The following is a 115343-nucleotide window of genomic DNA, read 5'->3' as shown; positions in this document are numbered from 1 at the left end:
CATAAAGCATTAAATAAAAAAGAACAATTAAACGGAGGAAATTATAATGGCATTGAACATTGAAAACATCGTTGCTGAGTTAAAAGAAGCAACTATCCTAGAACTTAACGACCTAGTTAAAGCTATTGAAGAAGAATTTGGCGTATCTGCTGCTGCTCCTGTAGCTGTAGCTGCTGCTGGTGGCGCTGCTGCTGCTGAAGAACAAACAGAATTCACTGTAGAATTAACTGCAGCTGGAGACCAAAAAGTTAAAGTTATCAAAGCAGTTCGTGAAGCAACTGGTTTAGGCTTGAAAGAAGCTAAAGCTGTAGTTGATGGCGCTCCTGCACCAGTTAAAGAAGGCGTATCTAAAGAAGAAGCTGAAGAATTGAAAGCTAAACTTGAAGAAGTTGGCGCATCTGTAACTGTTAAATAATTTTTACTATTTAAAAGCACTGAGATCCTATGTTGGATTTCGGTGCTTTTTTGTTTTTATGTTAAACTATTATTTAATGAATATAGATTTTTTTCAGGAGGAAATATGAAAAAGAAAATAATCCGATTGATGTTGATCACGTTGGGAATCATTCTGATACTGGTAGTGGGCTATCGGTTGTATTTAGAATATCAGACAGACATCCAATTATTTTTAAATCCGAGAGCGAGTAAGGCAGAGCTACTCGCACATATTCGTTCGCATGGGACTTTTGCATCGATACTCTTGATCGTATTGACAGCGGTGATGTGTGCTGTTCCAGGTATTCCTACTTCAGTAGTTGGAGTCATCGCTGGTTTGAGCTTTGGTCCGTTTATTGGGGCAGGTATCAATGTTTTAGGGAATGCTTTGGGCAATATCTCCGCTGTGTTTTTGATGCACCGATTGAAATTTTTAGATAAGAAAACCGAAACGAATCATTGGGTGCAATCCATTCGGCAAATGAAACATCCAAAAATAGGTGTAATGTTAGGCTATATGATACCGGTTATTCCATCTTCTATGGTCAATTTTGCTGCAGATGCGATGAAATTGCCTCTACAGCAAATCATATTGTCGATCGTGATTGGAGTCATCCCTTCGTCTGTGTTGTATGCGTGTGGTGGAGAAGCTCTGTTTCACGGATATAACAAAACTGCAGTCACGTTGGTTGCAAGTGTTACTGTGCTAGTAGGGTTAGTTGTCTTCATTTATAAAGATCGCAAGAAAAAACAAGGAAAACAAAGACAAAAATAATAAGTGTGGCGAATAGTTGTATTTTTCTATTTCCAATCTTTTCCATAAGTTGTAAACTAAGATAGGAAATGGGGGAAATCAATGGAGAGTAAAGAAAAAACACCTTTAACAACGTCGCTTATTTTATTATTATCAATCACTTGCGGTGTCGTTGTTGCCAATATGTATTACATCCAGCCGATTGGAACAAAAGTAGCAGCTAGTTTATCTGTTAGCACAAGTGCAGTCGGGATATTAACAATGTTGACTCAGTTAGGCTATGCACTAGGGCTACTGTTTTTAGTTCCTTTAGGGGACGTGGTGGATCGTCCAAAATTAATTATACGAATGGCAGCGTTATCTGCTATCTCGCTGTTGGCCGCTTTTTTTGCGCCTTCGTTTGCGTTATTTGCATGCGCTTCTTTTTTAATAGGATTACTTTCGATCGTGCCGCAAATCATCATTCCTTACGGTGCGGTACTAGCGGGACCAAAAGCAAGAGGGAAGGTCATGGGTACATTGCTTAGCGGTTTACTCGTGGGGATTTTGCTTTCTCGGACGGTATCTGGTATTGTTGCCAGTCTTTTTTCTTGGCGGATGATCTATTTATTTGCTTTATGTGCAGTCGGAATTCTTACACTTCTGCTTTACTGGAAAATGCCGCGTTCTGTCCAGCAAAGTAGTACACCTGTTTCATACCTTGATTCACTTAAAAGTTTGCCGCATTTAGTTGCTTCTCAACGTCTATTAAGAGAAGCGGCAGTCAGTGGATTTTTCATGTTTGGAACATTTTCGATCTTTTGGTCTACGTTGATTTTTTATATCAGCAGTCCCGCCTACAATTGGGGAACATTCGAAGCAGGGATATTAGCGATTTTTGGTTTGTCTGGAGCAGTTGCTGCACCTATCGTGGGACGACTGGCAGATTCTTATTCTGAAAGAAAAATCGTGTATATGGGACTTGTTATGCAAACAATAAGCTTTATTGCTTTATTGGTTGGCGGAAGCCATTTGGCCATTTTGCTTTTAGCTATTATTTTATTAGACGTCGGGAATCAATTTGGTCAAGTAGCCAATCAAACACGAGTACAAGGGCTAGGTGAAGCAGCAAGCAACCGAAATAATACTGTATTTATGTTTATGTACTTTATTGGAGGTGCGGCTGGTTCATTGCTAGGGACGACAATGTGGCAGCAGTATGGCTGGTTAGGTGTAACGGTTAGCGGGCTTGTTTTTCAAGGATGTGCGTTCTTCTTTCAAACAGTTGTTTTTAAAGAAAAGAGAAATCTCGAAAATAAAAAATAGACGAAAAGAGGTTGTGAAAAGCTGTTCTGCATCAAGTAATAAGAATAGCCAAATAAAAATAGCTCCTCATATTTTGCCGTTTTTTGAGCTAATACCGAAGGTCAGCTAATTGGACACCATTTATTCAGAAGAAGGAGTTGTGACAAAACTTTTGTCACAGCTCCTTTTTTTCAACTATTCAATCAAACGTTTATTTTGGTTCAATCTCAATGACTCGTTGCACAAGATCTTGATAAAATTCTTGTTCATGAGAGACGATGATTACTGTTCCTGGAAATTTCTGTATCCCGTCTTGTAAGCTTTCTTTCGTTTCTTGATCGATATGGTTCGTCGGTTCATCGAGAATCAGTAAATTGCCTTGGTTCATTGTCAACTGTGCAAGTTTCACCTTAGTTTGTTCCCCACCACTTAATGTAGTGAGAGGTTCACTTGCTAATTGATTAACTAACCCTGCTTTAGCTAGTTGGCGACGTAATTCTTTGATAGTCGCTTTTGGAAATTGACTGCTTAAATATTGTAGTGGTGTTTCTAATGGATTTTCCCAGTACAGATCTTGTGAAAAGTAATTGATTTTTGTGTTATCTGGGAAGTGGAAATCGCCACTTATTTTTTCAATCTCACCGATCAGTGTTTTTAATAAAGTAGATTTTCCAATCCCGTTGAAGCCTCGAATGGCAATGTTTTCACCAAAGCGGATGGTCAAATTGATGGGTGCAAGTAGCGGTCGATCATATCCGATGACTAAATCAGTTGTTTCCACTGCTAATGTCGTGACAATAGGCGAGAATGGAAAATCAAAGACAGCTTTACTTGCTGAAGCTGGAGGCGTCAGCCGTTCGATTTTATCTAATTGTTTTTGTCGGCTTTTTGCCATCGTTGATCGGGAACCGGCTTTGTATTTTCGAATATAAGCTTCGGTCTTTTCGATTTGTTTTTGTTGAGCATGATATTGGCGCAAATAGCTTTCGCGATTTTGTTCCTTTTGTTTCAATGCTTGTTTTAGATGGCCAGTATACTTAGTAATCTTTCCAAACTCGATGTCTGCGATATGGGTGGTGATCTGATCAAGAAATTCTTGGTCATGGGAAATCACGATATACGCACCGTCAAAATCCTGAAGAAACTGCGTCAGCCATTGGATATGCTGATCATCTAAGTGATTGGTTGGTTCATCTAAGATCAGAACATCTGGGTTTTCTAAAAGTAGTTTTGCTAAAATCACCTTTGAACGTTGCCCACCACTTAGATTTTTCAACAGTGAATCTAAACCTAAGACATCGATCCCCAACCCGCTGCTCATCTCAGCAACTAAGGTGTCGATTTGATAAAACACTCCTTGGTCTAATTCCGTTTGGAGTTTCCCAGCTTTTTCCAGCAAGGAATCATCGAAGGTCTCGCTATATGTTTGGTAAAGAAAAGCAATTTTTTGTTCCTTTTCGTATTCTTTTGCGTACGCAGTTTTTAGAAATTCTTCGATTGTTAATGTTTCATCGACTTCCACATATTGATCGAGGTAACCTTTGTGAATATTTTTTTGCCAATGGATCTGTCCGTCATCTGGTAAGATCTCACCAGTGATGATTTTAATCAATGTACTTTTGCCGGCTCCGTTTTGTCCAATCAGCCCAAGATGTTCGCCAGCATTTAATTGCAGATCGACACCTTCATAGAGGATTTTGTCGCCAAATTGCTGGGTAATGTTGTTTAATGTCAGTATACTCATAATAACTCCTTTTTCATAAAAAAACTGCAGACATAAAGCGTCCACAGTGAATCACTTGCTTGGTTTTCATGCAACATGGATTGTTTGATTGAACCATCTTATGAAACCTAACACGGATTCCTATTTATTGTCAAGAAAATGAAAAAAATGCAATTTGGTCTATACTAATTATTGTAAAAAGAAAAAAAGAATGCTATAATTGGGCTATACCAAAATACAAAGGAGCAATCACTATGGAAATCATTCGTGTAAAAAACGCTGAAGAAGGCGGAAAAAAAGCATTTGAAATCATCAAAGAAGGTATGAACAAAGGTGCAAAAGTATTAGGATTGGCAACAGGAAGCACACCAGTTACTTTATATAAAGAAATGACTTCAAGCGATTTGGATTTCAGTGAAATGACTTCTGTAAACTTAGATGAGTACGTTGGACTAGGCGGTTCAGATGAACAAAGCTACCGTCATTTCATGGATGTCCAATTATTTGATAAAAAACCATTCAAAGAAACGTTTGTACCAGATGGAAAAGCAGAAGATCTGGAAGCAGCATGCAAAAAGTATGATCAAATCATCGATGCACATCCAATCGATATCCAAATCTTAGGAATCGGGCAAAATGGACATATCGGTTTCAATGAACCTGGTGCTTCATTTGACGGAACGACTTCAGTAGTTGACTTAACAGAATCAACAATCAATGCAAACAAACGATTCTTCGATAAAGCAGAAGATGTACCAACAAAAGCTGTTTCAATGGGAATCGGTTCAATTATGAAAAGTAAAGAAATCGTCTTGATGGCATTTGGCGAAAGCAAAGCTGATGCAATCAAAGGGATGATTGAAGGACCTGTAACGAATCATTTACCAGCAAGTGTATTGCAAAACCACGACAATGTTGTTGTGATCATCGATGAAGAAGCAGCAAGTAAGTTGTAATTTTCAATAGTAGGCTAAAGAGGTTGTGAAATCAGCGTTTTGACCTGAGTATTAGAGAAGACAAAGGAAAAATAGCTCCCCATATTTTGCCGTTTGTTGAGCTAATACCGAAGGTCAGCTGATTGAACACCGTTTAGTAGAGAGGTTGTAAAATCAGCGTTTTGACCTGAGTATTAGAGAAGACAAAGGAAAAATAGCTCCCCATATTTTGCCGTTTGTTGAGCTAATACCGAGGGTCAGCTGATTGAACACCGTTTATTCATAAAAAGGACTATGACAAAAATTTTGTCACAGTCCTTTTTTCATAAGAGGTAAAAATTGCACTTTTTTTGTCTGCTCCTTTCAGACATGATATATTGGACTGGAGGGTGTTTAGATGAATGATATGGTATTGACAATTCCAGAGATTATTTTACGTTTAGGGATCGCTATGCTATTTGGTGGAGCAATCGGTTTTGAACGACAATATAAAAATCGTCCAGCAGGTATGCGTACGCATATTTTAGTTTGTATGGGAGCATGTATCATTGCATTGATCCAAGTTGAGATCGCTAGTGGTGCATTAAGAGATGCTTTAGAGTATCCACAGCTTGCTGGAACGATTCGTTCAGATGAAGCAAGGCTGATTGCTCAAGTGGTGAGTGGTGTCGGTTTCTTAGGCGCGGGAACGATCATCGTCACGAAACAATCGGTGACGGGACTTACGACTGCCGCTTCTTTATGGGCAATTGCTGGATTAGGGATCGCCATCGGCATGGGTTACTATTCCATTGCGATCATCAGTTTTATCGGGATTGCTATTGCACTCACAGTAGTGAAACGCGTGATCCATGTACCTACGACTAAAAAGTTAGAAATCCAATTTATCCATAGAAAAGAAACCAAAGATTTTCTTACCGATTATTTTGAAGAGAAAAATATCGTAATCGAAGATGTGAATTTTGACGTAAAATTCGTTGATGACTACCGAGTGTACAAAAATATCTATACGATTGATCTTCCAAAAGGGCTCACTTATGCCGATGTGATCGAGGAGTTGTCCGTACACAAAAATATCACAAAGCTGCATTTAGTCAGTATTACGCAATAAATGATCTGAGGTTGTAAAATAGATGTCCTACATCAAGTAATAAGCCCAGCCAAATAAAAATAGTTCCTTATATTTTTCGTTTGGCTGGGCTTATTACGAAGATGCAAGCTTTTGAACACCGTTTATTTGGAAAAAGGGACTGCAGTATAATTTTTGTCACTACTCCAAACCGTGTTTTTGTTTAAATACTCGTCTACTCATTAAAATATGTTTATTTTTTTTTTGTTTTTTTTAAGCAAATGAAAATCTCAGCGCGTAACTCTTTGTTAAATGATAGAATAGAAGTATCAAAGGACCTTGGAGGAGATGTATGCAATCACGTTTTAAACAATCAAAATTATTTTTCTGGACAGTGGAGCTAGTACTCACGATCATCGGCGTGTACTTTATTTTACAAATGCCGAATATTTTTAGTCCAATATTGAAAGTGCTTTCGGCTATTTTTTTACCATTGCTTGTTGCTGGTTTTATCTATTATATGTTCGATCCAATCGTTGTTTTTCTCGAAAAGCATCGGATCCCGAGAGTGTTCGGTTTTTTATTGACGTTTTTGGTCGTAATCATTTTAGTTGTTTTAACTGTCATGAATGTAGTGCCTCAGTTAATGGAACAGACAATTCAATTGACCCAGAGCTTGCCAACGTATGCAGATGAAACAAGCAAATGGTTAAATGAATTGGCGCAGCGGGAAGAGTTTAAAAATTTCAATTTGGAAGAACAATTAGCATCAGCAAATTTATCTCTTAGTAATTTGTTCAATATTATATTAGTCAGTTTATCTGCAAGTGTCTCAAAAATCATTTCATTTATGATGCAATTTTTTATTTTGTTATTTACCGTTCCATTTATTTTGCTATTTATGTTCAAGGATGGGCACAAATTTATTGATGCGTTGTCTCACTTCTTTCCGAAAGCGATTCGTAAAGAGTTACGCCAAACGGTAAAAGAATTAAACGAAACATTATCTGCCTATATCAGCAGTACGATCTTAGATGCTTTGATTATTGGTGTAATGAGCTTTTTGGCAATGAGAATATTCGATCAGCCTTATAGCTTGTTGCTTGCGGTCATTTGCGGAATCACGAATATTATCCCGTATGTCGGCCCTTTTATTGGAGCGGTACCAGCAATCATTGTCGGTTTGTTTATCTCTCCATTTCAAGCTTTGTATATGGCGTTGTCGATTTTAGTGATCCAACAATTAGATGGAAATTTGATCAAGCCGTTGTTATTTGGGAAATCAATGAATATCCATCCTTTGACGATCATCTTGGTATTGATTGGAGCAGGAAGTGTCGCAGGAATATTAGGCATGCTGATTTGCATACCTGTCTATGCAGTGATTAAGACGATAATATTAAATATTCGGAAAATCTATTTATTGAGAAGAATGGAACATGTTTCGGAAAAGTTAGACAGTCCAAAAGTGCTGGAAGAAACAAGTGAATAAGCATAAAAAAGAGTTCAGTGTACATTTAAAATATCTGTACGCTAAACTCTTTTTATTTTTCGAAAAATTTTTGAATTAAAATAAATCCTTATTCCAATCCAATCAAATAATCGTCGTCTTTCATCGCTTCTACATGACCTAACAAATAGCCGTTTCCGACTTGTGAGAAGAAGTCATGGTTGCTTGTGCCTGTTGAAATCCCGTTCATTACGATTGGGTTGACATCATTGGCAGTATCTGGAAAGAGTGGATCCATCCCTAGGTTCATCAATGCTTTGTTGGCATTATAGCGTAGGAATGTCTTGACTTCTTCTGTCCAGCCGATTGGATCGTATAATTCTTCTGTATAACGTTCTTCGTTTTCGTAAAGCTCATAAAGAAGATTGTACATCCAGTCTTTTAACGTTTCTTGTTCTGCTTCAGGTAACTCGTTGAATCCTAATTGGAATTTGTAACCGATGTAGGTTCCATGTACAGATTCATCTCGGATGATTAGTTTGATGATCTCTGCTACGTTAGCCAATTTGTTGTTTCCTAAATAATAAAGAGGAGTATAAAAACCTGAATAGAACAAGAATGTTTCTAAAAAGACGCTGGCAATTTTCTTTTCTAGCGGTGTACCGTGTTTGTAGATTTCATTGATACGCTCAGCTTTTTTTTGCAGATAAGGATTCGTATTTGTCCAGTCAAAAATTTCTTCGATTTCTTTTTTCGTATTCAGTGTACTAAAAATAGAAGAATAACTTTTGGCATGAACGGATTCCATGAATTGAATATTGTTCAAAACGGCTTCTTCATGGGGAGTGCGGACATCTTTACGCAACTGATCCATGCCACTTTCAGATTGGACAGTATCTAGCAGTGTCAAACCGCCAAATACATGTCCTACTGTATCTTTTTCCAATTGAGACAATGTACGCCAATCATCTAGGTCATTTGAAAGTGGGATACGTGTATCTAGCCAAAATTGCTCTGTCAGCTTCTCCCAAGTGGATTTATCAATGATATCTTCAATTTCATTCCAGTTTATTGCTTCATAATATGTTTCTGACATGAGAATGCTCCTTTAATTAAAATATGAATAAGCGAATCTATCTATGATATTAGATCACGCAGCTTTCACATTGATTGCTTCCGATTTCTTCTGCATCATCAGTAAAGGTACGTACGTAATAAATGGATTTGATTCCTTTATGGAAAGCGTAATGTCTTAAAATATTCAAATCACGTGTCGTTTGCTTCGTTGTTGTCTTCCATTCATAAATGCCTTCTGGGATTTCAGAACGCATGAATAAAGTCAAACTCATGCCTTGATCGACGTGTTGTTGTGCCGTTGCATAAACATCGATTACTTTACGCATGTCCATATCATAAGCAGAAGTGTAATACGGAATCGTCTCATTGGATAGATAAGGCGCTGGGTAATAAATTTTACCGATTTTCTTCTCTTGGCGTTCTTCGATCATGCGAGTGATAGGATGAATACTTGCACTCGTATCGTTGATATATGAAATTGAGCCATTTGGTGCTACTGCCAAGCGATTTTGATGATACAGTCCATCTTTCATTACTGCTTGTTTCAAAGCATTCCAATCTTCAGCAGTTGGGATAAAAATGCCTTCAAACAATGCTTTGACTTTTTCTGATTTTGGCTGGAATTCTCCAGTTACGTATTTTTCGAAATAAGTGCCGTCAGCATAAGCTGATTTTTCAAAATTATGGAAAACTTGTTTTCTTTCACGAGCGATATTGTTGCTTTCAACAAGTGTCCAATAATTCAACAGCATGAAGTAAATATTTGTAAAGTCTAATGAATCCTCTGAGCCATATTCCATTTGTTCTTTTGCAAGATAAGTGTGTAAGCCCATGGCACCTAATCCAATCGTATGATTCAGCTTATTTCCGTTTTGGATCGGTGGTACGACATCGATATCAGATGCATCTGTAATAAATGTCAATGCACGAGTCATCGTACGCACAGATTGACCAAAGTTAGGGCTTTGCATCAAATTCACGATATTTGTCGAGCCTAAGTTACATGAGATATCTGTTCCTAATACTTCATATTCCTGTTTGCCGTTAATCACAGAAGGCGTTTGAACTTGTAAAATCTCTGAACATAAATTACTCATGATGATCTTGCCATCGATTGGATTCTCGCGGTTCGCTGTATCAATATTGATTACGTAAGGATAGCCAGATTCTTGTTGTAATTTTGAGATTTCATTTTCAAGATCACGCGCTTTGATTTTTTGTTTGCGAATGTTTGGATTTGCAACTAGATGATCATACTCAGCTGTAATATCTACATAAGAGAATGGGACACCATATTCTTTTTCGACACTATATGGACTAAATAAATACATATCTTCGTTTTTACGTGTCAATTCATAAAATTTATCAGGTACGATCACGCCAAGAGAAAGAGTTTTTACGCGAATCTTTTCATCTGCATTTTCTTTTTTTGCTGAAAGGAAAGCAATAATGTCTGGATGGAAAACGTTCAAATAAACCACGCCAGCTCCTTGACGCTGACCTAATTGATTAGAATAGCTGAAACTATCTTCGAATAATTTCATGACTGGAACGACACCACTTGCAGCACCCTCATATCCTTTGATAGGAGCGCCGGCTTCACGAAGATTTGATAAAGTAATCCCTACGCCGCCACCAATACGGGACAATTGCAAAGCAGAGTTGATTGAGCGCCCGATAGAGTTCATATCGTCAGTGACTTGAGTCAAGAAACAAGACACCAATTCGCCCCGACGTTTACGTCCAGCATTCAAGAAAGAAGGTGTAGCTGGCTGATATCGTTGATGGATCATTTCGTCTGCAAGAGCAAGTGCTAATTCTTCATCCCCGTTCGCAAAGTAAAGCGCATTGAAGGCTACTCGATCTTCATAAGTTTCCAGATAAGCGGAACCGTCGTTGGTTTTCAACGCATATTGAGAATAAAATTTGTAAGCAGCCATAAAAGATTTGAAAGAAAAATGTTGCTCGTCCAAAAATTGATATAGCTTTTCAATAAATGATGGTGAATACAATTGAATGAATTCTGCTTCTATATATTCTTGATCGATCAAGTAATTGATTTTTTCCATAATAGATGGAAAAGTCATCGTATTTGGTTTGACATTTTCCTCAAAAAAGGCAACTAAAGCTTCTTTATCCTTATTCAAAGGGATTTGACCATTGACTGGCCGATTGATTTCATTATTCAGCTTGAAATAACTGACATCTTGTAAATTTTTAAGACTCATACGTACGCCCAACCTTCATTTCGTATTTGATGATGCTTGATTGCAAATCATTGCATTGTTTTTAAGCTTTAAAAAAGGATTTGGAAGTTTGCGACAAAAACTGGTGCTGTCTCAAGCCCTTCAAATCCATGTATCACGTTTTGATTCTTTTAGTCATGTTAGCTGGCAAGTTTACGCAACTGATCAGGACGGAATCCGATAACTGTTTCTGCATCAGAAGTAATGACAGGAACACTTTGGAATCCTTGTGCTTTCAACCAGTCTACTGCTTCAGGCTGTTCATCGATATTGACTTCTTCAAAAGCAATTTGATTTTCTGTTAAAAACCGTTTGACCATCTTACATTGCATACAATTATTTTTAGAAAAGATTTTTACGTTCATGGTGAGTGCCTCCTCTAACACATTCTTATTATCTATAATAGATAGTATAAAACTCTTAGTAAAAAAGTCAAACAACAAACACTACATATTGTGTTGTGGAAACTGTGGAATACTAAGTTTTGTGTTTTTGAAAAAAGAGCTGAAAACAAGTATCGTGTGGGAAAATAGCAAATTTAATAGAGAAAAAATTGTGGAAAACTATGAAGAAATATTTTTTTCTCATTTTTATCTATCAATACTAAAGATTCGCTCATAATATCACAAGTATAATTGACATTCTCAATTACCGAGAGTATTCTATGTGAGAATGATTCTCATTTATTTGCGTAACACGTAAGAAAATTAGAACATATAATGAATGATTTTAATACATGATTTATTTCACAAGAGAGGAATCAATATGCAGACCTTAGCGCAGGCAAAGCAAAATTTCGTTTATCAAGTCGAACGAATCGAAACAGAAGAAAAAACAAAACGCCATTTGCAAAATATCGGGATCGTTGCCGGAAGTAAAATCGTCGTCGTCAATTTATCAGGCAACAATGCCATTTTACTGGTAAAAAGTCATCGAGTGGCAGTAAGTCGGGAAATACTAGGTCAAATCTTTGTCAATAAAAAGACTGCTTCCTCTGATAGCTGGACTTCTCTTGATCAATTAAAAGCAGGAGAGACTGGGATCGTCGTAGCAATCCACGGACAAGGCGCAGTGAAGCGACGGTTAATGGATATGGGATTGACGCGAAATGTAAAAATAGTTATCCGAAAACTAGCCCCTCTGGGAGATCCAATCGAACTGACAGTGCGAGGGTATGAACTGACGTTACGAAAGTCAGAGGCCGAACTAATCTTGATACAAAGGGAGGAAAAAGAATGAATATCGCGTTAGTCGGAAATCCAAACAGCGGGAAAACTAGCTTGTTCAATCTCTTGACTGGTTCGAATCAATATGTAGGGAATTGGCCGGGCGTAACAGTAGAAAAAAAAGAAGGATCGTTGAAAAAAAATCCGAACATTCATATTCAGGACCTACCCGGCATCTATTCTTTGTCTCCTTATACACCAGAAGAAGTGATTGCAAGAGATTATTTGGTTCAGGAACAGCCTGAACTGATCATCAACATTATTGATGCTACCAATTTAGAACGGAATCTTTATTTAACTACGCAGTTATTGGATTTAGACATTCCTATGATCATTGGTCTGAATATGATGGATGTCATCAAAAAAGAAGGAAAAAAAATCAATCTAGAAAAGCTTTCCTATGGTCTTGGTGTACCAGTTTTACCAATCAGCGTATTGAAAAAGCAAGGAATCGAAAAACTAATCGAAAAGATTCAGGAGTCTGCAAAAAAGCGGCCTTCTATTCCTGTTCCCTGTACATATGATCCACGTGTAGAAGCAGCTTTACATGAAATTGAAGATGTACTAGGAGAACAAAGCGGCAAGAAACGCTGGTATGCAATGAAATATTTTGAACGAGATCAGAAGGTAAGAGAGGATTACGAGATAGCAGTTTCTCAGCAAAAAGAAATCGAACAACTGATCCAGTTGACAGAGAAACTATTGGATGACGATAGTGAAACGATTCTAGTCAATGAACGGTATGAATTTATTACCCAATTATGTACACTCTGTGTTGTGTCAAATGATTCTTTCCAATTATCGATGAGTGACAAAATCGATCAGATTGCAACGAATCGTTGGTTAGCCTTGCCGATCTTCGCATTTGTGATGTGGCTGATCTATTATCTGGCTATTCAAACAGTAGGAACAATGGGGACAGATTGGATCAATGACACATTGTTTGGTACATGGTTACCAGAACATGTTGGCAGATTGTTAGCTGAATGGCAAGTAGCGGGATGGATGCAGGAGCTGATCTTGAACGGCATCATCGCAGGCGTGGGAGCAGTGTTAGGATTTCTACCGCAATTGATCATATTGTTTTTATGCTTGAGCTTTCTGGAAGACTGCGGATATATGGCGAGGATCGCTTTTGTCATGGATCGACTTTTCAGGAAATTCGGTCTTTCAGGAAAATCCTTCATTCCTATGCTGATTGCTACAGGATGTGGAGTGCCAGGCGTCATGGCCAGTCGCACGATTGAAAACGAGCAAGATCGTCGTTTGACGATCATGGTCACAACCTTCATGCCTTGTTCTGCAAAGTTGCCGATTATTGCCTTAGTAGCAGGGGCCTTTTTTCCTCATCAATCTTGGGTAGCTCCTTCTGCCTATTTTCTTGGTATGACTGCAATTATTTTCTCTGGAATCAGCTTGAAAAAAACACGTTTGTTTGCTGGAGATACAGCTCCTTTTATCATGGAATTGCCCGCATATCATTTTCCTCAATGGTCAGCGGTCCTAAGACAAACCTCTGACCGCAGCAAGTCTTTTGTTAAAAAAGCAGGAACGATTATCTTTGTTTCTAGTATCGTGATCTGGTTCAGCTCTTCTTATAATTTTTATGCTCAACCTGTTTCTGAAGACCAAAGTATCTTAGCCTTTTTCGGGCGAATCCTGGCAGTTGTTTTTCAGCCGCTTGGTTGGGGAAACTGGCAAGGAACAGTCGCAGCGATTACAGGATTGGTCGCTAAAGAAAATATTATTGGCACATTTGGTATTTTGTTTGGTCATGCGGAAGTATCCGAAAATGGCAGAGAAATCTGGCAAGTGCTACAACACACATATACTCCCGCAGCAGCTTATTCATTGTTAGCCTTCAATTTACTTTGTGCGCCTTGTTTTGCGGCAATTGGGGCTATCCATCGGGAAATGAATGCCATGAAATGGACTTGGATCGCCATAGGCTATCAATGCGGTTTAGCTTATTTAGTTAGTTTTGTGATTTATCAGTTGGGACACTTATTGGAGGGTGGACAGGTAGCGTTAGGGACGTATCTTGCTGTTTTACTGATGATAGGACTCGTTTATGTTTTGTTCCGTCAGCCAAAATCCAAGAACCAGTTTTATACTATATTGTCATTAGAAGGAGAGGAATAGGATGGCGACATTCTTATTAAGTGTGTTAATCTTTGGAAGTGCAGGCGCGATTGTCTATACTCGTTTAAAATCCGGAAAGAATTGTGATGACTGTCAAACAGCTTGCCCAGTAAAAAAGGAACAGATCAAGCGATGATCAGTCGTTGCAAGAGGCTATTCTCCCCTTTTTTGCTTATTTTGCTAGAGCATAGTAAGATGAGGGAAAGTAAAAAAAGAAAGAGGAAAGAAAATGTCTGGAAAGAAAAAAATCGTCCGCCCGCGCTACCAGCAGATTGCTGTTGATTTAGCCGAACGTATCGTTGAAAACCGATATAAAGTGGGTGAGAAGATCCATGCCCGCTCAACACTTGCCAGTACGTACAATGCTTCTCCTGAGACTACCCGCAAGGCTATCAATGTGCTGGTAGATCTTGGAATCATGGAAGTACGGCATGGAAGTGGGGCATTTGTTGCTTCGAAGGAAAAAGCAAAAGATTTCCTATTGCAATATCAAGATGTACAATCCATCCAAGATACAAAAGCAGAAATCATGGCAAGTGTGGAGAAGCAACAAGATGAGCTGAATCATTTTTCTCAATTATTGGATCAGCTGGTCAATCAAACGAAGCGAATACATAAGATGAACCCTTTACTTCCGTTTGAATTATCTTTATCAGAAAAAGCAATGCATCTGGACCGTTCGATTAGCGAGTTGAATATCTGGCAGGCGACTGGCGCCACAGTTATCGCAATTTCTCATAATGAAGAACTGCTTGTTTCACCTGGCCCCTATGCTAAATTTACGGCAGGGGACATCGTTCATTTTATTGGAAATGAATATACGCTACAGCGTATGACAAACTTTTTTTACCCGGAGCATCAGCTTGCAGAATGATTGTGTGAAATATTAAAAAAATATTAACTTGGCTAAACCTTTTATTTACAAAGATTTAGCCAAGTTTTTTTCAGTTTGGACAAGCAAATTTCTTTCATTTTTGACAAAGTGACTACATGATGTTAACATGGTGTGGTCACTTTTTTCAGAAAGAAAAATGAATTTACATAAAAAAGGAGAATTTGTTTGGTAAAAGTAGAAGTAAAACATTTAACAAAGATATTTGGTAAAAAGACACAAGCCGCTTTAGATATGATGAATGATCACCAGCCGAAAACGGAGATTTTAAAGAAAACCGGTGCAACGGTTGGTGTGTATGACGTGAATTTTGACGTAAAAGAAGGAGAAATCTTCGTGATCATGGGGCTTTCCGGGAGTGGGAAATCCACATTGATCCGTCTATTGAATCGTCTGATTGAGCCAACTTCGGGCAGTATCTATATTGATGGAGAAGATGTATCGAAGTTAAGCAAAGAAGAATTGCGAGAAGTCCGTCGTCATAAAATCAATATGGTTTTCCAAAACTTCGGTCTGTTTCCACATCGAACGATCTTGGAAAATACAGAATACGGGTTAGAAGTCCGTGGTATACCTAAAGAAGAACGACAAGAAAAAGCAGAAAAAGCATTAGAAAATTCTAGTTTGCTTTCATTTAAAGACCAATATCCTAGTCAGTTATCTGGTGGGATGCAACAACGGGTTGGCCTAGCCAGAGCTTTAGCAAATGATCCTGAGATCTTGCTGATGGACGAAGCGTTCTCGGCTCTTGATCCGCTGATCCGGCGAGAAATGCAAGACGAATTACTGGACCTGCAAGCCAATGTTCAAAAAACGATTATTTTCATTACCCATGATTTGAATGAAGCTTTACGGATTGGGGACAGAATCGCCTTGATGAAAGACGGCGAAATCATGCAGATCGGAACAGGTGAAGAAATATTGACCAATCCAGCAAATGATTATGTACGTGAATTTGTGGAAGAAGTCGATCGTTCCAAAGTGCTTACGGCTCAAAACATCATGGTACCTGCATTGACGACGAATATCGAATCTGATGGACCAAACGTTGCATTGACAAGGATGCGTAATGAAGAAGTCAGCATGCTGATGGCTGTTGACAGAAAGAGACACCTGAAAGGGATCATCACTGCAGATCAAGCGTTAGAAGCTAGGAAGCAAAAACGTCCATTGATCGACTTCCTAGATGAAAATGTGACGGTGATTGGGAAAGACATGGTGGTAAGTGATATTTTCAATATTATTTATGACTCACCGACTCCACTTGCAGTTGTAGAGGATGGAAAATTAAAAGGTGTCGTCATCCGAGGTAGTGTGATTGAAGCATTAGCAGAAACAAGCGAGGTGAGTGAACATGAATAATCTATTGAACTATCAATTACCAGTGGCAAACTGGGTAGAAAATATCACAGAATGGTTTACGACAACTTTTTCTGGCCTATTTTCATTTTTACAAACGATCGGACAGGCAGTGATGTCGGGGATTACAAATTTACTGTTAGTGATTCCAGCTCCTTTGTTTATCTTGTTATTGACGGTAGCAGCTTTCTTTATTTCTAAGAAACGTCCAGGACTTACGTTGTTCACATTAATCGGTCTATGGTTTATTTATAACCAAGGTCTATGGAATGATTTGATGAATACTGTCACACTTGTTCTTTTATCTAGTGTGATCTCGATCATCATTGGGGTACCATTAGGGATCTTGATGGCAAAAAGCAGTAAAGCCCAAAGTATTATCAAACCGATCCTTGACTTTATGCAGACAATGCCAGGATTCGTTTATTTGATTCCAGCAGTTGCATTTTTCGGTATCGGGATGGTTCCAGGGGTATTTGCCTCAGTCATCTTTGCTCTGCCACCAACCGTTCGTTTTACGAATTTAGGGATTCGACAAGTTCCTAAAGAATTAGTAGAAGCTTCTGATTCATTCGGGAGCACAAGTCGTCAAAAACTATTCAAACTAGAATTGCCTTTAGCTAAAAGTACGATCATGGCAGGGATCAATCAAACAACAATGCTGTCACTTTCAATGGTCGTTATTGCCTCTATGATCGGTGCACCCGGCTTAGGACGCGGCGTATTATCAGCATTGCAAAGAGCACAAGTCGGGAATGGATTTGTCAACGGGGTTGCATTAGTTATCTTAGCAATCATCATTGACCGTTTTACACAGCATTTGAACCAGCCAAACAATAAAAAAGCTGCAGGAGCAACAACACAGAAAAGTAAAAAACGTCAAGGACTGATCATTGGTGCTGTAGTAGTAGTGATCTTAGGTGCGATTGGTATAGGGAGTTTTTCATCTGCCAAAGAAACAAAACGTATCAACTTATCTTATGTTGAATGGGATACAGAAGTTGCTTCAACAAATGTAGTCGGTGAAGTATTGAAACAAATGGGCTATGATGTAACGATGACGCCATTAGATAATTCAATCATGTGGAAATCTGTTTCAAATGGCGAGTCAGATGCCATGGTTTCAGCTTGGCTACCTAAAACTCATGGTTCACAATATGCACAATACAAAGATCAAGTCGAAGACCTAGGTGCCAATTTGACAGGAGCAAAAGTTGGTTTAGCAGTGCCAGCCTACATGGATGTAAATTCGATCGATGAGTTAACCGATCAGGCAGGTAAGAAAATCATAGGAATCGAGCCAGGAGCTGGTGTAGTTACGGCTGCTGAAAACACGATCCAAAAATATGACAACTTGAAAGACTGGAAAGTAGAGACATCTTCTTCAGGAGCAATGACCGTTGCACTAGGTCAAGCGATCAAAAAACACGAACCAATTGTAGTTACAGGATGGACACCTCATTGGATGTTTGCCAAATATGATCTGAAATACTTAGAAGATCCTGAAAACGGAATGGGAAGCGAAGAGCAGATCCATACGATGGTTCGAAAAGGATTGAAAGAAGACCAGCCAGAAGCTTACAAAGTATTAGACAATTTCCATTGGTCAGAAAAAGATATGGAAAAAGTTATGTTGGAAATCAACAATGGAAAAGATCCACAGCAAGCAGCAAAAGACTGGATCAAAGAGAACCAAGAATTAGTCGAAAGCTGGAAAAAATAAAAAGACAGACACGAAATAAATGGAGCTTCCAAAATTGGATCAAATATCCAAATTTGGAAGCTCCATGTTCGTCTCTATCTTTTTTGTCTATAAAAAAAGAGAATGCGTAGCTCATCTTCGAAACGTCCAAAGACGCCGACAAACTACCATTCTCGTGGGTTTGGCACCCAATGGGCCGTGAGGGGCTCGAACCCGCGACCCGCTGATTAAGAGTCAGCTGCTCTACCAACTGAGCTAACGGCCCGTACAAAAAGTACTTAATAATAGTAGCACTAAGAATTTTAAAATGCAAGACTACATTTAAAGAAAATCAGAAAAATCTTTACTTCCTTATAGGAAATCATTCATAGATTATTCACATTTGCTCGCTATTATATAAGCATACCAACAAACAAAGTTCTTGCAAGAGAACAAACCCTAACACTTTTTTCATTTTTTACTCCTTTCCCGCCGTCTCCCCGGCGGGTCTCCTGTTCTTAACGATAAAAGACAAGAAGGCTTAGCCTTCTTGTTTTTTGTTTTCATGAAATCCCGCTAATTAAATCACCTAGTTAAAGAAACTAGATTGAATGTTTATCATAAGTCTGATATCATGTTTATGAAATGAAAAAAGGAGCGGTTATGATGGAAAAAATGCGTCAGCAATTAATGGAGTGGGGGAAGGAACTAGAAACATTCCGTCTGCCTCACTGGGAAGAACTCCCTGACTTAGAACTTTATATGGACCAAGTCAGAACGTTAGTTGATCGTTATCTTTCACCTGTGATACAAGGAGAAAAGCATCCATTGCTTACCTCTTCTATGGTAAACAATTACGTTAAACTAGGTTTGATACCAGCACCAGTTAAAAAAAGATATAACAAAGAACACGTAGCATTTTTACTTGCAATCACTACGTTGAAACAAGTATTGACTATTCCTGAAATCAAAGAAGGGATATTGTTCCAAGGAAAAACAGTAGGAATTCGTGAAGCCTATAATCTATTTTGCGATGAACAAGAAGCAGCTGTGTGGATGGTCAGCCAATTAGCACAAGGTAAATCTCATCCGCAAAAATTCGACCAGGCAACCCCTGTAGAATATATTGCTGTAAGAGCGGCAACTTTATCGTTTGCAATGAAACTTCTTGCGGAAAAAACGATTGTTCTAGAAACCGAATATTTAAAAGAGGAGAAAACAAATGAAAAACAATAAAATCGCAATTTTAGTAGATTCAGGTACGGATGTGCCAGAAGAATTGATAAAAAAATACGAGATGTATATGATCCCATTGAAAATTATTTATAAAGATCAGGTATATACAGATAAAATTGACATTACCCCTGAAGAGATCTATCAACGTTTGCCAGAGGAAATCCCTGGTACATCTTTGCCGGATGGTGAGTCGATCACAGAAATCTTTGAGCAAATCAAAAAAGACGGTTATGAAAAGGTACTTGCGGTAACAATTTCCAGTGGATTGAGCGGGACATATAATGTGGTTCGTTTAATTGCACAACAGCAAGAAGAATTGGAAGCATATGTACTAGATACGAAAAATATTGGTATTGGTGCAGGTTTTTCTGCGATCCAAGCAGCAAAATGGCTGGAAGAAGGAGTAGAATGGGATCAACTGATCAGTAATCTGAATGAGTTAGTCGAAAGAACAAAAGTTTTCTTTAATGTTGCGACATTGGAATATCTTCAAAAAGGTGGACGGATCGGTTTAGTTTCTTCTATTGTAGGAACCGCTTTAAAACTTAACCCAATCATCTCATGTAATGAAGAAGGGATTTATTACACAGTAGGAAAAGCTAGGGGACGTAAAAAAAGTTTGGATAAAACGGTTGCTTACGTCAAAGAAAAAATCGGTAATGCAAAGGTCTTCAACTTAGCTGTTGCCCATGGGGATGCGAAAGAAGAAGCAATTGAAATGGAAGCGAGACTTAAAAGAGAGTTCCCACAAGCAAACCAAATCTACTTTGGCCAGATTTCTCCGGCATTAGTAGTCCACACTGGTCCGGGATTATTGGGTGTCGGTATACAAGTTTTAGAAGGATAAATCAAAAAAAGGAAACACTGAGGTGAAAATCAGTGTTTTCATTTTTTATTGAAGTTAGAACAAAAAATAATAAAGTATTTTGCACTTTCATTTTAATTTTCTCTTTTGTTTTATAGGCAAAGATGAAACAAAAGCAGAAATACGGTATAATGAGAAGGTATGACAATAATATATAAGAGGTGGCTCTTTATGAAAAAAGTTTTAGTTGTCGATGATGAGAAGCCGATTTCGGATATCGTCAAATTCAATTTAGCCAAAGAAGGCTATGATGTTTATACTGCATATGATGGGGAAGAAGCCTTGGAAAAAGTTGCTGAGGTAGAACCTGATTTGATTTTACTTGATTTGATGCTACCTAAAATGGACGGCTTAGAAGTTGCTCGTGAGGTACGCAAAACTTATGATATGCCGATCATTATGGTAACAGCCAAAGATTCTGAAATTGATAAAGTCCTAGGCTTAGAGTTAGGCGCCGATGATTACGTGACCAAGCCATTTTCCAACCGAGAATTAGTTGCACGTGTCAAAGCAAATCTTCGTCGCGGTGCCACGGCTGCGAAGGAACCAGAAGAGGCAGCACCTGCGGAATTGACGATTGGTGATTTGACGATCCATCCAGAAGCTTACATGGTGACGAAACGAGGAGAAACAATCGAGTTAACACATCGTGAATTCGAACTACTCTTTTACTTGGCGAAGCACCTTGGACAAGTGATGACAAGAGAACATTTATTACAAACGGTTTGGGGTTATGATTATTTTGGAGATGTACGAACAGTGGATGTAACTGTACGTCGTTTGCGTGAAAAGATCGAAGATAATCCAAGCCATCCAAATTATTTAGTGACACGTCGTGGTGTCGGTTACTATTTGCGTAACCCAGAACAGGAGTAATTGGATGAAAAGAAAAGTCCGCTTTTTTCGATCAGTCAATTTTAAGATCGCTATTACCTTTATTCTGATTTTATTGATCTCGATCGAAATTATTGGTGCCTACTTTATACGTGGTTTAGAACGTTCCACGATCAATACATTTATTAAAGATATGAATCAAACGGTGGAATCATTAGCAACAACAATCAGCCCGGAATTGAATCGAAAAGATAATGCAGATGATGAAGAGGTAAATGCGAATATCAAAAGATTTATTGAAAACAGTGCGACTAGCGATATCATCGAAATACGGGTCGTTGACGAAAAAGGGATCATCCGAGGAACAACCGATGTCAATGAACAAAGCGCTGTGGGAAAGAAAAATGATTATGTTGATATCAATGATTTCACGACTAAACGTTATGTTGCTTTAGATAACGACGATAAACGGGTGAATATCAATGTTCAACCGATCCTGTCCCCGACCGGCGATGCCGTTATCGGGGCTCTTTACGTCAAAAGTAATATCGAACAAAAATATTCGGAAATCAATAACACAGCAGTCATTTTCTTTACTGCCTCACTAATTGCGGCATTTATTTCAATGATCGTATCTGTTTTAGTTGCTCGTTCGATTACACAGCCGATCGGTGAAATGAGAGAACAAGCCATTCGAATCGCTAGAGGAGACTACAGTCGGAAAGTCAAAGTGCATGGACAAGATGAACTTGGACAGCTGGCTGATACCTTCAATCAGTTAGCTGAACGTATTGAAGAAGCTCAAGATACAATGGAAGCTGAACGCAATCGTTTGGATAGCGTGCTATCCCATATGACAGACGGCGTCATTGCGACAGATCGCAGGGGTAAAGTCATTACGATCAATGATATGGCTGTTTCCTTGCTAGATATCAAAAACGAGGAAGCAATCGGACAATCGATTTTGACACTTTTAGATATCGAAGAAGAATATACGTTGCGGAAATTATTAGAAGATCCAAACGAAATGGTACTTGACCGTTCAACCAGTACATTGGAAAGTGATCAGATGATCTTGCGAGTAGACTTTTCTATGATCCGTCGCGAATCAGGTTTTATCAGCGGATTAGTAGCTGTCTTGCATGATGTGACAGAACAAGAAAAAACAGAACGGGAACGTCGTGAATTCGTCTCTAATGTTTCCCATGAACTTCGTACACCGTTGACAAGTATGCGTAGTTATATCGAAGCATTGAGCGAAGGTGCGTGGAAAGACGAGGAAGTAGCACCAAATTTTTTGAAGGTAACGCTAGATGAAACAGACCGAATGATTCGAATGATCAATGACCTCTTAAATCTATCTCGCATGGATACAGGTAATACCCAGCTTCAATTAGAATATGTCAATTTCAACGAGTTAGTGAATTTTGTTCTTGACCGGTTTGATATGATGGTGGGAAATCAGGAAAAAAATTATAAGATCCGTCGTGAATTTACGCAAAGAGATCTTTGGGTCGAAGTAGATACAGATAAAATCATCCAAGTAGTCGATAATATCATGAATAACGCGATCAAGTATTCACCAGATGGGGGAACGATTACTTGTCGCTTATTAGAAACACATAATAACGTGATTTTAAGTATCACCGATCAAGGATTGGGGATTCCTAAAAAAGATCTGAACCGAGTGTTCGAGCGGTTCTATCGAGTAGATAAAGCACGTGCAAGAGCACAAGGTGGGACAGGACTTGGATTAGCTATTTCTAGAGAAGTGATTAAGGCGCATCGAGGCGCTATTTGGGCAGAGAGCAAGGAAGGAAAAGGGTCGACTTTTTATATCTCGCTGCCATATGAACCTTATGAGGAGGAATGGTGGGAATGAGAATCTCTGAAAAAGTCGTTCGTATAGGACTCATTTTGATGGTTGCGTTAAGCATATACTTCTCTTATGCAATCTGGCTGAGCCCAGCAGGAAAAAGTTCAATCAACGTAGATGAGACAAACACTCAAATGATCGAGTCTCAAAGCAATCGAAAAACTTCCGAAGTCTTTCTTCCGCTTCATGTTACATGGCACCATTCGGGAACGATCCAAGAAACCAATAGTGAAAATCTCGTGTACCGATTGCAATTGATCATCGATAAAGCAAGATTTGGAAAGCTTTCTGAAGTAGTTTCAGGAGACAAATCACAGTTTGAACAAGTGAAAAATCTGAACTCTGGTTTTGAGTTGGCCTATAATGCGCCTTTTTTGCTAAGAGAATACAAGGAAGCATTTGATTTAGATTTAGATGTGTCGAACTTGGCAAAAGAAAGCGAAAATATGTATTTTACTAGAATACAATTCGATCAAGGAAATAAAAAAATCCGATTTTTGAATTATTCGAACCATCTCGTATATGAAGCGAATATTTCGTTGAATTGGACAGATATCAATAAAGAATTAACAGCAAACGATACAAAATGGACAGAAATGACAACAGAACCATCGACAATCGACACGCAATATGCTACGAAACATTCGATCAAACTGAAAAAGTATAGTTATATCCTGTCACAGCAACCCTATACACTTTTTAGAAATGCTTTTTTCCAGAAACCAGATAGCGTGAAGAATAATGATGAAAGCAATGAATTGATTTTTTACGGTGGGAATGAAACGATGTCTATCCATTCGGAAACGCAAGTAGTTGATTTTCGTGGAGAGCTGCCAGAGAAAAAAGAAAATGCTAGTGTATTTTCTGAAAGTTTCCCCTATATTAGCAAATTAGGCAGTTCTTTAGGGAACCTCAGATATTTTGACCGCAGTGACAATACGATCGATTATCGGATATTCGTGGAAGGCTTCCCGGTTTTTGGGACAGACAGCAGAGGACAGATTGGTGTGGAAGTTGGCGGTGAAACGAATGGTTCTGTGCAAGTGAATATCCAAACCAGTTTGAATACGATTCAAGTGCCGATACCTTCAGACGAAGAAGTAGAACTTGCAAGTACGAATGAAATCATCCAGCAGTTAAAAGCTAAGGGAGCAGATAGTAACAAGATTGGTTCAGTGATCGTTGGATATACATGGCAAAATGTCAAAGAAACGAATCGTGTCGTTGATCTCTTACCTGAATGGTATGTGAAATATAAAGATAACTGGTATTCAGCTAACGACCTTCTGGAAAAATTACCTGGATTGGAGGCGAATTAATTGGATTTCAAAAAAATCGAATGGATATTTTTCGTCGCTTTTTTAGGGTTGAATGTGTTTTTATTCAGCAGTTATCATGACGCGGTATACCAAGAAAACAATGTCATTCGCTCTAATCAGACTGAATCAATCCAACAACGTCTGGCTAGCGACGATATCACTTACACGGGGAAGATTTCGTCTGAGAACAAGCAAGGCTATTATCTTAGCGCGGAGCAGACCAATCTTAGCACTTCATTAGCGAATTATCGCAAGGCTGGTAAAAGCGGCTTGCTGGCAAGTGGTGTGTTTTTAGACGGTGATGTTTTGACGAAATCTTTATCCAGTTCAGATGCTGAAAAGAACGTGATCGATCCAGATAAAATTAGTAGTTCCTTGGAAGATTTTTTATCTAACAAAGACAATATTTTATTCGGTAATGATTATGTGTACACGAAAAACTTTTCTCATTTAGAAGAAGAACCACTAGAAATCCAAGCAAGCCAAGAGTATGAAGGCATCCCATTCAATGATGATACAGCAAAAATCGTTCTTTCTTTAGAAAAAAACGATAATGATTATAGCATCACGAAATACATGCAGACGCATTTATCTGATATCGAGCAGCTGCGCGAAAAGACGGAACTGTATACGGAAGAGGAAGCAATCAATACATTGTACATCAATAACAAAATACCAAGAGGATCAAAAATTTTATGGCGTCAACTAGCTTATTCCTGTATTCTGAAAGTCCGGGAAAAAAATGTGTATGTTCCTGTTTGGCATGTAGCGATCGAAACAAGCGATAAAGTGGTCCAAATCGAGAGCGTCAACGCTTTCAGCAATACGATCGTGACAAACAATACTGTACCAAAAGTGGAAGATCAATAAAAAAGCGAGTATAATGAAAAAAGTTTACAAAGTAAGAAGGGAAGTAGGAGTCAAATGGCTGAAGAAAAACCAGCTTTTAAAATCAGTATCCTAGCAAGTGGAAGTTCGGGTAATTCACTTTATATCGAAAGTGAAAAAAAACGGCTTTTGGTCGATGCAGGACTTAGCGGTAAAAAAATCACTTCCTTGATGGCTCAAATTGATCGGACACCGGACCGATTAGATGGAATACTTGTGACGCATGAACATCGAGATCATATACATGGCGTGGGTGTCTTGGCTCGTAAGTATCATTTGGATGTTTTTGCCAATCAGCAGACTTGGGAAGCGATGGAACCACTGATTGGTAATGTACCAGTGGAACAAAAACATCTATTTGAGATGGGGAAAGTCAGAACATTCGGCGATATCGATATTGAGAGTTTCGGCGTCTCCCATGACGCAGCGGCTCCGCAATTTTATCGTTTCCATAAAGAAAATCGGTCATTCGTCATGTTGACGGACACCGGATATTGCAGTGATTATATGCGAGGTGTCATTGAAAATGCCGATGGTTATTTAATGGAAAGTAATCATGATCTTGAGATGTTACGCATGGGACCTTATCCGTGGAATTTAAAACAGCGTATTTTAGGAGATAGAGGACATCTTTCCAACGAAGACGGTGCACTTGTCATGACTGATGTGATCGGTAATCGGACCAAACGAATCTATCTTGGCCATCTTAGCAAGGAAAACAATATGAAAGAACTTGCTCATTTAACAATGGAAAATGTTTTGAAAGAAAAAGATTTTGGCGTTGGACATGATTTTGAAATCTATGATACAGATCCAGATGAAGCAACTGAGCTATTTTCGATTTAAACAGTTCAATCAATAAAAATATAAAAAGCAGAAGATAAAATCAATCAGGGTTGGTTTTATCTTCTATTTTTATTTTTTTAGCATATTAAAAAAATAACCGTATTATCGACTGACTACACTGATGTGCTGCTTTTCATGTTTCTCATCCAGTATCTCATCTACTAATGCAATCGCATAATCTGCCATGCTGATCGTACTGTCGCCAGCAGCGTTTCTTTGTAAATAATCATCACTTAACAAATAAGTACCTGTACGTTTGCCATGTGGATCAAATAAAGAAGCTGGACTGATATAAGTCCAATGTAGATTTTTAGATTGTTTCAATTTTAACAATCCTTCGTACATATTGAAAGCTGTTGGATAGAAGGGTGCATTTTTAGGTACTTGGTCAATCATACGAGTCGTCTTTTCTGTATCTAAGAATAACGAAGAGGCACCCCCAACGACAATTAAGCGTGTATCGGTTCCTTCAAGCATCTCAATCAAATGGGACAAAGAAGTTTGATGCATTTCTTCTTTTCCTTTGGGAGCGTTGAAAGCATCAACGACAACATCAAAAGATGCAAGATCAGTAGCTGTCAACTCAAATAAATCCTTTTGTATAAACGGAACATCTGATGGCAATTTTTCTGGATGACGCACGATTGCCGTCACGTCTAAATCTCTGGACAATGCTTCGTCTAAAATAAATGAACCTGCATGACCAGTAGCTCCAATGAGTGCAATTTTCATAAAAAACCTCCTTTTTTATTCCTGTCCATTGTAAGCAGTTGCTGAATATTCGTCAAAGAATCCGATTTTTGAAAAGCTCAGTGCGCATTCCTTTCATGGTTCGTGATCATTGGGTATAGTTAAATTAAGAAAACTGATTGATAAAAATAGAAGTTGAAGGAGATAAGAAATGAAAGAGTGGTTAGATCGTGCCTTTTTACCAATGATAACATCTGTTGTGAATCTTAGACCCTTAACTGCTTTGCGTAATGGAATGACTTACACGATCCCAATAATTATTGTTGGCTCGCTGTTTTTCTTATTTGCTCATTTTCCTGTGGATTACATCGCTCAGTGGATAGACAAAACAGGATTTTCTATGTATTTTACACAAGTATACCAGGCTACATTTGATGTGATAGCCTTTTGGATCGTTTTTGCCATTGCATATGCTTATGCAAAAGAAGAAGATATCGATCGCTTACCAGTCGGCATAACAGCCTTATCTGCTTATCTACTGCTTATTCAGCCACTAAATACTCAGATAGATACTGTCTGGACAGGTGCTGAAGGGATACTAGGAGCAGTTACAACTGGGCTCATCATCGGATGGGGCTATGCACGTTTAGTAAGACTTGCGAAAGGGTGGAAGCAAAGAGAGAAGATACCTGAAAATGTTTGGCAGTCTTTTACTTCATTGATTCCAATCATTGTTATAGTCACTTTTACGCTTATCGGTTCAGCGGTTTTTCAACAGTTGTTCAGAATGACTGTTGTTCAAGGAGTATGGACATATGTCCAGCTTCCCATTCAATCGTTCATAGACACGTTGTTTGGTGTGCTTTTATTAGGTTTTTTTGTTCCGTTTTTATGGTTATTTGGTCTTCATGGATCTGCGATGGTCAATGGGTTGGTTAGTCCCATCTTGCAAGCGAATTCATTAGCAAATGCAGAAATCTTAGCCTCAGGACAAGAGTTGACGGTGGCAAATGGCGGACATATCGTTACTCAGCAATTTCTCGATCAGTTCATGACGGTTACGGGTGCTGGATTGACGTTAGGGGCTGTATTTTTTATGACGGTTTTTGCGAAATCGAAGAAATACAGAGAATTAGGAAATCTTGCTCTTTTACCAGCCTTTTTCAACATCAATGAATCAATTATTTTTTCCACACCGATCGTGATGAACCCGATGATGGCTGTTCCTTTTATTTTCGCACCGGTCGTTTCAGGATTGATTACCTATTCCGCTTTATATTTTGGATTCGTTCCTTTATTTACAGCAGTCCAAGTCCCTTGGACAACACCGCCGATCCTCTCGGGTTTCTTAGTAGGCGGAGTGCCTGCAGCGATTTTACAAGGTATCGTGTTGTCAATTAGTTTTTTCATTTATTTCCCATTTTTGAAAAAAATAGATTCTGCAAACTGCAAAAAGGAAAGACAGACAAAAAATGATGGAGCAGCAGAAAAGATGAACGACTAAAAAACAAAAATACTCCTGTCGCTTTAGATTGGGAAAATCACCAATCTAGGATGACAGGAGTATTTATAGTCATGTTTATACTAGCCCTTTTTGGACAGCTAATTGAACAAGAACAACTAATGTGTTCATTCCTACGTGTGTGATCATCGATGTCCAGATCCGACCAGTTGCTTTGTACTCTAGGCTGAAGAAGAAACCTAGGAAAAAGTAGATTAGCAGATGACCATCATTATGAGCAAACGCAAACAGCAAAGAGCTGATCACTGCTCCAACCCAAAAATTTGAATATCGACTGATGATCCCCAGTATACTGCGGCGGAATACGAACTCTTCCATGATGGGTCCAGCAACAGTTGTCGCCAAAATAAAAGCGGGTGCTTCCATGATCATCTGGATGATATTTTGTGTATTCTCGGAAGGGGTTGCTTCGCCAAACAATACAGATTCTAACATGACAGCGATGCTTTGCAGAATCAATGCGACAAAGATTCCAACCAATCCATAAATAACAATCTTTGGAGCAGAAGCTTTTTTTACCGCTGATTCGATCGCTAAGGGTTCACGTTGCTTAAAATAAAAAATAGCTAGGACAACGGCGCCTAGTATATACATGACTGCAGTTGCTGTGATCAATTCAGACGTAGATTTTACAAGTCCTATCGAAGCTAGGATCAAGGGTGAGATAAAAATTAGACCATAGCAAAAAATGCTGAGGAAGCTATATTTTTTTAAAGACATGTAATTCCTCCTTTTAAGGGATAACAAGCATGCAAGGCAAGCTTATATCGATTGATTTCAATTATATCATAATTTCAATAAGCAGCTGTCAGAATAAAATTTCTTTTCTTTGATTTAAAAGCTTGCAAAAAAGAGGGAGAATGAGTATTATTAAAAATGTAGGTTAGCACTCGAAGGTTAAGAGTGCTAACAGATTAAAAAAAGAGTTATCGGAGGGATTTATCGTGTTAAAACCATTAGGTGATCGCGTCATTATCGAAGTCGCAAAAGAAGAAGAAAAAACTGTCGGAGGAATCGTTTTAGCTTCTGCTGCTAAAGAGAAACCCCAAACTGGGACAGTTGTTGCAGTCGGTGAAGGCCGTTTGTTAGAAAACGGTGAAAAAGTTCCTGCCGCTGTAAAAGCAGGCGACCAAGTTATGTTCGAAAAATACGCCGGTACAGAAGTAAAATACGAAGGAAAAGAATATCTGATCGTCGCAGGAAAAGATATCATGGCGATTGTTGAGTAAATTTTGAAGATAAAAAAATAATCAAAAATAATCAATGAGGTGAATCAATCATGGCAAAAGAATTGAAATTTGCAGAAGACGCACGCGCAGCTATGTTACGCGGGGTAGATAAATTAGCAGATACAGTGAAAGTAACATTAGGACCTAAAGGCCGAAATGTCGTACTAGAAAAATCTTACGGCTCTCCATTGATCACAAATGATGGTGTGACGATCGCAAAAGAAATCGAATTAGAAGATCATTTTGAAAACATGGGTGCAAAACTTGTATCAGAAGTAGCATCAAAAACAAATGATATTGCAGGAGACGGTACAACGACAGCAACTGTTCTGACACAAGCAATCGTTCGCGAAGGTTTAAAAAACGTAACTGCAGGTGCTAATCCTCTAGGCATTCGTCGCGGGATCGAATTGGCAACAAAAGCAGCAGTCGAAGAATTGCATAATATCTCAACTGTTGTTGATTCAAAAGAAGCCATTGCACAAGTAGCAGCTGTTTCTTCGGGTTCTGATAAAGTTGGACATTTGATTGCTGATGCAATGGAAAAAGTTGGAAACGACGGTGTCATCACAATCGAAGAATCAAAAGGGATCGAAACAGAACTAGATGTTGTAGAAGGTATGCAGTTTGATCGTGGTTACTTATCACAATATATGGTAACAGATAACGACAAAATGGAAGCTGTTCTAGAAAACCCATATATCTTGATCACAGACAAAAAAATCTCTAACATCCAAGATATTCTGCCATTGTTAGAACAAATCTTGCAACAATCACGTCCATTGTTGATTATTGCTGACGATGTAGATGGTGAAGCATTGCCAACTCTTGTATTGAACAAAATCCGTGGAACATTCAACGTAGTAGCTGTAAAAGCTCCTGGTTTCGGCGATCGTCGTAAAGCAATGCTTGAAGATATCGCTATTTTGACAGGTGGTACAGTAATTACTGACGATCTAGGTTTAGAATTGAAAGATGCAACAATCGAAAACTTAGGAAATGCTTCTAAAGTTGTTGTAGATAAAGACAATACAACGATCGTAGAAGGTTCTGGAGAAAAAGAAGCAATCGAAGCTCGTGTGCAATTGATCAAAAACCAAATTGCTGAAACAACTTCTGATTTTGACCGCGAAAAATTACAAGAACGCTTAGCTAAATTAGCAGGTGGTGTAGCTGTTGTTAAAGTTGGTGCAGCTACTGAAACAGAATTGAAAGAATTAAAATTACGCATTGAAGATGCATTGAATGCTACACGTGCCGCAGTAGAAGAAGGAATGGTCTCAGGTGGTGGTACAGCTCTAGTGAACGTTATCAGCAAAGTTTCTGCTGTAGAAGCAGAAGGAGACGTGGCAACAGGTATCAAGATCGTTGTTCGTGCTTTAGAAGAACCAATTCGTCAAATCGCTGAAAACGCTGGTTATGAAGGATCAGTGATTGTTGATAAATTGAAGAACGTGGAACTAGGCACTGGTTTCAATGCTGCTACTGGAGAATGGGTAAACATGGTTGAAGCAGGTATCGTAGACCCAACTAAAGTAACACGTTCTGCCTTGCAAAATGCCGCTTCCGTTTCTGCCTTGTTATTAACGACAGAAGCAGTCGTTGCAGATAAACCAGAACCAGCAGCGCCAGCAGCTCCTGCAATGGATCCATCAATGATGGGCGGTATGATGTAAGAAAAAGCAACTTGCTTATCTACAACTGATCATTAGTGAAAGACAGATAAAAAGAGGCTGGAACAGAAGCGTTTAACTCCAAGAAATAAGAAGAAATTCACGGAAATTGCTTTTCAAATTTTTGTGAATTTCAGCTTATTTCCGAAGGAGTTGCTTCTGCTTCCGCTGTTTATACGTGTTTAGAGCGTGAGACAAAAGTGTTCTTTACTTTTGTCCCACGCTCTTTTTTGTGTGTAATTATAATGAAAATAGTTATTTTTAATAATAAAGATATATTTACAGTATCATTATAATGTATTCAATTTAAAATAAGAGACTTTGGTAATAATGAAAGAGGAATAAAACTTTTCTTTGGCAAAACAAACTCCTTGCTATGAGACGCGTTTCATACACTATACTCAAAGTATCAAAAGGAGGGCTTGCAATGAATACTTATGTAGAGATAACAGATGGCACAACGAACAATTATTTTTATGCGTTTGTCGAGTTCAAGGGATCCGTATTAACGTTGTACAGTTTTCAAGGGTTGAATAGGAATATAGTAAAAGAAATACCAATGAATGAAATCGAAACTTTGACAAAAGATATATATTGGGGCGGGCAGCGGATCAGTTTTTCGCATGAAGGAAAAATGTATCAGTTTTTTGAATGCGGTCCAGCTGTGGTAGACTATTTACAAGAAAATCTTTTTGTATAGGTGGCGAAGCAGTAGTGGCAAACATTCGAGATATCGCAAAGCTCACAGGTTATTCAGTTTCTACTATTTCACGTGTAATCAATGGACATCCATATGTAGATGAGGAAAAAAGGAAAGAAATACTTGCGGTCATGAAAGAAGTCGATTATATCCCTAATGCAAATGCCAGACAGTTAAGTTATGGAAAAACGAAAAGCATTGGAGTGATTCTGCCTTATACCAATCATCCGTATTTTGATCAGTTGATCAGTGGGATCATTGAAGCAGCGTTTGATTATGATTACAAAGTGACACTTTTACCGACGGGCTATCAGAAAGAAAAAGAGCGAAGGTATCTTGAAGAATTTGCAGCTAAAGCTTTCGATGGATTGATCATTACGTCTCGTGCCAATACACTAGATGATTTATTGGCATATCAAAAATATGGACCTCTAGTTTTTTGTGAAGAAATCAAGGGAAAACAGGCAAGTTGTGTCTTTATTGATCGAGAACAATCAATTACAGAAGGTCTTACTTATTTGAAGCAGCAAGGTATAAAGCAATTGGGCATTACGTTGGGGCGAAGTGGCAGGCTAAGTTATAACTCAAAAATCACTTTGCAGCTATGTCATCGACTTTTTCCATCTTTTGATGAATCACTTGTTTTTTGGGATTGTATAGATGCAGAGAAAGGAAAACAAGCAGGCTTCTTTTTTAAAGAGCTTGGAGTTGATGGTGTCTTTACAAATTCGGATATGGTTGCAGCAGGCATCTTGCAAAGCTATCTGCAAGATAAGACACCAGTGGTGATTGGACGCGATAATTTGCTGATCAGCGAGCTTCTTGGTTTCCCAACCATCGACCACCATCTGGAAGCTTGCGGAGAAATGGCATTTCAATTGTTTCTTACAGAAAAAAAGGATAAAGTGAAAATACCTTATACGTTTATTCAACGATGAATATATTTAAAGTAGGATGAAAAAACTTGTGAAAGAATGGAGCAGACACCAAAAGTTAGCATAAAAATCTAACTTGGGTGTCTGCTGTTTTGTTATTAGGTCATTTTACGTGTACTTTTTTGTTGGATCATGTAAAAGATTATGCCTTTTTTTGGATAATTTCATTTAAAGCTTTTGCTGCACCATGACCACTTCGCTCGTCATAATATGCAGTGAACCGTTCATCGGCTTCGTACATCATTCCTAGTCCTTTATGCGCTTTTGGCTGATATTCAGGCCAGCTGTAAGATAACCACTTCTTATGAGCTTGGAAGATACGGTCTGCTAAGCTTTCATCTTCTGGTTCTTTTAAGTAAAGAGTGAGATCAAATAACATCTTCTTTTCAACAGTTTGCATTTCTTCATACGTTTCTTTATCCATATTCATCCATTTTTCATTGGATGCTGTAACCTTTTTTTTCCCGTATTTTTGTCGAATCTCTTGTCCATAGGATTCTTCATTTTCTTTCAACTTTTGTTGTTTAAACCCTTCAAATTTTTCTTTGTCACTCATTTTTCTTCCTCCTTCGTACATATCAAGTGTCTGTTGGACAGTTGTCAAGAGGGTATCGATTTGTGCCCGTTTTTCCAGCAACATTTGCTGATGCTTGATTAAAGCTTTCTGGTGGTCAAAAGATGGATTGTCTAAGACCTCTTGGATATCCTCCAACTTGAATGCCATTGTTCGATAAAATAAGATGTGTTGCAGACGATCGACTTCTTTTTTGCCATAAATCCGATAACCTGAAGAATTGATCCTAGCTGGTTTTAGCAGTCCAATCTCATCATAAAAGCGCAAGGTTCTCGGACTGACTCCTGATATCTCTGACATTTTCTTTATTGTGTACTCCATTATTTTTCCTCCTGACAAATGTAAGCATAATCCTTTACGTAACGAGAAGGTCAAGAAAAAATTGTATTTTTTTCTCATGAAATTATGTTATACTATTAAGTGATAAAAGGTAAATCCTTTTGTCTTTAAAGGTTCAATTGTAACCGATTCCTTAATGCTAGGAAAGATGGTAACATAACTTAGATTGGATCTAAATCGACTATATAGAAAAGAGGAATGAGATGAAGCTAATCGAAACACCTGTGAATAGTAATTTAAATATTAAGACATTTTATCCTAAAGTAGTGGAATTCTTTTTTGGGAATACGGCTATTAATTATTACAAATTATTTTCGTTAGATCGAACACAACTGCTATTGGTAGACACATATGATAAAAAGCAAGTCGTGATGATCAATACGAAGAAAAAAATCACAAGGCAAGAAATCGACTATGCGATTCATCACGTTTTAAAAATGACACGAGAAAATGTCAAAGTCCATGTAGGAGTGAAACAGGAGCTAGAACGTGCCGGAATACAATTCAAACGTCCAAATAAAGATATTGTAGTGATAGAACAAAAAAATACGAAGATTTCTATTTAATAACGACTAATAATCATCTTTATGGTAACCTGCTCCATATCTAACGTATACAATAAAAAACAAGGCGAGACTGATTGATGTCTCGCCATTTTTGTTTCCATTCTATTGACAGCTGCTTTCTTACTTTTGTTTTTTTAAAAAAACGTGTGATATTTTTTCCGCGAGTTTTTTCAACGCAAGGTATATCTTGTCATAATTCGCCTTTCCAAAAAAATTCAATACATAATAAGTTATATCCGTTTCTTTGGGGATAAGAAGCAAAAAAGGAAAGATGTATTATTTGCTTCAAAAACTTTTGCCATTGATTATGTTGTAGAGACATTTGGTTATATTCGTTCAATCATCGGTATCTTAACGGCTACGATTGTAGTAGGAAAAGCTACTTATTTTATCAAGTAAGAAAAATAGAAAACGCTAATTTCTTCGTGTCTCGGATACATTGAATAAAATAAGTATTCTTTCTCGTTTAGGTTAAATACCAATAAGAAAGGATAGTTTTAGCAGATGGAGTTCATTTTTAGCAAGAAATATCCGTAAAACATGTGCTTTTTCAGAAAAAATGGAAGATTTCTTTTCCTATTAATTTTTTTTGTTATAATGGGTAGGAAATGAAAACTTGCCAAGAGGAGTAATACAAGATGAATAATACTTACCCAGACGACAGTTTGACGCTGCATACGGATCTATATCAAATCAATATGATGCAGACATACTGGGAATTAGGTCGAGCTGATTTACATGCTGTTTTTGAATGTTACTTTCGAGAAATGCCTTTTAACCACGGATACGCGGTTTTTGCAGGATTGGAACGGTTAGTCAATTATTTAGAGAATCTGACGTTCAATGATTCCGATATTGCTTACTTGCGTGGATTAGAAGTCTATCCTGAAGGTTTTTTGGAGTATTTACAAAATTTTGAATTTAAAGCAACAGTTCGTTCTGCTCGTGAAGGAGAACTAGTTTTTGCAAATGAACCATTGATCCAAGTGGAAGGGCCTTTAGCGCACTGCCAATTAGTAGAAACAGCACTGTTGAATATGGTCAATTTCCAAACGTTGATCGCGACAAAAGCAGCTCGTATCAAATCTGTCATCGGAGAAGATCCACTATTGGAATTTGGAACTAGACGGGCACAAGAACTGGATGCAGCAGTCTGGGGAACTAGAGCGGCATATATCGGCGGAGCAGATGCAACAAGCAATGTACGTGCTGGGAAGATATTTGGGATACCAGCTAGCGGGACCCATGCTCATTCGTTAGTCCAATCTTATGGAAATGATTATGAAGCATTTATGGCCTACGCTAAAACCCATAAAGACTGCGTGTTCTTAGTCGACACTTATGATACGTTGAAATCAGGTGTGCCAAGTGCGATTCGCGTGGCGAAAGAATTAGGTGACAAAATCAACTTCCAAGGCGTACGCATCGACAGTGGAGATATGGCCTATATATCTAAGCGTGTTCGGGAACAATTAGATACAGCCGGATTTACGGAAGCAAAAATCTATGCTTCGAATGACTTGGATGAAGCAACGATTTTGAATTTAAAGATGCAAAAAGCTAAAATTGATGTATGGGGTGTTGGGACAAAATTGATCACAGCCTATGATCAGCCAGCCCTTGGTGCAGTATTCAAGCTAGTATCGATCGAAGATGATGAAGGAAACATGATGGATACGATCAAGTTATCAAGCAATGCAGAAAAAGTAACTACTCCAGGGAAAAAACAAGTGTGGCGCATCACTCGAAATTTTGATGGGAAATCTGAAGGAGACTACGTTACATTGTGGGATGAAGACCCTCGAGAAGAAGAAGCTATCTTCATGTTCCATCCAGTGCATACGTTTATCAATAAAACTGTTCGAGACTTTACAGCTCGCCCAGTTTTACAAGATATCTTTATCGAAGGAAAAAGAGTTTACGAATTACCTGCACTAAACGAAATCAAAGAATATACAAAAGAAAATCTAGATTCACTATGGGAAGAGTATAAACGAGACTTGAATCCGCAAAAATACCCAGTCGATCTGTCTACTGAATGCTGGAACCATAAAATGGCTATCATGGAACGAATGAAAAAAAGCGTAGCAGAACTTCATACAGAAGCATAGGAGGAGAATAAATGAGCCTGCAGACAGAAATTATCAATGAATTAGGTGTCAAACCAACAATTGATCCAAAAGAAGAAATACGTAAAAGTATTGACTTTATGAAAGCATATTTGAAAAAATATCCGTTTCTTAAAACTTTTGTACTAGGTATCAGCGGCGGCCAAGATTCTACTTTAGCAGGCCGTTTGGCGCAACTAACGATGGAAGAAATGCGTGAAGAAACAAAAGATGAAAACTATCAATTTATCGCTGTTCGTCTTCCTTATGGTGAACAAGCAGATGAAGAAGATGCAAAAGCTGCTCTTGACTTTATCCAGCCCGATGTTAGTCTGCGAGTAAATATCAAACCAGCTGTTGATGCACAAGTACAAGTATTAAGCGAAGCAGGTGTGGAAATCAGCGATTTTAACAAAGGAAATATCAAAGCACGTCAACGTATGATTACGCAATATGCCGTAGCTGGAGAAAGAGCAGGAGCCGTATTAGGGACAGATCATGCTGCAGAAAACATTACTGGATTCTTCACGAAATTTGGTGATGGTGGAGCCGACATTTTGCCATTATTCCGTTTGGACAAACGACAAGGGAAACAATTGCTTCAAGCATTGAATGCACCGGAAAAATTATACACAAAAATTCCGACTGCAGATCTTGAAGACGGGAAACCAATGATTGCAGATGAAGTCGCACTAGGTGTCACATATAATGAAATTGATGATTATCTAGAAGGAAAAGAAGTTCCCGCTCAAGCACAAGAAAAAATCGAAGCATGGTGGAACAAGACACAACATAAACGACATTTGCCAATTTCCGTTTTGGATGATTTCTGGAAATAACAATAAAGCAAAAAACAGCCGTCCCTTCATAGGGATTGGCTGTTTTTGTTTTATAAAATAGAAAAGAAAAATATCAGCTGTAGTAAACTTTTAATTTGATATCCTGATCGTAATTACCGAATCCTTTACCAAATAAAGTACAGCCCCCCACATGTTTGGCATCGTCTTTCACTTCGATTCGCAAATGCCAAGTGTCTTGCTCTTTAGGGATGTCGTTGATCGTGATGTTTGACAAGGGTTCTCCATTCATATTCGTCAAGTGTTTGGTAATTCGGATCGTCTTCAGCAAGCCGTATTGATTAAGATTATCTGGATACCAATCAGGCGTATATTTACCGCGGATATCAGCAAAATCTCCAGGGCTCGTCCATGTTCCTAGCTCCACACCATTTAGGCTGAAAGTGATATCTGAAGGCCAATTGTCATTTGAAAAAGGAAATTCAGAAGAAATTTCCACAGAAACTTCCAACATCTCCAATGTATCCTCTGTATTTAAAAAATTAGGTGCCTGATACTCGACAAATCCGCTGGTAAACCAGAGAATGCGGGCATCCATCCTTCGAGGATCCATAAAATAGCGTGGTTCATCCACTTTCCCGATAAAATCATGGATCGTAGCTAAACCGCATGTTGGTTCAATTGCATAATTTGTATAGTGACCAATAGGTATCGATGTTTCTTTCGTATCAAAAGCATTGAATATTTTTTCTGGAAAACTGATATCGATTTTATCGACACGAAGGCTCGAAATTTTTTGTTGTCCTACTTTTTCTGTTTTGATGATGTTTGCTTCCTCTAGCTTTTTCACGTGCATCGTTGTGATAGCACTGCTTACCCCAAGTTCTTTTGCCAAATCTTTGACATTCATCTTCTTTTTGGAAAGTAGCTGGATGATCCTGATCCTTGTTTTACTAGCTAATGCTTCATATACCGGTAAGGATTCTTCGTTTATTTGTAGTTGCATATATATCACCTCTTAAAAGGTTTTTCTTATATATTAACATATTTGTTAATAAAAGTTATATTAAATTATTTGTTTTAATCATTATTAATATTTTGGTTAATTAAAATCGATAAAAAATAAGTAAGTTTAACATTTATATTATTGACAGCGCTTTCGACAAGGTGTATTATTCATGTATAAATTAAAGGAGGTCAGTTATGGAAGCCACAATGTTGATTAGTAGTGTCAAGCGTGTAGGCAAAGTTGATCCGCGGTTGTACAGTTCATTTATTGAACATATGGGACGAGCAGTATATGAAGGGATTTATCAGCCAGATCATCCATCAGCTAATAAAAGGGGATTTCGCCAAGACGTCATTCACTTGGTAAAAGAATTGAACATTCCCATGATTAGATATCCTGGTGGAAATTTTGTGTCAGGATTTCGTTGGGAAGACAGTATTGGGCCCATAGCAAATAGACCTAGAAGGTTGGATTTAGCTTGGCGGACAATTGAAACGAATGAAGTTGGGATTCATGAATTTTATAACTGGTGTCAGCATGTGGGGGCCGAAATCAATATGGCTGTCAATCTGGGTACTCGTGGAGTAGATGCAGCTCGTAATTTAGTCGAATATTGTAATTTTCCTAAAGGAACTTATTGGAGTGATTTAAGGCGTTCGAATGGTCAAGAGAGCCCTTTTGGAATTAAGACATGGTGTTTAGGGAATGAAATGGACGGTCCTTGGCAGATTGGACATAAAACAGCGGAAGAATATGGACGGTTAGCAGAGGAAACGGCTAAGGCGATGAAACTCGTAGATGATTCAATTGAGGTGGTTTTATGCGGAAGTTCGAATCGGCAAATGCCTACATTTGGTGATTGGGAGTTAACAGTTCTTGATCAAGCGTACGATCAAATAGATTATTTGTCTCTTCATCAATATTATGGCAACCAAAAAAATGATCTTTCTCATTATCTTGCACGTTCCTTAGACATGGATCGGTTCATTTCTGAAGTGACAGCGATGTGCGATACAGTCAAGGCGAAGAAACATAGTAAGAAGCAGATCAACCTCTCCTTTGATGAATGGAATATTTGGTATCATTCAGCGGAACAAGATGAGCAAGCAGCGCCTTGGCAGATTGCTCCTCCTTTACTAGAAGATAACTATAATTTTGAAGATGCATTACTATTAGGCTGTCTATTAATCACTTTATTGAAACATGCAGATAGAGTAAAGATTGCTTGTCTTGCTCAATTGGTAAACGTTATTGCACCAATCAGGACAGAAACAAACGGAGAAGCTTGGAGACAGACGATCTATTATCCATTTATGCAAGCTGCTGTGTATGGACAAGGAGAGGTGTTAAGCCCACAAATTCGTTCAGCAAACTATGCGACGGAAGATTTTGAAGAAGTGCCGTATTTAGAAAGTATAGCCGTAATAAATGACAAAGAACTTGTCATATTTGCAGTTAACCGTGGAGAAGAAGAAATGAATCTAACTGTTCACTTGTCTGAATTATCAGTAGAGGGAGTGATTGATTTTTCTGAAATGAGTGGATTTGATACAAAAGCAACTAATCTTCCTAAAAGTGAACAAGTAAAACCAAGTCATTCAACAAATGTAAAAGCTGAAGATGGGAAAATCAATTGTTTATTGAAACCGCTATCTTGGAATGTGGTCAGATGTCGTTTATCAGATGAAGGAGGAACAAAAAATGAAAGGTAAAAAATGGTTAATTGGCTCTTTGTTGGTAGCTGCAACAGGTATTTTAGGAGCTTGCGGTGGCGGAAGTTCAGCAGAATCTGATTCTGATAAAGAAGTGACTTTGACTTTTTGGAATGGGTTTACTGCATCTGATGGTGAAATATTGCAAGAAATCGTTAATGAATTTAATAAAACAAATGATAAAAACATCAAAATTGAAATGGATATCATGACTTGGGCCAATTTGAATGAAAAACTTCCTACAGCGATTTCTTCTAAAAAAGCACCTGACTTTATTGCATTAAATTATCCAGATTTTGCACAGTATGTAGAAAACGGAGCGGTACAACCATTAGACGATTTCTGGGAATATGATGGAGTAGATAAATCTGATTTTAAAGAAACGGCTATTGAATTAGGTGAAGTAGAAGGTAAACAGTATTTTGTCCCCATGCAGGTACAAGGAATGTATATGTATTGGAATAATGATTTGTTTAAACAAGCTGGATTAGATACTGAACAACCACCTACTACTTGGGAAGAATTGACAGAAATGGCACCAAAATTAACCGATAGTAGTAAAAATGTATCAGGTTTTGTCTTCAATAAGGATGGAACTGCACCGTTATATAACTGGATGTTAGCAAATGGCGGTAAATTAGTGAACGATGATTATACTAAGTCTGAATTTGCGTCTCCTGAGAACCTTAAAACGTTAAAAGCGATCCAAAAAATGATCCATGTAGACAAGACTGGTCCAGAATCGATTTCTGGCGCCGAAATGGACAATTTAATGAATGCTGGTCAACTAGCCATTGAAATCAATGGGCCATGGTTAAATAACGGATTGAAAGCAAACGAGATTGACTATAATGTGACTACCTTACCACAAGGGAGTGATTCAGACAAAAAAACAGCTATTTTAGATGGCGTAGGATATGCCATTCCGGCAAGTACAGATAATAATAAAAAAGAAGCTGTCTATGAGTTTTTGAAATATTGGAATACAACTGAAATTGGTAAAAAATGGAGTATCGAAAATGGTTTTCCTGCCTACTTGGATTCAGTAGCAAAAGATGAAGAAGTAAAAAATGATCCTATTGTATCTGAATTATCGAAACAAATGGACTATGCAGAGCCATATTTACCAGGTTTTACCCAAATCTCTGCGATCAATAACGATATCATCAATCCACTGATTGAAAAATTATTAGCAGGAGAAGATCCTGAGACACTCATGAACGATGCAGATGATGCCATCAATCAATTACTGCAAAAATAGTACAGAACTTTATACAGGATAGACTGTTGGCAAGATACAGATATCTGAATGATCGACCTAGTATTTGCAGATAGGTGTTATTGCAAAAATCACAGCGATTGTTCGGATATCTTATTCAGATTCGTTTAAACCAAGATTGTATATTTTATCAAAATGAAAGAAGAGGTGGACTATATGAACGGATTCACCAAATATTGGAATCGTCCTGATCGTGCTGCGTATTTGTTTTTAACTCCATCTTTTTTAGTTTTATTATTATTTACTGTCATACCGCTTTTAGGAACATTTGCTATTAGTTTTACAGATTTGAATATTTTCTTTACATCAAGAAATTTTGTAAGTTTTGAAAATTTCACACGTATATTTAGTGATGAACGAGCAGTTAATTCGTTGATTCATTCTTTATATTTCACCGTACTCGAAACGCCAACACAAATTATCGTTGGTTTATTAGCAGCAGTAGCATTATCTAAAAATACCAGATTCAATCGTTTTTGTCGTTCGACATTTTACATTCCAGTTATTTGTTCATTGACGTCAATTGCGATTATTTTTTCTATGTTGCTTGATCCGAATGTAGGGGCGATTCCTTACTTGTTTTCACAAGTCGGCTTGCCGATCCCTCAATTTTTTCGCGATCCAACCCTTGCTATGCCGACGGTAGCCATCATGACTGTTTGGAAGAATTTTGGTGTTACTATGACGATTCTCTTGACTGCTATTCAGGGAATCTCTCCCTCTTTGTATGAATCTGCTCAAATGGATGGTGCAACAAATCGACAGCAGTTTTTTAACATTACGCTACCTCAGATCGTTCCCTCCTTAGGTTTTTGTATTTTAACGAATCTGATTGGTTCGATGCAAGTGTTTGACCAAGTATATGTTGCAACCGCTGGTGGCCCACAATTTAAGACAGAAACAGCTGTTCAATATATTTACAGTCGAGGATTTACAGCACCTTATGAATTGGGCTATGCATCAGCACTGTCTTCGGTTTTGTTTATCATTGTTGCAACTATAGCTATCTCCACTAATGTGTACATGTCACGGAAAGAAAAACAAATGAAATAGGAGGGAAACCTGTATGGCACCAGAAAGCTCGATTACAGTTACTGTGAATAGTCGAAAAGCAGTTAGTGGTAAAAAAATCATTCGAACGATTAGTATGCTAGTTATATTGTTGGTTATTGCGTTTCCTTTTTTGTGGCTGATTATTTCTTCTTTTAAACACGAAAAAGACATTATCTCATTTCCGCCTAGAATATTTGCAGATAGCTATACCCTAGATAACTATATTAAGGTTTGGACAACGATCCCTTTATTAGATTACATCAAAAATACAGTGATTTTTGCTGGAGGGACAGTGATCACTTCTGTATTCTTTGATTCTCTTGCGGGGTATGCATTTGCTCGTATGCGTTTCAAAGGAAAATCAGTTTTGTTCTATTTCGTTTTGCTGACAATGATGATCCCATTCCAAGTCTTCATGATTCCTCTATTTATTGAAGTCAATTTGCTTGGCATGCTTGATACTTATGCAGGTTTGATCATTCCTCGTATGACAACTGCATTTGGTATCTTCATGATGCGTTCCTTTTTTATTACTTTACCAGATTCTTTGGAAGAGGCAGCACGCATTGATGGATTAAGTGAGTTTAATATTTTTTTGAAAATCATGTTGCCATTGAGCAAACCTACTCTTTTATCATTAGGGATTTTCACGCTGATGAATAGTTGGAATGACTTGCTTTATCCATTGATATTGACAAGTAGTTCAAAAATGAGAACTTTACCAGCAGGGTTAGCTTTATTTACGGGGCAGAACATTTCTTTTTATGGACCTGTAATGGCTGGAACGGTTATTTCAATGCTGCCATTACTAGTGGTTTATATTTTTGCACAGAAATATTTTGTTCAAGGAACAGCTATGTCTGGAATGAAAGAGTGAGGAAGATGAAAATAGTTGAGACTAAATTTTATGGACAGTTGATTGTGGTTTCTGATTACATCTTATTAGGTATTCTCTGGGTAATCGTGTGTTTGCCTGTTATTACTATCGTGCCTGCTACATGTGCTGTTTTTTATGTAATGGCGCAATGGAAAGGTGAGGGATCAGGAAATATCATTTATTTTTTCTTTCAAGGAATAAAGCAACATTTTGGTAAGAACTTGTTCCTTAGTCTGTTAACGATCATTATTTATTTTCTTGTTAATCAATTATTAGAAGAACAGACAATCGTACTTTCAATTAGTGGATATGTAGTTTCACTTATTTATTCCATGTTTCTTTTATCCTGGATATATGTGATTTCTGAAAACAAAGATATCACATTTTTACAAATTTTTGAACAAAGTGCATGGAAAGTATTTTTTGATTTTTTGAGAAATATTCTTTGTTGCGTATTGTTATTAGGATTTGTACTGCTCATATTTCTTTTCCCTCCTTTTATTTTTATCTTTGCTGGTGGCGTATGGAAACTTGTATCTATTATCTTGACTATAGGAAATGAAAGGTAGGGAAAGCTGTTGGACGAAGAAGTGAAAGTAAAAATCAGAGAGGATTTTACGGTAGGAGAGATCAGTTCTCGGCTGTTTGGCTCATTTGTTGAGCATATGGGAAGTGTCGTCTATACAGGGATTTATGAACCGGGCCATGAAACAGCTGATGGTGACGGGTTTAGACAAGATGTCCTCTCTTATGTAAAGGAATTAGAATTAGGTGTCATTCGCTATCCTGGAGGAAACTTTACATCTGGTTATGATTGGGTGGATACTGTAGGTAGGAAAGAACAACGACCAAAAAAAATTGATTTAGCATGGCGAGGTATAGAACCAAATTCTTTTGGACTCCACGAATTTTTTAAATGGATCAGTCATGTACAAGCGAAACCGATATTCACGGTGAATTTAGGAACAAAAGGAATCGATGAAGCAAAAAATTTAGTAGAATATTGTAATTTTCCAAAAGGAACCTTCTGGAGTGATTTAAGAATAAAAAATGGGCAAAAAAAGCCTTTTGGCGTTAAATTATGGTGTTTAGGGAATGAGCTAGACGGGCCATGGCAAGTGGGGGCTAAGAGTGCTTATGAATATGGTAGGTTAGCAAATGAAGCCTCAAAAGTCATGAAGTTAGTGGATGATTCAATTGAAACAATCTTAGTTGGAAGCTCTACGCCACGTTTACCATCGTACCCTGAATGGGATCGTATCGCATTAGAAGAAGCTTATGAGAATGTAGATTATTTAGCTTTGCATAACTATATTGATAAGTATGATGAAGAAGACTTGACTAAACCTCCTAAAAATGAGCGTGATGATACAGCGACATACCTTGCAAAAGCTTATCGATTCGATCGTCAAATTGAAGAAATCGTTGCTACTTGTGATTATGTAAAAGGATATTTGAGAAGTGAGAAAACAATGTATCTAGCGTTTGATGAATGGAATGTACATGCCCAACCGGAAAAAAGACATAGGGATTTTGAAGTCGGTAGTCCCATCGATTGGTGTTACTTTACTATGGAAGATACATTATTATTTGGTTCATTAGGGCTAGCTATTTTACGACACGCAGATCGCGTAAAGATTAGTTGTCAATCATTGTTAGTAAACACAATACCTTTAATACTGACAGATGCTAAAGGACAAGCATGGAGGAATCCAACTTATTATGTGATGCAACACTTATCGAAATATGCTAAAGGTCAAGTATTGGAACAACGAATCATTTGCCCTGTTTATGATTGTGAAAAGATAAAAAACGTTCCTTATGTGGACAGTGTGATCGTAGATAACGGCAATCAGCTGACTATTTTCTTGATCAATCGCACAAATGAACAACAAAAGATAACGATTGAACATGATTTTAATTTGCTAGATCAAGGAGAGCACTACACATTAACCAGTAGCGATCTGTTGGACAAAAATACACGTGAAGAACCAGAAAAAATAAAACCTGAAATAAATTATTTTTCAATAGAAAAACATGACGAATTAAATGTAGGGATAGAAAAATACTCTTGGAATGTAATTAGAATAAAGAAAATGTGAGGAAATTTGTTATGATGAAGACACTTTATAATAATCCTATCGTTCGGCAACGGGCAGATCCTTGGGTATATAAACATACAGATGGTTATTATTATTTTACAGGATCGGTTCCAGGCTACCAAGTGATTGAATTAAGAAGGGCAAAGTCACTGAATGAATTAGAACATGCTGAAAGCCTGATTGTATGGCAGGCTCATGAAGAAGGACCGATGAGTGAATTGATCTGGGCACCTGAAGTCCATTATATCAATGGAAAATGGTATATTTACTTTGCTGCAAGCAGTCATAAAACTATACGTGATGAATCTCATCATCACCGCATGTTCGTACTTGAAAATCAGCATATAGATCCAATGAATACAGATTGGATAGAAAAGGGACAAATAAAAACGAAAAGGGAAACTTTCAGTTTAGACGGAACAACTTTCTCTTCTCAAGGAAAGCTATATTATGTGTGGGCCCAACAAGATCCTGAAATTACTGGGAATTCTAATCTTTATCTATCCGAAATGGATAATCCTTGGACGTTAAAGGGGAAGCAGATCCTCCTTTCTATACCTGAGTATGAATGGGAAAAACAGGGTTTTTCAGTAAATGAAGGTCCAGCAGTCCTTACTCGCAATGGGAAAATATTCATTACGTATTCTGGTAGTGCAACAGATGAAAACTATGCCATGGGCCTGCTGTGGGCTGATGAGCACAAGAATCTTTTATTAAAAGAATCATGGCATAAATTATCGGAGCCAGTATTCGTTTCTTCTGAAAAAAATAAGCAATTTGGTCCTGGTCACAACTCGTTTACGGTTTCAGAAGATGGGTGCTTTGATATTTTGATCTATCATGCTCGACCAGAGAAGAACCAAAAAGGGGATCCGTTAGACAATCCTAATCGGCACGCGAACGCGCAATGCTTTACGTGGAATGAGCAAGGATTTCCAGAATTTGGTGAACCTGTTCCGTATGCCTTATGAGCACAAGAAACCTTGATTTTTGCTTGAATAAACCTTGCAGACTCGTTATGATATATGTACGTACAAATAAAAAGGGGCAAGGCAAATGGCAAAATATCAAGATATTGCAGAAGAGATAAAACAAAAGATCCTTCGTGAGGAATACGAAGTAAATACAACCATTCCCTCAGAATTCAAGCTGCAAGAAATATATGACGTCAGCAGACATACGATTCGGCAAGCAATCGCTGTGTTGGTAAATGAGGGCTATCTGCGTAAAGAAAAAGGATCGGGCACATATGTAGATGACAGCTATAAGATAGAAAAAACACCATTGAACAGAACAAAAACGATCGGTGTCATCACCACATATCTCTCTGATTATATTTTTCCGTCGATTATCCGAGGAATCGAAAATGAATTACGAGAGTCTGGGTATTCATTGCTTTTAGCCAGTACGAATAACGATCACGAATTGGAAAAAGAGTGTTTGAAGAAAATGATTGCTTATGGGGTAGATGGTTTGATCGTTGAGCCTACGAAAAGTAATCAGTATAACCCAAACTTAGCACTTTATGTTGCTTTGAGAGAACAAGGCATTCCGATGGTGATGATCAATGCTGCTTATGAAGAGTTAAATGCCTCTTATATTTGTTTAGATGATGTGAAAGTCGGTTTTATGGCAGCAGAATATTTGATAAAAAAAGGACATCAGCGTCTGTTGTTCATCACAAAAATCGACGATCTTCAAGGAAAATACAGGATGAAAGGTTTTATCAGCGCGTGTGAACAGTATAATGTGCGTTTTTTGACGGAAGATATCATTACTTTCACCACGGAAACACGAGAAACAATCGCTGAAAAAACAGTACAACGGTTGAAAGAAGAACAAGCTTTAGATGGCATCATTTGCTATAACGACCAAATAGCTAGTTTATTGCTAGATAAGCTGACAGAAAATGGCTATCAAATTCCAGATGATCTATCCATCGTAGGAACAGACGATTCTTCTTTAAGCCATTTAGGAAATAAAAAATTGACAACATTGACACATCCAAAAGAAAAGTTGGGACAAGATGCCGCACGGTGGATCGTCACAACGATTGAAAAAGGACAGGCACAGCCGAATATTCTTTATGAACCTGTACTAGTTGAACGGGAAACAGTGAAAGAAAACGAAAAATAAGAGACGGGTTTTTACCGCCTCTTATTGCTCCTACGGTTACTCGTCGCAATGTTTGTGAGAGCTTTTGTCATCGCTCAAGGCTGAACGTTTCTTTCACAACCTCTCCACTAAACGGTGTTCTCCTACCAACTGGTCACAAGTCACAATATTCATCAAACATGAGAAGCTGTTTTTTGAAATTGTTCCTTGTGACTGGAGCTGAACGGCAGGCTCACAACCTCTTCCTTAAACGGTGTTCAAAAGCTTGCATCTGCGGTAATAAGCCTAACCAAACGAAAAATAGGAGGTTTGGATGTTCTTATTACTTGATGCAGGACAGCTTTTTCACAACCTCTGATTCACGGTGTTCCAGAAGTAGCTTCTTCGAAAATAAGCTGAAATTCCACAAAAATTTAAGAAGCAATTTTCGTAAATTCCTTCTTATTTCTTGAAGCTGACCACTTCTGTCACAACCTCTTTAAGAATGATGGATAGAAATACGTTTAGGATAAGTTTTTTTAGATGCACTTTGTTCGATTTCCTCTAAAGATTTCCCACGAGTTTCTGGTACGATCTCTTGAATAAATAAAACCCCTAAAAAGCAGATGATCCCAAAAATACCGAAAACGATTTCTTGAGACATAGAAGCAGTCATCACAGGAAAAAGCAAGCCGACTAGGAAAGAACCAATCCAATTAAAAGAAGAGGCCAGGCCAGATGCTCGCCCGCGGACAGCTAGTGGGAATATTTCGCCTACGATTACCCATGTCAGTGGAGCCCATGTGCAAGAATAAAATGCGACATAAATACATAAAAACAAGAGAATCAACAACGAATTTGTATGAGCATCCAGTACAGTTCCTAAAACAGCTGGTAGGATGAAAGAAAGTCCCATCACGCTACCGCCTATTTTCAATAAAGTTCGCCGATTGAACTTGTCTGCAATAACCAAAAAGAGCAAAGAACCAGCAACTAAAATGATTCCTTGGATGATCGGCCACATCAATGCATCGCTCGCTGCATGCCCAGTCGCTTTTTCTACGATCAGCGGAATATAGTAAAAAATAGCATTAGCTCCTTGAAATTGCTGGAATACTGCTATACCAATACCGGCAATGACTAAGGAACGATATTTTTCTAAAAACAAAGTATGCCAAGAAGTTCCGGTTGTCTGTTCTTGTTTGACATTCAGCTGGATTTGTTCGAATTCCTGTTCAGCTTCTTTTGGTGTCCGAATATAGTTCAATACTCTTTTTGCCTCTTCCAAGCGGCCAGATTGCATAAGAAAACGCGGTGACTCTGGTAGAGCTAAAACACCGAAAAATAAAATCAGCGCGGGGACAGCAGCAAGTCCTAACATCACGCGCCAAGCCATCGTTTCAGGCAACCCTTTTAGCAAATAATCTGCAACATAGGAAAGGAGCATGCCAGAAGCAATCATCACTTGATTGATCCCTGATAATCTTCCCCTTAGTCTAGCAGGAGCCATTTCAGACATATAAGCAGGAACTAGGGCAGATGCAGCGCCAACAGCTAAACCTAGAAGAATCCTTGCTGCAATCAGAAAATAAGAACCATTGTGAGGGGCAGATGCAGAAAGGACAGAACCAGCCATAAAAATAAGTGCAGAAAGAAGAATCATTTTTCGTCGTCCAAGCTTATCAGAAAGAAGACCAGATAAAGAGCCGCCAAGGATCGCACCTAACATGACCGAAGACGTGATCCATCCTATCAAAGAAGCTTTACCTGTCAAATCCCAATCATGCTGTAAAAAAGGTAAGGCGCCGGTCATAACACCAATATCATATCCAAATAGAATGCCGCCAAATGCGCCAAAAAAATAAATAAACGATGAGGAAACTTTTTTTTCTTTTTTCATAAGTATTCTCTCCTTCTAGAATTTCGAGAAGGCGGTTGATCAGATTTTGTAAGCAATTTCATTTTATAACTTATGTACGTACAAAACAAGTGTTTTTTATTGTATTCTTGTAAATAACCGCTTGACATGTACGTACAAAAGTATACAATAATCATTGTAAGCGCTATTAAAAAGACGGTTTGATCAGGTTTGACGAGAAGGAGGGAGTTAAATCATTATGAAGGAAGTAAATGCGCAAAGTATGTTAGATGTCATAGATGGTCGTACATCTTTAGGGATTGAGTTTGGATCAACTAGGATCAAAGCTGTATTGATTGATTCATCTTTTACTCCTATTGCCGCTGGTAGTTATGAGTGGGAAAACAAACTAGAAAATGGTATCTGGACCTATTCATTAGAAGATATTTGGAAAGGACTGCGCGTCAGTTACCGAAAAATGGCAGCAGAAGTATTCGAAATCTATGGCGAGAATCTTACGACAATCGGGTCGATTGGGTTCAGTGCAATGATGCACGGTTATCTAGCATTTGATAGCAAGGAACAGTTACTAGTACCATTTCGTACTTGGCGAAATACAATCACTGAAGAAGCAGAACGAATATTAACGGAAAAATTTCAATACAATATTCCGCAGAGATGGAGTATCGCTCATTTGTATCAATCTATTTTGAATAAAGAAGAACATGTGAAAGAAATTAATTTTTTGACAACGCTTGCAGGCTATGTTCATTGGCAGCTTACTGGTGAGAAAGTACTAGGCGTAGGAGATGCATCAGGCATGTTTCCTATCGATCCTTCAACGAAAACCTACCATCAAGAAATGAAAAATATTTTTGGTCAGTTAGTCGAAAAAGCGCACGTAGCGATTGACTTGGATCACATTTTGCCTAAAGTTCTAGTAGCAGGAGAAGAAGCTGGCAAGTTAAGCGAATCAGGGGCTTATCTGATCGACCCTACGGGAAATTTGAGACCAGGAATCCCGGTTTGTCCGCCAGAAGGGGATGCAGGAACCGGTATGGTCGCTACGAACAGTGTAGCCAAACGGACAGGGAACATTTCGGCTGGTACTTCCGCCTTCGCTATGATCGTATTAGAAAAAGAACTAGAAAATGTCCATCCGGAAATCGACATGGTCACTACACCTTCAGGAGAACTAGTAGGCATGGTTCATACGAATAACTGCTCTTCGGATATCAATGCTTGGGTCAGTATTTTTGAAGAATTTACCAATTCTTTGGGTATGGAGATAAGCAGAGATAAATTATTCACGGTATTATTCAACAAAGCGCTAGAAGGCGATACGGATTGCGGGGGATTACTTTCTTATGGTTATTTTTCTGGAGAAAACATTACAGGAGTAAATGAAGGAAGGCCATTATTTGTACGTACACCAGGTAGCCGTTTTGATTTAGCGAATTTCATGCGGATCCATTTAGCCAGTGCTTTTGGTGCAATGAGAATCGGAATGGATATATTGAAATCTGAGAATGTCCAAATTGATCGTTTAGTGGGGCATGGGGGGATTTTTAAAACACCAGAAGTTGGACAGCGGATTCTAGCATCTGCTATGGAGGCACCAGTTACAGTGATGGACACAGCCGGAGAAGGTGGAGCGTGGGGAATCGCGTTATTAGCAGCCTATATGATGGATCGACATGGGAAGTCTTTAGAAAACTTCTTGGCAGAAGACGTGTTTGGACAAGACCAAGGAATCACTATCACACCTTCAGCAGAAGAAATAGCAGGCTATCAGATATTTATGAGACGTTACCGTGAGGGGATCGACATTGAAAAAACAGCGATTCATCAATTGCAAGAAAAAGGAGTGATAGAAAATGCTGGAACAACTGAAAGAAGAAGTGTATCAAGCAAATCTTGACTTGCCTAAACATGGACTCGTCAAATATACATGGGGAAATGTGAGCGCTTTTGATCCTGAAACACGATATTTCGTTATCAAACCTAGTGGAGTCAGTTATGAAGAGATGACAGCAGACGACATGGTCGTTGTGGACTTGGACAATCATATCATTGAAGGTAAACTCAATCCCTCTTCGGATACGCCTACTCATGCTGTTTTATATCGTTCATTTCCTCAACTCGGAGGAATCGTCCATACTCACTCGACATGGGCGACGATCTGGGCACAAGCAGGATTGGATGTTCCTGCGATGGGGACGACGCATGCAGATACTTTTTATGGATCGGTACCTTGTGCTCGATTTTTGACACAACAGGAAATCGACAGCGGGTACGAATATGAAACAGGAAAAGTTATCATAGAAACATTCAAAGAACGCAAAATTGATCCCTTAGCAATTCCAGGGGTACTTTTACACGGACACGGTCCATTTACTTGGGGGAAAGATGCGCAAAATGCGGTAATGAACGCAGTCGTACTAGATGAAGTATGCAAGATGAATTTATTTACCAGACAGCTCAATTCATTTTCAGAAGAGCTACCTCAACGGATTTTAGATAAACATTATTTACGAAAACACGGAAAAAATGCGTATTACGGACAAAACAAATAAAAGGAGTGGCTAGTTATGTTGAATATTGGAGAAAAAGAATTTTGGTTTGTTGTAGGATCACAGCATTTATATGGGGAAGAAGCACTGCGAGAAGTAAAGAAACATGCACAAGAAATGGTCGATGAACTGAATGAAAATGGCCAATTGCCTTATCCAATCCGCCTTCAAGAATTAGCAGTTACTGCTGATACGATCACAAAAATCATGAAAGAGGTCAATTATCGAGAAGAAGTAGCAGGTGTGATCACTTGGATGCATACTTTCTCACCAGCAAAAATGTGGATCCGCGGGACAAAGCTTCTACAAAAACCATTGCTTCATTTAGCTACGCAATATAACGAAAGCATTCCTTGGAAAACGATCGATATGGATTTCATGAATTTAAATCAATCCGCTCATGGTGACCGCGAATATGGGTTCATCAATGCTCGATTAAATAAACAAAATAAAATAGTCGTTGGCTACTGGAAACGACCTGAGATCCAAAAAGAGATTGCTGATTGGATGGACGTTGCAGTAGCCTATAATGAAAGTTTTGGAATAAAAGTGGCTCGTTTTGGTGACAACATGAGAAACGTGGGTGTTACAGAAGGAGACAAAGTGGAAGCACAGATTCAATTTGGCTGGACTGTTGATTATTTTGGTATCGGAGATCTTGTACAAGTAATCGATCGCGTATCAGACGAAGAAGTCGATCAATTATTTGAAGAGTACAAGGAATTGTATACCTTCGACTATGGTGATTATGAAGAAAAGACATGGGAGGAACATGTAAAAGTACAAGCTCAGCAGGAAATCGGTATTCGCCGTTTCTTAGAAGAAGGAGGCTATAACGCTTTTACGACTAATTTTGAAGACCTTTATGGAATGAAACAACTACCTGGACTAGCTGTACAACGTTTGATGGCAGAAGGATACGGTTTTGCCGGGGAAGGCGACTGGAAAACTGCAGCGATTGATCGGTTGCTAAAAATCATGGCTCGAGGGAAAGATACAGGATTCATGGAAGATTATACTTACGAGCTAGCTAGTGGCCAAGAAGCAATCTTGGAATCCCATATGATGGAAGTAGATCCGACGCTTGCTGCGACGAAACCAAGAATCGTTGTTTCTCCTTTATCAATGGGAGATAGAGAAGATCCGGCGCGTCTTGTATTTGATGGGAAAGCAGGAGAAGGGGTAGTCGTATCGATGGCAGATTTCGGTACGCATTATAAACTGCTGATCAATGAAGTAGAAGCCTTTGAACCAACGACTGAAGCACCTAATTTACCTGTTGCACGTGTGTTATGGAAAACTAAACCGAATTTCCATGAAGGTGTCCATTCATGGATTCAGGCAGGTGGCGGTCATCATACCGTTGTCTCGCTAAATCTAACAACAGATCAAATTGAAACGTGGGCAAAATTAGTTGAGTTGGAAACAGTGGTTATTAGATAAAAAGAGGTTGTGAAAAAGCCGCTTAGTTTTAAGAAATAAGAAGAGATTGACGAAATTTGCTTTTCAACTTTTTTGAAATTTAGTCTTATTATCAATGTCAGCTAACGGAACACCATTTATCAAGATATCTCACCCTCAATATTTTGCTCTCGAAAATAAGGCTTATGGCAGTAACTTGTCATAGCCTTATTTTTATCACTAAGCCTACTCTGCTCTAACTGCTCTTTTTGCTTCTAGGAAGTCAAATGGTAAACAGTTGTCTAATTGCAGAAATTTCGAGATACTTGTTAGTAAGGAGGGGGTTTTATGTATCACGTTCATTTGATTGATGCTATTCCAGAACAAGAGATAGAAAAGTTACAAGGGGAATATTTCAAAATAATAGATGATTTGCCAGCCGAAGGAATAGTTATTCGTAGTACGAAAGTGAAAGATGAATGGCTTACACCAGATTTGCTAGCAATTTCAAGAGCTGGTGTTGGGGTGAACACGATCAACGTTGAAAAAGCTTCTGAAAACGGGACGATCGTCATGAATACACCAGGTGTAAATGCTAATGCAGTAAAAGAGCTTGTTTTGTGCTGTTTGCTCTTATCTTCCCGTCCGATAATCGAAGCAAGTCGTATGGTACAAACACTAACAGGTCCTAATATTTTAGAACAGGCAGAAAACAAAAGAAGTGCTTATGTGGGACGAGAATTGCAAGGTAAAACCATCGGTCTTCTTGGTCTTGGAGCGATAGGCACAAAAGTAGCGCTAAGTTGCTATAGCTTAGGGATGGATGTCTTGGGTTATTCTATCCGCGATGCCCAGTTGGATTATGTTCGGCAAGCAGATTTAGAAACAGTTCTTTCTACCTCGGATTACATCGTAGTCATGCTGCCGTTGACAGAAGATACAAAAGGATTGATCGATCAGGCGAATATAGAAAAAATGAAAAAAGATGCTGTACTTATCAATGTAGGAAGAAGTGAAATTGTTGATAAATATGCTGTTATGCAAGCATTGGAAAAACAACATCTGGCTAAATACGTGACTGATTTTCCAGAAGAAGAGTTCTTAGAAAATGACCGTATACTTATGTTGCCTCATCTAGGGGGATCGACTCAGGAAGCTTTGGCAGACAGCGGACGTTTGGCAGTTGAAGCCTTAAAAGATTATCTTTTGTTCGGTACGGTTAGAGAAGCGGTCAATTATCCATCCGTACGAATGTTTTTCCAAGCGCCGTTTCGATTCACTATATTTTATCAAAAGAAAACCAATATATTAGCAGAGATATTTTCTCTGCTGAATGAGAACGAGCTAGCGATCGCAGATATATCGCGTAACCATAAGAATGAGCATGTCTACATATTGATTGACATAGACAGTACTGATTTTGAACAGCTCAATCAAGTGAAACAACAGCTAGAAAAAATTTCTGGAGTACGAAAGGTCCGCTTATTAAAGAAACCAGAAAGGCCATAAAGAAAGAGAATATTTGGATTTCATTAATTCTTCTTTCCGTTCTTTACTTTCGAATTTCGTACAACTAAAATAAGAGAAGCAACATTCTTTTATTGATAGAAATGAAGGAGCAAGCATTTGAAAAGATATATAAGCAGACTTTCGGCCAAACAGAAAAAGATTTTAAAAGGAACAGCAGCAATCATCAGTATCTTTTTTCTTGTTGTTTTTAGTAATTTGTTTTTGCAGTGGTGTCAAAATGATCTATCCGTAGACCTTGCGTTGAAATTTGCTTTTTCTTGGCATACGGAAAAATTCTTCTTAGCCTGTCTCGTCTTGCTGATCATTCTTATTTTTCTGATTGCACTAGCAGGATCTGTCCCTTTAGGTTCCCTTACGTATGTCGTAGCCATCGGTGTATTAGGTTTTGCAAATTATATGAAAATGAGTTATCGGCAAGAACCGATTTATCCAGACGATTTGAAGATGATCACTGAAATCGGATTGCTGAAAGATATGACCGGCACTATGCTGTTTACAGTGATCTTAGCTGCCGCAGGAACCGTGCTAGGATTGTTTTGCTGGTACATGTTTCGAAGCCTGAAAAAAGGAAGGCGATTCCAATTGATCCGATTAACGACACTGCTTGTGGCAATTGGACTGCTAGGGTATATCAGTAATTTCAACAATCCCGATAATTTGTTGCGAAAAGCATATAATAAAACGGCACTATGGATACCTTACAGCCAGAAAATGAACTACTATAACACTGGTTTTATCGGTGGGTTTTTGTACAATCTGAAGGTAGAACCAATGGATGAACCTGAAGGATATTCGAAAGAAAAGATCAAAGAAATCACTGAAAAATACCAGAAGCGAGCCGATGAAAAAAATAAAGTTGCAGAGGAAGAGTCGCCGAACATCGTGTTCGTGATGAGTGAAAGTTTCTCAGATCCTAGTCGATTAAACGGCGTAGAAGTATCTGGTGAGCCATTGGCAGATTATTATGAAGTAGCTGATCAAACATATAGTGGCAATATGCTTTCTCAAAACTATGGCGGTGGAACAGCAAATATCGAATTTGAAGCATTGACTGGTTTTTCTATGGCGTTATTTAATGCGCAACTCACCACCCCTTACACGATGCTTGTACCAAAAATGGATCAGCTTCCTTCTATCGTTTCAGCGTTAAACGCACAATCATACCAGACGACAGCGATCCATCCATACAATACTTCGATGTATAAAAGAGAGGATGTTTATCAGACATTAGGATTTGACCAGTTCATCAGCGAGCGTACGATGACCTATACGGATACGATAGAGAATAATCCATATATTTCTGATGAGTCAGCTTACAAAGAAGTAATGACACTTCTCAAGGAAGAAAAAACACCTCAGTTCATTCATTTAGTCACGATGCAGACACATATGCCTTACAATGGAAAGTATGATAGACTGGGCTATTCTGCAGAAATTTCAGATGGAAGTGGGACACTTGACTTAGAGAATTATCTGCAAGATATTTCCTATAGCAGCACGGCACTGAAGCAGTTCACGGAAGAATTGAAGAATCTTTCTAGAAGGACTTTAGTTGTTTTTTGGGGGGATCATCTGCCAGGGATTTATTCAGATACCATCCAAGCCAAAAATGATAAACAAACATTGCATGAAACACAATTCTTGATGTTTGACAGCAAAGGGAAATTAGAAAAGCAAACGACTCACGATGCAATCACCAGTCCTTTTTATTTTGCAGCGAATCTAATGGAACAGACGAATCAGACAACAAATGGCTTTTATCAGCTGCTTTTATCATTAGAACAGGAACTTCCGGCGTTTGAACGAGAACTGTACTATCAAAACGAACAGTGGTATAAAGAAGCGCAATTCAATCGCTTGCAACAAGAGATTTACGACGAATATCAATTGATCCAATATGACATTGTCGCAGGGAAACAATATAGTTTAGCAGATGGTTTCTTTGAGCACGAATAAGAATGGCGAGCTGTATAGAAACCATTAAATTTTTTCAAGTACTTGTCATTTGAGGATAAAAACAAGTAGAATAAATAATAACAACAATGGAGAAAGTAGGAAAACGAACATGTTACCGAATATTGGCTATTATGTGCAGTCCATCGATCAAATCGTCAAGGAAACAGAAGCAATCGGAGAAGGAATGCATCCGAAATATGAAGTGATCAGAAACGCAATCGATGAAGGAAAAACAAGTGACCTGGACAAATCGACTCTTGAAGAGATCATCCTGTTATTTGAAGAAGGAACAAAAAAATATCGGGCAATGCTCAAGAAAGTCAGTACATTGCGCCCGCCAGCAAAAGCAATGGGCATTCATAAAAATTTTGAAAAAGCTTATCTTTCATATGTAGCAGGCTGTGAAGAAATGATCCAAAGTATTGATCTTGAGTCAGGGGTAGATAAAGATTTATTCAATACATCTGAAGCAAAACAAGACCAAGCGACAGACCAATTGACAGCTGCCATCCAAAAAATGACTAATTTGTTGTTGAAAAAATAAAAGAAATCTTTGATAACAATAAAAACTAGAGTTATCTAATATAAATGTAATATTACCTTTATGATAGAGTGATCAAAATCCTTTATGATAATGACATACCTATAACCAACAACAACCTTGTACTTACTCAAAATCGAGTAAATACTCCTTTTCCGTCGAGTCTAACCATCTCGGCGGTTTTTTATTTGTAGAAAAGAACATCAGGATAGACGGAAAAGTCTTGTCCTGATGTTCTTTTCAGATAGTATGGAAAGCTGATTAGTTTTCTACATTCTGTACATATTGTTCAAAGTAGTTCTGTAAATCGGCTTTGAGTTTCTGATATTCCTCTTCGCTATACTCTTTATCTTCGATTTTCCCATCAAAGAAAGGAATATTTAGTTCTTCCCGTAGTCTGTCTAATACGTCTTGCTGATTCATTTCATTCTCCTTTTGTTACTAACGATCAAAATAAACACAGACACATTCTGGTGCATAGACATCTTTTTTCAGTAATTCCAGTAATCCTGTTTCAGGATGACGGCGATATAATGTCAGATTATCGGTATTCTGATTGGCACACACGACAAAATTATTGCTTGGATCTAGTGCGAAATCGCGGGGAAAATCCCCTTCTGTTGAGATGATTTGCTTGTTTTGAATGTGGGAACCATCTTCAAAAACTGCGAATACAGCAATCGAGTTATGTCCTCGGTTAGAAGCATAAAGGAACTTGCCATCATTTGAAATGCGGATAGCTGCCCCTCCATTTTCACCGTCGAATTCTTCTGGCAAGGTCGATATTTTCTGTAATTCTTCAAAAGCACCTGTTTCTTTATTATAAGAAAGCACGCGGACTGTGCTGTCTAATTCACCAAATAAATAAGCGAATTGTCCATTTGGATGAAAGACAAGATGGCGAGGGCCTGTTCCTGGCTCTGCAGTGAAGGTAGTTACAAGATTCAATTTGCCGTTTTCGGACACATCATAAGTATACACACGATCTGTACCAAGATCACATACGACTAATCGTTGGTCAGGAGTCAGATCCGTATAGTGGACATGCGCATGATCTTGGTTTTTATGAGGACCTGTCGCTTCTTGATGGAATATTGAATCTGCTGCTTTCAGTTCGCCATCTCCTAATATATGGTAGACATTTACTTCACCTTTATGATAGTTCGCCCCGTATAGTAATTGACGTGCTTCATCAACCGCTACATAACACAAAGGAGCGCCAGACTCTGTTACCGCATTCAAAAAATGAAAATCCTTATCGTACGCACCGGCACCACCTAATCCATCCACACTAGTAACTGTGTAAAGATTGCCAGCTTTACTTTTTGCTACATAGGTAGGGCTATTTTCTTCAACAGCTAATGAAAGGTTGGCTAATTCTTCTTTTTCTGTATCAAGGTCGATCGTATAGATTCCTTTACTTTCGCGACGCGTATAGGTTCCTAAAATTATCTTTTCGATCATATGAGCTGATTCCTCCTAATTGTAATGAAATAGTTTTCGTTTTTATTCTATCACATAATTATTCCACACGGCTAAAGAATGAGAATGTGTTATACTGTTTTTGAAAGCAATTAAAGGAGAGAGTGCAATGATTCAGGCAAAGATTACAGAAATTGGGACAGAAGCAATAAACAAGGAAGAACCCATGCTGATTTTGTTCGATAAAACAGCAACAGCTGCCTTACGAAAATATTCGGTGATTCAAGAAGTATCAAAAGACGAACCTTTTTCTTTGAAAGCAGGCGGAACAATTGCTTTTGATGATCAGGTATATACGATCGATTATGTCGGTCCGATGGCCAATGGGAATTTAGAGACAGTAGCTCACGTATCATTGATTTTTGATGCTTGTCCAGAAGAAGGACAAATTGCAAATGGAATCTATCTTCATCCGCATAGACTGCCTGCTATTGGTTTGGGAAGCCAAATTTTTTATAACTAACAGGAGGAATTATGGAAGGAAAAAATAAGAAGAACAGACCGGTGTCGTGGTTTTGGCGCTGGTTTTTAAATAATCAAGTAGTCACAGCCTTACTTGTTGTATTGTTAATATTGCTGATCGTCTTTTTATTTACAAAAGTTTCATATTTGTTTGCACCAATCTGGCAATTTTTAGCAATCGTAGGTCTGCCTATCATTTTAGCAGGAATCTTGTATTACTTGATGAATCCGGTAGTTGATTACTTTGAAAAGCGAAAAGTACCAAGGCTTTACAGTATCATTGGGCTGTTTGTTTTGGTTGTTGCACTAATCGCATGGGGGAGCGTAGTGATCATCCCTAAGATTCAGGAACAAACAGTGAGCTTCATCAGTAACTTCCCTCAATATGTAGATACGATTGATAATAAATTAACCGAGATTTTGCGGGACCCGCTGTTCAACCAATTTCGCGAACAGTTGGAAACAGCAGGTGATAAGTTCATGAATTCGGCAGGCGATATGATCCAAGATATATCTAAGAGTACAGTTCAGAGTCTTGGAAGTTTTGTCGGCGCGGTAGCGACTATTTTAGTGGCTCTGCTGACGATGCCGTTTATCTTATTTTATCTATTGAAAGACGGTAAACAATTAGCACCTTATTTTGTCAAATTTTTACCGACACGCATGCAAAAACCGACGTTGAATGTGCTGAGTGAAATGAATAGTCAAGTTTCTTCTTATATAAGAGGACAACTAACTGTGGCTTTTGCTGTGGCAATCATGTTTATGATTGGTTTTGCGGTCATTGGTTTAGAGTATGCTGTCACGTTGGGGATTATTGCGGGTTTTTTGAACCTGATCCCTTACTTAGGATCATTTTTAGCGATGATTCCGGTTATCTTTTTAGCCATTGTAGCAGGTCCATTCATGATCATCAAAGTACTGATCGTTTTTGCAGTAGAGCAGACAATAGAAGGACGCTTGATCTCTCCATTAGTACTAGGGAATCAGTTAGCAATCCATCCAGTAACGATTTTATTAGTTCTGCTGACTTCTGGGAAATTGTTCGGAATCATCGGTGTGATCTTGGGGATTCCTGTTTATGCAGCAGCTAAAGTAGTGATTACTCATGTTTTTGAATGGTACACAACAATCTCTTCTCTTTATGAAGAAAATCCGTTGAAAAAGCAGAAAGAATAACAAAAAGAGACAGATGGGAAAATATCCAAGGCACAAATGCTGCTTTGAAGATTTTTTCCTCTGTCTCTTTTGTATGCATTTATCTCAATTTTTAAAATGATTTACCTAAAGCAGCAGCTTTATCTAATGCATTTTGCATCAACTCATCTGCACGGTCAGGGTCATAATCGATTCCTTCGATGAATAGCTGATCTACTTGATCGATGCCTACAAAGTTTAAAATACCTTTTACATATTGAGAGGCAAAGTCTTGTCCGTTGTATACACCGCCATTAGATTGGATGTGCAGTGCTTTTTTACCTGTCACTAATCCTTCTGGCCCGTTTTCTGTATAGCGGAACGTTTTTCCAGCTACATTGACGGTATCGAACCAAGCTTTTAATTTTGTTGGGATATTTAGATTCCATAAAGCGTTTGCGATAACGATTTTATCAGCAGCAAGGAACTGATCAGTCAATTCATTGAAACGAGCAATTTTTTGTTGTTGACTTTCTGATAAGGAAGTGAACTCTGCACCAGCACGTAATGCTTCCCAACCTGATAATAATTCTTCATCGATTTCCGGAATATCATCGCGATAAAGTTCCAAAACAGTCACTTCATCATCTGGATGATTTTCTTTATAACTTGTTAAAAAAGACGTCAATGCCTTAACTGTGCGCGATTCTTCTGCAGTTAGGGGATGACCTTTGACTACTAAAACAGATGCCATATGCTTACCTTCTCCTTTTATTGCTATGATTGTTATAACTATGACTAACAAAATCAGTTTACTCGAAAAAGAAAAGGCTATCAAGTCATATTGATAAGGTTGAAGAATAAATAACTAAAAAAAGACAGGATATAAAAGAGGTTGTGACACGATTTTTGTCACAGCCTCTTTTGAATCTAACAAGCAATATTCAAGCAACACTCGACTGAAGAGCTTCCATCCCACCAATGATATAAACAGCACGAAAACCATTAGCAGTAAGTTGATCGGCTAATGCTTCTGATCGCCTGCCTGTATAGCTTAGAATATAATAAAGTTTCTTTGGATCTAGATTTTTTAATTGTCTTGGCAAGATAGCAGCGGGGATAGAAAGCGAGTGGCTTAAGTGGTTTTTTGTGTAATCTAAGGTATTTCTTGTATCTAAAACGATGCTGTCAGCATCGAGAGGCAATTTATTGAAGTCTTGGACACTAATTGATTGGGCCATTTATCTCATCCTTTGTTTAGTATGTGGCTATTTTAATGGGCAACTCTCATTAATTCAAATGGAAGGATTCCTCTTATCACTTTTTTAATGTATCGGATGATAATGAAAAAAACTATGCAAATGTCTTGCAAAACAGGTAGGAGGTGTTATAATGACATAGCGTCATATGACAATGTGTCATCTTGAAAGAAAGGAGGATCCATATGCCGACACAGACATTTTTCCATTTGCCTAAAGAAAAACAAAAAAGACTAATCGAGGCTGCGAGAATCGAGTTTTCTAGAGTACCTTTGAAAGAAGCCTCGATTGCTAATATCGTCAAATTAGCGGATATCCCTAGAGGCAGTTTCTATCAGTATTTTGAAGATAAAGAGGATCTTTATTTTTATTACTTTGAGACAATGAGACGTGACAGCTCTAAAGATATGTTGCAACTAATGAAAGAATCCGATGGTGATCTATTCAAAGGATTCGAATCCTATTTTTCTAAAATGATTTATGAGATTTTGGAAGGTGAGAATGCTTCTTTTTATCGTAACTTGTTTATGAACATGGATTACCGTGCCTCAAGAAAAGTCGCTCCTCATACGAGTCGCCAAAAAACGCCTCACGATCCGCATAAAGAACACAAACAAGATGCAAAAGAGTTGCTTGAATTGATTGATCGGACGAAGCTGAAAGTAAAAAATGATCATGAATTGGAATTACTGATCCAATTAGTGATGAATACTGTATTTACAACAATTGCGCATTCGTATCGCTTATTTTCAACATCTGAAGATTACTCAGTAGAGCAAGCAATCAGTGAATTCAATTTGAAACTTTCTTGGCTGAAAAACGGAGTATATAAATAGAAAGAAGGGAACTAGATGCTAAAAATCGTAAAACGGATCTCCTTGACTTCAGCAATTGCAGCTGCAGTTTTCATGGTGATCCAAGTACTGGCAGATTTATATTTGCCGACACTTACCTCCAATATCATTGATAAAGGGGTAGCACAAGGAGATGTCGATTATATTTGGCATACAGGCTTTGTGATGATCGGCTTTTCTTTGATCAGTATCTTAGCTGCTATTGCAAATACATTTTTTGCTACTCGTGAATCACAGAAACTGGGTAAGCAATTGCGTACGGATGTCTATAAAAAATCAGAGAGTCTGACAAAAGATGCGTTTGATAAATATGGAACGGCCTCTTTGATCACAAGAACGACCAATGATGTGACTCAAATCCAAATGGTTACACAAATGTTTTTACGTATGATGATCAATGCACCAATCACGTTGATTGGCGCGAGCATACTTGCTTATCAAAAAGATCATCAGTTGACAAAAATCTTCTTAGTTGTCATCCCAGTAATGATTATTTTGATCGGCGGAATCATGTACTTTGCTGTTCCATTATTCAAAAGTATGCAAAAGAAAACTGACCGTTTAAACCTGGTATTTCGAGAAGGATTGACAGGGGTCAGAGTGATTCGAGCATTCGATAAGACACGCTTTGAAGAAAATCGTTTTGATTTAGCGAATAAAGATTATACAAATACGGCAATCAAAGTTAATACGATCGTCGCATTGATGATGCCGATGATGACATTGATCATGAGCGGTACAAACGTAGCAATCACTTGGTTTGGTGGACACTACATAGCAGATATGACTTTGGAAGTCGGTAATCTGATTGCATTTATGACTTATGCGATGCAGATCTTGATCAGCTTTATGATGCTTTCCGCTATTTTTATCATGGTGCCTCGTGCACAAGCTTCAGCTGACCGTATTAATGAAGTGTTGGATGAAAAAATCGGTATCCATGACCCTGAAAATCCTAAAACAGTTTCTTTTGCTGGAAAAAACGCAACATTGGCCTTCAATCATGTCAATTATCGATATCATGGAGCAGAAAAACTTGCATTGGAAGATATTGATTTCCAAGCCAAGTCGGGCGAGATCGTCGCAATCATAGGGGGGACTGGTTCAGGTAAAACGACCTTAGTCAATTTGATCCCTCGATTATATGACATCGAATCTGGTTCGATCCAAATAAATGGAACGGACATTAGTGACATGACTCAATATAATTTGCGAGAATTAATGGGCTTTGTTCCTCAAAAAGCAGTTCTGTTCTCTGGAACGATCCGAGACAATATGCAGTATGGTAAGCCGGATGCAACAGATGAAATGATTTGGAAAGCATTAGAAATCGCACAAGCTAAAGATTTTGTTTCAGAGATGGAAGATGGCTTAGATAGCCATGTGGAACAAGGAGGAGGAAACTTCTCTGGTGGACAAAGACAGCGTCTGGCAATTGCACGGGCATTAGTCAAAACAGCAGATATCTATGTGTTTGATGATTCCTTCTCAGCGTTGGATTTCAAAACGGATGCCAATCTTCGCCAAGCATTGAAAACGAATATGAAAGAAAGTATCACCGTTTTAGTTGCTCAACGAGTAAGTACAGTAATGGATGCAGATATGATCCTTGTGCTAGATGAAGGAAAACTGGTTGGCAAAGGAACACATGAAGAACTATTAGCAACAAACGAAACTTATCAAGAAATCGTTCATTCACAACTAAGAGAGGAGGACTTAGCATGAGTAAAACAAACACACGTCCCTCTCATGGACCAGCAGGCGGTCCAGGACATGGTGGACCTGGCAGAAATCTCGGTGTAAAAGGTGAAAAGCCTAAAAATTTCTGGGGAACGGTACGCCGATTGTTTGGCTATATGTCTAAACGTATGGTTGCGATCATCGCTGTATTTGTACTAGCAATAGCAGCCGTGATCTTCCAAATCCAAACACCAAAGGTCTTGGGGAAAGCAACCACAGAAATATTCAAAGGTGTAATGGCTGGCGCTCAACAGATGCAACAAGGCCAACAAGTAACAAAATTTCCGATAGACTTTGATAAAATCGCGCAGATCATTGCGACAGTAATCGTGATGTATTTGATTTCTGCTGTATTCAACTTTTTACAGCAATTTATTATGACACGTGTTTCCCAACGAACAGTTTATGAATTACGTCATGATTTGGAAGCCAAAATGAATCGTGTACCGATTTCCTATTATGATACACATACAAATGGGGATATCATGTCTCGAGCAATCAATGATATGGATAACATCGCAAGCACGCTGCAGCAAAATTTGACTCAATTTGTAACTAGTGCAGTCACATTGATTGGGGTCATCGTGATGATGCTTTCAATCAGCTGGCAATTGACGTTAGTCGCGTTATTGATGATCCCTTTAAGCTTGATCATCGTGATGATCGTAGCGCCGAAATCACAAGTGTTTTTCGCAGATCAGCAAAAAAGTTTAGGTTTATTGAATAACCAAGTAGAAGAAACATATGGTGGTCATACCATTGTTAAAACATTCAATCATACTGAAAAAGACCAGGAAGTATTTGAAAAAGAAAATCAGAATCTGTATGCCGCTGGTTGGAAAGCTCAATTTATTTCGGCAATCATCATGCCGTTGATGAATTTCGTTAAAAATCTAGGCTATGTGTTCGTCGCTGTACTAGGCGGAGTAAAAGTTGCAAATGGGAACATGACATTAGGGGATGTTCAAGCGTTCTTGCAATATACAACACAGTTCTCTCAACCAATCACTCAACTTGCAAGTTTGATGAACACTATCCAATCAACAGTTGCTTCAGCCGAACGGGTATTTGAAGTGTTGGATGAAGAAGAGATGTCCAATGAAAAATCTGGCCTTCCAGAAGAAAAAGATACACCATACAAAGTTCGTTTTGAAAATGTTCAATTCGGCTACACACCAGATAACTTGCTAATGACTGATTTTAACTTGGATGTCAAACCTGGTGAGATGGTCGCTATTGTAGGTCCGACTGGTGCAGGGAAGACGACACTGATCAACCTTCTTGAACGGTTCTACGATGTTTCTGGAGGTAGTATTCGTTACGATGGTGTAGATACCCGTGATCTTTCACGTGATGAATTGCGCGCACAGTTTTCAATGGTACTGCAAGATACTTGGCTGTTTACAGGAAGTATCTATGACAATATCAAATATGGGAACGACGATGCAACAGACGAACAAATCATTGAGGCTGCTAAAGCTGCTCACGTAGACGATTTTGTTCGTAAATTGCCAGAAGGATATAACACTGTATTAAACGAGGATGCAAGCAATATTTCGCAAGGGCAGCGTCAGCTAATCACAATTGCGCGGGCATTCTTAGCAAATCCGGATGTCCTGATCCTTGATGAAGCAACATCTAGTGTAGATACACGAACAGAAATACTGATTCAAAAAGCGATGAACCGCCTATTGGAAAACCGGACAAGTTTCGTTGTTGCTCACCGCTTGTCTACAATACGCGATGCAGACAACATTATTGTGATGAATCATGGTTCGATCGTAGAAACAGGAAACCACGATACATTGATGGAAAAAGACGGATTCTATGCAGATCTTTATAACAGTCAGTTTTCTGAAGAAGAAGCTTCATAGAATAGTACAAATTTATTATTTTTTTTAGGGGCTGTGACAAAAGTCGTGTCACAGTCCCTTATTCCGAATAAACGGTGTTCAATCAGCTGTCCTTCGGTATTAGCTCAAAAAACGGCAAAATATGAGGAGCTATTTTTCCGTTTTGTATCTCTAATACTCAGGTCAAACCGCTGATTTTACGACCTCTTCCTTAAACGGTGTTCAATCAGCTGTCCTTCGGTATTAGCTCAAAAAACGGCAAAATATGAGAAGCTATTTTTCCGTTTTGTTTCTCTAATACTCAGGTCAAACCGCTGATTTTACAACCTCTTCCTTAAACGGTGTTCAAAAGCTTGCATCTGCGGTAATAAGCCCAACCAAACGAAAAATAGGAGGAGCTATTTTTGTTTGGCTGTTCTTATTACTTGATGCAGAACAGCTTTTTCACAACCTCTTTTTATAAGAGTTTTTACTCATTAATTTACAAAAAACAAGCAAAATGCGAATTTTCTCACATTTTTTTTAACAAAATCAAAGTTATTGCTTGAAAGAAGAAGAATCCATCGTTAAAATAAAGCTTGACGTAGAGGGGAGCAAGAAATATGAAAGATTTTCAATTGGGGGCTGCCACCTATTTAAAAAGTGTAGCCATTCGGGTGAAAGACCGAGATAAAATGATTGATTTTTACAAGAACGTTGTTGGCTTTGATTTGAAAAGAGAAGAAAACGAATTAGCCATTTTAGGAACAGAAGAAGCTGGAAGTGAAATGTTGCTGCTGGAAGAAAGTCCTAGAGCGAATGATCACATGGGGGAGATCAAAAAGCTGAACCGTTTTTCATTGATTATCCCTAGCACAGAAGAAATGGCAGATATCCTTTGTCGTATCCGTAAAATGAATTATCCAATCAAAGAAGCTTTAGAAGATCATGGACGTATGGGGATTTTGCTCGTAGACCCAGAAGAGAATGAATTGGAAATTTACCATGAAGAGAATAAGAACGACCAAAGAGAAATTCCGGAAACAATGGATCAAGAAGCATTATTAAGAAAATCTGAAGAAAAATTCAGTAAACTATCAACAGGTTCTTATTTTGAAAAAATCCATTTAAATGTTACTAACTTAACAAAAGAACGCCAATTTCTTAATCATGTACTTGGTTTGAAGGTACATAATGAAGAAGAGGGCATCCATGTATTGAATGAAGGAGATTTCCATGTTGGGTTGACAGAAGCTAGCGGAGGCGCAATTGATTTGCCTACAGATGAAGTGATTGGACTTGATTTTCTGAAATTCATGATCGATACTGAAAGCATGGAAGGACTGATTGCTCACTTGCAGCAACTATCAGTTGATTTCTTCTTAGACAAAAAGCACACAGTACTCACAATCTATGATGCTATAGGAATCGAATGGTGGTTCGTCAGTGAGCCAAAAGAAAAGAATAAAACTGACATTCGATGCGACGCTTAACTTTTTCTTTCTTAACGATTGTCGCATGTCTCGTCATTTTATGAACGGTCATACTATCGCTTATTCTAGAGATAGAAAGAGAAAATAGTATACCGGAGGAAACTGCGCGGTTTTTCGCGCAGTTTTTTTGTGTAAAAAAGGTTGATTCCTCATAGATTAAGCTTTAAGCTTGGACTGTAAGAATCTGATAGAAAAGCAGGAGAAAAAGATGTATCCACACACGAAACAGCTTATTTTGAAAAAAATGGAAGAAGGATTTTATCCGGGTGTAGCAGTCGCCTTCATAAAAGAAAATCAAGTAGAAACATTTACAGCCGGCTTTGCCCAAGTCGTTCCTGAAAAGCAGCTGATGACAGAAGATCTGTTGTTTGATGCAGCCTCACTGACGAAAGTCGTTGCAACCACTTCATTAGTTTTACGTCTATTAGAAGATGGAAAGATAGAACTCGATCAACCGCTTCATAAATATCTTCCTGAATTTGAAAATCAGACAATCACTTTGCGTCATTTACTGACACATACTTCTGATATCAAAACATGGATACCAAACAGAGATGAGCTATCTCAGGAAGAATTGATTGCCGCTTATATGAAGCTAGAACCTGGTGAGCAATTAGGAAAAGAAGTAAAGTACACAGATGCCGGTACGATTCTTCTTGGGTTGATGCTAGAGGAAATTTACCAAGAAACTGCAGTGGAAATCTTTCAAGAACAAGTATTGGAACCATTAGGAATGATGAACAGCTTATTTCTTCCTTTTCCTTCCAAAAAAATCGTTCCCACAGAACAACTGCCTTCGGGTGAGGTTTTGCGTGGACAAACTCATGATCCGAAAGCAAGAGTTTTAGCTGAACATGCAGGGAATGCTGGGCTCTTTATCGATTTGAACGACAGCATTACTTTTGTCCAAATGTATTTGAACAAGGGAAAAATCCGTAATGGTCGGTTTTTAGAAGAAGAAACGATTGATTCTTTGCTACAAGACCACACTCCAGAAAAAAATGGCTATCGTTCTCTAGGGTGGGATTTAAAAAAAGATGTAGAAGACGGTCATGCGATTCTTTTTCATACTGGTTATACAGGTACGTTTTTCTTGATTGATATAAAAACACAAGAAGCGTTGATATTTTTGTCAAATCGCGTACATCCTGTCGATCATCGTGCGGAGTATCTCATATGTCGAGATGAAATTGTTGAAAACTTTTTGAAAGAGAAAGCGGTATTACCGAAATAATGCTATAATAGCTATGAAAAATGAGAGGAGTTTGAATTATGCAGGAACCTATGTTTTTAAAACCAGTTTTTCAAGAAAAAATTTGGGGAGGAAGCCGTTTACGTTCAGTCTTCGGTTTTGATATCCCTAACGATAAAATCGGAGAAGATTGGGCGATCAGTGCGCATCCTCATGGTGTCAGTGTAGTAGAAAATGGCAAATTCAAAGGGAAAAGATTAGATGAACTATGGTCAGAACACAAGGAATTGTTTGGCCATCCTTCAGAACCAGTGTTTCCATTATTGATCAAGATCTTAGACGCAGAAGATGATCTATCTGTACAAGTACATCCAGATGATGCCTATGGGATGAAACATGAAGGTGAATTAGGAAAAACTGAATGCTGGTATATCATCGATGCTGAACCTGGTGCAGAAATCATCTATGGTCATCATGCAAAGACAAGAGAAGAACTAGCTGAGATGATCAAAGATGGGCGCTGGGATGACCTTTTGAAGAAAGTACCAGTTAAAAAAGGTGATTTCTTTTATGTACCAAGCGGAACGATCCATGCTATTGGTAAAGGAATCATGATTTTAGAAACACAGCAAAGTTCTGACACGACTTACCGCGTGTATGACTACGACAGAAAAGATGCGCAAGGACAAACAAGAGAGCTGCATATCCAACAATCGATCGATGTAACAACTGTCCCTGCGAAAACACCAGAATTACAAATCAAAGAAGTCCGAAAAGGGAATTCATCGATCGTCACTTATTTAGAAACTGAGTTTTTCAATGTATATGAGTGGGATATTAAAGGAATCACATCTTTCAAAAAACAAGCCCCTTATACATTGATGACGGTAATCGAAGGAGCAGGAGACCTTGTCGTTGACGGAAAAACATATCCATTAGAAAAAGGAACAAGCTGTATTATTCCAAATGGCGTTTCTGAGTGGGCGGTCCAAGGTGAACTAGCAATCATTGCGTCTGAACCAGGCAAATAGTTCCCAGATAGCTGAAAGCAGCAGACGGTTTTTCGTTTGCTGCTTTTTCTACATAAAATCCGTCCATCAATAAATAGAAGTATGGTGAAAAAGATGGAATACAAATGGAAAGCAAACAACAGCAGTCGCGTGTCTATGAAACAACTGAGAAAAGCTGGACATCACTTAAATGAAATGATCATGCCAAATCTAAGTCTGTTTATCGCTTGGGGAATCTTGTCATTAGCAACAAAAGGTGTGTCTGGCGATTTGCACACCACATTAGAAGAGGTATGCCATTGGATGATCCAGCTGCTTTTACCCATCTTGATCAGTTATTCAGGCGGGAAATCGGTAGGGGGACAAAAAGGGGCAGTCGCCGGTGCAATTGCTTCTTTAGGGTTGATCGCTCGTTCCAATGCTCCACAAATCGTAGGAGCGATGATTATCGGGCCGCTTGCCGGCATCGTATATGAACAATTTGTTTCTAGATTCCATGTGAAATTCAAGGCTGGATATGAAATGCTTGTCAGCAACCTACTAGTAGGACTGACTGGTAGCGTTATTTGTATAATTGGAATCGTTTTTATTGAACCAGTTTTAAATAGTGTTCACTTGTTGCTCGCCTCCGTTGTGTCTTGGCTAGTCACAATGAATCTGTTACCACTTGTCAGTCTGATCTTAGAACCTCTAAAAGTACTATTTTTCAATAATGCAATCAATCATGGTGTATTGACACCTTTAGGAATCGAATTCTCACAAACAGTCGGGTACTCTTCCTTATTTTTGATGGAGGCAAATCCTGGACCTGGTTTAGGGATCTTACTTTCTATCCTTTGTTTTGCAGAAAAACAGGAAAAAGTAAATGCGAGTGGAGCATTGATGATCCATGCGATTGGCGGGATTCACGAAATCTATTTTCCATTTGTCTTGCTGCGACCGTATCTATTTTTAGCTGTAATGGCTGGTGGGGCAAGTGGAACGTTGATATTTCAATGATTAGATACGGGATTAGCTGCACCTGTATCGCCTGGGTCACTACTCGTGATTTTTGCCAATGCGCTTTATCCACAACTAGCTGGGGTAAGTATAGGGATAGCAATCAGTACATTTGTGACCTTCATTTGTGCAGCGATACTATTGAAATTACCAAATAAAGAAAAAGAGAACAAAACGGTCAAAGAAAGGGGAGAAATCTTGGAACCATCTATCATTCATTCCGTCATTTTTGCTTGCGACTCAGGTATGGGATCAAGTGCTATGGGAGCCGCCCTGCTGAAAAAGAAATTAGCAGCAGAAAAAATCGATCTTTCTGTCGGATACAGCTCTATCTATGAATTGAATAACCAAGTAAATCAGCTGGTTATCGTGCAACATGAACTAGCGGATCTTGCAAGAGAAAAAGTACCTCAAAGTCAAATCTATGTACTGGATCACTTTTTGGAAACAGATATCTTGCTGTCACGAATAAAAGAAGCGATCCATTTTCCAAAGCGGGAAGAAAAAAAAGAGATAGCAGATATCACAGAACAAAAAACGTTGCCTGCTAATATTGTATTTTTGTATAAAAACAACAGACGCGGCTCACAAACTATGGGCATGACGATTTTAAGTCAATTAGCAAAAAAAGCGAAAAAACAGTTTGTTATCTCAAAAGAATCAATAGAAAAAATCAAAATCCAAGAAGAAACGATTTATATCGCACAAAGAGAACTAGCTGTAACTGAACAGCTAGAAGAAAAGATCCCTCGGCTAGTTCTAGTTGAACATTGGGTAGCTACGAATGAATACGAAAAACTCGTGAAGGGAGAAATATAAGATGTATTTATCGCCCAGAGAAAAACAATTATTAGCAGAATTTCTCAGTAGCCCGTCACCTGTATCTATCCAAAAAATGATGAATTTATTGAAGGTCAGTAAACGGACTATTTACCGCGAATTAGATAATCTTGAAGTCTCATTGAAATCGGTAAATGCTTCTTTGAAAAAAGCAGCTAGAGGCTCATTTGTCATTGAGGCATCAGAAGAAGTATTAGAGCAATTAAAAGAAAATACAGATGGGAAAAGTAATGACTTATCCACTGCTAAACGACAACACGCGATTTTAGCCGAGTTGTTACTGACGACAGAGCCGTTGAGTCTTGCTCATTTCATGGAATCATATCGCATCAGTAATACCACTTTTTATGCAGATATCAAACAGTTGGAAGAAAGTATTCGCCAACTGCCTTTGGAAATCATTCGGAACCAGGGATACGAGATCGAAGGACCGGAAAAATACCGCCGGCTTCTGACCGCGAATGTATTAGAATTAGAAATCAATGAATATGAACTTTTTCATAGTATTTCTTTCGATGCATCACTGAATTATTTTTTTCGATTCGTTGATCCGCAACATCTATCTCTTGCACGCAAAGTAATCGGGGAAGAATTGATCCAAAAAAAGACCAATCTAAGTGATAGAAAGCTTGAACATTTGGTTTTGATGCTGACATTGACGATGGAGCGTGTGACGAAAAATCATTTACTGACAAATGAGACATATAATAGTCTGGCAAACAAAGAATTACTACAGACAGCTAAACGATTGTTTTCACGGATCGCTTCTGAGACAAAACAACTTTATCCAGTAAATGAGATCGTCTTTTTTGCAGGATTATTAAATGACTTCACGAACTCATTTGATCAGAATTTCTTTGAAGAGACGTTCGATACACAGCTTGCTTATTTAGTAAAACAACTGATTCAAGAAGTAAGTGAAGAGACGAATGTCCATTTTTATGAAGATGAAACTTTGTACAAAATGCTGTTGACTCATTTATCTGGTGTGTTTTCAAGAGCCGTTTTACAAGAAGAGACACTGACCAATCCGATTTTAGAAAAAATCATGGTTCAATACGAGGAAGTTGCGAATGCAATCCGTAAAGCAGTAGAGCGGATTTTTCAAGAAAAAAAATTATCCGAAGAAGAGATCGCTTATATGGTCCTTCATTTTGCGAATTCATTGGAACGAAGTCCGAAAGAAAGCAATATCAGTATTGCAGGATTTTCGCCAAGTGGATTAGCTTCTACTAGCATGTTGGAACTACGATTGAAAAGGTATTTTCCCTTCATCCAACAAATTCATTTCTATCGGATTGCTGATTTAAAAAAAATCGATTTACAAGAAGAATATGATGTTGTTATTTCTACATCTATTTTACCAGGATACGGTGGAAAATATATTTTAGTCTCCCCGCTACTGCTAGAAGATGAAGTCAAGCAGCTAAAAGAAGCTTTTTCGCATATTGAGAAGAAAAAAAGGCAAAAAATTACGTATAACAGCAATAACGAGTGGATGATAGAAGATACTTATGAGGAAACAATGCATTTCATGGATCAAATCAATCAATTACTCGGTCGTTTTTTTATCCAAGAACTGGATAATCCTGAGACGATTTCCGAAACGATTCGCAGCTTATTTCCTTATTTTCCTGAAGGACTAGTAACGGATGAAGAGGTGGTTCATCGCCGGCTGCTTAAGCGATATGAACAAGCACCTATCGGTATTCCTCATACAAATATGGGGTTATTCCATACATCCAGCTCATTGATTTCTAAACCGATCTTTTGTATTTTCAATTTGAAACAACCGTTGACCATTGAAGGGATGGATAGACAGCCAGTCGATTTGTCCCGTATGTTAGTTATGCTGGCGCCTTCGCCAATCCAAGAAAAAGACGGGATTCTTTTAGGAAAGATCAGTGGAGCAATCATCATGAATGACTTGAACACCGAGATCTTCCGCTCAGGAAATAAAGAAATCGTTTATCAGTTGCTAGCGAAAATCCTGATTGAAGAAATAAAGAAATGAAGGTGAAAAGATGATCCAGCTACCAGCAGAAAAAATATTGCTCGATCAATCCTATCAAAATTGGAAAGAAGCGTTGACCGAGATCGGCCAGTGGATGACCCAACAAGGGGGAATCAAACCGGCATATATCCAATCAATGATCGAAAGACAAGAAAAAGCGAGTGTCTATATCGGGAATTTCGTAGCCTTGCCACATGGGACTGACAAAGATGAAGAAGTAGTAGAAGAAGGAATCTATTTAGTCCAAGTGCCTGATGGTGTGGACTTTGGAACAAAAGAGGAACCAAAAATCGCGACACTCTTATTTGTAGTGGCTTTAAAAAAAGAACATCAGTTAGCGGTGCTCCAAGATTTAGCCTTTTTCTGTTCAGACATCGACCAAGTAATGGCGCTCAGTGATGCGGAAACCATTGAAGAAGTCCAAATGATTTTTGAACATGGACATATATAACCAATGTTCACAGTAAAAAAAGCTGCCTTGCATCAAGTAATAACTTCAACCAAGATAAAAATAAGAGGAGCTATTTTTGTTGGGAGGTTCTTATTACTGCGGATGCAAGCTTTTGAAAACTATTTATTCTAGAAAACCGTTTATTTGAAATAGGGGACGGTGACAAGGTTTTTGTCACCGCCCCTATTATTTTTGTGTTTTAATAGCTCTTTTTTATATGGATAGTGCCCATACCTATGAATAATAAAACGATACTCCATATACCAAGTGTCAAGATACCATTCATGAAAGTAACCTGTTCTGAAGCTAGTGGCGAGAAAATATCTCCTCCTATGATCACATTTTGAAAATCAACATAAGAAGTTGGCAAGTAATGACTGATTGATTCTATCCATCCAATCGAAGAAAACAAGCGATACTCTGCTAAGAAAAGACAAAGAAGTGTACCTAAAAGATTGACTAGAGAATGTTCAAATAAAGCAGATAGAAGAAAACTGATTGTACTTAAAAAGAGCACCCACAACAACAGGAACAGAAAGCTCTGGAAAAGATACGCATACATCGGAAGGATTCGTATCTCCTGACCAATGATCGTTCCTACAGGATAACGGAAGTCTCCCAAACCATTTTTGATTATTACTAGTATAGAGACGATCAAAAATGGCATCACGAGACTTAGCATAGCTGCACCATAATAAACGGTAAAACGGATGCTATGTTTCTTTACCATACTATCCGGTAATAGATTGACTAGAGAGATTACCTGCTTTCTTTTTTCATAAGAGATGATGGAAGAAAGAAACAAGGCGGTTATACATAAAATCAAAAAACTAGAAATCATTCCTGAAAAAATATTTTCGTAGTAATTCGCTAAAGGGAGATGCGCTGGCAAGTCAAAAATAGAATATCTTTGGATCTGATGTTCTTTCATATAACGGAGCAACTCGACACGTTTTTGTTGTTCAATGATTGGAATTCCTTGTCTTTGACCAGAAATCAGTCGATCCAGTATATCTTTTTCATAATGATAAGTTGCTTCGACCATTTGCTGGACATTCCCTGTGTTTTTTGCATGTAAGATTGCTTCGATCAGTTTGTTGCTTTTCTCTAAACTTTCCACAAATTCTTTCTCATTCTCATCTTCTTTCAACGTTTCAATCAAACGCTGCGTCTCTTCATAGTTATGATTCAGTTCATCGAATTCTGTATAAGCAAGTTTATGATCAAAAAAAAGTGGGAATGCAAAGAGCACGACCAACAATAGAGGAAATAAAAAGTTTACTTTGTTTTTTAGTAAGAGATTGCGTTCAAATGTAAGTAAAGACATAGTTACACCTCATATAATTTACGATAAATAGCTAAAATCTCTTCCATATTTGAGGATTCTGTGACGATTTCTCCATTTTTTAGAAAACATGCTTTAGAACAAATCGATTGGATATTCGCGATAGCGTGGGAAGAAAGAAGAATCGTCTTCCCCTCTTTCTGCCATTGTCTGATGAGGCTATTCAAGATATCAATACTTCCTGGGTCTAATCCGTTCAACGGTTCATCGAATAACATGACAGATGAATCACTGATCAAGTAAGCAGCAAGCAAGACATGTTGTTTCATTCCTAGAGACATTTTTCCAATCGGCAAAGTAAGGTACTCAGTCATCTTCAATCGTTGGAAAACAGTTTGGCATTCTACTTTGCTCTGCCAATAGTATTTGATCAAAGTCAAATAATCAACAGCCGATAGATATTCGGATAACTGATTCGTTGATTCTAGAAAAAAGAAAGACCGGCGATAATCTGTATAAGCAGTAGGAGAGATGTTGTGAAGGGACAATTGATCATAAGTTGTTGGCAGCAGTTGGGCAATGCCATTCAGCAAAGTTGTTTTGCCAAATCCGTTCGGGGCAATCAAAGCAGCTACTTCTCCTGATTCTACTAAAAGATTCAATTGTCGAATCACACGTTTTTTACCACGTTTCATGTTCATGTTTTTGATCAGTAATGTCATAGATAGGCCTCCAATATAAAATTTAATAACATAATAGAATGAAAAACATCTAAATGAAATGCTAACAAAAGTTATTGTTTGCATATTATAAAAAAATTAAAATAACATTTTTATTTAAAATTGAAGTTTTCTGATACCGAAATCTTTTTATTTTGCTGACATACTCAAACCTTTGGCACAAAGTTTCGTGCCAAAGTACGACTATTTCTCTTTTTAGTAAGCGGATACAATTAGAGTATCAAAAGGAGAGAGGGAGAGACAAAATGGAACGGACGATTCCCAAAAACAACATTTCGCTAAAAGCGAGGGTACAAAAATTAGGCAGTACTTTATCAAGCATGGTCATGCCAAATATTGGAGCACTGATTGCCTGGGGTGTATTAACGGCTCTATTTATCCCAGATGGTTATTTACCAAATGAGGCTTTCGCTACCATGGTAAGCCCAATGCTAACTTATCTGATTCCTTTATTGATCGGTTATACTGGCGGAAAAGTAATTGCTGGTGACCGCGGATCAGTTGTTGGGGCAATTGCAACGATGGGTGTGATTGTCGGAACAGATATTCCAATGATGCTAGGCGCGATGATCATGGGACCTCTTGGTGGATATGCCATCAAGAAATTTGATCAGCTATTCCAAAAACGGATCAAATCCGGTTTTGAAATGCTAGTCAATAATTTTTCAGCAGGTCTTATCGGTTTTGGATTAGCGTTATTAGGTTTTTCTGCGATTGGTCCAGTTGTCGATGCATTGACTCAAGCAATGGCAAAAGGTGTAGAGATCATTTTATCTGCCCATTTGATTCCATTGACAAGTATTTTTATTGAACCAGCAAAAATCTTATTTTTGAATAATGCAATCAATCATGGGATTTTGACACCATTGGGAACTGAACAAGTAGCAGAGGCTGGAAAATCTATTCTATTCTTGCTTGAAGCAAATCCTGGTCCAGGACTTGGCGTATTACTTGCTTTTACTTTGTTTGGCAAAGGAGCAGCAAAATCTTCAGCACCAGGAGCCATGATCATTCACTTTTTAGGCGGGATCCATGAAATCTATTTTCCTTACGTTATGATGAAACCGTTATTATTCTTATCAGTTATAGGCGGAGGAATGTCAGGAAGTTTCATTTTCCAATTGATGGATGCTGGACTAAGAGCGCCAGCTTCTCCAGGGTCGATCATTGCGATTCTAGCGATGACACCGTTCAATTCTTACCTTCCTGTTATTTTGGGCGTGATTGTTGCCGCAGCTGTTTCGTTTGGTATTTCTGCAGTAATTTTGAAAGCGGATGCGAAAGATACAAATGAAGACTTCGAAAAATCTGTTCAAGAGACAAAGGCAGCTAAGCAAGCTTCCAAAGGTGCCCAAGGTATTCCTCAAGGAGCTACATTCTCTGGCGTACAAAAAATCATTTTTGCTTGTGATGCAGGGATGGGATCAAGTGCGATGGGCGCTTCGATCTTGAGAAAAAAAGTACAGGAAGCAGACTTGCCTCAAACGGTGACCAATCAAGCAATCAGCCAACTGACAGATGACTCGAATACATTGATCGTTACTCAGGTCGAACTACAAGAAAGAGCAAAACAAAAAGCACCGAGCGCGCGTTTTGTCTCAGTAGAAAACTTTTTGAATTCACCTCGATATGATGAAATCATTCAAGAATTAAGTAGCAAGCAGGAACCATCAGTTTCTGAAATTGAGAATGAGCCAGCAGAAGAGTTTCTTTCAGCAAACATCAAACAAATCAAAGAGATTCTACTTGTCCACGATGATCGTTCCGGATCAGCAACAATGGGGATGACCGTGCTCAAAGATATATTAGACAAGAACCATTTAACTATCCCGTTAAGAAAAGTCAATATCCAAGATTTAAAAGATGAACCTGATTCACTTATCGTAGCCAAAGAAAGTTTAGCGGAAAAAGTACAGATGGCTGCGCCTCAATCCATTCATTTATCAGTCAACAGCATGGTCAATCCGCAAAAATACGAATCGATTGCACAATATTTGAAACAGACAGCTTAAGGGAGGAAAACAGCATGCAAAGTTTGCCATTCGACATGATCGAGCTCAATCGATCTTTTAAAACCAAAGAAGAAGCGATCCGCTATTGCGGTCAGATGCTTGTAGAAGCAGGGTGTGTTGATGAGGAATATATCGATGCCATGGTAGATAGAGACAAAATGTTATCTGTTTATATGGGGAATTTTATCGCGATTCCTCATGGAACAGATGAAGCAAAAAAATATGTGAAAAAATCCGGCATCTGTGTCGTTCAAGTACCAGATGGTGTAGATTTTGGTACCGAAGAAGAAGAAAAGATTGCGACTGTTTTGTTCGGTATTGCAGGAGTCGGAGATGAGCATTTGCAACTTGTACAGCAAATCGCACTTTATTGCAGTGATATGGACAATGTTGTCCAGCTAGCAGACGCGCTCAGCAAAGAAGAAGTAACGGAAAATCTAGCAATTGCTTAAGGAGAGAGAAAAATGAGAGCAGTACATTTTGGTGCAGGAAATATCGGTCGAGGGTTTATTGGAGAGGTTTTGGCAGCTAATGGATTTGAGATTACTTTCGTAGATGTGAATCACACGATCATTGATGCTTTAAATGAAAGAAAAGAATACGAAATCGAATTAGCAGATGAATCAAAAGAAAAAATCACTGTAAAAAATGTCAAAGGAATCAACAATCAAACAAATCCAGAAAAAGTAATCCAAGAAATCGCTGAAGCAGATTTAGTTACTACCGCCATTGGCGCGAATATCTTACCTTTTATTGCTGAGTTGATTGCAAAAGGTATCCAAGAAAGAGAAAAGGAAGGAAGCACAACATCTTTAGATATCATTGCCTGTGAAAATATGATTGGCGGTTCAGCATTTCTAGAAAAAGAAGTGTATAAATATCTTCCGGAAACATCATTTACTGACAAATATATCGGCTTTCCAAATGCAGCAGTCGATCGAATCGTCCCATTACAACACCATAAAGATCCTTTATTCGTCCAAGTGGAACCTTTCAAAGAATGGGTCATTGACGATAGCCAAAGAAAAAATAAAAAAATCCAATTAAAAGGGGTTTTATATGTAGATGATCTAGAACCATATATCGAACGCAAACTATTTAGTGTCAATACTGGTCATGCGACTGTCGCTTATACAGGTGCCTTGTTAGGTTACCAGACCATTGATGAAGCAATGCAAGATGCGTTAGTTGTGGCACAATTAAAATCAGTTTTGCAGGAAACAGGAAGTTTGCTGATTGCCAAATGGGGGTTTGATGCAGAGCAGCATCATGCGTATATTGAAAAAATCATTCATCGCTTCCAAAACAAAAATATCTCTGATGCGATCACACGTGTCGCTCGGACACCATTACGTAAGTTAGGTTATCAAGAAAGATTTACACGTCCAGTGAGAGAACTACAAGAACATAACTTGACTTGCCCACATTTGACGGCAACAATGGGGATTATTTTTAATTACTATGATCCTGAAGATGAACAAAGCCGTCAATTGCATGAAATGAAGATCCATGAAAACTTGGAACAATTGATTCAAGAAGTCACAGGAATCAATGATCCGAAAACAATCGGGAATATTAAGCAAAACGTGAACCGTTATGCCAAGCAAGTCGCTTAAAATAGGATACGAAAAAGGGGAATGTGACGAAATTTTTGTCACATTCCCCTTTTTCGAATAACTAGGCTGTTTGTCCTTCAAGATAGGGCAGATCCAATTCTTTACCGTAACGTTGTTCTAAAGCTAGGCGGATCAAACGAGCTGCCAGGTTCTCATTTCTTGCAAGGATAGGTCCATGGAAATAAGAACCGAAGACATTTCGATAAATGACACCTTCAGATTGGTCTTCACCATTATTTCCTTGACCTTGTACCACTTTCCCCAAAGGTCGTTCACCTTCACCTAAGAAAGTCCGACCATTGTGGTTTTCAAATCCATAATAAGTTTCATTGAATTCTTCGTTATGGATAACGATATCACCGATAAACCGGTTATTTTCCTGACTTAACGTGTAGTGATCCAGTGCACTGATTCCTTGGATCTTTTCTCCATTAGCTCCCATGTAGTAGTGACCTAGCAATTGGTAGCCACCACAAATGGCTAACATGACGCCATCATTTTCGATATAGTTGATCAAAGAATCTTTCTTTTTCTGGATGTCTTTTGAAATGATTAATTGCTCAAAGTCTTGACCACCGCCAAAGAAAACCAAGTCATATTTATCAGCATCAAAAGGTTCATGTATACTAACGATCTCCGTATGGCAAGAAACCCCCATTTTTTCTGCTATATATTTCAACATCAAAAGGTTTCCGTTATCACCATATGTGTTCATCAAATTTCCATAAAGGTGGGCGATATTGAGTTCATAATTAGCCACGGTTCATTCCTCCTTTGATAAATCCTTGAGCAGCTAGTTCTTTACGAAGCTGCAATACAGCAGTGTAAGTAGCTAAAATATAGACATGCTCAGTTGGCAATTCTTTGATTTTTTCGATTACTTCTGGTAATTCTTTTGTTTCTGTCAATTTATTTTCTGGAATCCCGGCAACTTTTAGACGTAAAGTCATATCTGTATGACGGTCTCCTCCAGAAATAACAGCTGGGATATCCATATCGGCAAAGTTTTCAAAATTACCATCCCAAATCCAGCTGACATCGATTCCGTCTGCGTAATTGGCATTTAATAAAGCCACTAAAGAAAATGGATAAGGAGCTAGACCAATCATATCGATTACTTGATTGATACCTACAGGATTTTTGACAAGTACTAATGTACATTTTTTCCCATTGATATTGATGACTTCTTGTCGGCCGAATACTTTCTCGTCATATCCTAAACCTTGTTTGATTTTATCAGGATCGACATTGAAGTACTCTGCCACTGCAGTAGCTGCTAAAGCATTGTAGACATTATACATACCGCCAACTTCGATTCCGTATTCATGACCATCGATCACGAAATCTGCTGACACATTGTCCATCCGTACCATATCAGTTAATCGATAATCCAATTCAGGACGCTTGAAGTCACAATTTGGACAGTAATATTTCCCTAAGTTTGCATAAGTGATCATTTTATAATGCAAGATATGATGACAATTTGGACATAAGACACCGTCTGTATTGTAATGAGCCATTTGTTCACGATCTTCTTCATGGTCAAAGCCATAATATTTTCTAGGATTGACTGTTTCGATAGAATTGAAGATTGGTGAATCACCGTTACTGATAATCGTTGCATTTGGTGACTTTGCGGCACCGTCTACAATCATTTTATAGGTCGTATAGATTTCTCCATACCGATCCATTTGATCACGGAAAATATTTGTAAATAAGAACAGTTCTGGTTTCATATATTCTGTGACTTTGCTCAAACTTGCTTCATCTATTTCTAGGACAGCAAACTTTTTCTGTCCTTTTTTTGGTTTTGCCTGCAAGAAAGTCGATACAATTCCCTGTACCATATTCGCACCAGTAGGGTTGGTTAGAACTTCATCGAATTGCTGGCGCAAAATATTGACTGTTAAAGCGGTAGTCAATGTTTTACCGTTTGTTCCGGTGACAACGACGACTTGGTAGTCTTTTGCCAAACTATCTAGTATATGTGGATCGACTTTCAGCGCTAGTTTACCTGGTAAACTTGATCCGCCTTTAAAAAAAGTTTTTAATGCCCATTGCGACGTTTTTCCAACTGCAATCGCAAAATGACTGCGTATTCCCATTATGTAACCTCCAAAAACGATTTGCTGACGAATAAATTCAACTAATCATACCATATGTTGAAAAAAAGGTTAAATTGCTTTTCTTATTCTTAAGAAAAGGTTACGGCTGAAAGTGCATGAATTCGGACAAAATCGCATGATTTAACAAAAAAACAGCTTGAAACAAAATGATTGTTCCAAGCTGCTGTGATTTTATTATTCCCTCTTACCTATATTCCCATTTTAACCGATAATAATTTTCTCGCTTGGATATTCATAGCCTAGATCTCGTGTTTCTTTTGGTACGAATAACATCAATGTATATAGCATTCCGATCCGCCCAATAAACATCAGTGCAGCAATCGTGATTTTGCCCACAACAGACAAGTCTCCGGTAATCCCTAAAGATAAACCAGTTGTTCCAAACGCAGAAGTTACTTCGATGATGATCGAGATCAGCGTTTGTTCTTCTGTAGCAGATAAAAAAACGATACAAAAGAAACACATACCAAGAGAAAGCATAAAGACAACGACTGATTTTCGCACATCATCTTGATCGATTCTCCGTCCAAAAATATTGATGTTATCTTCACTTTTGAGGAAGGAATATAGATACAAACCGATGATTGCTACAGTAGTTGTTCGAATCCCGCCCCCTACAGAACTAGGACTGCATCCGATAAACATCAGTAAAGAAAAAATGATCAGTGTTGTGATTTGAAAATCACCCAAATCGTGAATCTGCAGACCAGCATTACGAGTCGTAATCGAATAAAACATCGAATTGATCCATTTGACACTCATATTGGAATCTTGGAATAAATGGTCCTTTTCCAATAGATAAATCAAGACAGTTCCCGAAACAAACAAGATAACAAAAGCTAACACAGCTAATTTGGTAAACAAGGAAAAACGAAACGGAAGCTTCGCATTGGAACGTTTGTATAATAGCCATTCCCGGCACTCCATCAATACAGGAAAACCAATTCCTCCGACAAAAATCAAAAACATGATCAGGATCAAGAAAAAATAGTCATGTGCAAAGGGCTTGATGGAATCCCCAGTGACGTCAAACCCAGAGTTCGTGACAGCCGATATCGCCTGATAAAAACCGTAAAAAACGGCATCACGCCAACGATCAAAATAGCCTCTGTAATAAAAATAAATAGAAAAGAATGTCCCAAAAAGTAATTGAAACCAGATTAAAATAGCAAAAGTGATCCGAATCAGTCGGACGATACCAGACAAACGCGGTTGATTCATATCCGTCATGATCAGCTGTCGCTGTTTCAGTGTGATCCGTCGTTTAGAAAAAATGACAAAAGCAGTAGAAATCATCATGATCCCCAAACCACCAACTTGAAATAATATTTCCAGCAGTATAATACCGTTATCATTGAACACAGAATTGATATCAAAAGTCGATAGTCCAGTCACACTCACTGTACTGATTGCCATGAACAGCATGTCCACAAAAGAAACATGGCTATCTGGTTCGCGAAAAATCGGCATATAAAATAGAACGAGTGATAAGACCGTCATCAATATATAATAAAAAACGATGATTTGGATCGATGAGAAATGATTGGCAGCAAACTTCTGTCCTCGCCGCTGCAGCCTTCGAAAGAATAAATCAACATGCACAGTACTATCCTCCTGACAATAGTCGTTTCTACCAGTATACAAGGGGAATTAGGAATACTCAAAGAAATTATTAAACAGATAACAATACAGCTTTCGATTAAAATAGAAATGGCTTATAATAAGGCAAATCCTAGAAAAAAGAAGGAGGAGGAATAACAAATTGATTAATGCTCAACAAATCGTAGAAAAAATGAAAAATCAAAAAATAAATTATGATACAGTTCTGAAAAAAATGATCATGCAATGGGAGAAAGAAGAAGTAAAGCCTAAGATATTAATACATACATGCTGTGCTCCTTGCAGTACGCACACATTGGAATTCATGTCTCAATATGCAGAGATCACGTTATTTTTTTCAAATTCGAATATTCATCCTAAAAGTGAGTATTTGCGAAGATTACATGAACAAAAACGATTTGTAGACCAATTTAATGAGAAAACTGACCATCATGTAGCGCTAATCGTTGATGAATACCGTCCAAATGAATTCACCAAAATGGTTTTAACAAACCATCTTGAAAACGAAAAAGAAGGTGGTGCTCGCTGCAGTGCATGCTTCAATATGCGATTAGATCTTGTTGCGCAAAAAGCGCAAGAACTAGGATACGATTATTTTGGAAGTGCCCTGACCATCTCGCCAAAGAAAAATGCAGCCTTGATCAATCAGATCGGAATGGATATACAAAAGATTTACGGGACACAATACTTGCCAAGTGATTTCAAGAAAAACAAAGGCTATGAACGCTCTTTGCAAATGTGCAAAGAGTATGATATTTATCGCCAATGTTATTGTGGTTGCGTGTTCGCTGCCAAGCAGCAAGGATGCGATCTGAAAGAAATCAATCGGGAAGCAAAAGCTTACTTAAAAACATCAACCGTAGTTTTTGAGGAAAATTAAAGAAATCTTTCGGAAAAACGTAAGAAAAAAATAAAGAATTTATGATAGAAATAAGGTAGACTGTATAATTTGTCCGTAGTAAAGTAAGGAAACAAGAATAAATTTCAATGAAGGAAGAGATAAGATGCGAAAAGTAGCACCTATTTTGAAGCCAATCGCTGTATTAACAATCTCGACGATTGTCGCGACTACTACAGGTATTGTGAATAGTTCCAGCTACCGTGCACCAAGTTCAAGTTCTAGTACTGTAGAAGAAACAACACCAACTACTTCAGTCTCGACATCTGAACCAACAACAACGGAAAGTTTGAATGAAACCACTACGACAAGTACATGGGACGATACAACAACTAGTTCGTCGTATGATGAGACATATACAACTGACAGCTCAAGCGAAACAAGTAATACGGTACCAGATGGCACTCCATCGGATTCAACCAATCCAAGTACAAGTCCGGATACAAGTGCTAGCTCCGAAACGATACCAAGCAGTACGACTGTAGATGATAACACGCAAAATGATGATGCAGCACGTACAGCACAGCAAAACCAAGATTCAGGAAATACCCAAACGTATAACCAGCAAGCAGGTGATTCTCAATGACATTTTTACTAGACCTTATCAACGGGGTGCATAAATTCCTTGGCTATTTAGACATCAGTCCTAAATATCTTAACCGTGGATATACGATTTTAAGTGTGATTCCCACGCTTTATTTATTGAGAATTGTTTATGGACTTTGGCAAAACCAAAACTATCTTCAATTTTTCTTATATGGACTTGCATTTCTAGTGCTTGTTTATTTTACTGTTTTAAATGTATTTTATTACTTTTTAGATAAAAACACGAAAGCCGATGTCACTCAGCTTTTTGTGAAGTATTTACCTGATGAAGCGTTCAACATCCAGACAGAAGAATCGATAGATAATGGAAATTCGATCGATAAAGTGAATACACAAGAGGTCATGGTTTCTTATGACGAAGATTATCAATTGAAATTAGCCGAGAATATGCGGTATTTGATTGGAAATGGTGAGATCAAAACAAATGAACTCGGTCGCATGGATGGATTTCTGGTCGACAGAAATACATTGTATCCTTATTACTATGTTAAGAAAACAGGAGAGAAAGAGTATGTTCTAAATATTGGACGAAGCTACTCGGACATGGAAAAAGTAGGGACCATTCGACTAGACTCAACAGAAGACACATTGGAACCTGTCGGATTGTTCATCGTCGGCGGTGATTTTGTCAAAGACGGGTTACGCTATCATGAGCCTTATCGTCTGAAATTGATTGCAAAAAAGGCACAGTCGCAGGAAGAACCAGTGGTTTATAGTCGTAGCCAAAGAAGAAGACATTCATAATGTGATGAAACGCCGTGTATCAGTGGTTGCGATAAAAACGTTTATTCGGAATAAGGGGGATGTGACACGTCTTTTGTCACGTTCCTTTTTTATATAACGAGAAAGATAAGACGAACACATCACTTATTCTTTCCTTTCATTTATAAACATTGTAGAATAAAGAAAGTACAACGAAGTATTGTGAAAAAACGTAATAAATAACTAGAAAAATACAAGTAGGAGGTAAGCTGTGAAAGAATTTTTGAAAAATTGGGGGATTTTGATCCTTGTATTAGCGGCTATTTTATTAGCTAGAGTGTACGTGTTTACACCAGTTACTGTAAACGGGCATTCGATGGACCCTACATTAAGTGATGGACAACGATTGATTTCATCTAAGATCTCAAACTATGAACGAATGGATATTATTACTACAAAGGAACCGGGGGGTGAAGAACGGATGATTGTTAAACGGATCATCGGTATGCCTGGAGATACAGTCAAGATGGAAAATGACCAGTTGACCATTAATGGCAAAAAGTATGATGAACCTTATCTGGATGAGTTCAAAAAAGAATTTTCAGAAGATAAGTTACAAGGAGAATATGCTTATAGCTCAGGATTCCAAGCACAAGCAGAAAGTTCATCCACCTTTACGAGTGACTTTGAATATACTGTGCCAAAAGGAAAGTATCTTGTTCTAGGCGATAACCGCTTGATTTCAAAAGACAGCCGAATGTTTGGGTTAGTCGACAAAGATATGATCCAAGGAAAAGTTGTTTTCCGTTATTGGCCTCTTTCAGAAATCAAAATTATGTGATGAAAAAATAAAAAGAAGCTGTGACATGTTTTTTGTCACAGCTTCTTTTTCCGAAAATTCCTTCTTATTTCTTGGAGTTGCTCACTTTTTTTGCAATCTCATTTTAAGATTTTTGGCTGATGGATAAGAAAAGCGAAGCGTTTTTGTTCATAAATAGCTTTTCCCCACGATGGAAGGTATGACTAGTAGCAGAGACAAAGCCCGTTTTTTCCAATCGATTATTCAATTCTTCTTGGCTAAAGCCATTATGGACTTTCGGATGACTAATTTGTTCATTCTTGTCAAAGTCTACGATGATCAATTGACCGCCAGGAGCTAAAATTTCATAAAGTTTTGTAAGAATATTCTCCGTATCAGGAATGTGTAAAAGTACAAGTGATAGAAGGATGAGATTAGCTTGGACAGCAGGAAATTCGACAGAAGCATCAGCGTGGATCGTTCGGACATTTTTCAGATCTGCTGCTTGGATCTTTTCTTCTGCCATTTTCAGCATAGTTTCTGAAGCATCGGCAATGATCAGTTCTTTGAATCTTTCCGCGAGCGGTAAACTAACAAGCCCAGTTCCGCCTCCGCAATCCAGCAGGACTTTTTGGTGGCTGTCGCGCGGTAGATAAGTAGTTAGTTCTTCGCGAATAATCTTGGCTAATGCTTGACGGTCAGGGGAATCATAATGGTTAGCGATGGAATCAAAAATATTTTTTGTCATCAAATAGCTCCTTACGTAAAACTTTGAAATTTTAACTTATTATAGCACGTGAAAAGAAAGAAAGCATGCTATACTCAATTCAAAAAGGGAGAATCTAGAAAGAAATGCCGATATCGTTTGTAAAAGATAGAGAGGAAAAAGGAAAGTGTGTCCGAGAAATATTACTAGACTTGCCTGAGTGGTTTGGGCTTCCTGAATCAACGGAAAAATATATCGAGGAATCAAGTAAACTACCTTTATGGTGTGAAAAAAGAAAAGAAGAATATTTAGGCTTTATCACTCTTTCACAGACAAGTGAAGATACTGCCGAAATCTATTGTATGGGAATAAAAAAAGACTATCATCACCAAGGATTAGGAACAAAACTTTTTAAAGAAGCAGAAGGTTACGCAGCAAAACATTACAAATATTTGCAAGTGAAGACTGTAGACGAGGGGCACTACTCTATATATGATCAAACTATTTGTTTCTACGAATCATTAGGATTTTCAAGGTTGGAAGTTTTTCCAAATTTATGGGATGAATGGAACCCATGTTTAGTTCTTGTCAAAAAATTGGAACAAAAGTGAGCAATAGATTTAATACTAATCTGTGCTTGATGAAAATTCTCACTGTAAAAAATGCTGAAAATCAAGTATAATACCATAGGAACAAACTGGAAGGTGAAAAAGAGCATGGCACAACTATTTTTTAAGTATGGCGCAATGAATAGCGGCAAGACGATCGAGATCCTAAAAGTCGCACATAATTATGAAGAACAAAATAAGCCAGTTGTCTTAATGACAAGCGGTATTGATACAAGAGATGGTTTAGGCGTTGTTTCAAGCCGAATCGGACTGAAACGTAATGCGATGCCGATATTTGAAGAAACAGACGTATTTGACGTAATTCAGAAAATGGAAAGCAAACCCTATTGTGTGCTGATCGATGAAGCGCAATTCTTAAAAAAGAAACATGTCATTGCTTTTACGAGAATTGTGGACGAATTGGATATTCCGGTTATGGCATTTGGTTTGAAAAATGATTTTCGAAACGAGTTATTTGAAGGATCAAAATATTTATTGCTTTATGCAGACAAAATCGAAGAAATGAAAACAATCTGTTGGTTCTGCCACAAAAAAGCAATCATGAATTTACATTATATTGATGGAAACCCTGTTTATGAAGGCGATCAAGTGCAAATCGGCGGAAATGAAGCTTATTACCCCGTTTGTCGAAAACATTACTTTCACCCATCAATGATTACAGAAGGAGAATAAGCATGTACGATCAATTACAAGCAATTGAAGACCGTTATGAAGAGCTTGGAGAACTTTTAAGTGACCCAGAAGTGATTTCTGATACAAAGCGTTTTATGCAGCTTTCAAAAGAAGAAGCAAACACGCGCGAAACAGTCGAAGTTTATCGTCGTTATAAAGAAGTAGTACAAGGAATCACCGATACAGAAGAACTGCTTGGTGAAAAACTGGATGATGAAATGGCTGAACTAGCAAAAGAAGAATTATCTGAATTAAAAAAAGAAAAAGAAGTCTTAGAAGAAAAAATCAAGATCTTGCTTTTACCAAAAGATCCAAATGACGATAAAAATATCATCATGGAAATCCGTGGAGCAGCAGGCGGAGACGAAGCAGCATTATTCGCTGGCGATCTTTTCAATATGTACCAAAAGTATGCTGAAGCACAAGGCTGGAAAACAGAAGTGATGGAAGCTAACGTTACCGGAATCGGTGGATATAAAGAAGTGATCATGATGATCACCGGAGACAACGTATATTCGAAATTAAAATATGAAAGTGGTGCGCACCGCGTCCAGCGTGTTCCTTCAACTGAATCGCAAGGGCGTATCCATACTTCCACCGCAACAGTTGTCGTGATGCCAGAAGCTGAAGAAGTAGAGATCGATATTGAAGACAAAGATATCCGTACAGATATCTATCATGCTTCAGGTGCTGGCGGACAGCACGTCAATAAAACAGCATCTGCTGTACGTTTGACTCACTTACCAACAGGGATCGTTGTTGCTATGCAAGATGAACGTTCTCAAATCAAGAATCGTGAAAAAGCAATGAAAATCTTGCGTGCTCGTGTGTACGATAAGATCCAGCAAGAAGCACAAAGCGAGTATGATGCCAATCGAAAATCAGCAGTCGGAACTGGGGATCGTTCAGAACGGATCCGGACGTATAATTTCCCGCAAAATCGTGTGACTGATCATCGTATCGGATTAACTATCCAAAAATTAGATCAGATTTTAGCAGGGAAATTAGATGAGATAGTTGATGCATTGATCATGTATGATCAAACATCAAAACTGGAAGCTATGCAAAATGGGTAAAATGACCTATCGAGAAGTCCTGTCACGGGCTTCTTCTTTTTTAGAGGATCATGGGAAAGAAGCATATAGTATCCAATTTTTATTTTTGGAACGAAAACAATGGAAAAAACTTGATTGGCTCCTTCATATGAACGAAGAGATTTCAGAAGAAGAACAGCGGTTGATCGAAACCGATCTGCGACTTCTGCTTGCAGATCATCCACCTCAGTATTTGCTAGGATATGCAGATTTTTATGATCATCGGTTAAAGGTAACTGAAGCAACACTGATCCCTCGACCAGAAACAGAGGAGTTAGTCGAATGGTGTTTAGACGAGACGCCTGATGTACCGTTAGAAGTGATAGATATTGGGACAGGGACTGGAGCAATTGCTATTAGTTTGAAAGCAGCAAGAAGAAATTGGCATGTATCTGCTGTGGATCTTTCAGAAGAAGCATTAGAAGTAGCGAAAGAAAATGCTCAGAAAGAAGGAACGAAAATCAGTTTTTATCATGGAGATACATTAGGACCAGTAATGGATCAGCAATTTGATGTGATTATTTCTAATCCGCCGTACATCAGTCGGAATGAATGGGAACTGATGGATGAAAGTGTCCGGTCATTCGAACCTAAAATGGCCCTTTTTGCTGAGAACGATGGATTAGCTATTTATGAAAAAATAGCAGTTGAAGCACCAAGCGTACTAAAATCAAATGGAAAGATTTTTTTAGAAATCGGATTTCGCCAAGGTGAAGCAGTAAAAAAAATATTTCAGCAAGCATTTCCAGATAAAAAAGTGGCGATAAAAAAGGATCTTTTTGGCAATGAACGAATGATCCAAGTTTATGGTTGAAGTTGTGGATGAAAAATTTTTTATTTGTTTTTTTATTATAAAAAAACACTTATTTGACAAGGATGTAAACGACTTTTTGGTTTATCAACAAGTTTATCCACTATTGACAAATAGATTATCCACAAACAGTGGAAAACTTGAGGATAAACTCAGACAAAATAAGAATGTATGAAAAAGGGGTTGTGGATAAACTGTGGAAACGAAACGATATGATGAAACAGAATTGCAAGAGGCAGCCGAAGCACTGAAAGAAGGAGAACTTGTTGCTTTTCCTACCGAAACAGTATACGGATTGGGCGCCAACGCTCTTTTACCAAACGCTGTCAAGAAAGTGTTTTCTGTAAAAGGGAGACCGCAAGATAATCCATTAATCGTCCATGTCGCCTCTTTTGAACAAGTAAAAGAGTATGTGGACAACTTTCATCCGGCAGCAGAGAAGATTGTGAAGAACTTCTGGCCTGGACCACTAACTTTGATATTTAAGATCAAAAAAGACACTTTGCCCTCAGTTGTGACGGGAGGATTATCCACAGCTGCATTTCGTATGCCGGATAACAAAAAAACACTAGAAGTAATCGAACTTTCCGGTGTTCCGCTTGTCGGTCCAAGTGCAAATACGTCGGGAAAACCAAGTCCAACGACTGCAGATCATGTATATCATGATCTACAAGGAAAAATTACCGGGATTATTGATGATGGAGCTACGCGAATTGGTGTAGAATCCACTGTTCTTGATTTAAGTGATCCAACAGCCATGCCTATGATTTTACGACCAGGTGCAGTAACGAAAGAACAAATCGAAGCAGTCATCGAATCTCCTGTTGCTATTGATCAGCATCTTGTAAAAGAAAATGAAACACCAAAAGCGCCTGGGATGAAATACAAACACTACTCACCCGATACACGTGTTCTGATGGTCAGAGATGGCGATTGGTCAACTGCAGTTCAATGGGCAAAAAATAAGAAGATCCGTGCAGGTGTCATAGCAAGCCCCGAAATTGCGGATCAAGTGCGGACAGATACTGCAGCTGTTTATATGTATAACGACAACTCAGTAGAAGCGGCGGCTAAAGGATTGTTTGCAGGTCTAAGAGGATTAGATGAACCAACACTTGGATTAGATTTGATTTTTGTACAAGTATATCCAGAAACTGGATTGGGGAATGCTTATATGAATCGCTTGAAAAAAGCAGCAGGACAAAATTATTTTGAAAAATGATCGATTGGTTATTGTCGCATTCTTTTAGTATGATACAATGCTATCAAGTAAATCTTCTATCAGTGAACGAAAAACTAAGCGTAACTAATCGTAATAGAAGAGATACGAATATTTGGCAATTTGTTTTTGATGGGAAAAATAAAATTGTAGGAAAATAAAAAGGAGCTGTTGTTTGTGGTAGATTACAAAACGTTTGACCCTGATCTTTGGGCTGCGATCGCCAAAGAAGAAGAAAGACAAGAACATAATTTGGAGCTGATTGCCTCTGAAAACTTTGTCTCCGAAGCAGTGATGGCTGCACAAGGAAGTATCTTGACAAATAAATACGCAGAAGGTTATCCAGGGCATCGCTATTATGGTGGGTGTGAATTTGTCGATATCGTTGAAAATTTAGCGATTGACCGTGCAAAAGAATTATTCGGAGCGAAATTTGCGAACGTCCAGCCTCACTCCGGCTCTCAAGCCAACACGGCTGCTTATCTCGCTTTGGTAGAACCAGGGGACACGATATTAGGAATGGATCTTTCCGCAGGCGGACATCTAACACATGGATCACCAGTCAACTTCAGTGGCAAAACCTATCACTTTGTTGCTTACGGTGTTGATCCGACAACAGAAGTTATTGATTATAATGTGGTACGTATTTTAGCTAGAAAACATCAACCAAAATTGATCGTAGCAGGTGCCAGTGCTTACGGACGAACGATCGACTTTGCGAAATTCAGAGAAATCGCAGATGAAGTAGGCGCAAAACTGATGGTAGATATGGCACATATCGCAGGATTAGTAGCAGCAGGACTTCATCCTAATCCAGTTCCTTATGCAGATATCACAACGACTACCACTCATAAAACATTGCGTGGCCCTCGAGGCGGCATGATTTTGACAAACGATGAAGCATTAGCAAAAAAAATAAATAGTGCGGTATTTCCTGGTATTCAAGGCGGCCCTCTAGAGCATGTGATTGCGGGTAAAGCAGTAGCATTCAAAGAAGCATTAGATCCTGCATTTAAAGAATATAGTGAACAAATCATCGCCAATGCAAAAGCAATGGTCAAAGTTTTCAATCAAGCAATTGGAACCAGAGTCATTTCAGGGGCGACAGATAATCATCTGATGTTGATCGATGTTCGCGAGTTAGGTATAAATGGAAAAGAAGCAGAGAGCATTTTGGACAGTGTGAATATCACGGTAAATAAAAACTCAATTCCTTTTGAAACACTAAGTCCATTCAAAACAAGCGGTATTCGAATCGGCACGCCAGCAATCACTACTCGCGGGTTCAAAGAAGAAGATGCTGTAAAAGTGGCTGAACTAGTTGTCAAAGCATTACAAGCAAAAGATGATAACGTTCAACTAGACGAAGTCAAAACAGGTGTACGCGAATTAACTGAAAAATTTCCGTTGCATAAAAAATAAAAATTTAAATTCCATTAGTAAACAGAAAAGTTCAATGTTGGGCTTTTCTGTTTTTTTCTGTTTATTTTTTGGGAAAACGGATTCTTTGACAATATCAGTGATGCTCTCTAGTATATGAGGTGTAATTTTAGTCTTCACACTAAATCTCAGGGAGGAAAAGTCATGACTGATCGTATCTCGTTAGAAAAGGAAGCAGTAGCATTCAGTGATGCAAATGCGCCTCATCCGCGTATCTATGAACTAGCACCGGAAGAAGGAAGAGCTTTACTAGAAGAAGTACAAGAATCACCTGTGAACAAATATTCCGTCGATATTGAAGACTTGATGGTGGATACTGGCGAATGGGGAAAACTCAATATTCGTCTCGTACGACCAGAAGGGAATATGGATAAATTACCAGTTATTTTTTATATTCATGGAGCAGGCTGGGTTTTTGGCAGTGCTCAAACCCATGATAAATTGATCAGAGAACTTGCGGTTCGTACGAATTCCGTCGTTGTCTTTCCAGAATATAGTCGATCACCAGAAGCAAAATATCCAACAGCAATTGAACAAAATTATGCTGTGTTGCAACAGCTGAATAAATTAGCCAAGTCAAAAAATCTGGATCTCGAGAATCTAATCGTTGCAGGAGATTCAGTAGGTGGTAACATGGCTACAGTCATGACGATCTTAACAAAAGAACGAAAGGGCCTCCCAATATCCAAGCAATTGCTGTATTATCCAGTCACAAACGCTGATTTTGATACAGATTCCTATCATGAATTCGGAGAAAACTATTTTTTGACAAGAGAAGGAATGATGTGGTTTTGGGACCAATATACGACGAATGAAGAAGAGCGTGCTGAAATCACAGCTTCGCCTTTGAGAGCAAATATAAATGAACTAAATGATCTTCCTCCAGCAATGATTTTAACGGGAGAAGCGGATGTATTAAGAGATGAAGGTGAGGCTTATGCGCGCAAACTTCGTGATGCAGGGGTTCCTGTTACACAAGTACGCTTCCAAGGAATCATCCATGATTTTGTCATGGTAAATGCTATGGATCAGACAAAGGCAACGCGTGCAGCAATGGCATTATCTACTTCTTGGATCAAGAAAAAAGAATAAGCTTTGCTTATCCGCAGGAAAACTTCTTTTCAAAAACGGATTTTCTTAGGAAAAATGGCGAGTTTGACTAGTCAATCACTTGATTTTGTTTTACAATTAAAAAGAAACGACAGAACAAAGGAGAGCTTAAAAAATGGGCAAATTTCAAGTGATCGATCATCCATTGATTCAACACAAACTAACTATTATTCGGGACAAAAACTGCGGAACAAAGGTTTTTCGTGAAGTAGTCGATGAAATCGCTATGTTGATGGCATATGAAGTATCACGCGATATGCCGTTGGAAGACATCGTGATCGAAACACCGATCACTGAAACAACACAAAAAACGTTGTCTGGTAAAAAAGTAGCGATTATTCCAATCTTGCGCGCAGGTATTGGAATGGTTGACGGTATCTTGGAATTGATTCCAGCTGCTAAAGTGGGACATATCGGTCTTTATCGAGATGAAGAAACATTGGAACCACATGAATATTTCGTCAAACTTCCAGAAGACATTGATGCACGTCAGTTGTTTGTAGTAGATCCAATGTTGGCAACAGGCGGATCAGCAATCATGGCAATCGATGCATTGAAAGAACGTGGCGCGTCGAACATCAAATTTGTTTGTTTGGTAGCAGCACCTGAGGGAGTAAAAGCTTTGCAAGAAGCGCATCCTGATATTGACATCTATACAGCTTCTCTAGATGAAAAATTGAATGAACATGGTTATATCGTTCCTGGACTAGGGGATGCGGGTGACCGTTTGTTTGGTACAAAATAAGTAAATACGAAAAAGGGTGTGACACAACTTTTGTCACATCCTTTTTTGGTCATTTTTAACGTTTGATGCAGAACAGCTTTTTCACAGCTTTCGTTTGCATATAAAAAAACCATCCCAAAAATGCAGAGATGGTCAAATTCAAATCTTTTTTAGTTCTTTGTAGTTAACGATTACTACACCCTTACTTTGCGTCATCAAGTTCGCATTTTCCGCAGTTTCATCAATCTCAACAACAGCGGAATTTTTCAATTGCTTTGAAATCGTTCCAGTTTGCGACTTGCCGTGAATTGTGAACATTACGTGAGTATTGATCTTGAATTTTTCACCAATTTCCGATGGTACGATAGTTGTATCAAATTTTCCAAAAGTTGCCATTTTCATAAAACCTGCCTTTCACATCAATTATACCACGTTTTATGAAAAATATCATGAAATTAAACTAATTTTCCATCGGACTCTTTACAATCAGCCAAATAGAGTATATAATTTCTTTTGGATAAGGCCAGCTTAGCTCAGTTGGTAGAGCAACGCACTCGTAACGCGTAGGTCACAGGTTCGATCCCTGCAGCTGGCATAAAGCAAAAGACAGATACCCTGGTCGGGTATCTGTCTTTTTTATTTATGTCTGTGTGATTTAAAAACCATTAAAAATAGCGTATACTTTGTTTATAGAATGTAGTGGGGAGAAATATATTTCTGGGAGGAAATTGTGATGTCTAAAAGTGAAGAAATAGAAAACATGGTACTAAAATTATATGATCTCGTTTTAAATCCAGAGATCAATGAAAAGGAACGTATACTTCTGATAGAAGCAAAAACAGGCTTAGAAAAAGGTCAGTATTATCCTAAAGTCATGAATAATTTGGAACGTAGTTTACGTCCGTTAGCAATCAAGGGGGAATTGTCTAAACCAGTCTCACCGTTTTATATGGAGATATCAACAATAGGAAAATTTGAAAAAGAATTAGGTCGAGGAATGGCTTCGGCACCGATTACTTTTGGGCATTTATAAAAAGATTTGTATCAATCAAGAGTTTTCTACTAATTCAATTGTAGTTTTTTCAAATAACGCTAGGTTCAAATGATTCTATTCATTCCCAAAGTTAAATGGATTTATCTAACTTTGGGGAATTTTTTGCTACAAATTTTCATAAACTGGCAGATGTTCTAAGTAAGCAAGTATCTTTTCAAAGTCGGAAAAATCCATGATCAACGTAGTGGTATTGATATTTGGATGAAAGCCTACGGTATCTTGACGATCAATAGCAGAATCGATCACGACTTGGATTTTTTTCTCTGTGTCGTGCATCAATGCTAATGGAGTCACTGTACCTGCTGGAATTCCTAGAAGGTCAGGAAGCTGTTCTTCAGAAACAAAAGATAAGCGCTTTTCTTTTAATTGTTCAGCTAGTTGTTTTAAATCGGCATGCTTTTCATCAGGCAAGATGACAAGATAGATTTTTTTTCCTTTTCTTGATTTCAATAATAGATTTTTTACTTGCGGACCAGGTAGGGAAAAAGGGACATTTTTGACTGACGTAATCGCAGGATGGTCGACTTTTTGAAAAGAGATACCCAGTTTTTTTAGTAGTTCATAAGCTTCTTGTTCGGTTGCACGACTCATCGCGCATCACCCCCCTTTTTTTATTAGTGTATCATAAAAAAGAGTTGACAAATGAAAAATAATCATGTAAATTACACGTAAAGTTAAAACAAATGACATCGAAAAGAAGAGTAACCGTTAGGTGTTTTTAGAGAGTCTCTGGTTGGTGGAAAGAGGCAGCAGTTAACCGTGAAACACATCTTGGAGTCGATTTTCTGAAGCGTATAGTAGGAAAATCCGGGGAGCCCGTTACAGCTGCGGTCGTTGCTAGATGACCAGATAAGGCTGGCTTTTCCGTGAGGAGCCGGTAAAAAAAGGTGGAACCACGTGATTAACGTCCTTTGATCTTCGGATCAAAGGACTTTTTGTTTTTATCTGAACGGCAACGACTGTGTGAGGTTTTTTCTGCAAGGAAAAAATAAACAGAGGTGGAACCACGTATAATACGTCCTCTTGGCATTTGCCAAGAGGATTTTTTTATTTTAAAGGAGGAAAAGAAGATGGAATATTTGATTGAAGTTATGCCGCAATTATTAGTAGGAGCACTCACAACATTGAAATTATTTTTATTTACCTTGCTTGGCTCATTACCATTAGGGATTGTTTTAGCATTAGGATTGTCTTTGCATTTTAAGCCGCTAAGCTACTTGCTTCAAACATATGTATGGGTTATGCGGGGAACACCGCTGTTGTTGCAACTGATTTTTATTTTTTATGGGTTGCCGACGATTGGGATCGTTTTTGATCGTTTCGAAGCAGCACTCATTGCCTTTATCTTAAACTATGCAGCTTATTTTGCAGAGATCTTTCGTGGAGGGATACAATCGATTCCTCAAGGTCAATATGAAGCAGCGCAAGTTTTGCAATTAAGTCCCTTTCAAACGGTGACGAAAATCGTCATCCCACAAGTGACAAAGATTGTTTTACCTTCTGTAGGGAATGAAGTTATCAACTTGGTCAAAGATTCTTCCTTGATCTATATATTAGGTTTAGGTGACGTAATGCGTGCTGGGAAAATCGCGATGGAACGCGACGCGACTTTACTGCCTTTGCTAGGCGTGGCAATCATCTATCTTACATTGACTGGTATTCTAACAATCGTAATGAAACAAGTTGAAGGAAAATTAAATTATTACCGCTAACTGATAGGAGGAAGAAATATGATTGAATTGAAGAAAGTGAACAAAGCATTTGGTGAAAAAAAAATAATCAAAGATTTGAATCTAATCATTCCAGATGGGGAAACATTAGCTATCGTAGGTCCTTCCGGTGGCGGTAAAACCACGCTTTTACGTATCTTGGCTGGCTTAGAAAGTTCTGACAGCGGAGAATTTTATTTAGATGGTGTACCGTTCAACCCATTCGAGCTTAAAATGAAAGAACAAGTTGTAGGAGTCGTATTCCAAGACTTCCAGCTATTTCCACATCTGAATATTTTTGAAAACATTACCTTAGCACCAAAAATGGTATTGAAACAGACAAAAGAAGAATACACCAAAAAAGCAGAAGAATTAGCGGCTTCATTAGGGATTAGTGATTTATTGAATAACTATCCTTATCAGCTTTCTGGCGGACAAAAACAGCGGGTAGCGATTGCCAGAGCATTGGCTATGAATCCACGGGTATTGGCTTATGATGAACCAACAAGTGCTTTAGATCCTGAATTACGCCAGCAAGTCGAGCGTTTGATCCTATCATTGAAAGAAGATGGGGTAACCCAAATTATTGTCACCCATGATTTAGTATTTGCAGAAAATGTCGGTGATCAATTACTAAAAGTTTCCCCAATTCATTAAGAAAGGAGAAGATAGAGATGAAAAAAACTAGTTTTCTATTCGCTTTGATCGCAGGTCTTCTTCTTTTTGCAGGCTGTTCGAACAAAAAAACTTCAGCAGATAATTGGGCGACTATCAACGAAGAGAAAAAAATCGTTATAGGTTTAGACGATACATTTGTTCCTATGGGATTTAGAGATAAAGACGGGAAGCTCACAGGATTTGATATTGATTTAGCCAAAGCAGTCTTTGAACAATATGGGATTACGGTAGACTTTCAGCCCATTGACTGGTCAATGAAGGAATTTGAACTGAACAATGGAACGATCGATTTGATATGGAACGGCTATTCCAAAACGCCGGCAAGAGAAAAGAAAGTGCAATTTACAAAACCTTATATGGAAAACGATCAAGTGCTGATCACACCTAAAGAATCAGGAATCACAAACTTTGGACAAATGAATAATAAGAGATTAGGTGCGCAAAATGGGTCATCTGGTTATGATGTATTTACGAAACAACCAGAAGTATTAAAAGAGATAGTCAAAAACCAAGATGCTGTTTTGTATGATAGTTTTAATGAAGCATTGATCGATCTGAAAAGCAGACGGGTCGATGGTCTGCTGATGGATAAAGTATACGCAGACTATTATTTGAAACAAAGAAACGAACTAGAAGACTTCAACATAACAAAAGGTTCTTATGAAAGTGAGGATTTTGCAGTTGGTGCACGCAAGTCAGATAGTACATTAGTGAAAAAAATCAATGAAGCCCTAGATCAACTAGAGAAAACAGGTGAATTCCAAAAAATATCCGATAAATGGTTTGGCGAAGATGTTACGCCGAGAAATTAACAAATAGGGGACTGTGACAAAAGACGTGTCACAGTCCCTTTTTCCGAATAAACAGTGTTCTCCTGCCAACTCCTTGTGACTCGAAGCTGAATGGCAGGCTCACAACCTCTTGGTAAACGGTGTTCAAAAGCCAGTTTCTCGGTATTAAGCCAAATTTATGCAAAAATGTAGAAAGCCATTTTCACAAAATTTTTCTTACTACTCGAAACTAAGCGACTTTTTCACAACCTCTTTCTTAAACGGTGTTCAATCAGCTGACCCTCGGTATTAGCTCAAAAAACGGCAAAATATGAGGAACTATTTTGCCGTTTGTTTCTCTAATACTCAGGTCAAAGCGCTGATTTCACAACCTCTTATACATGGTGTTCCAGAAGTAGCTTCTTCGAAAAATAAGCCGAAATTTTACAAAACTTTGAGAAGCAATTTTCGTACATTACTTCTTGTTTCTTGAAGCTGACCACTTCTGTCACAACCTCCTTTACATAATTTTATTTTGTTGTGGAAGGGGTTTCGTGTTATTCTAAAAGAGGAACGATTGAAGGTTATAGGAAAGGAAGAGATGAATGGAACACAAAGAACTTACCTCATTTCCAAAAGATTTTCTGTGGGGCTCTGCTTCTGCAGCGTATCAAGTAGAAGGAGCTTGGCAAGAAGATGGGAAAGGAGAATCAGTCTGGGATCGATTTGTACGGATACCTGGAAAGACATTTAAAGGAACGAACGGTGATTTGGCAGTAGACCACTATCATCGTTATAAAGAAGATATTGCTTTAATGAAAGAACAAGGTCTGAAAGCTTACCGCTTCTCTGTAGCTTGGACACGGATTTTTCCTAATGGACGAGGAGAAGTCAATCAAGCTGGGCTCGCTTTTTATGAGAGATTGATCGATGAATTGATTGAAAACGATATCGAACCTATGTTGACTTTATATCATTGGGATCTTCCACAAGCATTGCAAGATGAATATAATGGTTGGGAATCACGTCAGATCATTGAAGATTTCACTCATTATGCAGAAACATTATTTGAGGCATTCCGCGGGAAAGTCCATTACTGGATTAGTTTGAATGAACAAAATATCTTCACTTCATTAGGTTATTTGTTAGCAGCACATCCGCCAGGTGTGACAGACCCGAAACGAATGTATGAAGTTAACCATATTGCTAATTTAGCAAATGCATCTGTCATCAATAAATTTCACGAGTTAGAAATGCCTGGGAAAATCGGACCAAGCTTTGCGTATACGCCAAATTATCCAATTGACAGTAATCCTGAAAATGTTCTGGCTGCTGAAAATGCAGAAGACCTGATGGCTAATTATTGGATGGATGTCTATATGTGGGGAAAATATCCGATTGCTGCCATGAGGTTCTTAGAAGAAAAAGGATGGGCACCAACGATTGAAGCTGGCGATACAGAATTGCTAGAATCTGCTAAACCAGATTTTCTTGGGATCAATTACTATCAAACGGCGACGAATGCATTCAATCCATTAAACGGAGTTGGTGCAGGAAAAATGAATACGACAGGAAAAAAAGGTTCATCAGAAGAAACTGGAGTTCCTGGAATGTATAAAAAAGTTGAGAATCCATTTGTCGAACGAACAAATTGGGACTGGGAGATTGACCCAGAAGGATTAAGGATCGGACTGCGTCGTATCACAAGCCGTTACCGCATACCGGTACTGATTACGGAAAATGGTTTAGGAGAGTATGACAAGTTGACAGAAGATAAACAAATCCATGACGACTATCGAATCAATTACTTACAAAGCCATGTCAAAGCCATCAAAGAAGCAATTTCGGATGGAGCAGAAGTCCTAGGCTATTGCACCTGGTCTTATACAGATTTGCTTAGCTGGCTGAACGGTTATCAAAAGCGATATGGATTTGTATATGTTGATCAAGATGAAACACAAGAAGGATCTTTGGAACGATACAAGAAAGACAGTTATTACTGGTATCAAAAACTGATTGAAGAAAATGGAGAGAACCTTTAGTTCACATACTTAAAACAAGAAGGTACGGCTGGATATGGCCGTGCCTTTTTTTGATAAAATCGTTTAGAAATTAAGAAAAACTGTAAAATAAGCTGAAAAATGAAAGAAAGCGTCAGTTCTTTCAAACAAAACTTTAGTTCCCTTACTTTTTTTTGTATAATGAAACTTGATGAAATGAGGGATAATAAATGGCACAAAAGAAACGGCCTACTAAAAAAAGGAAAAAGACGAAAAAAACGAAAAAGCAAAAACAGCAGCAGGAACAAATGCTGACGATTGGTGTTGGGTTTGCCTTGATTTTATTTGCTGTCTTCGGCTTTTTAAAATTAGGTTTTTTAGGAATATTGATTGCAAACGGCTTTCGGATCATTGCAGGAAATACTTACCAAATCCTCTGTCTTTTATTAGCCGTATTAGGATTTTGGATTGTCATTAAGAATACAGAGTTTTCAATTGGTAAAAACCGACGCTGGTTTGGCGGCATACTCTTTTATTTCGGTATCTTATTATTGTTACATGCCCATTTATTTGGCAAACTCCATACTGGGGAACCAAATATCATGGGGACGACATGGGATTTGTTAGCCAGTGATATAAAACAAAGTCAAGTAGACAATAACGTTGGTGGTGGGATGATTGGAGCAATCCTTTATCATTTTACTTACTTCTTGATTGCACAGCCTGGAAGTTATTTAGCAGCAGTGCTATTACTGGCAGGAGGAGCATTCCTGTTCAGTAATCTGGAAGGCTATCAGCTGTTAAATAGTATCCAATCAATTGGAGAACGAGTACAGGAATTATTGGAAGGTGATCCTGCCAAGCAAGCTCGAAAGCAAGCGGCAAAGGAAGAGAGAATGAAACAGCGCGCAGAAGCGAAAGAAGCAAGGCGCTTAGCTGCAAAAGAAGCTGCAGAAAAAGAAGCTGCAGAATATGAGAAGAAAAAAGCGGTGAGCCAACAAAGGGGAAATACTGCTGATGAATGGCAGGAACCAGAAAATACAGAGCCGGAGCAGCTAAGTTTTGTTCCAATCGACAGTTTTCAAGAAAATATCCATCCTGCGAATCTAGAGAAACCAGTACCAGATACACCAAAACAGACCAATACAGCAGAAGGTTTTTCAGATGAGTTGCCAGAGGATGACGGTACCTCATTAGAATTTGAGATTGAAGCAGAACAGGAAAATCAAGACTATGAATTACCGACAGTTGATTTGCTTGATTCTATACCAACTGTGGATCAAAGTGATGAGTATAAAAAAATTGAAAAAAATATCGGCGTATTAGAACAAACTTTCCAAAGTTTCGGTGTCGATGCCAAGGTCGTCAAAGCCAGCTTAGGACCATCCGTCACAAAATTCGAAGTCCAGCCGGCTGTAGGGGTAAAAGTAAGTAAAATTGTGAACTTAACAGATGATATCGCGCTTGCTTTAGCGGCGAAAGATGTCCGGATGGAAGCACCGATTCCAGGTAAATCACTGATTGGTATTGAAGTACCAAATGGAAAGATCAGTATGGTTTCCTTTAGAGAAATCATCGAAGCACAACCAAACCACCCAGATAAATTACTAGAAGTACCTTTAGGACGTGATGTTTCTGGACGGGTACAAACGGCTGATCTTTCGAAGATGCCTCACTTACTCGTGGCTGGTTCGACTGGTAGTGGGAAGTCAGTAGCAATTAATGGGATCATCACAAGTATATTAATGCGTGCTAAGCCCCATGAAGTAAAACTGATGATGATCGATCCGAAAATGGTTGAATTGAATATGTACAACGGCATACCTCATCTGTTGACGCCGGTCGTGACGAACCCTAGAAAAGCAGCGCAAGCCTTACAAAAAGTAGTACAAGAAATGGAAGAACGATATGAAAAATTCGCGGCAACCGGAGTAAGAAATATTTCTGGTTACAATGAATTTGTTCAACAGAAAAACTTGGAAAACGGAACGAAACATCCAACCTTACCATTCATCGTAGTGATCGTAGATGAATTAGCTGATTTGATGATGGTAGCCAGCAATGAAGTTGAAGATGCGATTATTCGTTTAGCGCAAATGGCTCGGGCGGCGGGGATTCATATGATCCTAGCTACTCAACGTCCAAGTGTGGATGTTATCACAGGAATCATCAAAGCAAATGTACCTTCCAGAATGGCATTTGCGGTATCAAGCGGTACAGATTCTCGGACGATCATTGATTCTAATGGGGCAGAAAAGCTCTTAGGGCGAGGAGATATGCTATTCTTGCCAATGGGTGAGAATAAACCGATCCGTGTGCAAGGAGCATTCATTTCTGACCACGAAGTAGAACGGGTCGTTCAATTTGTTACAGATCAGCAAGAAGCTCATTATGAAGAGAAAATGATGCCGACAGATGAAGTTGAAACGACAGGTGCTCCAGAACAGCCACAAGATGAGCTGTTTGAAGAAGCAAAAGCACTTGTTGTTGAAATGCAAACGGCAAGTATTTCCCTTCTCCAAAGAAGATTTCGGATCGGTTACAACCGAGCAGCACGTTTAGTAGATGAACTGGAAGCTCATGGAGTTGTTGGCCCGTCAGAAGGAAGCAAGCCTCGGAAAGTATTCATTGAGCAGGAAGAAACATCAGAAACGTTGCCGGACGATAATGACATGTAAAACTTGTGTGATGAAGGGTTGAAAAACGAATAACCAATAAAAAGACAAGGCATGATGATACCAAAAGAAAAAATGTTTTTTTCCATCTTTTCTAATACGGTATGATGTCTTGTCTTTTTAGTTTTTGTGAGATTAAAGTTCTATTCGATTTATTTGTGAAGTATTGCATTAAGGAAATGAATCATGTATAGTATGTAGCGAAACTTTGAGAAAAAGAGGGAAAATACTTTGGAAAAACAGTCCATTTATGACTTGACGAATGAAGAATTAATCAATTGGTTTATAGAAAACCGCGAGAAAAAATTCCGAGCTGCCCAAGTTTGGGAATGGTTGTATCAAAAACGTGTAAGTAATTTCACAGAAATGACGAATCTATCGAAACAGTTGATCGAAAAATTATCGGAGCATTTTATCATCAATCCTCTAAAACAGATGGTCGTCCAAGAAGCTTCGGATGGTACAGTAAAATATTTGTTTGAACTCCCTGATAAAAACATGATTGAGACTGTACTGATGAGACAAGAATATGGCTTGTCAGTTTGTGTGACGACACAAGTAGGATGTAATATCGGCTGTACATTTTGTGCAAGCGGGCTGCTCAAAAAGAACCGTGATCTGACTGCTGGAGAAATTGTTGCGCAGATCATGATGGTCCAACATTATTTTGATGAGCGCAATCTTGGCGAACGCGTTTCACATGTCGTTGTAATGGGGATCGGTGAGCCATTTGATAATTACGACAATGTAATGGACTTTTTGCATATCATCAATGATGCCAAAGGATTGGCAATTGGTGCTCGGCACATTACAGTTTCCACTAGTGGATTAGCACACAAAATCAAGGAATTCGCTAATAACGGCTTGCAAGTCAATCTGGCTATTTCCTTGCACGCGCCGAATAATGAGGTGCGAACATCGATCATGCGGATCAACCGAAGTTTCCCAATCGAGAAATTGATGGAAGCTGTAGATGAGTATTTAGAGAAAACAAACCGTCGAATCACGTTTGAATATATCATGTTAAATCAAGTAAATGACAGACCAGAGCATGCACAGCAATTAGCCGATCTATTAAAAGATAAGAAAAAATTAGCATATGTCAACTTGATTCCATATAATCCAGTCAGTGAACATGATCAATATTCTCGCAGTCCAAAAGCTGATGTATTGAGATTTTATGATGTATTGAAGAAAAACGGCGTAAACTGTGTGATACGTAAAGAACATGGTACAGATATTGATGCAGCTTGCGGACAATTGCGAAGCAAGCAAATGAAAAAAACAGTTGCCAAATAATCGTAGCCTACTCGTTTTTTCAATTACCATAAAAGGAGCAGTTTTCTTAATTAAGGAACTGTTCAACTTAAATAAGAGAAAAGATTCTATAGCGAAAGCTATAAAGCTTTTTTTGACAAGAAAAACCCTCATCAAGCAAAGAAATGTCCTCAATTTGATGACAGCCTGCTTGATGGGGGTTTTAGCAATTATTTAACTGATTTTCTTATATCCTTGCTGGCTTTCTTGTGTAGCATGATAAGTTTCTACGTCAAGAATGGCCTGTTTAAATTTTTCTCGGGTGATTTCATAAGGCACATGTTTAATATCATTTGTTGCCATGGCTTTATCTAAGATTGCTTCTAAATCGGTCGTGACATTGAGATTCATGTCGGTTAACGATACTGGAAGTTGGTTCTTTTTCATAAACACATAGATTTTATCAAACAAATCGAACTGCTGATCCATCATCAATAAGGTCAGTACACCATAACTGACAGATGCTCCGTGAAGGTATCCCTCCATTTTTTCTAGAACAGTCGTACCGTAATAGAATGAGTGTGCCATAGCAGAATTATAGTTATTGTTAACTAAAACAGAAACCAATCCGGTAGTAACAATGATATCCGAAACGACTTGTTCAATTGCATATGAGGGACGATCGTCGGCACTATCTTTCAATGCTTGCGTACCATAAGTCAAGAGACGATCAATGCACATTTTTCCGATTTGGATTCCTAATCTATCCGTGTAGCCTAGATCATCGCCACGAGCAGAAAAAGTAGATTCGACTTCTTTGGATAAAGCATCGCCAATACCTGCCCATAAGTATTTATCAGGTGCTTCGGCAATAATTGCTGTATCAATGAAGGTGTGTACAGGTGGTTTTGAAGGAAAGAAGAGTCCGTCCATTACGCCTTCTTCGTTATAGATGACACATACCGCAGTGACGGGCGAACAGTTCGAACCAATAGTGGGAAAGGTGAAGACTGGTTTAGCTAGTTTTTCACCAATGACTTTTACAGTATCGCAAGCACGGCCACCACCGACTGCAAACAGGACGTCTGCTTTTTGGACACTTTCATGCTGGATCAACTGTTCAATATTTCCATAAGTTGAATTACCCCCGTACCAGAGACTGGCGACAACCTCTATTTCCTGTGTCAAAGCTGCTTTTATTTTGTTTTCTGCCTTTGAAAGTGCAGTCTTCCCTCCAATCAGCACTACTTTTATCCCATATTCTTTGACGATTCCATTTGCTTTTTCATACGCATCTGTTCCAATGGTATAATTTGGTAAGAAAACACTTTGACTCATATTCATTTCCTTCTTTCTTCGTTGAAACGGGTTAAAATTTTAAAGAGTGATCGATCTGACTGCGGCTGTAGATGGAGTAGAGGTGAACCTAAGACAGGATAAGTGATGAATAAGGTGGCATGAACACCTTGAAATCATCAATAAGTATCCTAAAAACGAACAAGTACAAAAACATTGAAAACGACAATAATGAATTTTTGTTCCTCTTAGTATTTCTACCGATTCCCTTTGTTTTTTTGTAATTATCTAAAAATTCTAAAAATTAAGATTATTATATGAAAACAGGTTTTATTTGTCAATTCATAATTGGTTTTTTTAAAGCAAAAGATAATCTATATCATGATGAACAAACAGAGTTTTTTCCTCCAATTGATGGCTTTCCTGATCTTTCCTATTTTGAATAAAGTGTTTCTGTATAATTTTTTTATTTTATAAGTAAGATAAATAATGAAAGAATAGAGATACTGATTGGTAGCTAAAGATTTTTGAGCGAGAACATTTCGTTTTTTCAAAAGGACTGTTAGAATAAGCAAGAACAAGGGGGAAGACGTATGATAATCAGTGAATTTGACCGTAATAATCCAGTATTGAAAGATCAGCTTTCTGATTTACTGAGACTGACTTGGCCGGAAGAATACGGAGACAGCTCGGCAGAAGAAGTAGAAGAAATGATGAATCCAGAACGAATCGCGGTAGCAGCGGTAGACCAAGATGAGTTAGTAGGATTTATTGGTGCAATCCCTCAATACGGTATCACAGGTTGGGAATTGCATCCATTAGTTGTAGAAAGCTCCCGACGAAAGAACCAAATAGGTACTCGATTAGTCAATTACTTAGAAAAAGAAGTAGCTTCCAGAGGAGGAATCACGATTTATTTAGGTACGGATGATTTAGACCATGGAACAACGTTAAGTCAAACGGACCTGTATGAGCATACATATGATAAAGTGGCTTCCATCCAGAACCTTCGTGAACATCCGTATGAATTCTATGAAAAATTAGGTTATAAAATCGTAGGTGTCTTACCAAATGCAAATGGCTGGGACAAACCGGATATTTGGATGGCAAAAACGATTATTCCTCGACCAGATTCTCAATAATAAAAAGAGGTTGTGAAATCAGCGTCCTGACCTGAGTATTAGAGAAACAAACGGAAAAATAGTTCTTCATATTTTGCCGTTTGTTGAGCTAATATCGGGGGTCAGCTGATTGAACACCGTTTAAGGAAGAGGTTGTGAAAAAGTCGCTTAGTTTCGAGTATTAAGAAAAATTTTGTGAAAATGGCTTTCTACATTTTTGCATAAATTTGGCTTAATACCGAGAAACTGGCTTTTGAACACCGTTTATTCGGAATAAGGGACTGTGACAAGACTTTTGTCACAGTTTCTTTTTATTTATTCTTTTTTATCTTTGTATGGCAATAATAGACAATATAACGAAAATTATTTAATGGCTTTTGGAAGACCATGGAAAACCTTGTACAAAGCTATTTTTCCTGAAAAATTCCTTGAAACCTCACGAAAAAATCATTATTTTATGAAAAAGACAAAAAAAAGTGTTGATTTTTTAATAATTATTCATTAAACTCTTAAACAACTTCAGAAAATATTAATTATTCTGAAAATTCCAACAAAGGGGTACGTAAAATGAAAAAGAAATTTACATTTGGTTTGGTTGCGGTATGCGGCCTTGTACTTGCTGGATGTTATGGCGGCAGTTCAGCCACAAGCAACAGTAGTTCAGCAAAAAGCGGTTCAGCAGATGGAGGAGGCGTATTTAACTTAGTCGTGCCTCAGGAAATGCCTACAGCTGACTTATCAGTTGCAACAGATACAATCAGTTTTACAGCATTGAATAACGTTTATGAAGGAATTTACCGTCTTGATGAAGACAGCAAACCACAGCCGGCAGGAGCTAGCGAGTTGGCAGAAGTCAGTGAAGACGGATTAACTTACAAAATCAAATTACGAGAAGACGCAAAATGGTCAAATGGTGATCCTGTTACAGCAGCGGATTACGTTTATGGCTGGCAACGAACAGTAGACCCAGCTACAGCTTCTGAATATGCTTACCTGTATGCGCCAGTTGAAAATGCAGAAGACATCACAGCTGGAAAGAAAGATAAATCAGAACTAGGGATCAAAGCAGTTGGTGACTATGAATTAGAAATCAAATTGACGAAACAAACACCATATTTCCAATATCTGCTTGCTTTCCCATCATTTTTCCCACAAAAACAATCCGTAGTGGAAGAAAATGGGGATGCCTATGCATCTGCAAGTGATAAAGCTGTTTATAATGGACCATTCACATTAGAAGATTTTGATGGACCAGGAACAGATACAGAATGGACTTATAAGAAAAATGACCATTACTGGGACAAAGATACAGTAAAACTTTCTGAAATCAAAGTCAGTGTAGTAAAAGAATCTTCTACTGCATTGAACTTATTCAAAGATGGCCAAGCAGATGACGTGATCTTGTCTGGTGAGTTAGCACAGCAAAACGCAAACGATCCAGCTTATACTTCTGTTAAAGAAGCGCGGACAAGCTATATCGAATTCAATCAACGTGAAAAGAATTCACCATTCAACAATGTGAACCTAAGAAAAGCTATTTCTTATTCTATCGATCGTGAAGCTTTAGTAAAACAAGTACTAGGTGACGGATCAGTTGTCTCTACAGGATTGATCCCATCAGATATGGTAAAAAGTCCAACAACGAACGAAGACTTTGCAAAAGAAGCTGGAAAATTAGTTTCTTATGACAAAGATAAAGCAAAAGAATATTGGGAAAAAGCGAAAAAAGAATTGGGCGTTGATTCTTTAGAATTTGATTTGATGGCTTCTGATGATGATTCATCGAAAAAAGTAATCGAATATGTTCAAAACTCAATCCAAGAAAACTTGGATGGCGTAACAGTCAAACCAACACCTGTTCCATTCTCTGTACGTCTTGACCGCTCAACTTCGGGTGATTTTGACGCAGTACTAGGCGGATGGGCTGCTGACTATGCAGACCCAAGCAGCTTTACTGATTTGTTTGTCACAGGTAATTCATACAACCGTGGTCGCTGGAGCAATGCAGAATATGACGAAGCAGTTAAAGCAGCTTCATCAACAGACGCTGGTGATGAACAAGCCCGTTGGGATGATTTCCAAAAAGCAATCAAGATCATCTCTGATGATATGGGTGTCGTTCCGGTGTACCAAAAAGCAGAAGGTCACCTAGTGAATGAAAAAATCAAAGGTATCGTTCACCATGCGGCAGGCGCTTCATGGGATTACAAATGGACATACGTTGAAGAATAATCGTTAATACCGTGAGCATGAGAAAAAACGAGGCTGCGGCAAATGTCGCAACCTCGTTCTCATATTCACTTATCCTAACAAAGAAAAAAGCATGAAAATAGCAGAAAGAGCAATTAGTATTCCGGCAATGATCAGCCAAAAGCTGTACATACCGTAGCTGGCAGATGAGAGCGAGGAAAATTCTGGTTTTTTCTTTCGGTTCCTTGTTCGTGCAAGATGGACCGATCGCTGAAAATGATCGAAGAAACCCGAAGAAAAGACCCATAAAAAACCGCCAATAATCAGAAACGGCAATGACCATAAGAATAGATCATTAGATAATTGAATGAGTGTAAAGGAATGGTTGATGAGATTTTTTATTAAAATAACCAGAATCAGTAGAAAAGCTACTGCGTAGGGGATAGATTTTTTTTTCATTTGATTGCTCCTTTATTTTTGGTTCATTATCTAATAATGTAGCGAAACATCTGTCAGAAGTCAAAAGCTAGGGGGAAACATTAGTGAATAGTTATATCAAATATGTATTAAAACGTGTCTTTTTCATGATCATCACGCTTTGGTTAATTGCAACAATCACCTTTTTCTTGATGCAATTGCTGCCGGGCACGCCATATACGAATCAGGAACGTTTGAGTCCTGAAACAATCGAGATGCTAAATAAACAAGTCGGTTTGGATAAACCAGTTATCGTACAATATGGGATTTATCTTTCTAATTTGCTTCAAGGAGATTTTGGAATTTCCTTCCAATTTAAAAACCAGCCAGTCGCACATTTGTTAGCTGGAAGAATCGGACCATCCTTGCAATTAGGGTTACAGGCAATTATCTTTGGAACAGTCCTAGGAACGATTTTAGGAACGATCTCTGCCATGAAGCAAAATACATGGGCAGATACATCTTCTACACTCGTAGCGATATTAGGTCGTTCCATTCCAAACTTTGTATTTGCTGTTTTATTACAATATATCTTTGCAATCAAATTACAAGTTTTGCCAATCGCAAAATGGGATGGCTTTGTGTACACAATCTTACCAACAATTGCGTTGGCCATGTCGCCGCTTGCTGACTCTGCTCGGTTTATCCGTACGGAAATGGTGGAAGTACTGCATAGTGATTATGTGGAATTAGCAAAAGCAAAAGGATTGAGCCGTTGGGAAATCGCCTTTAAACATGGTCTTCGAAATAGTTTGATTCCCTTGATGACTTTATTAGGACCGTTAGCTGTAGCATTGATGACCGGATCACTGGTGGTAGAAAATATCTTTGCTATTCCTGGTATCGGGGAACAATTCGTTAAGTCAATCACAACAAATGATTATCCTACGATCATGGCTGTAACGATCCTTTACTCATTTATGCTGATTTTTGTTATTTTGATCGTGGATCTATTGTACGGTCTAGTTGATCCAAGAATTCGTGTTTCAGAAGGGAGCCGAGGATAAATGGAAATGATACCAAAGCGTTATGAAACAGTCGCAGATATCCCTGCGGATGAGTTTCTTCCATTACAAAAAAATACCGAAGAAGAACGTGAACAGATTACTGCACCTTCTTTGAATTTTATCCAAGATTCATGGCGCCGTTTAAAGAAAAACAAAGCTGCCGTTATTTCAATGGTTTTACTATTGGTCATCATTTTGATCTCTGTGATCACAATCTTTGTTTCTCCTCATGATCCAACTACCCAAAACGTGGCTTATATCAATTTGCCTCCTCGTATTCCGGGAATCAATATCGATGGATTGAATGGAAAAGCAATGGTCGGTGGTGAACTTGTTGATAAATATGCTCAAGCAAACGTCCCTTCAAACGTAAATTTCTTTTTAGGAACAGACGGTTTGGGACGTGATGTATTAAGCCGCTTATTTATGGGAACGAGAATCTCGTTGCTGATCGCATTTATTGCTGCATTACTAGATGTAACGATTGGTGTAGCTTACGGGTTGGTTTCTGGTTTGTTAGGCGGACGTGTCGATAACGTGATGCAACGTTTTTTGGAAATCTTGTCAGGAATTCCAAACCTCGTTGTCATGATTTTGATGTTGGTCGTTTTTGAACCAGGAATTTTTTCAATCGTGGCTGCTATGGCCATCACAAACTGGATACCAATGGCACGTATCGTTCGTGCACAAACAATGAAATTAAAAGATCAAGAATATGTTTTAGCTGGATTGACATTAGGTGAATCAAGAATGAAAATTGCATTCAAACATATTTTGCCGAATATCTCTAGTGTCATTATTATTCAAATGATGTTTAGTATTCCATCTGCTATTTTCTTCGAAGCCTTTTTAAGCTTTATCGGTTTAGGTCTTACGCCTCCGTCAGCTTCATTAGGAACGATGTTGAGCGAAGGGTACAAGACATTCCTGTATCTGCCTTATCTGTTATGGATTCCGGCAGTAACTTTATCGGTTATCATGATTGGCTTTAACTTACTTGCTGATGGATTGCGTGATGCCTTTGATCCTAAAATGAAAGAGTGAAGACGATGACGAAAATTTTAGAAGTGAAAGACTTAGAAATCTCTTTTGATACGTATGCTGGAAAGGTACGAGCGATTCGCGGTGTCAATTTTCATTTGAATAAAGGAGAAACATTGGCGATCGTTGGGGAATCTGGAAGTGGAAAATCAGTGACGACCAGAAGCATCATGCGCTTGCTGTCAAGCAACGCCAATATAGATGCTGGTCAAATCCTCTTTAAAGGTAACGATATCGTTGGAAAATCAGAAAGAGAGATGCAAAAAATCCGTGGTAAAGAAATAGCGATGATTTTCCAAGATCCAATGACCTCTTTAGATCCGACGATGCCCATTGGGAAGCAAGTCGCTGAGTCCCTTAGAAAGCATAATAAAGTTTCAAAAAAAGAGGGACAAAAAGCTGCATTAGAATTGCTTAAATTAGTTGGAATACCCGAAGCTGAGAAACGTATCAACAGTTATCCGCATCAGTTCTCAGGAGGTCAGCGTCAACGGATCGTGATCGCGATTGCACTGGTATGTTATCCGGAAATCCTGATTGCTGATGAACCTACAACAGCGCTTGATGTGACTATTCAAGCACAGATTTTGGAGCTGCTGAAAGAAATTCAGACAAAAATCGATACATCAATTATCTTTATCACTCATGACCTTGGTGTAGTAGCGAATGTCGCTGATCGTGTCGCTGTCATGTATGGAGGAAGAATCGTTGAAGTTGGAACATCGGAAGAAATTTTCTACAACCCGCAACATCCCTATACTTGGGGACTGCTTGGTTCAATGCCGACATTAGATAGTGCGAACGATCGATTGTATGCTATTCCTGGTTCTCCACCGGATTTATTGAACCCGCCAAAAGGAGACGCATTCTATCCAAGAAATGAATTCGCGATGAAAATCGATGCAGAACAAGAACCACCATTTTTTGAACTATCAAAAACACACAAGGCAGCAACTTGGCTACTTGCTCCACAGGCACCCAAAGTGACACCGCCAGAAGAAATCCAACGTCGCTGGGCTATCTTTAAAGAGAAACAAAAACATACTTACGGTCAAGGAGGAATTGCTGATGCCAAATAAACTACTTGAAGTTAAAGGATTGAAACAGTATTTCAATGTAGGAAAAAAGAATGAAGTACATGCTGTAAATGACATCAGCTTTCACATCTATGAAGGAGAAACATTCGGTTTAGTTGGAGAATCTGGAAGCGGAAAATCCACTACTGGCCGTACGATCATTCGCTTGAATGAACCTACTGATGGTGAGATATTATTCGACGGTCAAGATATAACGAAGATCAAAGATAAAAAAGGTTTGACGAAATTCCGGCATGATGTTCAGATGATTTTCCAAGATCCATATGCTTCGTTGAATCCTCGGATGAAAGTCAGAGATATCATTGCCGAAGGAATTGATGTTAATGGACTAGCTAAATCATCTGAAGAGCGTGCAAAAAAAGTCGATGATCTATTGAGAACTGTTGGATTGAATCCAAGCCACGGTACTCGTTATCCTCATGAATTTTCAGGTGGGCAACGCCAGCGTATTGGTATTGCGCGAGCATTGGCAGTAAAACCGCGTTTTATCATTTGTGATGAACCAATTTCTGCACTAGATGTGTCGATCCAAGCCCAAGTGGTCAATTTGTTGCAAGATCTCCAAAAAGAACATCAATTGACCTATCTATTTATTGCACATGATTTGTCGATGGTTAAACATATTAGTGACCGAATCGGTGTAATGCATAACGGCTTGTTATTAGAGATGGGAACAAGTGATGAAATCTATAATCACGGTGTTCATCCTTATACAGAAAGTTTGTTATCTGCTATTCCTCTACCAGATCCAGACCATGAGAGAAAACGCAGAAGAATCAAATATCAACCTGAACCAGATGACGGACAAGTACGTCAACTTCGTGAAATCGCACCAGAACATTTTGTCTATGCAACTGAGCAGGAAGTCCCATATTACGCAAAAAAACTAGAACGACAAAAGGAATCTCTTCTGGTTGCTAACTAGGAGGGACATAGATGCTAAAAGCTTTTAAATTCCGTATGTATCCGACAGAAGAACAAAAACAGCAATTGATTCGTACTTTTGGATGTGCTCGATTTACCTATAACCATTTGCTGAAAAAGCGGCAGAAAAGTTGGCAACAAACAGGAGTGGCCGATTTTTCGCTCACACCCGCTACATTAAAAAAAGAATACCCATTCTTAAAAGAAGTAGACAGTCTTGCTTTAGCAAATGCACAGCTTAATTTGGACCGGGCTTTTCGCAATTATTTCAAGGGACGTGCCAGCTTCCCAAAGCTTAAAACGAAAAAAAGTATGTGGCAATCTTATACGACCAACAACCAAACCCGTACGATCTATCTGGAAAATGGCTACTTAAAGTTACCAAAACAAAAAGAACTAATCAAGATAAATCAGCATCGGCCAGTTGAAGGATCGATTCGCTCCGCTACGATTTCTGCTCGATATAATGAAGAATTCTATGTCGCACTACTTTGTGATGTTTCGCCAGTAAAAAAAGAATCTTTAGCTAAATGGATCGGGATCGCCTATCATCCGAAGACATTGATCCAAACATCTCGACCTCTAGAAGTAACTTTACCAAAATTTCACCAAACAGAAGAAAAGCTGCAACATGCACAGCGGAAATTGAATGTGAAAGTCCGCTCCGCTCACCATAGAAAGACAAGGTTAGATCAGGCAAGCAATTATCAGAAACAAAAGAGAAAAGTAATGGATCTTTATCTGAAACAAAAGAACCAGCGAGAAGATTATCTTGAACAATTATCTGGGAAATTGGTCAAACAATATGACTACTTATTTGTAGAATCTTTTCCAAAAGAAGAAGCACATGCTGATTTTTCTATTCATGACTGGCATAAATTAATAACAAAATTGCGTTATAAGTCCCAATGGTATAATAAAAAATTTCTTTTGATCAATACCGACGGAGCAGAAGAAAGCAATTCCGTAAGAAAGAGCCAAGTAGTAGAAAAAATGGGCAGACATTCGGTTATCAAGGGATAAAAAATGAATGAAACTGATAGGAGCGTTAGGGTTCGCCTTGTTAATAAAAAGTCTTAATGACTTTTGTTTCTAGGAATTTTTCTTTTGAAGAAAAGCTCACTAATTATGACAAACCAATAAAACAATAGCAGAAAAAGTTCGTACGAGCTTTTTCTGCTATTGTTAATTTTTTATTCAGAAAGTTTACGAATACAT

At 38.3% G+C, this 115343-nt stretch carries 106 protein-coding genes, 2 tRNA genes, 2 pseudogenes and 1 other annotated feature; of the genes and pseudogenes, 84 read left to right on the top strand and 26 right to left on the bottom strand.

The genetic code is table 11. The features are described 5' to 3' along the window. Window positions 1-46 precede the first annotated feature (46 nt). The 3 genes from rplL to OZ002_RS04225 all read left to right on the top strand — a co-directional run bounded on the left by rplL (window position 47) and on the right by OZ002_RS04225 (window position 2494). Window positions 47-415, top strand: coding sequence for a 50S ribosomal protein L7/L12 (rplL, locus tag OZ002_RS04235; protein ID WP_002294588.1), 369 nt, complete (start codon window positions 47-49; stop codon window positions 413-415). Window positions 416-520: 105 nt separating this feature from the next. After that, the gene (locus OZ002_RS04230; protein WP_049142148.1) at window positions 521-1210 is read left to right on the top strand and encodes a TVP38/TMEM64 family protein; all 690 of its coding nucleotides are present in this window, start codon (window positions 521-523) and stop codon (window positions 1208-1210) included. Window positions 1211-1291: 81 nt separating this feature from the next. Continuing rightward, on the top strand, window positions 1292-2494 hold the full coding sequence (locus OZ002_RS04225; RefSeq protein WP_156249260.1) for an MFS transporter: 1203 nt from the start codon (window positions 1292-1294) through the stop codon (window positions 2492-2494). Between the two features lie 190 nt (window positions 2495-2684). Here OZ002_RS04225 and OZ002_RS04220 read toward each other — a convergent pair whose 3' ends face one another. Continuing rightward, on the bottom strand, window positions 2685-4217 hold the full coding sequence (locus OZ002_RS04220) for an ABC-F family ATP-binding cassette domain-containing protein (protein WP_049142150.1): 1533 nt from the start codon (window positions 4215-4217) through the stop codon (window positions 2685-2687). Between the two features lie 233 nt (window positions 4218-4450). On the opposite strand from OZ002_RS04220, the gene nagB reads away from it, so the two are divergent. The 3 genes from nagB (at window position 4451) to OZ002_RS04205 (ending at window position 7692) form a co-directional block, all read left to right on the top strand. Further along, window positions 4451-5152, top strand: a complete 702-nt coding sequence (nagB, locus tag OZ002_RS04215; protein WP_002287787.1) for a glucosamine-6-phosphate deaminase — start codon at window positions 4451-4453, stop codon at window positions 5150-5152. A 376-nt stretch (window positions 5153-5528) separates the two neighbouring features. Further along, on the top strand, window positions 5529-6242 hold the full coding sequence (locus OZ002_RS04210) for an MgtC/SapB family protein (RefSeq protein WP_002319006.1): 714 nt from the start codon (window positions 5529-5531) through the stop codon (window positions 6240-6242). Window positions 6243-6552: 310 nt separating this feature from the next. Next, on the top strand, window positions 6553-7692 hold the full coding sequence (locus OZ002_RS04205) for an AI-2E family transporter (protein ID WP_156249259.1): 1140 nt from the start codon (window positions 6553-6555) through the stop codon (window positions 7690-7692). An 88-nt stretch (window positions 7693-7780) separates the two neighbouring features. Here the strand turns inward: OZ002_RS04205 and nrdF are convergent, their stop codons facing one another. The 3 genes from nrdF to nrdH form a co-directional block, all read right to left on the bottom strand. Further along, window positions 7781-8746: a class 1b ribonucleoside-diphosphate reductase subunit beta gene (gene nrdF, locus OZ002_RS04200; protein ID WP_002287792.1), complete on the bottom strand. Its 966-nt coding sequence runs from the start codon at window positions 8744-8746 to the stop codon at window positions 7781-7783. 49 nt (window positions 8747-8795) lie between these two features. After that, entirely contained in the window at window positions 8796-10955 is a 2160-nt protein-coding gene (gene nrdE / locus OZ002_RS04195) for a class 1b ribonucleoside-diphosphate reductase subunit alpha (protein WP_002319007.1), read from the bottom strand. A gap of 158 nt (window positions 10956-11113) precedes the next feature. Beyond that, complete coding sequence (gene nrdH / locus OZ002_RS04190; protein ID WP_002287795.1) at window positions 11114-11338, bottom strand: glutaredoxin-like protein NrdH; 225 nt, start codon at window positions 11336-11338, stop codon at window positions 11114-11116. Between the two features lie 400 nt (window positions 11339-11738). Between nrdH and OZ002_RS04185 the strand changes: the two genes are divergently transcribed. From OZ002_RS04185 to OZ002_RS04160, 6 genes are all read left to right on the top strand, one after another. Next, entirely contained in the window at window positions 11739-12212 is a 474-nt protein-coding gene (locus OZ002_RS04185; protein WP_002298509.1) for a FeoA family protein, read from the top strand. Continuing rightward, window positions 12209-14341, top strand: coding sequence for a ferrous iron transport protein B (feoB, locus tag OZ002_RS04180; protein WP_156249257.1), 2133 nt, complete (start codon window positions 12209-12211; stop codon window positions 14339-14341). Before OZ002_RS04185 ends, feoB begins: the two co-directional genes overlap by 4 nt. 1 nt (window position 14342) lies before the next feature. Beyond that, window positions 14343-14477 (top strand): hypothetical protein, encoded by a 135-nt coding sequence (locus OZ002_RS04175; RefSeq protein ID WP_002290587.1) that lies wholly within the window; start codon window positions 14343-14345, stop codon window positions 14475-14477. Window positions 14478-14570: 93 nt separating this feature from the next. Then, on the top strand, window positions 14571-15215 hold the full coding sequence (locus OZ002_RS04170) for a GntR family transcriptional regulator (RefSeq protein WP_002287801.1): 645 nt from the start codon (window positions 14571-14573) through the stop codon (window positions 15213-15215). A gap of 186 nt (window positions 15216-15401) precedes the next feature. After that, window positions 15402-16595 carry a quaternary amine ABC transporter ATP-binding protein gene (locus OZ002_RS04165; RefSeq protein ID WP_002319011.1) on the top strand — a complete coding sequence of 398 codons (1194 nt, stop codon included), beginning with the start codon at window positions 15402-15404 and terminating at the stop codon, window positions 16593-16595. Further along, the gene (locus tag OZ002_RS04160) at window positions 16588-18315 is read left to right on the top strand and encodes an ABC transporter permease/substrate binding protein (protein WP_002287807.1); all 1728 of its coding nucleotides are present in this window, start codon (window positions 16588-16590) and stop codon (window positions 18313-18315) included. The genes OZ002_RS04165 and OZ002_RS04160 overlap by 8 nt, the downstream gene beginning before the upstream one ends. A 171-nt stretch (window positions 18316-18486) precedes the next feature. Here the strand turns inward: OZ002_RS04160 and OZ002_RS04155 are convergent. Beyond that, window positions 18487-18559 (bottom strand) — tRNA-Lys (locus OZ002_RS04155). A gap of 380 nt (window positions 18560-18939) precedes the next feature. Between OZ002_RS04155 and OZ002_RS04150 the strand changes: the two genes are divergently transcribed. The 7 genes from OZ002_RS04150 to OZ002_RS04120 all read left to right on the top strand — a co-directional run bounded on the left by OZ002_RS04150 (window position 18940) and on the right by OZ002_RS04120 (window position 26137). Next, window positions 18940-19509 carry a DUF1836 domain-containing protein gene (locus OZ002_RS04150; RefSeq protein ID WP_002322652.1) on the top strand — a complete coding sequence of 190 codons (570 nt, stop codon included), beginning with the start codon at window positions 18940-18942 and terminating at the stop codon, window positions 19507-19509. After that, window positions 19496-20356 (top strand): DegV family protein, encoded by an 861-nt coding sequence (locus tag OZ002_RS04145; protein WP_002307150.1) that lies wholly within the window; start codon window positions 19496-19498, stop codon window positions 20354-20356. Before OZ002_RS04150 ends, OZ002_RS04145 begins: the two co-directional genes overlap by 14 nt. 189 nt (window positions 20357-20545) lie before the next feature. After that, window positions 20546-21250: a response regulator YycF gene (gene yycF / locus OZ002_RS04140; RefSeq protein ID WP_002288850.1), complete on the top strand. Its 705-nt coding sequence runs from the start codon at window positions 20546-20548 to the stop codon at window positions 21248-21250. A 4-nt stretch (window positions 21251-21254) separates the two neighbouring features. Next, window positions 21255-23090 (top strand): cell wall metabolism sensor histidine kinase WalK, encoded by a 1836-nt coding sequence (walK, locus tag OZ002_RS04135; RefSeq protein ID WP_002294131.1) that lies wholly within the window; start codon window positions 21255-21257, stop codon window positions 23088-23090. Next, a complete protein-coding gene (locus OZ002_RS04130; protein WP_002299788.1) occupies window positions 23087-24403 on the top strand; it encodes a YycH family regulatory protein in 1317 nt (438 codons plus the stop codon). The genes walK and OZ002_RS04130 overlap by 4 nt, the downstream gene beginning before the upstream one ends. Then, on the top strand, window positions 24404-25273 hold the full coding sequence (locus OZ002_RS04125) for a two-component system regulatory protein YycI (protein WP_002288853.1): 870 nt from the start codon (window positions 24404-24406) through the stop codon (window positions 25271-25273). 54 nt (window positions 25274-25327) lie between these two features. Further along, a complete protein-coding gene (locus OZ002_RS04120; protein WP_156249255.1) occupies window positions 25328-26137 on the top strand; it encodes an MBL fold metallo-hydrolase in 810 nt (269 codons plus the stop codon). Between the two features lie 102 nt (window positions 26138-26239). On the opposite strand, the gene OZ002_RS04115 is transcribed toward OZ002_RS04120, so the two are convergent. Further along, a complete protein-coding gene (locus OZ002_RS04115; protein ID WP_156249254.1) occupies window positions 26240-26869 on the bottom strand; it encodes an NAD(P)-dependent oxidoreductase in 630 nt (209 codons plus the stop codon). A gap of 169 nt (window positions 26870-27038) precedes the next feature. Here OZ002_RS04115 and OZ002_RS04110 point away from each other — a divergent pair, with 169 nt between their 5' ends. After that, on the top strand, window positions 27039-28331 hold the full coding sequence (locus tag OZ002_RS04110; RefSeq protein ID WP_156249253.1) for a PTS sugar transporter subunit IIC: 1293 nt from the start codon (window positions 27039-27041) through the stop codon (window positions 28329-28331). Between the two features lie 75 nt (window positions 28332-28406). Here the strand turns inward: OZ002_RS04110 and OZ002_RS04105 are convergent, their stop codons facing one another. Then, window positions 28407-29069 (bottom strand): CPBP family intramembrane glutamic endopeptidase, encoded by a 663-nt coding sequence (locus OZ002_RS04105; RefSeq protein ID WP_002299792.1) that lies wholly within the window; start codon window positions 29067-29069, stop codon window positions 28407-28409. A 224-nt stretch (window positions 29070-29293) separates the two neighbouring features. Here OZ002_RS04105 and groES point away from each other — a divergent pair, with 224 nt between their 5' ends. The 4 genes from groES (at window position 29294) to OZ002_RS04085 (ending at window position 32889) form a co-directional block, all read left to right on the top strand. Then, the gene (groES, locus tag OZ002_RS04100) at window positions 29294-29578 is read left to right on the top strand and encodes a co-chaperone GroES (RefSeq protein ID WP_002288862.1); all 285 of its coding nucleotides are present in this window, start codon (window positions 29294-29296) and stop codon (window positions 29576-29578) included. Between the two features lie 50 nt (window positions 29579-29628). Beyond that, on the top strand, window positions 29629-31254 hold the full coding sequence (gene groL, locus OZ002_RS04095; protein ID WP_002290607.1) for a chaperonin GroEL: 1626 nt from the start codon (window positions 29629-29631) through the stop codon (window positions 31252-31254). A gap of 424 nt (window positions 31255-31678) precedes the next feature. Beyond that, window positions 31679-31951: a hypothetical protein gene (locus OZ002_RS04090; RefSeq protein ID WP_002297679.1), complete on the top strand. Its 273-nt coding sequence runs from the start codon at window positions 31679-31681 to the stop codon at window positions 31949-31951. Between the two features lie 14 nt (window positions 31952-31965). Beyond that, window positions 31966-32889, top strand: a complete 924-nt coding sequence (locus OZ002_RS04085) for a LacI family DNA-binding transcriptional regulator (protein ID WP_002297681.1) — start codon at window positions 31966-31968, stop codon at window positions 32887-32889. Window positions 32890-33028: 139 nt separating this feature from the next. Here OZ002_RS04085 and OZ002_RS04080 read toward each other — a convergent pair whose 3' ends face one another. Then, window positions 33029-33781 carry a MerR family transcriptional regulator gene (locus OZ002_RS04080; RefSeq protein WP_156249252.1) on the bottom strand — a complete coding sequence of 251 codons (753 nt, stop codon included), beginning with the start codon at window positions 33779-33781 and terminating at the stop codon, window positions 33029-33031. A 221-nt stretch (window positions 33782-34002) separates the two neighbouring features. Between OZ002_RS04080 and OZ002_RS04075 the strand changes: the two genes are divergently transcribed. From OZ002_RS04075 to nadE, 3 genes are all read left to right on the top strand, one after another. Beyond that, window positions 34003-34365 (top strand): DUF1827 family protein, encoded by a 363-nt coding sequence (locus OZ002_RS04075; RefSeq protein WP_156249251.1) that lies wholly within the window; start codon window positions 34003-34005, stop codon window positions 34363-34365. A 638-nt stretch (window positions 34366-35003) separates the two neighbouring features. Continuing rightward, window positions 35004-36476 carry a nicotinate phosphoribosyltransferase gene (locus OZ002_RS04070; RefSeq protein ID WP_156249250.1) on the top strand — a complete coding sequence of 491 codons (1473 nt, stop codon included), beginning with the start codon at window positions 35004-35006 and terminating at the stop codon, window positions 36474-36476. 11 nt (window positions 36477-36487) lie between these two features. Beyond that, the gene (gene nadE / locus OZ002_RS04065) at window positions 36488-37312 is read left to right on the top strand and encodes an ammonia-dependent NAD(+) synthetase (RefSeq protein WP_002307174.1); all 825 of its coding nucleotides are present in this window, start codon (window positions 36488-36490) and stop codon (window positions 37310-37312) included. A 73-nt stretch (window positions 37313-37385) separates the two neighbouring features. Here the strand turns inward: nadE and OZ002_RS04060 are convergent, their stop codons facing one another. After that, complete coding sequence (locus OZ002_RS04060; RefSeq protein WP_002307176.1) at window positions 37386-38276, bottom strand: ArsR/SmtB family transcription factor; 891 nt, start codon at window positions 38274-38276, stop codon at window positions 37386-37388. Window positions 38277-38473: 197 nt separating this feature from the next. Between OZ002_RS04060 and arfA the strand changes: the two genes are divergently transcribed. The 8 genes from arfA (at window position 38474) to OZ002_RS04020 (ending at window position 47438) form a co-directional block, all read left to right on the top strand. Then, window positions 38474-39991, top strand: coding sequence for an arabinosylfuranosidase ArfA (gene arfA, locus OZ002_RS04055; RefSeq protein ID WP_002332179.1), 1518 nt, complete (start codon window positions 38474-38476; stop codon window positions 39989-39991). Next, window positions 39963-41252, top strand: a complete 1290-nt coding sequence (locus tag OZ002_RS04050; protein ID WP_002321046.1) for an ABC transporter substrate-binding protein — start codon at window positions 39963-39965, stop codon at window positions 41250-41252. Before arfA ends, OZ002_RS04050 begins: the two co-directional genes overlap by 29 nt. A gap of 174 nt (window positions 41253-41426) precedes the next feature. Continuing rightward, the gene (locus OZ002_RS04045) at window positions 41427-42323 is read left to right on the top strand and encodes a carbohydrate ABC transporter permease (RefSeq protein ID WP_002287294.1); all 897 of its coding nucleotides are present in this window, start codon (window positions 41427-41429) and stop codon (window positions 42321-42323) included. A 13-nt stretch (window positions 42324-42336) separates the two neighbouring features. After that, on the top strand, window positions 42337-43200 hold the full coding sequence (locus OZ002_RS04040; protein ID WP_002287292.1) for a carbohydrate ABC transporter permease: 864 nt from the start codon (window positions 42337-42339) through the stop codon (window positions 43198-43200). A gap of 5 nt (window positions 43201-43205) precedes the next feature. Beyond that, window positions 43206-43769, top strand: coding sequence for a YesL family protein (locus OZ002_RS04035; RefSeq protein WP_002297690.1), 564 nt, complete (start codon window positions 43206-43208; stop codon window positions 43767-43769). A gap of 21 nt (window positions 43770-43790) precedes the next feature. Continuing rightward, window positions 43791-45302: an alpha-N-arabinofuranosidase gene (locus OZ002_RS04030; RefSeq protein WP_197322326.1), complete on the top strand. Its 1512-nt coding sequence runs from the start codon at window positions 43791-43793 to the stop codon at window positions 45300-45302. A gap of 11 nt (window positions 45303-45313) precedes the next feature. Then, window positions 45314-46273 (top strand): glycoside hydrolase family 43 protein, encoded by a 960-nt coding sequence (locus OZ002_RS04025; protein WP_156249249.1) that lies wholly within the window; start codon window positions 45314-45316, stop codon window positions 46271-46273. Between the two features lie 85 nt (window positions 46274-46358). Continuing rightward, complete coding sequence (locus OZ002_RS04020; protein ID WP_002297695.1) at window positions 46359-47438, top strand: GntR family transcriptional regulator; 1080 nt, start codon at window positions 46359-46361, stop codon at window positions 47436-47438. Window positions 47439-47895: 457 nt separating this feature from the next. Here OZ002_RS04020 and OZ002_RS04015 read toward each other — a convergent pair whose 3' ends face one another. Continuing rightward, window positions 47896-49296 (bottom strand): sugar porter family MFS transporter, encoded by a 1401-nt coding sequence (locus tag OZ002_RS04015; protein ID WP_049142492.1) that lies wholly within the window; start codon window positions 49294-49296, stop codon window positions 47896-47898. A gap of 217 nt (window positions 49297-49513) precedes the next feature. Between OZ002_RS04015 and OZ002_RS04010 the strand changes: the two genes are divergently transcribed. The 4 genes from OZ002_RS04010 to OZ002_RS03995 all read left to right on the top strand — a co-directional run bounded on the left by OZ002_RS04010 (window position 49514) and on the right by OZ002_RS03995 (window position 54737). After that, a complete protein-coding gene (locus tag OZ002_RS04010; protein WP_002338660.1) occupies window positions 49514-51175 on the top strand; it encodes a xylulokinase in 1662 nt (553 codons plus the stop codon). Further along, window positions 51132-51830 (top strand): L-ribulose-5-phosphate 4-epimerase, encoded by a 699-nt coding sequence (locus OZ002_RS04005; protein ID WP_049142491.1) that lies wholly within the window; start codon window positions 51132-51134, stop codon window positions 51828-51830. Before OZ002_RS04010 ends, OZ002_RS04005 begins: the two co-directional genes overlap by 44 nt. Before the next feature lie 15 nt (window positions 51831-51845). Next, window positions 51846-53270, top strand: coding sequence for an L-arabinose isomerase (araA, locus tag OZ002_RS04000; RefSeq protein WP_002287282.1), 1425 nt, complete (start codon window positions 51846-51848; stop codon window positions 53268-53270). Window positions 53271-53576: 306 nt separating this feature from the next. After that, window positions 53577-54737 carry an NAD(P)-dependent oxidoreductase gene (locus tag OZ002_RS03995; RefSeq protein ID WP_125178981.1) on the top strand — a complete coding sequence of 387 codons (1161 nt, stop codon included), beginning with the start codon at window positions 53577-53579 and terminating at the stop codon, window positions 54735-54737. Here OZ002_RS03995 and OZ002_RS03990 read toward each other — a convergent pair. After that, the gene (locus OZ002_RS03990; protein ID WP_002321042.1) at window positions 54714-54854 is read right to left on the bottom strand and encodes a hypothetical protein; all 141 of its coding nucleotides are present in this window, start codon (window positions 54852-54854) and stop codon (window positions 54714-54716) included. The genes OZ002_RS03995 and OZ002_RS03990 overlap by 24 nt on opposite strands. Between OZ002_RS03990 and OZ002_RS03985 the strand changes: the two genes are divergently transcribed. Both OZ002_RS03985 and OZ002_RS03980 read left to right on the top strand, forming a co-directional pair. Beyond that, a complete protein-coding gene (locus OZ002_RS03985; RefSeq protein ID WP_325082882.1) occupies window positions 54855-56714 on the top strand; it encodes an LTA synthase family protein in 1860 nt (619 codons plus the stop codon). A gap of 109 nt (window positions 56715-56823) precedes the next feature. After that, window positions 56824-57258 (top strand): hypothetical protein, encoded by a 435-nt coding sequence (locus OZ002_RS03980; RefSeq protein WP_002307190.1) that lies wholly within the window; start codon window positions 56824-56826, stop codon window positions 57256-57258. 258 nt (window positions 57259-57516) lie between these two features. Here the strand turns inward: OZ002_RS03980 and OZ002_RS03975 are convergent, their stop codons facing one another. Then, window positions 57517-57678 carry a hypothetical protein gene (locus OZ002_RS03975; protein ID WP_002287277.1) on the bottom strand — a complete coding sequence of 54 codons (162 nt, stop codon included), beginning with the start codon at window positions 57676-57678 and terminating at the stop codon, window positions 57517-57519. An 18-nt stretch (window positions 57679-57696) separates the two neighbouring features. After that, window positions 57697-58719 (bottom strand): lactonase family protein, encoded by a 1023-nt coding sequence (locus tag OZ002_RS03970; RefSeq protein WP_002307191.1) that lies wholly within the window; start codon window positions 58717-58719, stop codon window positions 57697-57699. Between the two features lie 127 nt (window positions 58720-58846). Here OZ002_RS03970 and OZ002_RS03965 point away from each other — a divergent pair, with 127 nt between their 5' ends. Together OZ002_RS03965 and OZ002_RS03960 are read left to right on the top strand one after the other, a co-directional pair. Further along, the gene (locus OZ002_RS03965) at window positions 58847-59200 is read left to right on the top strand and encodes a PTS glucitol/sorbitol transporter subunit IIA (RefSeq protein ID WP_002294113.1); all 354 of its coding nucleotides are present in this window, start codon (window positions 58847-58849) and stop codon (window positions 59198-59200) included. Window positions 59201-59211: 11 nt separating this feature from the next. Further along, window positions 59212-60378: an AI-2E family transporter gene (locus tag OZ002_RS03960; RefSeq protein ID WP_156249247.1), complete on the top strand. Its 1167-nt coding sequence runs from the start codon at window positions 59212-59214 to the stop codon at window positions 60376-60378. Between the two features lie 91 nt (window positions 60379-60469). Here the strand turns inward: OZ002_RS03960 and OZ002_RS03955 are convergent, their stop codons facing one another. Further along, window positions 60470-61090 carry an NAD(P)H-dependent oxidoreductase gene (locus tag OZ002_RS03955; RefSeq protein ID WP_002287272.1) on the bottom strand — a complete coding sequence of 207 codons (621 nt, stop codon included), beginning with the start codon at window positions 61088-61090 and terminating at the stop codon, window positions 60470-60472. Window positions 61091-61280: 190 nt separating this feature from the next. Continuing rightward, window positions 61281-61577, bottom strand: a complete 297-nt coding sequence (locus tag OZ002_RS03950) for a rhodanese-like domain-containing protein (RefSeq protein ID WP_002287271.1) — start codon at window positions 61575-61577, stop codon at window positions 61281-61283. Window positions 61578-61780: 203 nt separating this feature from the next. Between OZ002_RS03950 and OZ002_RS03945 the strand changes: the two genes are divergently transcribed. The 9 genes and pseudogenes from OZ002_RS03945 to OZ002_RS03905 all read left to right on the top strand — a co-directional run bounded on the left by OZ002_RS03945 (window position 61781) and on the right by OZ002_RS03905 (window position 74020). Then, complete coding sequence (locus tag OZ002_RS03945; RefSeq protein ID WP_002287269.1) at window positions 61781-62431, top strand: TetR/AcrR family transcriptional regulator; 651 nt, start codon at window positions 61781-61783, stop codon at window positions 62429-62431. Window positions 62432-62446: 15 nt separating this feature from the next. After that, window positions 62447-64174, top strand: coding sequence for an ABC transporter ATP-binding protein (locus tag OZ002_RS03940; protein ID WP_002287267.1), 1728 nt, complete (start codon window positions 62447-62449; stop codon window positions 64172-64174). Next, entirely contained in the window at window positions 64171-66063 is a 1893-nt protein-coding gene (locus OZ002_RS03935) for an ABC transporter ATP-binding protein (protein ID WP_002287265.1), read from the top strand. The genes OZ002_RS03940 and OZ002_RS03935 overlap by 4 nt, the downstream gene beginning before the upstream one ends. 581 nt (window positions 66064-66644) lie before the next feature. After that, entirely contained in the window at window positions 66645-67514 is an 870-nt protein-coding gene (locus tag OZ002_RS03930; RefSeq protein ID WP_002325397.1) for a VOC family protein, read from the top strand. Window positions 67515-67722: 208 nt separating this feature from the next. Then, entirely contained in the window at window positions 67723-68748 is a 1026-nt protein-coding gene (locus OZ002_RS03925) for a serine hydrolase domain-containing protein (protein WP_002332171.1), read from the top strand. 38 nt (window positions 68749-68786) lie between these two features. Continuing rightward, complete coding sequence (gene manA / locus OZ002_RS03920; RefSeq protein WP_002332170.1) at window positions 68787-69737, top strand: mannose-6-phosphate isomerase, class I; 951 nt, start codon at window positions 68787-68789, stop codon at window positions 69735-69737. A gap of 93 nt (window positions 69738-69830) precedes the next feature. After that, window positions 69831-71534 (top strand): annotated as a pseudogene (locus OZ002_RS03915) (PTS transporter subunit EIIC). A 1-nt stretch (window position 71535) separates the two neighbouring features. Next, the gene (locus OZ002_RS03910; RefSeq protein WP_123840225.1) at window positions 71536-73569 is read left to right on the top strand and encodes a BglG family transcription antiterminator; all 2034 of its coding nucleotides are present in this window, start codon (window positions 71536-71538) and stop codon (window positions 73567-73569) included. Window positions 73570-73579: 10 nt separating this feature from the next. Beyond that, entirely contained in the window at window positions 73580-74020 is a 441-nt protein-coding gene (locus tag OZ002_RS03905; protein WP_002287254.1) for a PTS sugar transporter subunit IIA, read from the top strand. A gap of 199 nt (window positions 74021-74219) precedes the next feature. On the opposite strand, the gene OZ002_RS03900 is transcribed toward OZ002_RS03905, so the two are convergent. Both OZ002_RS03900 and OZ002_RS03895 read right to left on the bottom strand, forming a co-directional pair. Then, window positions 74220-75347 (bottom strand): ABC transporter permease, encoded by a 1128-nt coding sequence (locus tag OZ002_RS03900; protein ID WP_156249245.1) that lies wholly within the window; start codon window positions 75345-75347, stop codon window positions 74220-74222. Between the two features lie 2 nt (window positions 75348-75349). Further along, a complete protein-coding gene (locus tag OZ002_RS03895; protein ID WP_125178986.1) occupies window positions 75350-76027 on the bottom strand; it encodes an ATP-binding cassette domain-containing protein in 678 nt (225 codons plus the stop codon). 263 nt (window positions 76028-76290) lie between these two features. Here OZ002_RS03895 and OZ002_RS03890 point away from each other — a divergent pair, with 263 nt between their 5' ends. From OZ002_RS03890 to OZ002_RS03880, 3 genes are read left to right on the top strand one after another with little or no spacing between them, the layout of a single operon-like run. Continuing rightward, window positions 76291-78057, top strand: coding sequence for a PTS mannitol-specific transporter subunit IIBC (locus OZ002_RS03890; protein WP_002302135.1), 1767 nt, complete (start codon window positions 76291-76293; stop codon window positions 78055-78057). 14 nt (window positions 78058-78071) lie between these two features. Further along, window positions 78072-78509, top strand: a complete 438-nt coding sequence (locus OZ002_RS03885; protein WP_002287247.1) for a PTS sugar transporter subunit IIA — start codon at window positions 78072-78074, stop codon at window positions 78507-78509. Between the two features lie 12 nt (window positions 78510-78521). Next, complete coding sequence (locus tag OZ002_RS03880) at window positions 78522-79673, top strand: mannitol-1-phosphate 5-dehydrogenase (protein ID WP_156249244.1); 1152 nt, start codon at window positions 78522-78524, stop codon at window positions 79671-79673. A 61-nt stretch (window positions 79674-79734) separates the two neighbouring features. On the opposite strand, the gene OZ002_RS03875 is transcribed toward OZ002_RS03880, so the two are convergent. The 3 genes from OZ002_RS03875 to OZ002_RS03865 form a co-directional block, all read right to left on the bottom strand. Continuing rightward, on the bottom strand, window positions 79735-80433 hold the full coding sequence (locus tag OZ002_RS03875) for a type 1 glutamine amidotransferase (protein ID WP_002287245.1): 699 nt from the start codon (window positions 80431-80433) through the stop codon (window positions 79735-79737). Further along, complete coding sequence (locus OZ002_RS03870; RefSeq protein ID WP_002287244.1) at window positions 80426-81778, bottom strand: Mur ligase family protein; 1353 nt, start codon at window positions 81776-81778, stop codon at window positions 80426-80428. Before OZ002_RS03870 ends, OZ002_RS03875 begins: the two co-directional genes overlap by 8 nt. A 222-nt stretch (window positions 81779-82000) precedes the next feature. Then, window positions 82001-83401, bottom strand: a complete 1401-nt coding sequence (locus OZ002_RS03865; RefSeq protein WP_002307209.1) for a TrkH family potassium uptake protein — start codon at window positions 83399-83401, stop codon at window positions 82001-82003. 160 nt (window positions 83402-83561) lie between these two features. On the opposite strand from OZ002_RS03865, the gene OZ002_RS03860 reads away from it, so the two are divergent. From OZ002_RS03860 to lepB, 4 genes are all read left to right on the top strand, one after another. Next, complete coding sequence (locus OZ002_RS03860) at window positions 83562-84299, top strand: epoxyqueuosine reductase QueH (protein ID WP_002287242.1); 738 nt, start codon at window positions 83562-83564, stop codon at window positions 84297-84299. Between the two features lie 124 nt (window positions 84300-84423). Next, a complete protein-coding gene (locus OZ002_RS03855) occupies window positions 84424-84903 on the top strand; it encodes a hypothetical protein (RefSeq protein ID WP_002294107.1) in 480 nt (159 codons plus the stop codon). Next, complete coding sequence (locus OZ002_RS03850) at window positions 84900-85667, top strand: DUF6681 family protein (RefSeq protein WP_002302142.1); 768 nt, start codon at window positions 84900-84902, stop codon at window positions 85665-85667. The genes OZ002_RS03855 and OZ002_RS03850 overlap by 4 nt, the downstream gene beginning before the upstream one ends. A gap of 229 nt (window positions 85668-85896) precedes the next feature. After that, window positions 85897-86466, top strand: coding sequence for a signal peptidase I (gene lepB / locus OZ002_RS03845; protein WP_325082878.1), 570 nt, complete (start codon window positions 85897-85899; stop codon window positions 86464-86466). A gap of 103 nt (window positions 86467-86569) precedes the next feature. Here the strand turns inward: lepB and OZ002_RS03840 are convergent, their stop codons facing one another. Then, on the bottom strand, window positions 86570-87172 hold the full coding sequence (locus OZ002_RS03840; RefSeq protein ID WP_125178990.1) for a class I SAM-dependent methyltransferase: 603 nt from the start codon (window positions 87170-87172) through the stop codon (window positions 86570-86572). A gap of 104 nt (window positions 87173-87276) precedes the next feature. On the opposite strand from OZ002_RS03840, the gene OZ002_RS03835 reads away from it, so the two are divergent. The 9 genes from OZ002_RS03835 (at window position 87277) to upp (ending at window position 94850) form a co-directional block, all read left to right on the top strand. Next, window positions 87277-87741 carry a GNAT family N-acetyltransferase gene (locus OZ002_RS03835; protein WP_002307216.1) on the top strand — a complete coding sequence of 155 codons (465 nt, stop codon included), beginning with the start codon at window positions 87277-87279 and terminating at the stop codon, window positions 87739-87741. Window positions 87742-87846: 105 nt separating this feature from the next. Next, the gene (locus OZ002_RS03830) at window positions 87847-88431 is read left to right on the top strand and encodes a thymidine kinase (protein ID WP_002289675.1); all 585 of its coding nucleotides are present in this window, start codon (window positions 87847-87849) and stop codon (window positions 88429-88431) included. Between the two features lie 2 nt (window positions 88432-88433). Beyond that, on the top strand, window positions 88434-89507 hold the full coding sequence (prfA, locus tag OZ002_RS03825) for a peptide chain release factor 1 (protein WP_002289676.1): 1074 nt from the start codon (window positions 88434-88436) through the stop codon (window positions 89505-89507). Then, window positions 89500-90339, top strand: a complete 840-nt coding sequence (gene prmC / locus OZ002_RS03820) for a peptide chain release factor N(5)-glutamine methyltransferase (RefSeq protein WP_002325410.1) — start codon at window positions 89500-89502, stop codon at window positions 90337-90339. Before prfA ends, prmC begins: the two co-directional genes overlap by 8 nt. Next, on the top strand, window positions 90332-90511 hold the full coding sequence (locus OZ002_RS03815; protein WP_002300130.1) for a hypothetical protein: 180 nt from the start codon (window positions 90332-90334) through the stop codon (window positions 90509-90511). Before prmC ends, OZ002_RS03815 begins: the two co-directional genes overlap by 8 nt. A gap of 21 nt (window positions 90512-90532) precedes the next feature. After that, window positions 90533-91558: an L-threonylcarbamoyladenylate synthase gene (locus OZ002_RS03810; protein ID WP_002318664.1), complete on the top strand. Its 1026-nt coding sequence runs from the start codon at window positions 90533-90535 to the stop codon at window positions 91556-91558. A 174-nt stretch (window positions 91559-91732) separates the two neighbouring features. Beyond that, window positions 91733-92977, top strand: coding sequence for a serine hydroxymethyltransferase (glyA, locus tag OZ002_RS03805; protein WP_002300132.1), 1245 nt, complete (start codon window positions 91733-91735; stop codon window positions 92975-92977). A 162-nt stretch (window positions 92978-93139) separates the two neighbouring features. Next, entirely contained in the window at window positions 93140-94087 is a 948-nt protein-coding gene (locus OZ002_RS03800) for an alpha/beta hydrolase (protein ID WP_086319461.1), read from the top strand. A 133-nt stretch (window positions 94088-94220) separates the two neighbouring features. Then, window positions 94221-94850: a uracil phosphoribosyltransferase gene (gene upp, locus OZ002_RS03795; RefSeq protein ID WP_002294095.1), complete on the top strand. Its 630-nt coding sequence runs from the start codon at window positions 94221-94223 to the stop codon at window positions 94848-94850. Window positions 94851-94988: 138 nt separating this feature from the next. Here upp and OZ002_RS03790 read toward each other — a convergent pair whose 3' ends face one another. Further along, window positions 94989-95231, bottom strand: coding sequence for a hypothetical protein (locus OZ002_RS03790; protein ID WP_002294094.1), 243 nt, complete (start codon window positions 95229-95231; stop codon window positions 94989-94991). 120 nt (window positions 95232-95351) lie between these two features. Between OZ002_RS03790 and OZ002_RS03785 the strand changes: the two genes are divergently transcribed. Together OZ002_RS03785 and OZ002_RS03780 are read left to right on the top strand one after the other, a co-directional pair. Further along, a tRNA-Thr gene (locus OZ002_RS03785) sits at window positions 95352-95424 on the top strand. Window positions 95425-95562: 138 nt separating this feature from the next. Further along, window positions 95563-95862: a bacteriocin immunity protein gene (locus OZ002_RS03780; protein ID WP_002291543.1), complete on the top strand. Its 300-nt coding sequence runs from the start codon at window positions 95563-95565 to the stop codon at window positions 95860-95862. A 126-nt stretch (window positions 95863-95988) separates the two neighbouring features. Here the strand turns inward: OZ002_RS03780 and OZ002_RS03775 are convergent, their stop codons facing one another. Continuing rightward, window positions 95989-96474, bottom strand: coding sequence for a prolyl-tRNA synthetase associated domain-containing protein (locus OZ002_RS03775; protein WP_125178992.1), 486 nt, complete (start codon window positions 96472-96474; stop codon window positions 95989-95991). Window positions 96475-96563: 89 nt separating this feature from the next. Next, window positions 96564-96798 (top strand) — a binding site (T-box leader). Between the two features lie 155 nt (window positions 96799-96953). On the opposite strand from OZ002_RS03775, the gene OZ002_RS03770 reads away from it, so the two are divergent. The 7 genes from OZ002_RS03770 (at window position 96954) to OZ002_RS03740 (ending at window position 105210) form a co-directional block, all read left to right on the top strand. Then, window positions 96954-97595 carry an amino acid ABC transporter permease gene (locus OZ002_RS03770; protein ID WP_125178993.1) on the top strand — a complete coding sequence of 214 codons (642 nt, stop codon included), beginning with the start codon at window positions 96954-96956 and terminating at the stop codon, window positions 97593-97595. 18 nt (window positions 97596-97613) lie between these two features. After that, window positions 97614-98249 (top strand): amino acid ABC transporter ATP-binding protein, encoded by a 636-nt coding sequence (locus OZ002_RS03765; protein ID WP_002307226.1) that lies wholly within the window; start codon window positions 97614-97616, stop codon window positions 98247-98249. Window positions 98250-98266: 17 nt separating this feature from the next. Then, entirely contained in the window at window positions 98267-99082 is an 816-nt protein-coding gene (locus OZ002_RS03760) for an amino acid ABC transporter substrate-binding protein (RefSeq protein ID WP_002289242.1), read from the top strand. A 563-nt stretch (window positions 99083-99645) separates the two neighbouring features. Beyond that, window positions 99646-101082 (top strand): glycoside hydrolase family 1 protein, encoded by a 1437-nt coding sequence (locus OZ002_RS03755; RefSeq protein ID WP_156249242.1) that lies wholly within the window; start codon window positions 99646-99648, stop codon window positions 101080-101082. A 188-nt stretch (window positions 101083-101270) separates the two neighbouring features. Beyond that, complete coding sequence (locus OZ002_RS03750; protein WP_156249241.1) at window positions 101271-103718, top strand: DNA translocase FtsK; 2448 nt, start codon at window positions 101271-101273, stop codon at window positions 103716-103718. A gap of 228 nt (window positions 103719-103946) precedes the next feature. After that, window positions 103947-105014 (top strand): 23S rRNA (adenine(2503)-C(2))-methyltransferase RlmN, encoded by a 1068-nt coding sequence (gene rlmN / locus OZ002_RS03745; RefSeq protein WP_156249240.1) that lies wholly within the window; start codon window positions 103947-103949, stop codon window positions 105012-105014. After that, complete coding sequence (locus OZ002_RS03740) at window positions 105004-105210, top strand: hypothetical protein (protein ID WP_002307236.1); 207 nt, start codon at window positions 105004-105006, stop codon at window positions 105208-105210. Before rlmN ends, OZ002_RS03740 begins: the two co-directional genes overlap by 11 nt. Here the strand turns inward: OZ002_RS03740 and OZ002_RS03735 are convergent. Continuing rightward, window positions 105207-106310, bottom strand: a complete 1104-nt coding sequence (locus OZ002_RS03735) for an iron-containing alcohol dehydrogenase family protein (protein WP_325082875.1) — start codon at window positions 106308-106310, stop codon at window positions 105207-105209. The genes OZ002_RS03740 and OZ002_RS03735 overlap by 4 nt on opposite strands. A gap of 551 nt (window positions 106311-106861) precedes the next feature. Here OZ002_RS03735 and OZ002_RS03730 point away from each other — a divergent pair. Beyond that, entirely contained in the window at window positions 106862-107410 is a 549-nt protein-coding gene (locus tag OZ002_RS03730; protein ID WP_010727362.1) for an aminoglycoside 6'-N-acetyltransferase, read from the top strand. A 293-nt stretch (window positions 107411-107703) separates the two neighbouring features. Here the strand turns inward: OZ002_RS03730 and OZ002_RS03725 are convergent. After that, window positions 107704-107778, bottom strand: a pseudogene (locus tag OZ002_RS03725) (ribonuclease P); the annotation flags it as partial. Window positions 107779-107956: 178 nt separating this feature from the next. On the opposite strand from OZ002_RS03725, the gene OZ002_RS03720 reads away from it, so the two are divergent. Then, window positions 107957-109621 (top strand): peptide ABC transporter substrate-binding protein, encoded by a 1665-nt coding sequence (locus tag OZ002_RS03720; protein WP_002299119.1) that lies wholly within the window; start codon window positions 107957-107959, stop codon window positions 109619-109621. 69 nt (window positions 109622-109690) lie between these two features. Here OZ002_RS03720 and OZ002_RS03715 read toward each other — a convergent pair whose 3' ends face one another. Further along, window positions 109691-110038, bottom strand: coding sequence for a DUF3899 domain-containing protein (locus OZ002_RS03715; RefSeq protein ID WP_002293992.1), 348 nt, complete (start codon window positions 110036-110038; stop codon window positions 109691-109693). Between the two features lie 83 nt (window positions 110039-110121). Between OZ002_RS03715 and opp3b the strand changes: the two genes are divergently transcribed. Genes opp3b through OZ002_RS03690 form a run of 5 tightly spaced genes read left to right on the top strand, consistent with a single transcriptional unit; the run spans window position 110122 to window position 115148 of the window. Beyond that, window positions 110122-111063, top strand: coding sequence for an oligopeptide ABC transporter permease (gene opp3b / locus OZ002_RS03710; RefSeq protein WP_002293573.1), 942 nt, complete (start codon window positions 110122-110124; stop codon window positions 111061-111063). Beyond that, window positions 111064-112107, top strand: a complete 1044-nt coding sequence (locus OZ002_RS03705; RefSeq protein ID WP_156249238.1) for an ABC transporter permease — start codon at window positions 111064-111066, stop codon at window positions 112105-112107. It begins immediately after the preceding gene. 5 nt (window positions 112108-112112) lie between these two features. Beyond that, complete coding sequence (locus OZ002_RS03700) at window positions 112113-113183, top strand: ABC transporter ATP-binding protein (protein WP_002289332.1); 1071 nt, start codon at window positions 112113-112115, stop codon at window positions 113181-113183. Continuing rightward, window positions 113173-114126, top strand: a complete 954-nt coding sequence (locus tag OZ002_RS03695) for an ABC transporter ATP-binding protein (RefSeq protein WP_002307242.1) — start codon at window positions 113173-113175, stop codon at window positions 114124-114126. Before OZ002_RS03700 ends, OZ002_RS03695 begins: the two co-directional genes overlap by 11 nt. An 11-nt stretch (window positions 114127-114137) precedes the next feature. Then, window positions 114138-115148 carry an RNA-guided endonuclease TnpB family protein gene (locus OZ002_RS03690; RefSeq protein WP_002327649.1) on the top strand — a complete coding sequence of 337 codons (1011 nt, stop codon included), beginning with the start codon at window positions 114138-114140 and terminating at the stop codon, window positions 115146-115148. The last annotated feature ends 195 nt before the right edge of the window (window positions 115149-115343 follow it).

Origin of the sequence: Enterococcus sp. E4-150 (assembly GCF_035726465.1) — a bacterium.
GTDB classification, from domain to species: domain Bacteria; phylum Bacillota; class Bacilli; order Lactobacillales; family Enterococcaceae; genus Enterococcus_B; species Enterococcus_B faecium.
Note: the sequence above shows the minus strand (reverse complement) of the source record. Positions and strands in the feature narration are given on the sequence as shown.

Excerpts from the sequence above, each read along its gene's own strand:
- rplL (WP_002294588.1), top strand. The coding sequence starts at position 47 with ATGGCATTGAACATTGAAAACATCGTTGCTGAGTTAAAAGAAGCAACT.
- OZ002_RS04230 (WP_049142148.1), top strand. The coding sequence starts at position 521 with ATGAAAAAGAAAATAATCCGATTGATGTTGATCACGTTGGGAATCATT.
- OZ002_RS04225 (WP_156249260.1), top strand. The coding sequence starts at position 1,292 with ATGGAGAGTAAAGAAAAAACACCTTTAACAACGTCGCTTATTTTATTA.
- OZ002_RS04220 (WP_049142150.1), bottom strand. The coding sequence starts at position 4,217 with ATGAGTATACTGACATTAAACAACATTACCCAGCAATTTGGCGACAAA.
- nagB (WP_002287787.1), top strand. The coding sequence starts at position 4,451 with ATGGAAATCATTCGTGTAAAAAACGCTGAAGAAGGCGGAAAAAAAGCA.
- OZ002_RS04210 (WP_002319006.1), top strand. The coding sequence starts at position 5,529 with ATGAATGATATGGTATTGACAATTCCAGAGATTATTTTACGTTTAGGG.
- OZ002_RS04205 (WP_156249259.1), top strand. The coding sequence starts at position 6,553 with ATGCAATCACGTTTTAAACAATCAAAATTATTTTTCTGGACAGTGGAG.
- nrdF (WP_002287792.1), bottom strand. The coding sequence starts at position 8,746 with ATGTCAGAAACATATTATGAAGCAATAAACTGGAATGAAATTGAAGAT.
- nrdE (WP_002319007.1), bottom strand. The coding sequence starts at position 10,955 with ATGAGTCTTAAAAATTTACAAGATGTCAGTTATTTCAAGCTGAATAAT.
- nrdH (WP_002287795.1), bottom strand. The coding sequence starts at position 11,338 with ATGAACGTAAAAATCTTTTCTAAAAATAATTGTATGCAATGTAAGATG.
- OZ002_RS04185 (WP_002298509.1), top strand. The coding sequence starts at position 11,739 with ATGCAGACCTTAGCGCAGGCAAAGCAAAATTTCGTTTATCAAGTCGAA.
- feoB (WP_156249257.1), top strand. The coding sequence starts at position 12,209 with ATGAATATCGCGTTAGTCGGAAATCCAAACAGCGGGAAAACTAGCTTG.
- OZ002_RS04175 (WP_002290587.1), top strand. The coding sequence starts at position 14,343 with ATGGCGACATTCTTATTAAGTGTGTTAATCTTTGGAAGTGCAGGCGCG.
- OZ002_RS04170 (WP_002287801.1), top strand. The coding sequence starts at position 14,571 with ATGTCTGGAAAGAAAAAAATCGTCCGCCCGCGCTACCAGCAGATTGCT.
- OZ002_RS04160 (WP_002287807.1), top strand. The coding sequence starts at position 16,588 with ATGAATAATCTATTGAACTATCAATTACCAGTGGCAAACTGGGTAGAA.
- OZ002_RS04150 (WP_002322652.1), top strand. The coding sequence starts at position 18,940 with ATGGAAAAAATGCGTCAGCAATTAATGGAGTGGGGGAAGGAACTAGAA.
- OZ002_RS04145 (WP_002307150.1), top strand. The coding sequence starts at position 19,496 with ATGAAAAACAATAAAATCGCAATTTTAGTAGATTCAGGTACGGATGTG.
- yycF (WP_002288850.1), top strand. The coding sequence starts at position 20,546 with ATGAAAAAAGTTTTAGTTGTCGATGATGAGAAGCCGATTTCGGATATC.
- walK (WP_002294131.1), top strand. The coding sequence starts at position 21,255 with ATGAAAAGAAAAGTCCGCTTTTTTCGATCAGTCAATTTTAAGATCGCT.
- OZ002_RS04130 (WP_002299788.1), top strand. The coding sequence starts at position 23,087 with ATGAGAATCTCTGAAAAAGTCGTTCGTATAGGACTCATTTTGATGGTT.
- OZ002_RS04120 (WP_156249255.1), top strand. The coding sequence starts at position 25,328 with ATGGCTGAAGAAAAACCAGCTTTTAAAATCAGTATCCTAGCAAGTGGA.
- OZ002_RS04115 (WP_156249254.1), bottom strand. The coding sequence starts at position 26,869 with ATGAAAATTGCACTCATTGGAGCTACTGGTCATGCAGGTTCATTTATT.
- OZ002_RS04110 (WP_156249253.1), top strand. The coding sequence starts at position 27,039 with ATGAAAGAGTGGTTAGATCGTGCCTTTTTACCAATGATAACATCTGTT.
- OZ002_RS04105 (WP_002299792.1), bottom strand. The coding sequence starts at position 29,069 with ATGTCTTTAAAAAAATATAGCTTCCTCAGCATTTTTTGCTATGGTCTA.
- groL (WP_002290607.1), top strand. The coding sequence starts at position 29,629 with ATGGCAAAAGAATTGAAATTTGCAGAAGACGCACGCGCAGCTATGTTA.
- OZ002_RS04090 (WP_002297679.1), top strand. The coding sequence starts at position 31,679 with ATGAATACTTATGTAGAGATAACAGATGGCACAACGAACAATTATTTT.
- OZ002_RS04080 (WP_156249252.1), bottom strand. The coding sequence starts at position 33,781 with ATGGAGTACACAATAAAGAAAATGTCAGAGATATCAGGAGTCAGTCCG.
- OZ002_RS04075 (WP_156249251.1), top strand. The coding sequence starts at position 34,003 with ATGAAGCTAATCGAAACACCTGTGAATAGTAATTTAAATATTAAGACA.
- OZ002_RS04070 (WP_156249250.1), top strand. The coding sequence starts at position 35,004 with ATGAATAATACTTACCCAGACGACAGTTTGACGCTGCATACGGATCTA.
- nadE (WP_002307174.1), top strand. The coding sequence starts at position 36,488 with ATGAGCCTGCAGACAGAAATTATCAATGAATTAGGTGTCAAACCAACA.
- OZ002_RS04060 (WP_002307176.1), bottom strand. The coding sequence starts at position 38,276 with ATGCAACTACAAATAAACGAAGAATCCTTACCGGTATATGAAGCATTA.
- arfA (WP_002332179.1), top strand. The coding sequence starts at position 38,474 with ATGGAAGCCACAATGTTGATTAGTAGTGTCAAGCGTGTAGGCAAAGTT.
- OZ002_RS04050 (WP_002321046.1), top strand. The coding sequence starts at position 39,963 with ATGAAGGAGGAACAAAAAATGAAAGGTAAAAAATGGTTAATTGGCTCT.
- OZ002_RS04045 (WP_002287294.1), top strand. The coding sequence starts at position 41,427 with ATGAACGGATTCACCAAATATTGGAATCGTCCTGATCGTGCTGCGTAT.
- OZ002_RS04040 (WP_002287292.1), top strand. The coding sequence starts at position 42,337 with ATGGCACCAGAAAGCTCGATTACAGTTACTGTGAATAGTCGAAAAGCA.
- OZ002_RS04035 (WP_002297690.1), top strand. The coding sequence starts at position 43,206 with ATGAAAATAGTTGAGACTAAATTTTATGGACAGTTGATTGTGGTTTCT.
- OZ002_RS04025 (WP_156249249.1), top strand. The coding sequence starts at position 45,314 with ATGATGAAGACACTTTATAATAATCCTATCGTTCGGCAACGGGCAGAT.
- OZ002_RS04020 (WP_002297695.1), top strand. The coding sequence starts at position 46,359 with ATGGCAAAATATCAAGATATTGCAGAAGAGATAAAACAAAAGATCCTT.
- OZ002_RS04015 (WP_049142492.1), bottom strand. The coding sequence starts at position 49,296 with ATGAAAAAAGAAAAAAAAGTTTCCTCATCGTTTATTTATTTTTTTGGC.
- OZ002_RS04010 (WP_002338660.1), top strand. The coding sequence starts at position 49,514 with ATGAAGGAAGTAAATGCGCAAAGTATGTTAGATGTCATAGATGGTCGT.
- OZ002_RS04005 (WP_049142491.1), top strand. The coding sequence starts at position 51,132 with ATGCTGGAACAACTGAAAGAAGAAGTGTATCAAGCAAATCTTGACTTG.
- araA (WP_002287282.1), top strand. The coding sequence starts at position 51,846 with ATGTTGAATATTGGAGAAAAAGAATTTTGGTTTGTTGTAGGATCACAG.
- OZ002_RS03995 (WP_125178981.1), top strand. The coding sequence starts at position 53,577 with ATGTATCACGTTCATTTGATTGATGCTATTCCAGAACAAGAGATAGAA.
- OZ002_RS03990 (WP_002321042.1), bottom strand. The coding sequence starts at position 54,854 with ATGCTTGCTCCTTCATTTCTATCAATAAAAGAATGTTGCTTCTCTTAT.
- OZ002_RS03980 (WP_002307190.1), top strand. The coding sequence starts at position 56,824 with ATGTTACCGAATATTGGCTATTATGTGCAGTCCATCGATCAAATCGTC.
- OZ002_RS03975 (WP_002287277.1), bottom strand. The coding sequence starts at position 57,678 with ATGAATCAGCAAGACGTATTAGACAGACTACGGGAAGAACTAAATATT.
- OZ002_RS03970 (WP_002307191.1), bottom strand. The coding sequence starts at position 58,719 with ATGATCGAAAAGATAATTTTAGGAACCTATACGCGTCGCGAAAGTAAA.
- OZ002_RS03965 (WP_002294113.1), top strand. The coding sequence starts at position 58,847 with ATGATTCAGGCAAAGATTACAGAAATTGGGACAGAAGCAATAAACAAG.
- OZ002_RS03960 (WP_156249247.1), top strand. The coding sequence starts at position 59,212 with ATGGAAGGAAAAAATAAGAAGAACAGACCGGTGTCGTGGTTTTGGCGC.
- OZ002_RS03955 (WP_002287272.1), bottom strand. The coding sequence starts at position 61,090 with ATGGCATCTGTTTTAGTAGTCAAAGGTCATCCCCTAACTGCAGAAGAA.
- OZ002_RS03950 (WP_002287271.1), bottom strand. The coding sequence starts at position 61,577 with ATGGCCCAATCAATTAGTGTCCAAGACTTCAATAAATTGCCTCTCGAT.
- OZ002_RS03945 (WP_002287269.1), top strand. The coding sequence starts at position 61,781 with ATGCCGACACAGACATTTTTCCATTTGCCTAAAGAAAAACAAAAAAGA.
- OZ002_RS03940 (WP_002287267.1), top strand. The coding sequence starts at position 62,447 with ATGCTAAAAATCGTAAAACGGATCTCCTTGACTTCAGCAATTGCAGCT.
- OZ002_RS03935 (WP_002287265.1), top strand. The coding sequence starts at position 64,171 with ATGAGTAAAACAAACACACGTCCCTCTCATGGACCAGCAGGCGGTCCA.
- OZ002_RS03930 (WP_002325397.1), top strand. The coding sequence starts at position 66,645 with ATGAAAGATTTTCAATTGGGGGCTGCCACCTATTTAAAAAGTGTAGCC.
- OZ002_RS03925 (WP_002332171.1), top strand. The coding sequence starts at position 67,723 with ATGTATCCACACACGAAACAGCTTATTTTGAAAAAAATGGAAGAAGGA.
- manA (WP_002332170.1), top strand. The coding sequence starts at position 68,787 with ATGCAGGAACCTATGTTTTTAAAACCAGTTTTTCAAGAAAAAATTTGG.
- OZ002_RS03910 (WP_123840225.1), top strand. The coding sequence starts at position 71,536 with ATGTATTTATCGCCCAGAGAAAAACAATTATTAGCAGAATTTCTCAGT.
- OZ002_RS03905 (WP_002287254.1), top strand. The coding sequence starts at position 73,580 with ATGATCCAGCTACCAGCAGAAAAAATATTGCTCGATCAATCCTATCAA.
- OZ002_RS03900 (WP_156249245.1), bottom strand. The coding sequence starts at position 75,347 with ATGTCTTTACTTACATTTGAACGCAATCTCTTACTAAAAAACAAAGTA.
- OZ002_RS03895 (WP_125178986.1), bottom strand. The coding sequence starts at position 76,027 with ATGACATTACTGATCAAAAACATGAACATGAAACGTGGTAAAAAACGT.
- OZ002_RS03890 (WP_002302135.1), top strand. The coding sequence starts at position 76,291 with ATGGAACGGACGATTCCCAAAAACAACATTTCGCTAAAAGCGAGGGTA.
- OZ002_RS03885 (WP_002287247.1), top strand. The coding sequence starts at position 78,072 with ATGCAAAGTTTGCCATTCGACATGATCGAGCTCAATCGATCTTTTAAA.
- OZ002_RS03880 (WP_156249244.1), top strand. The coding sequence starts at position 78,522 with ATGAGAGCAGTACATTTTGGTGCAGGAAATATCGGTCGAGGGTTTATT.
- OZ002_RS03870 (WP_002287244.1), bottom strand. The coding sequence starts at position 81,778 with ATGGGAATACGCAGTCATTTTGCGATTGCAGTTGGAAAAACGTCGCAA.
- OZ002_RS03855 (WP_002294107.1), top strand. The coding sequence starts at position 84,424 with ATGCGAAAAGTAGCACCTATTTTGAAGCCAATCGCTGTATTAACAATC.
- OZ002_RS03850 (WP_002302142.1), top strand. The coding sequence starts at position 84,900 with ATGACATTTTTACTAGACCTTATCAACGGGGTGCATAAATTCCTTGGC.
- OZ002_RS03840 (WP_125178990.1), bottom strand. The coding sequence starts at position 87,172 with ATGACAAAAAATATTTTTGATTCCATCGCTAACCATTATGATTCCCCT.
- OZ002_RS03835 (WP_002307216.1), top strand. The coding sequence starts at position 87,277 with ATGCCGATATCGTTTGTAAAAGATAGAGAGGAAAAAGGAAAGTGTGTC.
- OZ002_RS03830 (WP_002289675.1), top strand. The coding sequence starts at position 87,847 with ATGGCACAACTATTTTTTAAGTATGGCGCAATGAATAGCGGCAAGACG.
- prfA (WP_002289676.1), top strand. The coding sequence starts at position 88,434 with ATGTACGATCAATTACAAGCAATTGAAGACCGTTATGAAGAGCTTGGA.
- prmC (WP_002325410.1), top strand. The coding sequence starts at position 89,500 with ATGGGTAAAATGACCTATCGAGAAGTCCTGTCACGGGCTTCTTCTTTT.
- OZ002_RS03815 (WP_002300130.1), top strand. The coding sequence starts at position 90,332 with ATGGTTGAAGTTGTGGATGAAAAATTTTTTATTTGTTTTTTTATTATA.
- OZ002_RS03800 (WP_086319461.1), top strand. The coding sequence starts at position 93,140 with ATGACTGATCGTATCTCGTTAGAAAAGGAAGCAGTAGCATTCAGTGAT.
- upp (WP_002294095.1), top strand. The coding sequence starts at position 94,221 with ATGGGCAAATTTCAAGTGATCGATCATCCATTGATTCAACACAAACTA.
- OZ002_RS03790 (WP_002294094.1), bottom strand. The coding sequence starts at position 95,231 with ATGAAAATGGCAACTTTTGGAAAATTTGATACAACTATCGTACCATCG.
- OZ002_RS03780 (WP_002291543.1), top strand. The coding sequence starts at position 95,563 with ATGTCTAAAAGTGAAGAAATAGAAAACATGGTACTAAAATTATATGAT.
- OZ002_RS03775 (WP_125178992.1), bottom strand. The coding sequence starts at position 96,474 with ATGAGTCGTGCAACCGAACAAGAAGCTTATGAACTACTAAAAAAACTG.
- OZ002_RS03770 (WP_125178993.1), top strand. The coding sequence starts at position 96,954 with ATGGAATATTTGATTGAAGTTATGCCGCAATTATTAGTAGGAGCACTC.
- OZ002_RS03765 (WP_002307226.1), top strand. The coding sequence starts at position 97,614 with ATGATTGAATTGAAGAAAGTGAACAAAGCATTTGGTGAAAAAAAAATA.
- OZ002_RS03760 (WP_002289242.1), top strand. The coding sequence starts at position 98,267 with ATGAAAAAAACTAGTTTTCTATTCGCTTTGATCGCAGGTCTTCTTCTT.
- OZ002_RS03755 (WP_156249242.1), top strand. The coding sequence starts at position 99,646 with ATGGAACACAAAGAACTTACCTCATTTCCAAAAGATTTTCTGTGGGGC.
- OZ002_RS03750 (WP_156249241.1), top strand. The coding sequence starts at position 101,271 with ATGGCACAAAAGAAACGGCCTACTAAAAAAAGGAAAAAGACGAAAAAA.
- OZ002_RS03735 (WP_325082875.1), bottom strand. The coding sequence starts at position 106,310 with ATGAGTCAAAGTGTTTTCTTACCAAATTATACCATTGGAACAGATGCG.
- OZ002_RS03730 (WP_010727362.1), top strand. The coding sequence starts at position 106,862 with ATGATAATCAGTGAATTTGACCGTAATAATCCAGTATTGAAAGATCAG.
- OZ002_RS03720 (WP_002299119.1), top strand. The coding sequence starts at position 107,957 with ATGAAAAAGAAATTTACATTTGGTTTGGTTGCGGTATGCGGCCTTGTA.
- OZ002_RS03715 (WP_002293992.1), bottom strand. The coding sequence starts at position 110,038 with ATGAAAAAAAAATCTATCCCCTACGCAGTAGCTTTTCTACTGATTCTG.
- OZ002_RS03705 (WP_156249238.1), top strand. The coding sequence starts at position 111,064 with ATGGAAATGATACCAAAGCGTTATGAAACAGTCGCAGATATCCCTGCG.
- OZ002_RS03700 (WP_002289332.1), top strand. The coding sequence starts at position 112,113 with ATGACGAAAATTTTAGAAGTGAAAGACTTAGAAATCTCTTTTGATACG.
- OZ002_RS03695 (WP_002307242.1), top strand. The coding sequence starts at position 113,173 with ATGCCAAATAAACTACTTGAAGTTAAAGGATTGAAACAGTATTTCAAT.
- OZ002_RS03690 (WP_002327649.1), top strand. The coding sequence starts at position 114,138 with ATGCTAAAAGCTTTTAAATTCCGTATGTATCCGACAGAAGAACAAAAA.